We start from the raw sequence: 102990 nt of genomic DNA, 5'->3' as shown, positions 1-102990 counted from the left end.
CCTGCCCGGCTCGCCGATCCTCTACTACGGCGACGAGATCGGCATGGGCGACAACATCTGGCTCGGCGACCGCGACGCCGTCCGCACCCCCATGCAGTGGACACCGGACCGCAACGCCGGCTTCTCGACGTGTGATCCGGGACGGCTGTACCTGCCCACGATCATGGACCCGGTCTACGGCTACCAGGTCACCAACGTCGAGGCGTCGATGTCCTCGCCGTCGTCGCTGCTGCACTGGACCCGGCGCATGATCGAGATCCGCAAGCAGAACCCCGCCTTCGGTCTCGGCTCGTTCACCGAACTGACGTCCTCCAACCCGGCGGTGCTCGCCTTCCTGCGCGAGTACGAGGACGACCTCGTGCTGTGCGTCCACAACTTCTCCCGGTTCGCGCAGCCCACCGAGCTGGATCTGCGGGCCTACGACGGACGCCATCCGGTGGAGCTGATCGGCGGGGTGCGCTTCCCCGCCATCGGCGAACTGCCCTATCTCCTCACCTTGCAGGGCCACGGCTTCTACTGGTTCCGGCTCACCCGAGTCGCATCCCGCATCGGCCGCCGCCGCTGAGCGCACGGCGCCGAGGAAAGGACGCGTCACCATGCCGAAGACCATCACCCTCCGGCCGAGAACCGCGGCCGGCGTCGACGGCCCCCTCGCCTCGCTCGGCGGGCTGCTGCGGGAATGGCTCCCGCGGCAGCGCTGGTTCGCGGGCAAGGACCGGCCCGTGACCGATCTGTCGGTGCTGAGTGTGACCGAGCTGTTTCCCGGGTGTCTGCATCTGCTGGTGCACGCCTCGCACGCGCCCGTGCCCACCCCCGGCGGCACTCCCCCGCCGGGCGACTGCTACCAGCTGCTGCTCGGCGTGCGCGAGCAGCTCGCGCCGCGCCTGGACCGGGCGTTCGTCGGGCGGGCCACCGCGGGACCGCTGGCCGGGCTCGCGGTCTACGACGCGCTGCACGACCCGCGCTCGGCTCACCTGCTCCTGGAGCGGCTGCGCCGCCCCGGCAGCGCGGGCCCGCTGCGCTTCGAGGCGGACCCCGCCGCCCCGGTTCCCGGCGGTCTGCCGCCACGGCTGCTGGACGCCGAGCAGTCCAACACCTCGCTGGTCTACGGCGACGCGTACATCCTCAAGCTCTTCCGCCGCATCCAACCGGGCGTCAACCCGGACCTGGAGGTGTCGGCGGCCCTCGCCGCGCAGGGCTGCACCCGGGTGCCCGCGCCGGTGGCCTGGTTCACCACCAGCGCGCCGCGCCCGGCCACGCTGGGGGTGCTCCAGCCGTTCCTGCCGGACGCCACCGACGGCTGGACGCTGGCGCTCGGCGCGCTCGCGGCGGGCGACGACTTCACCGCCGAGGCCCGCGAGCTGGGCCGGGCCATGGCCGAGGTGCACATCGCGCTGGCCGGGGCGTTCCCGCCGGCCGGGCCCGGCGAGAACGGTCGCACCGCCGAGGCGATGTGCGCGCGCCTGGAGGCCGCCGCGCACGCCGTGCCGGGCCTGAAGCCCTTCGTGCCCGGCCTGCGGGCCGCGTTCGGGGCGCTCGCCACGTGCGACACCGGGCCGCCGGCCCAGCGCATCCACGGCGATCTGCACCTCGGGCAGGTGCTGCGGGCCGGCCGTGACTGGTTCGTCATCGACTTCGAGGGCGAGCCGTCGAGGCCGCTGACCGAGCGGCGCGCCCCGCAGTCCCCGGTGCGGGACGTGGCGGGAATGCTGCGCTCCTTCGACTACGCGGCCCGGCAGCGCCGCCCCTGGCGACCCGAGTGGGCGCGCCGCTGCCGGGAGGCGTTCTGCGCGGGCTACGCGGTCCGCGCGGGCTGGGACCCACGCAAGAAGCACGCGCTGCTGCGCGCGCACGAGACGGACAGGGCGGTGTACGAGGTGCTGTACGAGGCGAGACACCGGCCGGACTGGCTGCCGGTACCCATGGCCGCGATCAAGCGGCTCGCGGTGTGGGGAGGCTGACGGCATGGCACTGCGCGACACGTCGCCGCCCGAGGCCGCGGGCCCGGTGCCGGCCACGGCCACCGCACTGGACCCCGCCGACCGCGACCGGCTGCTCGGCGGGGCGCACCACGACCCGCACGCCCTGCTGGGCGCCCACCCGGTGCCGGGCGGCACCCTGTTCCGGGCGCTGCGCCCGAACGCGCGGGCGGTGAGCGTCCTGGTCGACGGGATGGCGAACCCGCTCGTCCCCGAGGGCGGCGGGCTGTTCGCGGCCGTGCTGCCCTACCCGCGGATCCCGTCGTACACGCTGCTGGTGACGTACGACACCCAGGAGCGGGAGGTGCACGACCCCTACCGTTTCCTGCCCGCGCTGGGCGAGCTGGACCTGCATCTGATCCGCGAGGGCCGGCACGAGCAGCTGTGGCGGGCGCTCGGCGCCGAGCCGATGGTCCACGAGGGCGTGGCCGGCACCCGGTTCACCGTGTGGGCACCCAACGCCCAGGGGGTGCGCGTCGCCGGGGACTTCACGTACTGGGACGGCACGCAGTACCCGATGCGCTCGCTCGGCGCGTCCGGGGTGTGGGAGCTGTTCCTGCCCGGGATCGGCGAGGGCGACCGCTACAAGTTCGAGATCACCTCCCGCTACGGCCACCGCTTCCTGAAGGCGGACCCGATGGCCAGGTGCACCGAGGTCCCGCCGGACACCGCGTCCGTGGTCACGGCCTCGCGCTACGCGTGGGGCGACGCGCGCTGGATGGCGCACCGCGGCGACACACCGGTGCACGAGGCGCCGTTCTCCGTGTACGAGGTGCACCTGCCGTCCTGGCGACCTGGCCTGACCTATCGTCAGCTGGCCGACGAACTGCCCGCGTATGTCAAGGAGATGGGCTTCACGCACGTGGAGCTGATGCCGGTGGCCGGGCATCCGTTCAGCGGCTCGTGGGGCTACCAGGTCACCTCGTACTACGCGCCCACGCCCCGGCTCGGTTCCCCGGACGACTTCCGGTACCTGGTGGACGCGCTGCACCGGGCGGGCATCGGCGTGATCATGGACTGGGTGCCGGCGCACTTCCCCAAGGACGACTGGGCGCTGGCCCGGTTCGACGGGGATCCGCTGTACGAGCCCGGGAACGCCGCGCGGGCCGAGCACCCGGACTGGGGGACGTACGAGTTCGACTACGGCCGCACCGAGGTGCGCAACTTCCTGGTGGCCAACGCCGTCTACTGGTGCGAGGAGTTCCACATCGACGGTCTGCGCGTGGACGCGGTCGCCTCCATGCTCTACCTCGACTACTCGCGGGACTCCGGGCAGTGGGAGCCGAATGTGTTCGGCGGACGCGAGGACCTGGACGCGGTGGCGTTCCTCCAGGAGATGAACGCCACCGTCTACCGGCGCTGCCCCGGCGTGGTGACCATCGCCGAGGAGTCCACCGCCTGGGACGGGGTGACCCGGCCGACCGACGCCGGGGGGCTGGGCTTCGGGCTGAAGTGGAACATGGGCTGGATGCACGACTCGCTCCAGTACGTCCAGAAGGAGCCCGTGCACCGCAAGTACCACCACAACGAGATGACCTTCTCGATGGTGTACGCCTACAGCGAGAACTACGTGCTGCCCATCTCGCACGACGAGGTGGTCCACGGCAAGCAGGCGCTGGTGTCGAAGATGCCGGGCGACTGGTGGCAGCGGCGCGCCAACCACCGCGCCTATCTGGGCTTCATGTGGGCCCATCCGGGCAAGCAACTGCTTTTCATGGGGCAGGAGTTCGCGCAGGGTGCCGAGTGGGCGGAGGCGCAGGGGCCCGAGTGGTGGCTGCTGGACGAGGACTACCACTCCGCCGGCGACCACCGGGGTGTACAGACGCTGGTGCGGGACCTGAACGCGCTGTACCGGGCGACTCCGGCGCTGTGGCAGCGGGACACCGACCCGGGCGGCTTCCGCTGGGTGCTGTGCGACGCGGCGGACGACAACGTCTTCGCGTTCCTGCGGTACGCGGCCGACGGCACCCCGCTGCTGGCGGTGTCGAACTTCTCCCCCGTGGTCCGGGAGGACTACCGGCTGTGGGTCCCGCAGGAGGTGCCGGCCTGGCGGGAGCTGCTGAACACCGACGACGTCGGCTACGGGGGCGGCGGGGTCCCGGTCGGCGCGCCGGGCGCCCTGAAGCCGGTCGACGGCAGTCTGCCGCTCACGCTGCCGCCGCTGGCCACGGTGTTCCTGGGTCCGGCGCGCTGATCCCGCAGGTGTCGGCGGCCGTCACGGGGGCAGTCGGGGTCGTGACAGATCGCTGGCTGCCCCTGGTCGCAGGGGGGAAGGGCGGCACCGAGTGCGCACGGTCGGGGTGGAGGAGGAACTCCTTCTGGTCGATCCGGACAGCGGCGACCCGAAGGCACTGGCGACGGCCGTGCTGGCACGGGCCGCGCGGGACGATCCCGGGCAGGACGTGTTCGAGAAGGAACTGTTCGGCCAGATGCTGGAGTTCGCCACCCATCCGCAGGCGGACATGGCGGACCTCGGTGACGAGCTCGTGCGCTGCCGCAAGGAGGCGGCCCGGCACGCCGGTCGGATCGGCTGCGCGGTCGCGGCGCTCGCCACGTCGCCGCTGCCGGTGAGCCCCTCCCTCACGGTGAACGAGCGCTATCAGTGGCTGGCCGAGCGGTACGGCGTCGGCACCCGGGACCAGCTCGTCTGCGGCTGCCACGTGCATGTGTCGGTGGACTCCGACGAGGAGGGCGTGGCCGTCCTCGACCGGATGCGGCCCTGGCTCCCGGTGCTCACCGCGGTCAGCGGCAACTCCCCTTTCTGGCAAGGCCATGACACCGGATACCACAGTTATCGCAGCCGGGTGTGGGGGCGCTGGCCGTCGGCCGGGCCGACCGAGCTGTTCGGGTCCCCGGAGCGCTACCACCGGCGGGTGGCGGACATGATGGCCACCGGGGTGATCCTGGACGAGGGGATGGCGTACTTCGACGCGCGGCTGTCGGCGCGCTACCCGACGGTCGAGGTCCGGGTCGCGGACGTGTGCCTGTGCGCGGACACCGCCCTGCTCGTGGCGACCCTCACCCGGGGCCTGGTGGAGACGGCCGCCCGGGACTGGCGGGCGGGACGGCCCGCGCCGGACCACAGCGTGAGCCTGCTGCGGCTCGCCTCCTGGCAGGCCGCGCGCTTCGGGATCGACGGGGACCTGCTCGACCCCGCGACCATGCGGCCCCGGCCCGCGGAGCGTGTGCTGCGCGCGCTGCTCGATCTCGTCGGGGACGCGCTCGACGACTCCGGGGACGCGGACCGCGCCGAGCGGGGCGTCGAGGAACTCCTGCGCCGCGGCAACGGCGCACGCGAGCAGCGCCGGCTGCTGGAGCGCACCGGCACGCTGCGGGACGTGGTCACCGCGTGCGTGCGACGCACGCAGGCGTGAGCGGCCCGGCCCACGGCCGCGCACGCGGGCGTGACGCGGCCCGGCCCCCGGCCCGGGTGGAGGCCGTACACGGACGCCCGGCGGACCGGACGAGGCGGCGCGCGGTGGCCCCGGCGGGCCGGGGCGCGTCGTACGCGGACGACCTGGTGGGGTCGCGGCGAGGCGTCGTACACGCCCGGTCAGCGGATCAGGACCAGGGCGTACACCAGGAAGAACGCGGCGAACAGCACCACGAGGGCCAGGATCAGCGCCAGGGGCGCCTTGGCCCAGCCGCGCTGCGTCGCGCCCGGCTCGCGGACGGCGGCCTGCGGCATGCTGCTCTCCGCGGGCGGGGTCTCGCCGGGCGGCACCGAGCCGCCGGGCTCCAGACCGGTGCTGCGCTCGGGGTCCGGATCGGGGTTCACATGACTCATGTCTGCACTCATGTCCCCCGAGTCCCCAGGAGTCGCCCACCTCATCAGCCGATCGCGGGGCCGTCGCGACGGCCGAGAGGGCGGTGTGCCGTACCGGGCGCCCCAGGGTCTACGGTGTCCTGCGGAGCCGTTCGCGGCGGGCAACGGGCTGCTCGCGCTCGGTGAGGATCGCCGTGCGGCGGTCGCGCGGACGGATATCCGGCCCGGCTGTGGGAACCCGCAGCGCAGCGAAAGATCAGCGACGACGACCGTCCTGGCCGCACGGGGCAGCACAGAGGCCCTTCCCCGGCCGGGACCGGGGAATGCGGAGATGGCGACGGAGCCGCGTGGGGACGAGACACCGCCCTCGGAGGAGACGTACGAGCGTGAGTTCTCCTTCGCGGGAGAGCTGCGCAATGTCACGGAGGCCAGGCTCGCGGCGGAGGACTTCCTGGGCGCGCTGGCCCGGGTGGCACCGCCCGGCGAGCACGAGTACTGGGACGACATCCTGCTCGTCGTGACCGAACTGGCGGCGAACGTCATCCAGTACGCGCCCGGTCCGTTCGACCTGCGGATGCGGCGCACCTTCGACGGCGTGCACGTGATGATGCGGGACACCAGCACCACCAGGCCGGAGCCGCGGCCCTTCCATCCGCGCACGGGCGGCGGCGGCATCGGCTGGCATCTGGTGCACACGCTGTGCACCCAGGTCAGCGTGGTGGTGCACGACGAGGGCAAGGACATCCATGTGTTCCTGCCGTGGTGAGGACGCCGAGGTGTAACCCTTCGTCGACCGGTTACTCCACCGCGTACGGGGCCCCGCCTCCGCAGCCACGAGGGACCTCGCGTTCGTCTGCCTGCCGCACCCGACTGGCGCAGCGGCCCGGGTCGCGGTGGGATCGGAGTCGGTGCGCGGCGGTCCAGGGCATGCGGACGGCGTCGAGTCGGACCCCCGCCTGGAGCCGCAGAAAGGGATGGACACCGTGACACGACCCAGGATCCTGGTGGTCGGCGCAGGCTTCGCCGGAGTCGAGTGCGTCCGCCGCCTGGAGCGGAAACTCGCCCCCGACGAGGCCGACGTCACCCTGGTGACGCCCGTCTCCTACCAGCTCTACCTGCCGCTGCTGCCCCAGGTCGCCTCCGGTGTGCTCACACCGCAGTCGATCGCGCTCTCCCTGCGCCGCAGCAGGCGGTACCGCACCCGCATCCTGCCCGGCGGCGCGATCGGCGTGGACCTGAAGGCCAAGGTCTGTGTCGTGCGCACCATCACCGACAAGATCGTCAACGAGCCGTACGACTACATCGTGCTGGCCCCGGGCAGCGTGACCCGAACCTTCGACATCCCGGGCCTGACCGAGCACGCCTTCGGTATGAAGACGCTCGCCGAGGCGGCCTACATCCGCGACCACGTCATCTCCCAGCTCGACCTCGCGGACGCCAGCGACGACCCGGCCGAACGGGCCGCGCGGCTCCAGTTCGTCGTGGTCGGCGGCGGCTACGCGGGCACCGAGACCGCCGCCTGCCTCCAGCGGCTCACGCACGCCGCCGTGGCGCGCTATCCGCGCCTGGACCCCGGACTGATCCGGTGGCACCTGATCGACATCGCGCCCAAGCTGATGCCGGAGCTGGGCGAGAAGCTCGGCCGCAGCGCGCAGGAGATCCTGCGGCGGCGCGGCATCGACGTGTCCCTCGGGGTGTCGATCGGCAAGGCCGGGCCGGAGGAGGTCACGTTCACCGACGGCCGGGTGGTGCCGACGCGCACGCTGATCTGGACCGCCGGTGTGGTGGCCAGCCCGCTGATCGCCACGCTGGGCGCGGAGACGGTCCGCGGCCGGCTCCTCGTCGATCCCGAGCTGACCGTACCCGGGCAGGACGGGGTGTTCGCGCTCGGCGACTCGGCCGCCGTGCCCGACCTCGCCAAGGAGCAGGAGGGCGCGATCTGCCCGCCGACCGCGCAGCACGCCTCGCGCCAGGGCAGGCGGGTCGCCGAGAACGTCATCGCGACGCTGCGCGGCGAGCCGCTGCGGCCGTACCACCACAAGGACCTGGGCCTCGTCGTCGACCTCGGCGGCAAGGACGCGGTGTCCAAGCCGCTCGGCGTCGAGCTGCGGGGGGTGCCCGCGCAGGCGGTGGCCCGCGGCTACCACTGGTCGGCGCTGCGCACGGGCGTCGCCAAGACCCGGGTGATGACCAACTGGATGCTGAACGCGGTGGCCGGGGACGACTTCGTGCGCACAGGCTTCCAGGCCCGCAAGCCCGCCCGGCTGAAGGACTTCGAGTTCACGGACGCGTATCTGACGCCGGAGCAGGTGCGGGCCCGGGTGGAGGGCGGGGTCGGCAGCCGCTGATGCGACACGGCGCACCGAGGACCGCCGATCGGTTCGCCCCGGTCGGCGGTCTTCCCCGGTGTGCCCGGTGTTCGGCGAGGAAGGGATCGGCTCCCGCCACGCGCCGATCGGGCGGCTGGTCGCCTGGCTCGGGTGCGGACACGGGGCCCGGTCACGGACACGCGAACGCGTAGCCGGCCGCGCCCCCGGCCGGAAGACGGTGGTCCGGGGCCGCGTGCGATGCTGGAGCAGAGATCGAATTCTGGCACGGGTTCACGGACACGGGAGAGCGCGGCGGCGTGAGGGCAGCGGGACGGTCGGGGCGGGTACGGATGTGGGACCGGCTCGCGGCATGGGATCCCGGGCTGCTCCGGCTCACCGCGGGGCTGCGCACGGTCGTGTCGATCGCCCTCACCCTCGCCGTGCTCGCCGCGCTGCGCGCCCCGGTTCCGCTGCTGGTGGCCGGTGCCATCGCGTCGATGGTCGCCACCTTCGCGATCCGCGAGAAGCAACGCCCCCGGCAGGCCCGCACCCTCGCGATCGGCCTGCCGGTGGCCCTCGTCTCGGTCACCCTGGGCACCCTGCTGAGCCAGTACGTGGTGGCGGGCGACCTGTTCTTCGTCGCGCTCATGTTCAGCGCCGTCTACAGCCGCCGCTTCGGCGACCGCGGCCACGCACTCGGACTGATCGGCTTCCAGACGTACTTCCTCTCCCTGTTCGTGCACGCGACCCCGGATCTGCTGCCGAAGCTGTACGGCGTCGTCGGGATCGCCTTCGGGTGCGCGGCCCTCGCCCGGTTCGCGTTGCTGCCGCAGACCCCGGCGGGCACGCTGGAGCGCCTGCGGCAGGCGTTCCGGGCCCGGCTCGCCCAGCTGATCGACACCCAGATCGAGTTGCTGGACGCCGGGCCCGAGGACGTGGAGAAGGTCCTGGAGGAGCTGCGCACCGGTACCGCGCGGCTGCACGAGACGGCGCTGCTGATCCAGGGCCGCCTGGAGGACGGCACCTCCGACGAGTCGGTGGCCCGGCTGCTGCAACGCCGCATCGCGGACGCGGAGATCGCCGCCGAGCGGCTCGGCCTGCTGCTGCTCACCGCGCGCAGCGCCGAGCGCACCGACACCCTCACCCTGCACCTGCCCGGCGCCCCGCTGCCCTCGGGCGGCGAGCTGCCGGTGCGGGACGAGGCGCGGGCCGAACTGCGCCGGGACCTCAGGGCGCTGCGGCTGCTGGCGCTGCGCCCGGCCGGCGAGGCCGCGGGCACGGCACTGGCCCAGGTGCGCAACCGGCTGCTCGGCTATCGCGAGGAGGAGAACCTGCCCGAGGCCACCCCGGCCGTGCAGGACGTCTTCCGTGGGCTCGGCGAGACGGCGCGGGCCGCGCTGGGCCTGCGGCTCGCCCTCGACGGACCGCAGGACGAGTCCGACGACTCCCCCGCCACCACCCGCTCGCGCGAGGAACTCGACGCCGAGGACGCCGCGATCGAGGTCAGCGAGGAGACCGAAGCCAAGGGCACCGAGCCGGGCGGGCTGCAACGGCCCACCACCCGGGCCGCCGTCCAGGTGGCCGTCGGTTCCTCGCTGGCCATCCTCGGCGGCGAGCTGCTGTCCAGCCAGCGCTGGTACTGGGCGGTGCTGACCTGCTGGATCGTGTTCATCAACACCGCGTCCACCGGGGAGATCCTGGTCAAGGGCTACCGGCGGCTGCTCGGCACGGTGCTCGGCGTGATCGCCGGTATCGGGCTCGCCGGGCTGGTCGGGCACCACACCTGGACGGCGTTCGCGCTGGTGCTGCTCCTCGTGTTCGCGATGTTCTACACCGCGCCGCTGTCGTACACGCTGATGTCGTTCTTCGTGACGGCCGCGCTGGGACTGCTGTACACGCTGCTCAACACGTACACCGCGGCCGTGCTGGTGCTGCGGATCGAGGAGACGGCGCTGGGCGCGGCGTGCGGGGTGATCGCGGCGGCGGTGGTGCTGCCGATCCACACGGACCGCCGTACCAACGAGCTCCTCGTCAAGGTCCTCGACCGGCTCGCGGAGGTCACCCGGGCCGCGGTCGACCAGCTCAGCGGCGGGGCGGGCGGCGATCTGGTGGAGCAGGCACGGGAGTTGGACCAGGCGCTGGCCGATCTGCGCTCCGCCACCCAGCCGCTGACGCATCCGATCACCCCGATGCGGACCCGCCGCAACACCGCCCGGTACGTGGTGGCGCTGCTGGAGACCTGTGCGTACCACGGGCGGTCCCTCGCGGCGACGGCGGAGCTGCTGCCCACGCATCCCTCGATCGCGGCGGACCCCCGGCTGAGGGGGGCGGGGGCGCGGATCGTGCAGAACATCGAGACGATCGCCGCGCACGTCGACGACCCGCGCTCGGCCGGGCGGATCGAGACCGGCCCCAGCATCGCGTCGATGCTGGAGCCGGGGACCCTGCGCACGCCCCGTTACGGCCGGGTCACCGACCGGGTGCTGCGGCATCTGCAGCGTCTTGACGAGGCGGTCTCGGGCCTCGCCCGCCCGCTGGGACTGCGGCCGGAGACCTCGGCGGCGAAGAAGCGGTGAGGTCTTCGGCGGGCGTCCGCCCGGCGCCCGTCCCGGCGGCGGGCCCTCACGCGGCCCCGCCGGAGTGGCGGCCCAGGACCTCCTCGCGGACGCGGGCGCAGCTGCGGCTGATCAGCCGGGAGACGTGCATCTGGGAGATGCCGAGCTGGTCGGCGATGCGGCTCTGTGTCATGTCCTCGAAGAAGCGCATGTACAGGATGGCCCGTTCGCGCTCGGGCAGCCGGCGCAGGCCCTCCTTGGCGGCCTCGCGGTCGACCACGACGTCGTAGGAGGTGTCGGTGGCGCCGAGGGTGTCGGCGAGGCTGTAGCCGTCGTCGCCGCCGGCCAGTTCGGCGTCGAGCGACAGCGTGCTGAAGCTCTCCAGCGCCTCCAGGCCGGCGGCGACCTCGTCCTCGCCGAGTCCGGTGTGCTCGGCGAGGGCGGCGACGGTGGGTTCGGGGCTGCCGGGGTTCTGGGTCAGTTCGCGGCGGGCCACGCGCACCCGGTTGCGCAGCTCCTGCACCCGGCGGGGGACCCTCAGCGCCCACATCCGGTCGCGGAAGTGACGCTTGACCTCGCCGGTGATGGTCGGCACGGCGTAGCTCTCGAACGCGCCGCGCGAGGGGTCGTACCGGTCGACGGCCTTCACCAGGCCCAGCGCGGCCACCTGGCGCAGGTCCTCCACGGACTCGCCGCGGTCGCGGAACCGGCCGGCGATGCGGTGCGCCATGGGGAGCCAGGCGGCGACCAGTTCATCGCGTACGGCGTCCCGCTCGGGACCCTCGTCCAGGGCCGCAAGCCGGGCGAACAGCTCCGCGGTCTCCGGGGCGTCGTCGTGGCTCCGGCGCCCGGTCCGGGTGGCGGTGTCGGGCGTGCCGGGACGGCTTGTCGACATGTCGGTCAGCATGCGGAATCGCTCCTGAACGTGGTGTCTGGGCCCTGCCGGAAGATTCCGGTTCGTGGCCCGAACGGTGCTTGTCAGGGTTGCCGCGGGAGCGCCGGGGCCCGCCGGAAGGGGGCCCAGTCATCCAACGTTCCCGCTGGGCGCGCGCCTCCGGTCCGAAGCACGAGATTCCGTCTGCCCCCCGGTCCGGTGGGCAAACACCCTTGGCGGAGGGAATCCTTCGGCGCGGGCGAGGAGGGGGAGCGGGGTACCGCGGCCCATGCCCGATCGCGGACGGGGCGGCCTGCGCAGACGAACCCGGGGCACCGGGAAACCGCGGGTCACGGTGCGCCGCGGGTGCGCCGCCTATGATCATCGGGCGGCCGCCTGCTCGCCGACCGGCGCGGACGGTCCCGCCTCACGGCCGGACGGCCCCTCACCCCAGCGGCACGACCGCCGTGATGCGTTTGCCGCCGCACGGCAGCTCGGAGACGTCCACGGAGCGGGAGAGGCGGCAGACGATCGGCCAGCCACGGCCGTGGCGTCCGGGACGGCCGGACGGGGGCGCCTGGGCGACCGGGAGATCGGTGCTGCGGTCGCTCACCGAGACGCGGACGCCGCCGGAGTCGACGTCGACGTCGAAGCCGGTGATCCCGCCGCCGTGCAGGATGGCGTTGGTGGTGAGTTCGGAGGTGACCAGCAGCGCGTCGTCCATGGCCTCGGCGTCGAGCGGCAGATGGCGGGCCCGGCAGCGTTCGGCGACGACACGTCGTACCGCGCTGCGGGCGTCGGCCGGGCGGCGCGGCGGTCGGTGCTGGGGTTCCCCGACGGGTGTGGAGTACGTGTCTGGCATCCCTTCCCTCCCTGGACGGTGCCGGGATCGCGCTCTCTCCCCCTCCGGCTGACCCCGAGCGGCGCCCCCAAACACGCGGAGTGCCGAAGTCATCACCGCGTCCCGACGGGGTACCCGAACCGCATGACCGATGTCGTGGACGCGGACGAACTGCTGCGCCGCCTCCAGCGGGGCAGGGACCGCGCGGCCGAGGAACAGCGGCGCTGGGCCGACCGCGCACGGAGTGTCACGGCCACCGACCCGGGCGGCGCACGGGAGGCCGAGGCGCGGGCACGGGCGTACGAGGCCGTGCTGCGGGTGCTGGACGAGATCGTCAGACCGGGCGCGCACCCGGCGGAGGAGGAGGGCGCGAGACGGGTCACGTAGGGCGGTGACGTGAGACGGCTCACCGAGCCGGCGCGCGATTTCCCGAACGCGCCTCGAATGGTTTATCGTTCATACATACCTGATGACGGCAGAGGCCAGGGAGCCCGCCGTCGTCCCCCTCAGCGGCCCTGGCTGGTTTCCCCCGTCCAGCCAGGGCTTTTTCCTGCCCGGACGGCGACCGCTCCGAAGAAATCCGCGTCCTTCGAGGTGCCCTGCCCGCCGCCAGCGGCTGAAATGGGTGTACGCACGACGGGGGCCCGGTCCCCGGAAGCAGCACCCGGCCCCCGGAAGAGGCACCGCAGCACCCGAACCGCCGCCGGCGAGGAGCCCGCGCCATGACCAAAGCGATAAAACTGCTGACCGCCCTGCCCCAGGCGCAGCGCGAACGCCTGATGGAGCTGGCCAAGGAGGTGTCCTTCCCGGAGGACACCCGCATCTTCGAGGCGGGCGGCACGGCCGACCGGTTCTGGGTGATCCGCTCGGGCGCGGTCCATCTCGACCAGCAGGTCACCTCGCGACAGCGGGTGACCGTGGCCACGCTCGGCGCGGGCGACCTGCTCGGCTGGTCCTGGCTCTTCCCGCCGTACCAGTGGGACTTCGGCTCGGTGGCCTTCAGCAACGTACGGGCCTACGAGTTCGACGGGCCCTCGGTGCTCGCGCTGTGCGTGGAGGACCCGCTGCTCGGGCTCTCGCTGGTGCGCTCGGTGGCCGAGATCCTCGCCCACCGTCTGGAGACCACCCGCGGCAAGCTGATGGACCAGTACACGGTGGGCCGCCGCAGCCCGTTGTAGACCGCGGCCCCGCTCCGGGCGCGACCCGCCGTGAGCCGCGCCCGGAGCGGTCCCTCAGATCCGGTACCGCCGCAGCGCCGGCACCGCCGCCGCCAAGGCCAGCATCAGCACGACGACCAGCACACCGCCGCCCGCCACGGCCGCGCGCGGGCCGAACAGCGAGCCGGCGGTGCCGTGCAGCACGTCCGCGAGGCGCGGGCCGCCCGCCACCACGACCGTGAAGACGCCCTGCATCCGGCCGCGCATCTCGTCGGTGGCGGCCGACAGCAGGATCGCGCCGCGGAACACCATCGAGACCATGTCGGCGATGCCGGCCGCGGCGAGGAAGGCCAGCGCGATCCAGAGGTTGCCGCTGAGCCCGAACCCGGCGATGGCCACGCCCCAGCCGACGACCGCCCCGATGACCATCCAGCCGTGCCGGCGGGCCCGGGAGAACACGCCCGAGAACAGCCCGCCGAGCACCGCGCCGACCGGGATGCCGGCGAACAGCACGCCGAGCGCGAGGCCCTCGCCCCAGGAGTCGTACGTCTGCGCGGCCAGCTGCGGGAACAGCGCGCGGGGCATGCCGAACACCATGGCGACGATGTCGGCGAGGAAGGACAGCAGCAGCACCTTGTGCCGGGAGATGTAGCGGAACCCCTCGGCTATCTCGCGCACCCCGGCGCGGCGCGCGGGGGCGTCGCCGAGCGGGGGCAGCGCGGGCAGCCGGAAGACGGCCCACACGGTGACGCAGAGCGCGAGGGCGTCGACGAGGTACAGCTCGGGCAGTCCGATCACCGGGATGAGCACCCCGGCGAGCAGCGGGCCCGCCACCAGCCCGGTCTGCATCACGGTGGAGTTCAGCGCGTTGGCCGCGGGCAGTTCCCTGGCCGGTACCAGCCGGGCGATGGAGGCGTTGCGCGCCGGGGAGTTGAGGCCGAAGAACGCCTGCTGGAGCGCGAGCAGCGCCATCAGGACGACGACGGAGTCCAGCCCGGTGGCCGCCTGCGCCCAGAACAGCAGCGAGGTCACCGCGATCCCGATGTTGGTCACCAGCAGCAGCTTGCGCCGGTCCACGGTGTCCGCGACCGCCCCGCCCCACAGCGCGAACACCACCATGGGCACGAGCCCGGCGAGGCTCGCGTAGCCGACCCAGGCGGAGGAGTGCGTGATGTCGTAGATCTGCTTGGGTACGGCGACGGCCGTGAGCTGGCTGCCGACGGAGGTCACGATGGTCGAGGACCACAGGCGCCGGTAGGCGGGGATGCGCAGCGGGCGGGTGTCCATCGCCCAGCGGCGCCAGCCGCGGTGGGGCGGAGTGTCGGCCGATGGCGCGTCGCTGCCGGTCTCGGTACTGCTCTCGCTGGTGTTCACGGATGTCCTGGTTGCTCGTTACATCTTTTCGATTCGAGAGCCTAACCATCTCATCGGACCGGCGGGAGAGATCCGTCTCAGCCTCCGGCGAGCAGCGAGACGCCGAGCACGAGCATGGTGAGGGCGACCAGACCGTCCAGCACCCGCCAGGCGCCGGGCCGCGCCAGGTGGCGGCCGAGTAGCCGGGCGCCGAAGCCGAGCGCGGTGAACCAGCAGAGGCTGGCGAGCGCGGCGCCGAGCCCGAACGTCCAGCGCAGCGGTCCCCGGTCGGCGGCGAGCGAGCCCAGCAGGAACACGGTGTCCAGGTAGACGTGCGGATTGAGCCAGGTCATCGCGAGACAGGTGAGTACCGCGCGGCGCCGGGACCCGGCCGCCTCGCCCTCCACGGTCAGTCCGGCCCCGCCGGGCCGTACGACCCGGCGGGCGGCGAGCACGCCGTAGCAGAGCAGGAAGACGCCGCCGACGATCCCTACCGCCCTGACCGCGCCCGGCCACGCCACCACGACCGCGCCGACGCCGCCGACGCCGAGCGCGATGAGCACGGCGTCGGACAGCGCGCAGATGCCGACCACGGCGAGCACGGCGTCCCGGCGCACTCCCTGGCGCAGGACGAAGGCGTTCTGGGCGCCGATGGCGACGATCAGGGACAGGCCGGTGCCGAAGCCGGCGGCCGCGGCGGTCAGGGCGGTGTGGTTCATGAACTCGAAGCTAGGGACACCGGCGTCCCAAGTACAGCTAAAGTTTCTTACGTATCCTTAGCTGTCGTGATGGACCTTCCCCTGGACCAGGTACGGACGCTGCTCGCGGTGGTCGACGAGGGCACCTTCGACGCGGCGGCCGCCGCGCTGCGGGTGACGCCGTCGGCGGTCAGCCAGCGGGTCAAGGCGCTCGAACAGCGCACCGGGCGGGTGCTGCTGCAACGGACCAAACCGGTACGGCCGACGGAGTCCGGCGCGGTACTGGTGCGCTACGCCCGCCAGCTCGCCCGGCTGGAGCGGGACGCGTGGGGCGAGCTGGGGCTCGACGGAACCGGGGAACCCACCCGCGTGTCGGTCGCGGTGAACGCGGACTCGCTGGCCACCTGGTTCCTGCCCGCGCTGAGCCGTGCGCCGGGGCTCTGCTTCGAGCTGCACCGCGAGGACGAGGGCCACACGGCGGTGCTGCTGCGCGAGGGTCTGGTGATGGCGGCGGTGACCTCGTCCCCCGACCCGGTGCCCGGCTGCACGGCGCGCCCGCTCGGCCGGATGCGCTACCTCCCGGTCGCGGAGCCGGAGTTCGCCCGCACCAGGGTCGCCGGGCGGCCCCTGGTGGAGGCCCTCGCCGCGGCGCCCGTCGTGGTCTTCGACCGCAAGGACGACTTCCAGGACGGCTACGTCCGCCGGCTGGGCGGTGTCTCGGCCGGGCCGCTGCGCCACCACGTGCCCACCTCGGAGGGCTTCCTGGACGCCGTCGCCGCGGGCCTCGGCTGGGGCATGGTCCCCGAGGTCCAGGCGCGTCCCCTGCTGGACGACTGCCTGCTGAGCCACCTCGCGCCCGGCTCGTGGATGGACGTCACCCTCTACTGGCAGCAGTGGAAGCTCCACTCCCCCGCGCTGGCGGCGCTGGCCGAGGCGGTGACGGCCACGGCGGCGGCGGCGCTGCGGGCCTGAGGCCGGGGATGGCCGAAGTCCGGTGCGCGTGGCCGGATTCCCGCCTCTTGCGCGCTCGCGCCGTTTCATGCCGCGCCGACCGGTCACCCGCTTTCGACATACGCGTTCGACAGGGCGCGGACCATTCCGATCCGACCGGGAGACTTCCATGGACAACTGGCGCGACCATGCCGCGTGCCGTCACGAGGACCCCGATCTCTTCTTCCCCATCGGCAGCAACGGGCCCGCGCAGGTGCAGGCCGAGCGGGCCAAGGCGGTGTGCCGGCACTGCCCCGTCCAACAGCGGTGCCTCGACTGGGCGTTGGACACCGGCCAGGGCATCGGCGTCTGGGGCGGCACCACCGAGCTGGAACGCCGGGCGCTGCGCCGCCGGGCCCGCTCCCGGCCGCGCTCGGGCTGACTCCCGCGGCGCCTCAGCGGCCGCCGCGGCGCAGGGTCCCCCACTCCCGCTCCTGGCGGGCCACCTCCGCCCGCGCCGCCTCGATCACCTCGTCGGCGATCCAGCACAGCGGCTCGGCATCGGCGACCAGCGGCTCGTTGTCGGGGCCCCGGCCGGTCTCGCGGCCCGTGAGGAGCCAGGGGCGTACGCCGGGGCCCTTGTCGTGCGGCAGGTGCGCGTAGTCGTACAGGCGGCGGGCCACCCACAGCTCCGGCGAGCGGTCGCCCCACCAGTCCTCGACGTCGAGGGGGTTGGCGGACAGTCCGGGCATGGGGACCCCGGTGAGCTCGTCGGTGCTGGAGACGGTGTCGAGGTCCACGCCGGGTCCCTTGGACCAGCGCACGTACAGGCCACGGTGCCGGGCGACCAGATCGGCGGCCTCGGCGAGCGTGGACACGGTCGGCAGGCAGTCCGGTGCGCTCATGGCCTTCGGAGTACCCACGGCGCACACCCGGAACCGGACGTCGGCCTTCCGGTACGACGTCCGCCCACGGTTCCCGCCGCCGTGCCTCCCCTCACGGCTCCTCGCCCGGCGCCTGGGTCGCCGGCAGGCGCAGCGTGAACACCGCGCCCGCGCCGGGCCCGCTCGCGGCCCGTGCCGTACCGCCGTGCGCGGCGACCAGATGGCGGACGATCGGCAGCCCGAGGCCGCTGCCCCCGGTGCGGCGGCTGCGGGACTTCTCGGCGCGCCAGAAGCGCTCGAAGACGTGCGGCAGATCCTTGGCGGCGATGCCGGACCCGGTGTCGGCGACGGTGAGCACCGCGTCGGCGTGGTCCCGGCGGGCCGTCAGGGTGACCGTGCCGTCGGCCGGGGTGTGCCGCAGCGCGTTGGAGACGAGATTGCCGAGCACCTGCCGCATCCGCACCGGGTCGGCGTCCAGCCAGACCGCGGGGTCGGCTTCGGTCACCAGCGTGACCCCGGCCCCGTCGGCGGCGACCCGGTGGGCGGCGGCGACCTGGTCGAGCAGTTCGGCGGCGGACAGCGGTTCCCGGTGCAGCCGCAGGGTGCCGGCGTCGGCGGCGGCGAGGTCCTGGAGGTCGTCGATGATCCGCTGGAGCACGAGCGCCTCCTCGTGCAGGGAGTCCAGCAGGCCCGGGTCCGGGTCGACGACGCCGTCGCGCATCACCTCCAGCCAGCCGCGGATGTTGGTGAGCGGGCTGCGCAGTTCGTGCGCGATGTCGCTGACCATGGCCTTGCGCTGGGCCTCCAGGCGTTCACGGCGCTCGGTGAGTTCGTTGAACGCCTGCGCGAGGATGCCGGTCTCGTCCCGGGTGGTCACCGGCACCCTGACGTGCCGCTCGGGCGGGGCCTGGGCGGCCTCGGTCAGCGCGCGCAGGGGCCGTACCAGCCGGACGGCGACGGCGGCGGTCACGGCGACGGTGACGGCGAGGACCAGCCCGGCCGCGGAGACCACCTTGGCCTTGTTGTCCGTGGACATGTCGAAGCGGGAGGGGTTCTGGTCGCCGATGCCGAGGAAGAGATCGGCGGCCGGGGCGACATAGGGCTCCAACTGGGCGCGCCGGGCGGTGAGCACGCAGCTCCGGGCCGCACGCACGGTGGCGTCCTCGGTCCGGGCCGCGAGCTTGGCGAGCAGGGGGCCGCCGCCGAAGTGGTCCTCCGCGTTCGGTTCGAAGGCGGGGAACAGCGGGCCGTCGCCGACCACCAGGCCCGCCTGCCTCAGACAGGGGCGGGCGAGGTCGGACAGAGCGTCCAGGGCCCTGCGCTCGGTGGGCGTGGGGGCGTCGAGCCGGTCGTCCTCGCACGCCGCCACGCCGTAGCGGGACGGGTCGGTGCCGTCGGTGCCCGTGAGCACGGGGCGTCCGCTCGGGGTGTCCCGCACATGGGTCCGGATGCCGTAGCGGTCGTAGCACCGCCTCCCCCGGGCGGCCAGCGACTGGAGTTCGGCGCGTTCCTCCGCGGGCAGCCGGTAGGGGCCGACGGCGCGCGGGTCGATGCCGCTGAGCTGGGCGCCGGTCTCGCTGTAGGTGTCGGTGCGCAGCGGGTCGACGCTCGCGGCGGGCCGGGGCGGCAGCGGGGTGCCGCGCGGCGCGGAGTCGGCGACGAGGGTGCGGTCGGGGGTGGTGACGGCGATCCGGCGCCCTGTCCGCGAGGCGAGTTCGCGCACGGAGCGCCGGACGCCGGACCAGTCGGAGTGGGTGGCCGCGTAGCCGCTGAGCCGGGCGAGGATGCTGTTGTCGGCGGCCAGGTCCTGGCCCTGCTCCTCCTTCAGGGCGCTCGTGGTGGTGGTCACCGCGAGCCAGGCGGTGGCCGCCACCGAGCAGACGGCGATCAGGGCGGAGACGGACAGCAGCCGGACCAGGAGCCGCTTGCGCAGCGGGATCCGCCGCCGGGCGTCCGGGCGCCGGCCGCCGGGCCGTGTCCGCGGCCTCACAGCCGGCCGCTGAGCTTGTAGCCGACGCCGAACACGGTGAGCAGTCGTACCGGACGCCGGGGGTCGGCCTCTATCTTGCGGCGCAGGTTCATGATGTGCACGTCGACGGCCCGTTCGGTGGAGGAGCGGTCGAACCCGCGGGTGCAGTGCAGGAGTTGGCGCCGGGTGAAGACCCGCTCCGGCTCGGCCGCCATGGCCAGCAGGATCTGGAACTCGGCCGGGGTGACGTCCACCGGGGCGCCGTCGCAGCGCACTTCGTGCCGTACGGGGTCCACGCCGATGCCCGCGGCCCGCACCACGGGATCGGCGCCGCGTGCCCCGCCGGTGCGCCGCAGCACCGTGCGGATGCGGGCCATCAGCTCGCGCGGACTGTAGGGCTTGGTGAGGTAGTCGTCGGCGCCGAGGTCGAGGCCGAGCAGCAGGTCGTCCTCGCCGGAACGGGCGGTGAGCATCACCACGGGGACCTCCAGCTCGCCGTCCTGCCCGCGCAGTTCGCGGCAGACGCCGAAGCCGTCCAGGACCGGGAGCATCAGGTCGAGGACGAGGAGGCCGGGCCGCAGCCGGCGGGCCGCGGCGAGCGCGGCCGCGCCGTCGTGCACCACCGTCGCGGTGTGTCCCTCGGCCAGCAGGGAGCGGCGGATCAGTTCGGCCTGCTTCTCGTCGTCCTCGGCGACCAGCACATGTGCGCACACAAGTGCGGATCCTAAGCGGCTCACCTCGCGAGCCAGTCGGCGTACCCCATCGCGACGACCGGATGCCGGGCCGGGTCGAGGGTGCGCAGCAGGTCCTTCATGTGCCCCTCGGAGACGCTGACGCAGCCATGGGTCGGGCCGCCGTGGTCGACGTGCAGCCACACTCCCCCGCCGCGCCGGAGGCCGAGCGGGCGGGTCCAGTCCAGCGGCGAGGTGCCGGGCTTGCGGTTGTAGTCGATGGCGATGACGTAGTCGAAGGAGCCGTCCAGGGGCTCGCCCTCGAAGCCCGTGCCGGGCGAGTGGAATCCGGCGGACCGGTGGTACGGCAGCCTGCTGCCGGGGTCGGGCAGCAGTCCTCCGGCGTCGGAGAGGGTGTAGACGCCGAGCGGGGAACGCAGGTCGCCCAGCATGTGGTGGGCGCTCCAGCCGTGCAGCGCGTTGTGCGCGGGCCAATCGGGGCCCGCCCGCCAGCCGTCGGCGGTGCGCTGGTGCAGGACGACGGTGCACCTCGGCGAGTCGGGCCCGTGCCCGGTGGCGACGACGACCTGGGTGCACTGCCGCGGTATCGCCGCCGACCGGTCGGGGCCGAGCCCGGGTATGCCCTGGCGGGACTGCTCGGCCTGGGAGGTGGTGCCGTTGGCGGGCGCCGGCCGGGTGGGCCGCGTCCGGCGCCCGCCCTCCGCGCCTCCACCGCCGCAGCCGGTGAGCAGCAGCGGGGAGGCGAGGAGCGCGACAGCGGTTCTGCGGTTGATCATGCTGTCGAGCTTGGCCGACAGTTATGTGGAATCGGTAAGAACTCAGGCCCTGTTCGGCTTGCCCTTGGTGAACAGCCAGGTGTGGAAGAGGGGATCCAGCCGCTTGCCCGACTCCTTCTCCGCGAGCCGCACGAACTGCGCGGTGGTGCCGTGTCCGTCGCGGTGCTCGGTGGCCCAGGCCCGCAGGATCGTGAAGAACGTCCGGTCGCCGACCGCCTTGCGCAGCTCGTGCAGGGCCATGGCGCCGCGGTCGTAGACGGGCGTGCCGAAGATGTTCTCGCCGCTGCCCGGGTCGCCGGGCGGGTAGGACCACAGCTCGTCGCCCGCCGGGCGGGCGTAGAGGTCGTCGAAGGTCTTCTGGGCGCTGTCGCCGTCGTGCTGTTCGGAGTAGAGCCACTCGGCGTAGGTCGCGAAGCCCTCGTTGAGCCAGATGTCCTTCCAGGAGGTCAGCGACACCGAGTCGCCGTACCACTGGTGGGCGCTCTCGTGCACGAGCGTGAAGATGTCGGGCGCGGAGTCGTAGAGCGGGCGGGTCTGGGTCTCCAGGGCGTAGCCGACGTCCGCGTGGTCCACGATGGATCCGGCCGACTTGAACGGGTAGGGCCCGAACAGCTTGCTCTCCCACTCAAGGACCGAGGGCAGTTGCTTGAGCACCGGCGCGGCGGCCTTGGCCTCGCGCGGGTCGACGGCGTCGAAGACCTGGATGCCGTCGTGGGTGGTGTACCGCTGGACACGGAAGGTGCCGATGGTGGCGGTGGCCAGGTAGGCGGCCATGGGCTGGGTCTCCCGCCAGCGGAAGGTGGTCTCGCCCTTGACGGTGCGCTGCCCGAGCAGGGCGCCGTTGGCGACGGCGGTGCGGCCCTCGGGCACGGTGATCGTGAAGTCGTACGACGACTTGTCCTTGGGGTGGGCGTTCGCCGGGAACCAGGTCATCGCGCCCTGGGGCTGGTTCGCGACGAAGGCGCCGTCGTCGGTCGGGATCCAGCCGTCCGGCGAGCCGTCGGGGTCGGTGACCGGCTTCGGGGTGCCGTGGTAGGTGACGGTGACCTTGAAGTCCTGTCCGGCGCGCAGGGCGTGGCGCGGGGTGACGACGAGTTCCTGGCCGGCGCGCTTGACGGCGGCGGCGGTGCGGTCCACGGTGACGCCGCCGACGGTCAGGCCCTTGAGGTCGAGGTCGAAGCGGGTGAGCGGCTGGGTGGCGCGGGCGGTGAGGACCGCGGTGCCGTCGATGCGGCCGCCGTTCTGGTAGCGCAGCGTCAGGTCGTAGTGGCGCACGTGGTAGCCGCCGTTGCCGCTGAGCGGGAAGTACGGGTCTCCGGCGCCGGCCGCGCCGGTGGTGCCCGCCCCGGCCGGTCCGGCGCCGACGAGCGCGGCCACCGCGACGGGGACGGTGGCGAGGACCGCCCTGCGGCCGAGAACCGTGGTCCGGCGGCGTGCGGGCTGTCTGCGGGGTGGCGTCACGTGCGCTCCTCGGGAGTGGCTGGTGCTCGGCTGGCCCACAGAGTAGAGGCGCCGGCGTCTCCGGGTCTCCCTCTCATTCTGGTCATGTCCCGGGCCGTCTCGCCGCCCGGGACATGCCAGATCCGCTCTGTCGCCGTCGCGCGCGTGCCACCCCCGCCCCGCCGCCCGGCGCGTCCCGGGCCGTCGCCGTACGCCCGCCGGAAGCGGCCGCCGCCGGGGAGGGCCCGACCGTGAGCGCGCGCGTACGCCGAAGCCGTGCACCGCCCGAGCCGACGACGGCCCGCGCGTGCTGGTCGACCGGCTGCGGCCGCGCGGCCCCGCCGAGGTGGCCGCGCACGTCGCCGAACGGCCCGAGCGGCTCCCTGCCCCGACCGGGCCGCGCGGCTGGTTCCACGGCGTCTCGTGGGCGGAGTTCCGCGGCCGGTACGAGGCGGAACCGGACGGCCCCGGGGCCGCCGCGCCGCCCGACGGCCCGCGGACGCCGCTCCGCAGGGGGCTGGTGTCCCCGCCGACGGCGACGAGGACGCCGGAGCACGGCCACGCCCGGGTGCTCCTTGAGCTGCTCGGCCGGGGTCAGCCGGTGTGCCGGGCCGCGTGCCGGCCGGCGGCGCGTCCCGAGAACAGGCAGCCGCCGAGGAAGGTGCCCTCCAGCGAGTTGTAGCCGTGCACCCCGCCGCCGCCGAAGCCGGCCACCTCGCCGGCCGCGTACAGGCCCTCGATCGGGGTGCCGTCGGCGCCGAGGGCGCGCGAGTCGAGGTCGGTCTGGATGCCGCCGAGGGTCTTGCGGGTCAGCACGTGCAGCCGTACGCCGATCAGGGGGCCCGCGGCCGGGTCCAGGATGCGGTGCGGCGCGGCCACCCGGCCGAGGCGGTCGCCGAGGTAGCGGCGGGCGTTGCGGATGCCCTGGACCTGGGAGTCCTTGCTGTAGGGGTTGGCCATCTGGAGATCGCGGGCCTCGATCTGGCGGCGCACCTCGGCCGCGTCCAGCAGCGGCTTGCCGGTGAGGCCGTTCATCTTCTCGACCAGCTGCTCCAGGGTGCCGGCGGTGACGAAGTCGGCGCCCTTGTCGAGGAACGCCTGCACCGGTCCCGGTGCGCCCTTGCCCACGAGCCGGTTGCGCACCACCGCCTTGCGGTCCCTGGCGGTGATGTCGGGGTTCTGCTCGGAGCCGGAGAGCGCGAACTCCTTCTCGATGATCTTCCGGGTGAGGATGAACCAGGAGTGGTCGTGCTCCGCGATGTCCTCGGTGGTGCGCAGGTACCTGAGGGTGCCGAGGGTGTCGTAGCCGGGCAGGCAGGGGTCGGGCAGCCGGCGGCCGAGGGCGTCGAGCCAGACGGAGGAGGGGCCGGGCAGGACGCGGATGCCGTGGCCGGACCAGACGGGGTCCCAGTTCCGCAGGCCCTCGGTGTAGTGCCACATCCGGTCCCGGTTGACCAGCCGGACGCCGGCCGCCGCGCTGATGTCGAGCATGCGGCCGTCCACGTGCGCGGGGACGCCGGTGACCATCTCGGCGGGGGGTGTGCCGAGCCGCGCGGGCCAGTGGCGGCGCACCATGTCGTGGTCGGCGCCGATGCCGCCGGTGGTCAGGACGACGGCCCCGGCGGTGAGTTCGAAGTCGCCGACGCGCTCGCGGCTGGAGGCGACGCCGCGCGGGGCGTCGTCGGCGGCGAGGAGGGTGCCGCGCACGCCGCGGGCGGTGCCGTCCTCGATGACGAGGTCGTCCACCTGGTGGCGGGGGTAGAAGGTCAGCAGTCCGTCGCGGGCGGCCTGCCGGGCGTGCCGCACGAAGGGCTCGACCACTCCGGTGCCGGTGCCCCAGGCGATGTGGAAGCGGGGCACGGAGTTGCCGTGGCCGTCGGCCCTGAGGTCGCCGCGCTCGGCCCAGCCGACGGTGGGCAGCAGTTCGATGCCGTGCCCCTGGAGCCAGGAGCGCTTCTCGCCGGCGGCGAACTCCACGTAGGCGCGGGCCCATCGGACCGCCCAGGAGTCCTCGTCCTCGATCCGGTCGAACTGCGCGCTGCCGCGCCAGTCGTTCCAGGCCAGTTCGAAGGAGTCCTTGATGCCGATGCGGCGCTGTTCGGGAGAGTCCACGAGGAAGAGGCCGCCGAAGGACCAGTACGCCTGGCCGCCGAGGTTGGCGGTGTTCTCCTGGTCGACCAGGGCGACCCGGCGCCCCCGGCTGGTGAGTTCGTGGGCCGCGACCAGACCGGCGAGGCCCGCTCCGACGACGATGACGTCCGCGTCCATGCGGGGAGGTCCTTCCTCAGTGGGTGGTGGTGCAGGGGGAGGTGCCGCCGCCGTCGGTGAGCAGGGCGGTGAGCAGCTGCTTGAGCCAGCTCCGCGCGTGCTCGACGTCCTTGTCCAGGAGCAGTTGGACGGTGACGCCGTCGTAGGCCGCGACCACGGCGTGCGCGGCGTCGGCCACGTCGCCGAGCACGGCGGGCAGTCCGACGTGCGCGCGGGCCCGGAAGAGGCGGTCGGCGACGGCCTCCCGGAGCCGGGCGCGGTGGTCGAGGAGGACGCGGGCCACCTCCGGGTCACGGGCGGCGTGCACCAGGAAGTCGGTCTTCACCAGCAGCCAGTCCACGTCGAGCAGCAGCACCTCGGTGACGCGGTCCACCGCGGCCGGTACGTCGAGGCCGGGGCCGCCCTCGGCGAGGGCGCCCGCGACCTGGGCGGCGATGAGGTCGGCACGCTCCTGGTAGAGGGCGAAGAACAGCTCGTCCAGGGTGGCGAAGTTCGAGTAGAAGGCGCCCCGGCTGTACCCGGCCGCCTCGCAGACCTCCTCGATGGAGACGTGCCCGAACCCCTTGGCCGCGAACACCCGGAACGCGGCGCCGAGCAGTCGGGCACGGGTGTTCGCCCGGCGCCGGGTGACGCGTCCGGCGGTCTCCTGCATGGCGCCACCTCTCGTTGGATACGCGAATGTATCCGATACATCGATGTATCGAAAGGGGGCCGCGAACCGATGATCGCAATGGAACGTATTTTCGAATAGCGATAGGCTTGCCCCATGGCCACGCACCTCCAGGGCTCCCTGTTCGACCAGACCGACGAACTGCGCCTGGGCCCCCTCGACGGGCTGCGCCGCACCGTGTTGGGCGCCGGCGCCTGGATCGACGTCCTGCCCGGCTGGCTGACCGGCGCCGACGCCCTGTTCGAACAGCTCGCGACGGAGGTCCCCTGGCGCGCGGAACGCCGGAAGATGTACGACAACGTCGTCGCCGTACCGCGCCTGCTGGCCTTCTACGGAGCCGCGGACCCGCTCCCCCACCCGGTGCTGGACGAGGCCCGCGCCGCCCTGTCCCGGCACTACGCCGGGGAGCTGGGCGAGCCCTTCACCACCGCCGGGCTGTGCTACTACCGCGACGGCCGGGACAGCGTCGCCTGGCACGGCGACCGGATCGGGAAGGGCGCCCGCGAGGACACCATGGTCGCGATCCTCTCCGTGGGCGAGCCCCGCGATCTGCTGCTGCGCCCGGCCGGAGGGGGCGGGGCGGCGGTGCGGCGACCGCTCGGGCACGGCGACCTGATCGTGATGGGCGGCTCCTGCCAGCGCACCTGGGAGCACTGCGTGCCCAAGACGGCGCGGGCGGCCGGACCGCGGATCAGTGTCCAGTTCCGGCCGCACGGAGTGCGCTGAGAAAGCGGCCGCCCCCTTGCGCCCCGCGGCGGCGGATCTGGTTGGCTGTGCCCCCGAAGATCACTCGCACTCGGGCGCGGAGGGACCATGCGGGCAGAGGTACATCAAGTCGCCGACGGCACTTATCTGGTGCACGGCAACAACGTCAACTGGGTGATCCTGAAGGACGCGGACGAGATCACCCTGATCGACACCGGCTACCCCGGGGACCGGCCGGGGGTCCTGGAGTCCCTCGCCGCGGTGGGCGGCTCACCGGAGGCGGTATCCGCCGTGCTGATCACCCACGCGCACAACGACCACCTGGGCTCGGCCGAGTACCTGCGCGCGACGCACGGCACGCCCGTCTACCTCCATCCGGCCGAGGTCCCGCACGCACGGCGGGAGTTCCTGCACCAGGCGACCATCGGCGACGTGGTCCGCAACGTCTGGCGGCCGGGCATGCTGCCCTGGGCGGCGCACGTCATCAAGGTGGGCGGCATGGAGCACAACCCGGTCACCGCACCCGAGCCGTTCCCCGGCGCGGGCGCGCTCGACCTGCCGGGCCGCCCGGTACCGGTGCACACACCCGGCCACACCGACGGGCACTGCGTCTACCACCTGCCCGAGGCCGGCATCGTGATCTCCGGCGACGCCCTGGTGAGCGGGCACGCCGTCTCGTGGGTCAAGGGGCCGCAGCTGCTGCCGGGCTTCTTCCACCACGAGCGCGCCGGGGTCCTCGCCTCCCTGGACGTGATCGCCGCGCTCGACGGCGACACCCTGCTGCCCGGCCACGGCCCGGTCCACCGGGGCGCGGTGCGCGCCGCCGCCGAACTGGCCCGCGACCGGGCCACCCGCACGTCCCGTCGCCGTGACGGGAGTTGACGCGGGGTCACTCGTGCGGGACCACCGCCACGGGGCAGTCGGCGTGATGCAGCACCCCGTGCGCGACGGAGCCGATGCGGGCCCCCACGGCGGTGCGGCGGGCGCGGCGGCCGACGACCATCAGCTGGGCGCGCCCGGCCAGCGACAGCAGCACCTGCCCGGCGCTGCCCATCTCCACCTGCTCGGCCACGGGCACCCCGGGGAACCGCTCCCGCCAGGGCCGCAGCGCGTCGGCCAGTGCCTGCTTCTCGTACGGTTCGAGACCGCCGGCCTCGTCCAGCAACCTCAGCGAGCCGGGGCTGTAGGCGAAGACCGGCGGCAGGGTCCACGCCCGTACGGCGCGCACGCTGGCGCCGCGGGCCGCCGCCGTCTCGAAGGCGAAGCGCAGCGCGGCCGCGCTGTCCTCGGGATCGCCGTGCTGGCCGACCACCACCTCGCGCCCGGCGGCCTCCAGGACGGGGCGGTCGCCGGCGCGCACCAGCACCACGGGCCGGGTGGCCTCGGCGATGACGTGCTGTCCGACCGAGCCCAGCAGGAAGCCGACGACCGGTCCGTGCCCGCGCGAGCCCAGCACCAGCATCTCCGCGTCCCGGGTGGCGCGGCCCAGCGCCTCTACGGCGTCCTCCTCGACCACCTCGACGCTCACGGTGAGCCGGGGGTGCCGTTCGGCGACCTGGCGCACCGCCTCCGCGACGCCCTGCTCGGCCCACCCCCGCTGGGTGTCCCGGTCGGCCTCGGCGAGCCTGTCGGCGTAGTGCCAGGCGTGCAGGACGCGCAGGGGCGACCCCCGGCGCACGGCCTCCCTGGCCGCCCAGTCCAGCGCGGCCAGGCTCTCCTCCGTGCCGTCCAGCCCTGCCGTGATCGCCCGTGTCATGCGTGGCCTCCTCGTCGTGCCGCCCGATCATGCTGCTGGTGCCACTATCGGACACGGCGTGCCACCGGCGGACCCCGGCCCTCCGTCTTCCGTGGCGGCCCCGGGCAACCGGGCGGAGCCGGACGGACACCAGGGCGAGGCCGGGCGATCGAACATACGATGGGCGCGTACCGGTGCGGTGGTTCCCAGCGCCACCGGGCCGCGGGATTCCGACGCTCGGGGTGGGAGACCCATGACAGAGGCCGCGCCCAGGACACAGGCCCCGATGACACCGGCCGCCGAGGCGACGCGGACCGTCATCCTGACCGTGGACGACGACCCGGGAGTCTCCCGCGCCGTCGCCCGCGATCTCAGACGCCGCTACGGGGCGGCGTACCGGATCGTGCGCGCGGAGTCCGGGCCGTCCGCGCTGGAGGCGCTGCGCGAACTGAAGCTGCGCGGCGATCCGGTGGCGGTGATCCTGGCCGACTACCGCATGCCGCGGATGAACGGCATCGAGTTCCTGGAGCAGGCGCTCGACGTGTACCCGGGGGCGCGGCGGGTGCTGCTGACCGCGTACGCGGACACCAACGCGGCGATCGACGCGATCAACGTGGTCGATCTCGACCACTACCTGCTCAAGCCGTGGGACCCGCCGGAGGAGAAGCTCTATCCGGTCCTGGACGACCTGCTCCAGGCGTGGTTGCGCAGCGACCACCGGCCGGTGCCCAGCACCAAGGTGGTCGGGCACCGCTGGTCGGCGCGGTCCTCGGACGTGCGCGAGTTCCTGGCCCGCAATCAGGTGCCGTACCGCTGGTACTCGGTGGACGAGCCGGAGGGGCAGCGGCTGCTGTCCGCCGCCGGGCAGGACGGGCAGCGGCTGCCGGTGGTGGTCACCCCGGACGGCGCGGCGCTGGTCGAGCCGGAGGCGCCCGAACTGGCCGCGCGGGTGGGCCTGGCGACGACGCCGACGGCCGACTTCTACGACCTCGTCGTGATCGGCGGCGGCCCGGCCGGGCTCGGCGCGGCGGTGTACGGGGCCTCGGAGGGGCTGCGCACGGTGCTCGTGGAGCGCTCGGCCACCGGTGGACAGGCCGGGCAGAGTTCCCGCATCGAGAACTACCTGGGCTTCCCCGACGGAGTCTCCGGCGCCCAGCTCACCGACCGGGCGCGGCGGCAGGCGTCCCGGTTCGGCGCCGAGCTCCTGACCACGCGCGAGGTGACGGGACTGGAGACGTGCGGCGCCGCCCGGGTCGTACGGTTCGCGGACGGCACGGCGATCGCCGCGCACAGCGTGATCCTGGCGACCGGCGTGCAGTACCGGCAACTGGAGGCCCGGGGCTGCACCGACCTGACCGGCTGCGGGGTGTACTACGGCTCGGCGCTCACCGAGGCGGCCGGCTGCCAGGGCCAGGACGTGTACATCGTCGGCGGCGCCAACTCGGCGGGCCAGGCGGCGATGTACCTCGCCCGGGGCGCCAAGTCGGTGACGCTCCTGGTGCGCGGGGCGGACCTGTCGGCGTCGATGTCGTACTACCTGATCCAGCAGATCGACGAGGCGCCGAACATTCGGGTGCGCTGCCGCACGGTGGTGGACGCGGCCCATGGCGCGGGGCATCTGGAGCAGCTGACGCTGCGCCACACGGAGACCGGGGAGACCGAACGGGTCGACGCGCAGTGGATGTTCGTGTTCATCGGCGCGGCCCCGCTCACCGACTGGCTCGGCGAGAGCGTGCTGCGCGACGAGCGCGGCTTCATCCTGGCCGGGCCCGATCTGACCGCCGACGGCCGGCCGCCGGCCGGCTGGGAGCTGGACCGTCCGCCGTACCACCTGGAGACCAGCGTGCCCGGGGTCTTCGTGGCGGGCGACGCGCGCGCCGAGTCCGCCAAGCGCGTCGCCTCCGCCGTCGGCGAGGGAGCGATGGCCGTCATGCTCGTCCACCGGTACCTGGAGCAGTCATGAGCGGGCGGATCATGCCGTGCGACCCCAAGGAGATCCGGTCCCTGTTCCTCTTCGAGAAGCTCGGTGCCGAGCAGTTGGGGCGGCTGTGCGCCGAGGGGCGGGTGGAGTTGTTCCAGCCGGGCCCGGTGTACACCGAGGGCGACCCGGCGACCTGCTTCTTCGTGATGATCGAGGGCACGGCGGTGATTTCGCGCCGGGTCGGCGGGGACGACGTGGAGGTCGCCCGGACCTCGCAGCGCGGGGTGTACGGCGGCGCGATGCAGGCGTACCTGGGCGACCGGGTGCGGCAGGTGTACACCAACTCGATGCGGGTCACGGAGCCGACGCGGTTCTTCGTGCTGCCGGCGGACATCTTCGCGGACGTCATGCGCGCCTGGTTCCCGATGGCCGTGCACCTGCTGGAGGGCCTGTTCTTCGGGTCGAAGAACACCCAGGCCGCGATCGGGCAGCGGGAGCGGCTGCTGGCGCTCGGCTCGTTGTCGGCGGGCCTGACGCACGAGCTGAACAACCCCGCGGCCGCGGCCGTGCGGGCCACCGCCACCCTGCGGGAGCGGGTGGCGAAGATGCGGCGCAAGCTGGCCGTGATCGCCGAAGGGCCGTTCTCGCGCGACGCGTTGGCGAGCCTGATCGAGATCCAGGAGCGCACCGCCGAGCGGGTGGCGAAGGCGCCGGCGCTGAGTCCGCTGGAAGCCGCCGACCGCGAGGACCTGCTCGGGGACTGGCTGGACGAGCACGGCATCGACAACGGCTGGCAGCTGGCACCGGCCTTCGTGCAGGCGGGACTCGACGTCGACTGGCTGGAGCAGGTCGCGGCGGCCGTGGACGAGGAGATCCTGCCGGGCGCGATGGGCTGGCTCGACTACACCGTCGAGACCGAGTTGTTGATGAACGAGATCGAGGACTCCACCACCCGCATCTCGCACCTCGTGGACGCGGCCAAGCAGTACTCGCAGCTGGACCGGGCGCCGTACCGGGCGGTGGACGTGCACGAACTCCTGGACAGCACGCTGCTGATGCTGTCGGGCAAGATCGGCTCCGGCATCCACGTGGTCAAGGAGTACGACCGGGCGCTCCCGCCGGTGCCCGCCTACCCCGCCGAGCTGAACCAGGTGTGGACCAACCTCATCGACAACGCGGTCTCCGCGATGCGGGCTTCGGGCGGCGAGGGCACGCTGACGGTGCGCACCGCGCGCGAGAACGAGCGGGTGCTGGTGGAGTTCCGGGACACCGGACCCGGAATCCCGCGGGAGATCAAGGGCCGGATCTTCGACCCGTTCTTCACCACCAAGCCGGTGGGCGAGGGCACCGGGCTCGGCCTGGACATCTCCTGGCGGATCGTCGTCGACAAACACCACGGCACGCTGCGGGTCGACTCGGAGCCCGGCGACACCCGCTTCCAGGTGCTGCTGCCGCTGGCCGCCGGACAGCCCGACGCGGGCGAGGAGCGAACGGAGGAGACCGTATGAGCGGCGTCGAGGGCACGGAAGCCGAGGGCATCGAACCGGACGTACCGCCGAGCGGCACCGGCTGTGTGGAGTGCGAGGCGGCGGGCGGCTGGTGGTTCCACCTGCGCCGCTGCGCCCGGTGCGGGCACATCGGCTGCTGCGACGACTCCCCCGCCAAGCACGCCACGGCGCACTACCGGGACACCGGGCATCCGGTGATCCGGAGCTTCGAACCGGACGAGGAGTGGTTCTGGAACTACGCCACCGAGGAGCTGTTCACAGGCCCCGAACTCGCCCCTCCGGCCCATCATCCCGCCGATCAGCCGGTGCCAGGTCCCGCGGGACGGGTGCCCGAGGACTGGGCGCGGACGCTGGGATGACGGCGGGGTGAGCGCTGGGGCGGACGCCGGGCCGAGCCTCGGCGCGCGCAGTCGAGCCGGTTCAGGTCGACGGTGTCGGCCAGGGCGCGCATGCCCCGGTCGTCGGGGTGCAGGTGGTCGCCGCCGTCGTAGTCGGGCCGCAGCCGCTCGGGGTCGTGGGGGTCGCGCAGCGTCCGGTCGAAGTCGGTGACGGCGTCGAACTCCCGGCTCCCGCGAAGGAATCGGTTGACCTCCCGGCGCACCGCCTCGGCCTTCCGGTCCCACTCCGGCCAGCCCTTGAAGGGGCTGAGGGTGGCGGCGACCACGCACAGGCGGGCGGCGTGGGCCCGGCGGACCAGCCGGCGGTACCCGGCGACCAGATCGGCCGCGGTGACGCCGGTGCCGGCCTTGAGGTCGTTGACGCCGGCGAAGAGGACCACGGTGCGCACCCCGGGCTGGGACAGCACGTCCCGGTCGAAGCGGTGCAGGACGCTCTGCCCGGCGCCGTCGCCCGCGCCGTCCGCGAGCATCTTGTCGCCGGAGATTCCCTCGTCGGCCACGCCCTGCACCGGGCCGCGAGCCGAGTGCAGGCGCCGGGCCAGGTGGTCGGGCCAGCGGCGGTTGCGGTCGGGGGTGGACTGCCGGCCGTCGGTGAGGGAGTCGCCGAGCGCGGCCACGGCACCGGTGGCCGGGCGGTCGGGGAGCACGGCGACGGCGTCGACGTACCACCAGGAGCCGGTGGTCAGCGTCCAGTGGCCGCCGCCCTCCTCGGCCGTGTGGCCCCCGCCCTGCCCGAGGTACGACGTCTGGAGCGCCAACTCGTGGCCGCTGGCCGGGCCGACGGCGTCCGGGGTGCGCAGGCTCACCGCGAGGTCGGTGCCGGCGGGCACCCGGCCGGGCAGCGGGTCGCTCCAGGCCACGGCGCCTGCGGGCAGGGTGATCCGGCGGACGCCGCCGAAGGTCAGGGCGTGGTTGGCGCCGGGACGCAGGGCGGCGCCCCGGGCGCGCGGGCCCGCGTAGACGTCGTCGAGGGTGAGCGGGCGGTCGCCGAAGGCGTTGGTGAAGCGGACCCGCAGGGCGCCGCCGCCGACGCTGGTGTGCACGATCATCCGGTACTCCGCGCCCGCGGTGCCCCTGCCCAGCCGCTCGGCGCTCGCCGCCCAGGTGAGCACGCCGGAGGACCGGCCGGGCGTGCCGGTCGGAGCGGCGGCCACGCGGGCGGGCCCGGACTGGCAGGCGGCGAGCGTCAGCAGGGCGGCGGCGACGCGGCAGCCGCGCCCGAACCGGCCGTTCACGAGGCGACCGGCCCGTCGGAACCCGGGCGGGGCCCCGCGGACGTACCCGCGTGTCCCACGCAGGCCATGGTCCCGCCGCGGGGACCGGACCGCACCTCGGTGGGTGGTCATCCGCTCGCCTCCTCGCCGGCTCGGCGTCGTGGAGTCCGCCGGTGGCTCCGGTCGGTCCCGGTGCCCCGCACGGGCCCGGACATGCGGATGCCCCGCGCGGGGCGGGGCATCCGGTCGTGCGCGCAGGCCGTCAGTGCTTGGCGGCCGGCGTGTTGGCGGCGGTCACGTCGACCGCGGCCCACGCCTTGTCCACCGTCTTGTACTCGGTGCTGCTCGCGCCGTACAGGTCCTTGGCCGCCTTCAGCGTCGCGACGCGCGCGTCGTGGAAGTCGGTCGTGGAGACCATGTAGCGGGTCAGCGCACGGTAGAAGATCGCGGTGGCCTTGGCGCGGCCGATGCCCGTGACCGTGGACTTGTCGTACGTCGGCGAGTTGTACGCGACGCCGTTGATCGTCTTCTTGCCGCTGCCCTCCGCGAGGAGGTAGTAGGCGTGCGACGAGACACCGGAACCGGCGTGCACCTCGGTGTAGTAGGTGTCCGGCGTCCAGTAGTCGATCGTGCCCTCGAGCTTGTCGAGCGAGGGGTGGTCCAGGCGGCGCAGGAACTTCTGCGAAAGGCCCAGCTTCTCGCCGATCAGGTAGTCGGGGGTGTCCTGCTTGTTGTTGGCGTAGAACTCGACGTTGGAGCCGAAGATGTCCGCCAGCGACTCGTTGAGCGCGCCCGGCTCGCCGTACTGGTTGCCGTTGGAGTCGACGAAGGTCGGCTCCAGCTTGGCGGTCGCGTCCACCACGCCGTGGGTCAGCTCGTGACCGGTGACGTCGAGGACGACCAGCGGCTTCTTGAACGTCTGCCCGTCACCGTCGCCGTACAGCATGCAGGTGCAGGTCGGGTCCCAGAAGGCGTTGGCGACCTTGTTGCCCCAGTGGACCATCCCGTGGGCGGCCTTGCTGTCGTTCGCGATGCCCTTGCGGCCGAAGGTCTTCTTGTAGAAGTCCAGCGTCTTGGTGATGCCGTACTGGGCATCCGCGGCGGCGCTGGCACGGTTGGCGGTCGTGCCGTTGCCCCACACGTTGGTGGTGCCGGTGAACTTCGTGCCGGCCCCGAAGCTCTCCGTGCTCTTGCCCTTGGCGTCGCGCACCTCGCTGCCGTACCGGCTCGGGTCGGCGAGCAGGTAGTGGCCGCGCGAGGTCTGCGTGGTGGTCAGGCCGACGCTGCCGACGTAGAGCGTCTTGCCGGTGCCGCTCGCGGCCGACGGGTACGCGGCCGTGGCGCCGGTGGGGGCACCCGCGCGGGCCAGGGCGGCGCTGCGGGCGGCACCGATGACCGGGTCCGCCGTCACGCCCTTCTCCTGAAGGCTCTTGACCAGCTTCGGCGACAGGAACTGGTCGCTGTCGGGGGTGTTGCTGCGCACCTTGCCGGTGACGGCGTCGACCACGACGGTGTTGGTGCCGTCCTGGTCGGTCACGGTCACCTGGTAGGCGAGCGCGGAGGCACCGTCGCGGGCGTCCACGACGAGCTGGGCGGTGCCCGCCTCGCCCTTGGCGGCCCGCGCGGCCGTGGCGGCGGCCTGATCCGCGGTCAGCTTGGCCTTGGTGGCGGCGGCCGGCTTGACGGTCTGGTCGGCGGCGCGGGTCACACCGGTGTAGGCGAGCTTGTGGTCGAGGTGGACCACCAGGTCACCGCCGAGCACCGGCAGGCCGTCGTGGGTGCGCTCGAAGCGGACGTGCCGGGCGCCCTCGGGGTCCAGCATGACGTCCTGGGCGTGCAGTTCGTCGCCCGTCGAGACGCCGGTCGCACCCGCGTGCGCGAAGGCCGCGGTGCGGGCCGCGGCCACCACGGCGTCGGCGTTCGTGGCGGACGCGACGGAGCGCGCCTCCCCCGTGGAGGGCCCCGCGAAGGCCGTACCGGCCAGGCCCGTGGCAGCGGTGACCACCGCGACGGCGACCGCCACCGAGCGTATGTGCGGTTTACGCAATCTGATCAGGATTCCTTCTGTGGAGGGCGGTGGTTCGTCAACCGCCCTGCGGCATGGCGCGCTTCGGCGCCAGGGGGCTGGTCGGGCCCCGAGGGTTCACCCTTGCCGATCAGTCATGTGCACGTAAAGCCGGAATGATCCATTTCGCGACCCTCTAGGGCAATCCTTTGCAAATGAGCGCCGCAGAGTGATCGAGATATGACCAACTGTGTGTCGGCTGTGGAGACGTGGCCTCGATCCCCTAGGTTCCCAGGCCGGAATGTGACCGATGTCGCATCGACGGACGGACGGATGGGAGTGGGTGCCCGATGGTGTCAGCCAGGGTGAGCAGGGGTGCGGTCCTCGGAGCGGTGGCGCTGTCGCTGCTCGCGGTCCCGGCGCGGGCCGCGACCGGGGAGCCGAGGCCGCCCGCGGCCGCAGGGGTGAAGTCCCCCGCGGCGGCGGGCCTTCCGGCACCGGACACGGCGGGCCTGGCCGCGGTGCTGCGGTCGGCGGTGGCCGCGGGGGCGCCGGGCGCGCTGGCCCGGATCGACGACCACGGCACGGTGTACCGGGCGACGCACGGGCTCGCCGACCGCGGCACCCGGCGCGCCATGGGCGCCGGCGACCGGTTCCGGGTCGGCAGCGTCACCAAGACGTTCTCGGCCGTCGTGCTGCTGCAACTCGTCGACGAGCACCGGCTGACCCTGGACGCGCCGGTCAACCGCTATCTGCCGGGGCTGCTGCCGGACGACCGGATCACGGTGCGTCAGGTGCTGAGCCACCGCAGCGGGCTGTACGACTTCACGAACGACATGTTCGCCGAGAGCGTCGCGGGGTTCGAGGCGGTCCGCGACCGGGTGTTCACTTACCGCGAGTTGGTGGCGCTGTCCCTGAGGCACCCGCGCACCAACGCGCCGGGCGCGGCGTACTCGTACTCCAACACCAACTTCGTCGTCGCGGGCATGCTCATCGAGAAGCTCACCGGGCACTCGGTGCGCACCGAGTACGAGAAGCGCGTCTTCGGGCCGCTGAAGCTGCGCGACACGTTCTACGTCCACCCCGGCACCACGATCCCGGGCACGCACGCCCATGGCTACCTCACCCCCGACCGGGCGGGCGATCCGCTGGTGGACTCGACCGACCAGACGGTGTCGTGGGCGCAGAGCGCGGGCGCGATCATCTCCAGCGCACGGGACCTCGACACGTTCTACCGCGCGCTGCTCGGCGGCAGGTTGATGTCCGCCGCGCGGCTCGCCGAGATGGAGAAGATGAACCGGGTCGACGCCACCACCGCGTACGGGCTCGGGCTGCGCCGTCGCGATCTGTCGTGCGGGATCTCGGTGTACGGGCACACGGGGACGGTGCAGGGCTACTACACGTACGCCTTCGCGACGAAGGACGGCGGCCGCAGCGTGGCGGCCGTCGCCACCACCTCGAACAACGGCAAGGTCCTCAAGGCGCTTGCGGGGGTGCTGGATTCGGCGTTCTGCGGGAAACAGGGCAAGCGGTGGCCGGAGGCTTCGGGCAAGGAGTAGGCCCGGCCGGTCCTGATCTTGGCAGAAGCCGTGCCCACGGGTCAGGATGCACCCATGAAGGGTGATCTTTTCTCCAGTCGGCACATGGTGCAGGCGGCCACCGAACCCGGGATGTCCGTCGAGAACGCCAAGTGCCTCAGGTACGCGGTGGACGGCGAGATGTACGCCCGGCAGGGCGCGATGGTCGCCCACCGCGGCGACCTGCGCTTCGAGCGCAAGGGCCAGGGCGTCGGAGGCATGCTCAAGCGCGCGGTCACCGGGGAGGGGCTGCCCTTGATGGCGGTCCGCGGGCAGGGCGAGGTCTGGCTCGCGCACGAGGCGCAGAACTGCTTCATCGTGGAGGTCGAGCCCGGCGACCGGTTCACCGTGGGCGGCCGTCACGTGCTGTGCTTCGACCCGTCGCTGTCGTACGAGATCAAGACGGTCAAGGGCTCGGGCATCACCGCGGGCGGCCTGTTCAACAGCGTGTTCAGCGGGCACGGCCGGCTCGGCCTGGTCTGCGAGGGCAATCCACTGGTCATCCCGGTCTCGCCGGAGCAGCCGGTGTACGTGGACACGGACGCGGTGGTCGGCTGGACCGCACGGCTGGAGACCTCGCTGCACCGCTCGCAGTCGATAGGCTCGATGCTGCGCGGCGGCTCCGGCGAGGCCGTGCAGCTGATGCTCCAGGGCGAGGGCGTCGTCGTCGTACGCCCGAGCGAGCTGCCCCAGCACAAGTCGCAGCAGCACTGAACGAGAAGGGCGGGACGCCGTGATCGGCATCTCCGAGATCGAAGCGGCGGCCCGGCTGATCGCCCCGCACGTGGTGCGGACGCCGACCGTGGCGAGCCCCGGCCTGGGCGCGCTCCTCGGCGTCCCGGTCACCGTCAAGCTCGAACTGCTCCAGCGCACCGGTTCGTTCAAGGCCCGCGGGGCCGTGGCGAAGCTGCTGTCGCTGGGCGAGGCCGAGCGGGCGGCGGGCGTGGTCGCGGTCAGCGGCGGCAACCACGGGATCGCGCTGGCGGTGATGGCGGCGGCCCTCGACGTGAAGGCCACCGTGGTGATGCCCCGCACCGCGCCCGCGCGGTCCCTCGCGCTCGCCGAGGAGGCCGGGGCGTCGCTGCGGCTGACCGACGGCATGGACAGCGCCTTCGAGTTGGGGGTGCGGCTCGCGGACGAGGGGTTGACCCTGGTCCACCCGTTCGACGACCCGGCGGTGATCGCCGGGCAGGGCACCGTCGGGCTCGAACTGGCCGAGGACGCCGGGGAGGAGCTGACGGACGTCGTCGTCAGCATCGGCGGGGGCGGGCTGATCTCGGGCATCGCGGCGGCGCTGCGGGCCCGGCGGCCCGAGGTACGGGTGTGGGGCGTGGAGACGGAGGGCGCCGAGTCGATGTCGGCCGCGCTGAAGGCGGACGGCCCGGTGCCCGTACCGCTGTCCTCGCTGGTCACCACGCTCAGCGCGCCCGCGGTGTCCCGGCTGACGTACGACCATGTCTCCGAGCTGGTCGAGGAGGTGCTGGTGGTGCCCGACCGGGAGGCCGTACGGGGCTGCCTGGAGCTGGCCGACCACGCCAAGGTGTGGGCCGAACCGGCCGCGGGGTGCCTGCTCCCGGCGGCCCGCGAGGTGGTGGCCCGGGTCGGCACCGGCGCCCGTCTCGGCCTCGTGGTGTGCGGCGGCAACACGACCCTGAGCGAGGTGACCGGCTGGGCGGACCGCTTCGGACTGCGGTAGCCCGAGCCGGGGCACGACGAGCGCCCTCCGGTCGCGGCGGCCCGAGCCGGGGCGCGACGAACCACTTCGGGCGGCCCTGGGCCCCGCCGGTCCCCGGTCGGCGTGGCCCCTGGGGCCCGGGGTGGACCCGTTGGCACGCTCCGGCCGGTCCGCGCCAGGCCGATGGGTACGCGGCAGCCCCGCCCGTCTGCCGTGGGCCCCTCTCGTTCCGCGACCGGCCGACGGCCCGCGCCGGACCTGCCGGTGTGCGGCGGGCCACAGGTCCCTGGCGGTCGCGGCGGCCCGCGGTGAGCCGAGCCGCAGCGGCGAGCCGGCAGCCCCTCGGCAGGCCCCCGACTACGGCAAGACCCTCGCAGGCATGGCCACTTCCACCACCCGCCTGCGAGGGGCCGGGCCAGCCCGCGGTGGGCCCGTCGGTGTGCGGCGGGCCGAGCCGCCCGCGGTGAGGGCCCGGCGGTCTCCGCGGTGCCGGTATGAACGGGTGCGGCAGAAAGCCGCCGCCGCCCCCTGTGCACCCCCGTCGCACGCGCTCCGCGCTCTGCCCGGCACCCTGGCCGCGAGCCGGCCGAGCCGGGCCGCGGTGGGTCTGCCGGGGTGCGGCGGGCCCACCCGTCGGTCCCCTCGGACGGCGGTCGGGACGGCCGTGTCCGGGCGGGAGCGGCCGGCCGGCGGGAGCCCGCCGTTTTCGTGGGGCCCGCACCGGGGACTCGGCGCGCATGGTGCGAATCGGATACACGATGATGACCGAGCAGGCCGGGCCCCGGGACCTGGTGGAGCATGTGGTACGTGCCGAGGAGGCCGGGTTCGACTTCTCGGTGACCTCGGACCACTACTTTCCGTGGCTGCGCGCACAGGGGCACTCCCCCTACGCGTGGAGCGTGCTGGGCGCCGCCGCGCAGGCCACCTCACGCATTCCGCTGATGACCTACGTGACCTGCCCCATCCGGCGCTACCATCCGGCCGTGGTGGCTCAGAAGGCGGCCACCGTGCAACTGCTGTCCGAGGGCAGGTTCCGGCTCGGACTCGGCGCGGGCGAGAACCTGAACGAGCATGTGGTGGGCGGCGGCTGGCCTCCGGTGGACGTGCGCCACGAGATGCTGGAAGAGGCCGTGCGGATCATCCGGGCGCTGTTCGGGGGCGATCACCTCACCCATCACGGGCGGCACTACCAGGTGGAGTCGGCCCGGCTGTGGGACGTGCCCGAGGAACCGCCGCCGATCGGCATCGCGGTCTCCGGCGAGCGGTCCTGCCGGATCGCCGGACAGCTCGGCGACCTGCTGATCGCGACCGAGCCGAAGCCCGGCCTGCTGGAGGCCTTCGACCGCAGCGGCGGCAGCGGCAAACCCCGTGTCGGACAGCTGCCGGTGAGCTACGACCCCGACCGGGACACGGCCGTCAAGCGGGCCCACGCCCAGTTCCGCTGGTTCGGGCTCGGCTGGAAGGTGAACGCGGAACTGCCGCATCCCGACTCCTTCGAGTCCGCGACCGGGTTCGTGACCCCCGACGACGTGGCTTCCTCCGTCCCGTGCGGCGACGACCCCGACGCCTTCGTCGAGGCCGTACGCCCGTACGCGGAGGCGGGGTTCGAGGAGGTCGCCCTGGTGCAGATCGGCGGCGACACCCAGCCGGAGTTCCTGGACTGGTCGGCGAAGACCCTGCTGCCCGCGCTGCGGGAGGCGCTCGGCTGACGGGTGCTCGACGGCGGCGGAACCGGGGTACCCGAGGGCTCTACGCCGATCGTCCCGGAGGCCCCCGCGTGAACACGTTCGTGCACAAGACCCTGGTGGTGCAGCTCCACACCCCCGGCACCGGCCGCTTCCCGGTCTTCGTCCACCTGGGCTACGACGCCGCCGACCCGTACGCCGTCACGGCCGTCTTCGCCCACGACGGCCATGTCCTCGCCCGATGGCGCCTCGACCGCGACATGCTCGCCGAGGGCCTCACCAGGCCGGTCGGTGTCGGTGACGTACGGCTGCGCCCGGCCCGCACCGGAATGTGGCACGAGCTGCGCCTGGAGTTCCTCGGGGACCGGCGCCCGGACGGCGGGCGGCAGCGCGCGGTGGTGTACGCCTGGGCGCCGGCGGTCGCCGCGTTCCTGCGCGAGACCGGGGAGATCGTGCCGCCGGGTCGTGAACGTGCCCCGGTGGACGAGCTGCTGGCGGACATCCTCGCTACGTGACCGACCCTGCTCGGGAGACGTCCCCGAGTGGGCGGCGGTAGGTGAGGCCGGGCCGGCCGGACAGCCGGGTCTCGCCGACGACGGTGAACCCCGTGCGGGACAGCACGGCCCGCGAGGCCAGGTTGTCCCGCCTGGCCGCGGCCTTCAGAAAGGTCAGGCCGTACGTGTCCGCGGCCCGGACGCACAGGTCCCGCACCGCCCGGGTGGCCAGGCCCCGGCCCGCGGCACGCTCGGCGATCCGGTAGCCGAGGTCGGCGCCGCCGTCTTCCACGTCCACGAGGTTGACCCGGCCGAGGATCTCCCCGGCCGGGCCGACGAGGACGTGGAAATAGCAGATGCCCGCCTCCTGCTCGGCGAGCAGGGCGCGGAGCCGCTCGGCGAACCGGGCGAAGTAGTCGTCGCCGCGGTCGGGGACCCAGGCGGCGAAGTACGCCCGGTTCTCCCGCTCGAAGGCGAGCAGCGCGGGGGCGTGGTCAGGGCGGAGCAACTGGAGTTCCGGCATGGCGGAACCCTACGGAGCCCGTGCGCCGGGCCGTCACCGGTTTTCCGTCCGGGTGGTGTGGCGGCGGCGGGCCCACAGCGGAATGCCGTACCAGCACAGGAGGTACCAGGCGACGACGGCCGCGACCAGCCACGGCACATAGCCGTCGTGGGTGGCCACCCGGAGGATGAGCAGCAGCGCGGAGGTCATGGTGGCCAGCAGCAGCACCAGGCCGACGAAGGTCAGCCGGGAGGCGATGCGCACCGCCCGGGGCTTGACCCGGCGGCCGGAGACCAGGCGGTGCAGCGAGACCGGTCCGATGAGGGCGCCGGTGGCGCAGGAGCCGAGGACCACGGTGACGATGTAGATCTGCTGGTCGACGTCGGGCAGCCGGGCGTACTTCGGCTGGAAGACGACGGTCAGCAGGAAGCCGAACAGGATCTGCACGCCCGTCTGGGCGACGCGGACCTCCTGGATGAGTTCACCCCACATCCGGTCGGCCCGCTCCTCCTCGGTCTCGTCCCGCCCTGTGCGGCGTCCCTCCGTGTGTCCTTCCCGGCGTCCTTCCTTGGTCATGCGATGCAAGTAACCGCCCGGCCGTTCCTTCAAACGGTGCGCGGCCGCGCCACTACCAGCGGTGCTCGACCTGTTCCTTGACGCGTCGCTCGTACAGGTCGCGGATCGCGGTGAACGTCTCCCGCGGCAGCGGCGGCATCTTGGCGGCGGTCGCGTTGGCACGGGCCTGCTCGGGGTTGCGGGCGCCGGGGATCACCGTGGTGACGCCCTCCTGCCCGATGATCCAGCGCAGCGCCAGCTGGGCCGGGGTGCAGCCCTCGGGAGCGAGCGCCGCGAACTCGGCCGCCGCCTCCACGCCCGTCTCGTAGTCGACGCCGGAGAAGGTCTCGCCCTGGTCGAACGCCTCGCCGTGCCGGTTGAAGGTGCGGTGGTCGTCGGCGGCGAAGACGGTGTCCTTCGTGTAATTGCCGGACAGCAGCCCGGAGGCGAGCGGTACCCGGGCGATGATGCCGACACCGGCCGCGCGGGCGGCGGGCAGGACCTCGCGCAGCGGCTTCATGCGGAACGGGTTGAGGATGATCTGCACGCTGGCCACGTTCGGCCGGGCGATCGCGGCCAGCGCCTCGGCGCAGGTCTCCACGCTCACGCCGTACGCGGCGACACGCTCCTCCTCGACCAGGGTGTCCAGCGCGTCGTACACGGCGTCGGTGGAGTAGACCGGGGTGGGCGGGCAGTGCAGCTGCACCAGGTCGATCCGGTCGACGCCGAGGTTGCGTCGCGAACGGTCGTTCCAGGCACGGAAGTTGTCGAGGACGTAGTTCTCGGGGATCTGGTCGACGCGGCGGCCCATCTTGGTGGCCACCAGCACATGCAGATCGGGGCGGCCGCCGAGGAAGGCGGCGATCGTCCGCTCGCTGCGTCCGTCGCCGTAGACGTCGGCGGTGTCGAAGAAGGTGACCCCGGCTTCGGCCGCGGCCTCCAGGACGGCCAGGGCGTCCTTCTCGGCCACGTCGCCCCAGTCCGCCCCCAGCTGCCAGGTGCCGAGACCCACCACCGACACCCGCTGACCCGACCTGTCGATTACACGTTCGTCCATGACCACAGTCTGTCATCCGGCACCCGGTCCCGCGGAACGGAGCGCTCCGGTCACCGGCCTGTGCCCGCGGCGCGCCCGCGCGGGAGGGGACGGCGGCGACGGCGAGTGGGGCCGCGTGATGTCGCCGTCGTGGTCGGGTTCCTCAGACCTGTGCCGTACGGCACTCCGGATGTCCCCACCCCTGCGCGTTCTTGGCGATGGACTCGCCCGCCGCGTAGGAGCGGCCGCAGACGCAGCGCCCGGGGAACTTCGCCTTGATGGTGCGGGACGACGAGGACGCGCCCCCGGAGCGGCGGACCGTCTTCTTGCGCGGGGCGGCCGACTTGGGCGTGTCGGGCGAGGGCGGGGGCACCGGCGAGCCCAGTTCGCTGCCCGCCGGCTCCTGCGCGGAGGCGGCCTGGCTGGCCGCGCGGTCGGCGAAGTCGTTGAGCGGGTCGCCGTCGACCTGATGGGCCGGGACGTAGCGGAACTCCACCGAGCGGCCGTCGAGGAGCGCGTCGATGCGGACCACCAGTTCCTGGTTGGCGACCGGCTTTCCGGCGGAGGTCTTCCAGCCGTTGCGCTTCCAGCCCGGCAGCCAGGTGGTGACGGCCTTCATCGCGTACTGGGAGTCCATCCGGACCTCCAGCTCCACGGTCGGGTCGACGGAACTCAACAGCCGCTCCAGGGCGGTGAGTTCGGCGACGTTGTTGGTGGCCCGGCCGAGCGGGCCCGCCTCCCAGCGAGCGGGCGTCCGCTCGTCGTCGTCCGAGACCACCCATGCCCATCCGGCCGGTCCGGGGTTCCCCTTCGAAGCCCCGTCGCACGCGGCCACCACTCGTTCACGCATGCGCACGATCATCCCACGACGGTGCGGGTGCCCGGTCCGGACGGCCGGGGCCCCGCTCAGGCCTCCCTGATCCGCGGCATCTCCCCCTCGGTGGTCGTGGTGTCGATCACCGAGAAGGTGGCGCCCTGCGGATCACCGAGCGCCGCGAAGCGGCCGAAGGGGCTGCTCATCGGCCCGAAACGGACGACGCCGCCGAGCCTGGTCGCCTTCGCGACGGCCTCGTCGCAGTCGGCGACGGTGAAGTAGACGTTGATGTACGAGGGCACCTCGGGCGGGAAGTCGTCGGTCATCCGCATCCGGCCGAGCACCGTCTCCTCGCCGACGGCGTACATCCGGAAGTCCACCGCGTCGTCCACGAGGTCCTTCGTCCGGTACGGGAAGACCGCGGCGAAGAACGCGTCCGCCTTCTCCGGTTCCCGGGTGAACACCTCGGCCCAGCAGTAGGCGCCCGGGGCCGCCGTCTCCTCGAAGCCCTCGTGGGTGCCCGCCTGCCAGATCCCGAACACGGCCCCGCTGGGCTCGCGGGCCAGGCACATGGTGCCGAGGTCGCCGATCCGCATCGGCTCCATCAGCACGTCACCGCCGCTGTGCCGCACCTTCTCGGCGGTGGCGGCGGCGTCCGGCGAGGCGAAGTACAGGCACCACTGCGACTGTCCCTCCTGGCCCGGCATGGGCGGGACGAGGGCGGCGACGGCCCTCCCGTCCACGCGCGCCTGGGTGTAGTGGCCGTACTCCGCCGAGGAGTCGCCGAAGGTCCAGCCGAGGACGTCACCGTAGAACCTCTCGGCGCCCTCCAGGTCGGTGAACATCGCGTCGGCCCAGCAGGGGGTTCCCTCGGGTTGTACGGCCATGCTCGCCGCCCTCCTGGTGTGGTCGCGGTCCCCGTCTCACGCTAGCCAGCCCGAGGTGGGGCCGCGCGCCGAGCGGGGAGCTGTCGGACACTGGGGACACCGGCGGTCTGCCGAAGGGACGGGCGATGACGATGCGGGCGTGGTCGGTGGTGGCGCGGGGACCGGTCGAGGGCGAGCCGCTGAAGCTGGTGGAGCGACCGGTGCCCACCCCGGGACCGGACGAGCTGCTGGTACGGGTGCGGGCGTGTGGGGTGTGCCGGACCGATCTGCATGTCACCGAGGGCGATCTGCCGGTGCGCCGGGCCGGGGTGACCCCCGGGCACGAGGTCGTCGGCGAGGTGGCCGGGCTCGGCTCGCAGGTCTTCGGCTTCGCGCCGGGCGACCGGGTGGGGGTGGCCTGGCTGCGCCGCACCGACGGGGTGTGCGCCTACTGCGCGCGGGGCGCCGAGAACCTGTGCCCGCGCTCGCAGTACACCGGGTGGGACGCGGACGGGGGCTACGCGGACTACACCACCGTGCCGGCCGCCTTCGCCTACCGGCTGCCCGAGGCGCTGGACGACGTGTCGGCGGCGCCGCTGCTGTGCGCCGGGATCATCGGATTCCGCGCGCTGCGCCGCACCGCGCTGCCGCGGGGCGGCCGCCTCGGCCTGTACGGCTTCGGGGGCAGCGCCCACCTGTGCGCGCAGGTCGCGCTCGCCGAGGGCGCCACCGTGCATGTGATCACCCGGGACGAGGTCTCGCGGGCGCTCGCCCTGGAGCTGGGCGCGGCCTCCGCGCGGGACCTGGACGAGCCGCCGCCTGAGCCGCTGGACGCGGCGATCCTCTTCGCCCCGGTCGGCGACCTGGTGCCGGTGGCGCTGCGCGCCCTGGACCGGGGCGGGGTGCTGGCGCTCGCGGGCATCCACCTCAGCGACGTACCGCCGTTGCACTACGAGACGGACCTGTTCTACGAGAAGGAGTTGCGCAGCGTCACCGCCAACACCCGCGCGGACGGGCGGGAGTTCCTCGCCCTGGCGGCCCGGTACGGTGTCCGCGCGACCACCCACCCCTATCCGCTCGACCGGGCCCCCGAGGCCCTGCGCGATCTGAAGGCGGGCCGTTTCGACGGCGCGGCGGTGCTGGTGACTTCCCCAGAGGGCTGAGATCCCCTCGACAGCGCGGGCGCGGAGGCGCTCGGACGGCCGCCGTGAACGCAGACGGATGCACGCGGAAGCTCGAAGAACGCCGTGTTCCGGCTGGGCACCGAACTGGTGGTCCGGCTGGGCACCGAACTGGTGGTCCGCGCCCCGGCACCCCGGCGCGGTCCCGGACCCGGCGCACGAGCGGCGCTGACCGCCCCGGCTCGGTGCGGCGTTCTTCCGGGGCCCGCGGGGGCGGTGAGCGGGCGGACGGTGGTTCTCCGGGCTCGGCGAGGTCGCGGGGGCGAGCGGCGGTTTCGCGCCAGTGCCGTACGCCGAACGCATGCGTCGTGTCACCGGGGGTACCCGCGCCGTAAGCGACCCCACCGGCGGGAATGAACTGCCGGATCCGGGGTACGCGCCGTGGACACAGCAGCGCAGGTACCGGACGCAGAGGCCGAAAAGGGCAGACGTCGAACCGTGACTTTCGTGGGAGAGGTAATGGAAACCGCCGGGATGCGGTCGCAGACAGCGGTCACCGAGAGGACCGGGCAGGAAGGGGCGGACGCGGGAACACTGCCCGGCATCGCAGACCCCGCCTCCGTGGCCCCGCGGGACGCGCGCGCGCTGTCCCGCCAGTTCTTCCGTCGGCTCGCCGAGCTGGAGGAGGGGACCCACGAGTACCAGTACGCGCGGAACACGCTCATCGAGATGAACATGTCGCTCGTGCGGTTCGCGGCCGGCCGGTTCCGGGGACGCGGCGACGACATGGAGGACATCGTCCAGACCGGCATGATCGGCCTGATCAAGGCCATCGACCGGTTCGAGCTGGCCCGGGAGGTGGAGTTCACCTCGTTCGCGCTGCCGTACATCGTCGGCGAGATCAAGCGGTTCTTCCGCGACACCACCTGGGCGGTGCACGTCCCGCGGCGGCTCCAGGAGCTGCGGGTGGAGCTGGCCAAGGCGCGCGAGGAGCTGTCCAGCCGGCTCGACCGCGACCCGACGGTCGCCGAGCTGGCCACGCTGATGAACATCTCCGAGGACGAGGTGGTCGAGGGGCAGCTCGCCGCCAACGGCTACAACTCCTCCTCCCTGGACGCCGCGCTCACCGGCGACGGCCCCGAGGACGGCGAGGCGGTGCTCGCGGACTTCATCGGCGTGGAGGAGGAGGGGCTGCGCCTGGTGGAGGACTTCCACGCGCTCGCGCCGTTGATGGCCGAGCTGAACGAGCGGGACCGGCGGATCATCCATCTGCGGTTCGTGGAGGAGGCCACGCAGGCGGAGATCGGGGAACAGCTCGGCTGCTCCCAGATGCACGTCTCGCGGCTGATCAAGCGGATCATCACCCGGCTGCGGCAGGGCATGCTGGGCGAGCTGGGCTGCGCCTAGCCAGGCGGCCGGGCGACCGGGGCTCCGCTCCGGCGCCCGGCACTTCGGAAGGCTGAGCGCCCGGGACGTGGGTCCGGGCGCTCAGCGCCTCAGCTCGAAGCGGGCGATCACGCGCTTGCCGACCGGGACCCGCTCCACGGCGACCTCGGCGGCGAGCGCGTGCACGATCTCCAGGCCGTGCCGGCCGACGCGCTGCGGGTTCTTCGGGAAGCGGTGGGGCAAGGCCGTACTGCTGTCGCAGACGGACACCCTGACGAACGTGTCCGTGCCCTCCAGCTCCAGGATGTAGGGACCGCTGCTGTGCCGGTCGGCGTTGGTGACCAGCTCGCTGACCAGCAGGAGCAGCTCGCCGTCCGCACCGCGGTCGATCGTCGCGCACCACTCGGTACGCAACTGCTCGAGGAAGCGGGCCGCGAAGGCCCGCGCCTCGGCGATGCAGCCGGGTTCGCCGGTGAAATGCGTCGCACGTCGCAGCGGCTCGACGGGTACGTCGAAACCGGTCGGTATCACTGCCCCGTCCAGATGCTCGGTCATGCTGTCTCTCTCACGGGCCGGCGGCCTCGTCCGTTCGGTCGTATTCGCACCAGTCCTCCTACCCCGAGTCGGGGCCCGCAGTCCAGGCGTTCGCCGTCCGCGCACAGTGGCGAGCGTCACGCCCCGCCCGGGGTGCCGACGCGGACGGACCACTCGGCGGGCGGGGTGCCCGGCCGATGCTTAGCGTGGCAGGCGTGAGCCCTGTGACCGTCTGCGCGCGGCCCGCCGCCCGGCACGGCTGGCCCGAGGCCCTGGCCGTGGTACTGACCGGGCTCGCGGTGATGGTGCTGGTGGCCGCGGCCGGGCTGTGGGCGGCGGGTGCGGCGGGCCTGCCGGACGGAGCGTTCCCCCGGGTGCTGGCCGCGACCGTGGTCACCGCGGTCGGCGGCAGCGTGCGGCTCGCCGGGGACGCGGGCGCCCTGGCCAGGACCGAAGCCGGGATCACGGTACTCCCCCTGTCCGTGGCGCTGGCCGGTGCCCTGGTGATCGGCTCGGGATTCCTGCGCCCGCTGCGGCACCGGACGGTGGCCTCGGCCGGGGAACTGGCCGGGTGGGGCGCCCGGATCGTCGTGCTGTGGCTGCTCGCGCTGACCGGGCTCGCCTTCGCCGCCCGGCAGACCTTCGCCGTCGACGTGGGCAGCGGCACCCTCAGCGATCTGACCGGTCTGTTCCAGGCGGAGCCGCGGATCGGCTTCTGGGCGGACGTGCCGCTCACCATGCTGTTCGCGCTGCTGTGGCTCGCCTGGGTGCTCCTGGTGGCGCTGCTGGTCGCGCGCCGTGTGCCGCCGGCCGGGCGATGGGCCCGGTGGCGGGAGCGGGCGCGACCCGCCGCCCGCGCGATGGTGGAGCTGCTGCTGGCCGCCGTCGTCGTCGGGCTCGTGGTCGCGCTCGTCACGGCGGCCACCCACGGGCACGCCCGGACGACCTTCGCGCTGATCCTGCTCGGCCTGCCCAACCTGGTCTGGCCCGCCCTGACCATCGGCCTCGGGGCGACCTGGAACGGCCGGGTGGACGGCCCGTTCGGGCTGCCGGTGCCGCACATCCTGGACGTGCTGCTGCGCACCCCGGACGTCTCCGAGGTGAACCTGCGCACCCTGACCGACTACGACGCCCGTACGGCCTGGCTGCCGGTGGCGGCCGGGGTGCTGCTGCTCGCGGTCGCCGTCCGGGCGGCCGTGCGCTCACCGGCCTCGACCCCGCTGTGGCTGCACGCCGTACGGCTCGCCGTCGCGGTCGCCCTCACCGTGCTGATGGTCTGCGTGCTGTGCCGGATCTCCGCCCACTACGGGCTGTCCCTGCTCGGCATCGGCGACCTGGGCGGCGGCCTGTCCGGGGAGCTGCTGCTGCGGCCGCGGACATGGCAGGCGGTGGGCCTGGGGGCGCTGTGGGGGCTGGTCGCCGGATTCCTGGGCGGCCTCACCGCCCCGCTGGTGCGGCGCGGGCGCCGGTCATCCGATCGGCACCACCAGCGCGGGGATGGTGCGCTGCATCCGTAGGGCGTCGACGGACTCGGCGAGCAGTTCGTACTCGGTGGTGTCGTCGCTGGCGGCGATCCGCACCAGCCGCCCCTGCGCCAACTCGTCCGCCACCCGCTCCTGTCGGGCGTCGTCGGCACACCACGCGCGCAGCAGCGCGGGCACGTCGGCCACCGTCTCGGCGACCGGCACCAGCGCCCCCGCCGGGAAGGGGGCCGCCTCCGGACTGGGGTCGAGCCGCTCGGCGATCCAGGACGCGCGGTCACGCAGCCACCACAGAGCCAGTGCCAGGGTGGGCGCACGGTAGGTGCCGAGGGGTACGCCGATGCGCCGGCCCTCGCACACCCCGTACGCCGTGACATGGCACAGGAATTCGTCGTGCACGTATCACTCCCCCGTCGCCCCGCCCGGGTGTACCGGGCGGACCTCGCTCTCCGTGCGGCTCTGTGCGGTGAAGTGCCCCTCGATGTTCGAGTATCGCCACTGCCGAAACACTGTCACCACGACTTTCCGGCCACTCTGTTGGCATATTCCCCACCCTTTTTGGTCGAGATGAGGGGGTTCCGCGAGGGGGTCCGGGCATGACCCCGGAGGTAATCGACGCACTGGGCGGGCCTCGGGCATGGTGATGCCACCGGGTCGGCGAGACCTCGACCCGGGTGCCGACCAGCACAGACGACCTCGATGGAGGCTGATTCACCATGTCCGTGAACACCGAACGCTACGAGACCGCCGCCGCCCGTTACCTCGAGGCCTGGAACGCCACCGAGCCCGAGGCGCTGCGCAAGGCGGTCGCCGCCGCCTGGGCCGCGGACGGCTCCTACACCGACCCGCTCGCCGACGTCCGCGGGCACGAGGGCGTGGCGGCCGTGATCGCCGCGGCCCACGAGCAGTTCCCCGGGTTCGTCTTCCGCCCGCTCGGCGCGGTGGACGGGCACCACGACACCGCGCGCTTCGGCTGGGAGCTGGTGAACGAGGCCGACGGCTCGGCGCCGGTCGCCGGGTTCGACGTGGTCACGCTGGACGGGGAGGGCCGCATCCGCCAGGTGCTGGGGTTCCTGGACCGGGTGCCGGCGGGGGCCTGAGCCCGGCGCCGCGAAGCAGCCCGGGTGGTGCCCCGCACTGGGCACCACCCGGGCGAGGCGGTCCTACGAGCGTACGATCGCGTCGATCCGCTTCAGTTCCTCCGCGTCGAAGTCCGGGCTGCGCAGGGCGCCGACGCTGTCCTCCAGCTGCCGGACGCTGCTCGCGCCGACCAGGGCGGAGGTGACCCTGCCCCCGCGCAGCACCCAGGCCAGGGCGAGCTGGGCGAGGCTCTGGCCGCGGGAGGCGGCGACGTCCCGCAGGGCGCGCAGCCGCCCGACGAGGTCCTCGGTGACGGCCTCGGGCTTCAGGAAGGGGCTGTCGCTCGCGGCGCGGGAGCCCTCCGGGACGCCCTCCAGATAGCGGCCGGTGAGCAGGCCCTGCTCCAGCGGGGAGTAGACGACGGAGCCCACCCGGAGTTCGTCCAGGGCGTCGAGCAGGCCCTCGTCCTCGGGGCGCCGGTCGAGCATCGAGTAGCGCGGCTGGTGGACGAGCAGCGGGGTGCCGAGTTCGCCGAGGACGCGGGCGGCCTCCCGGGTCTGCTCGGCGGAGTAGTTGGAGACGCCGACGTAGAGCGCCTTGCCCTGTCGGACCGCCGTGTGCAGGGCGCCCATCGTCTCCTCCAGCGGAGTGTCCGGGTCGGGGCGGTGCGAGTAGAAGATGTCGACGTACTCCAGGCCCATCCGCTTCAGGCTCTGGTCGAGCGAGGCGAGCAGGTACTTGCGCGAGCCCCATTCGCCGTACGGACCGGGCCACATGCGGTAGCCGGCCTTGGTCGAGACGACCAGCTCGTCGCGGTACGGCGCGAGGTCCGTGGCGAGGGCGGCGCCGAACGCGGACTCGGCGGCACCGGGCGGCGGGCCGTAGTTGTTGGCCAGGTCGAAGTGGGTGACGCCGAGGTCGAGGGCGCGGCGCAGGATGGCGCGCTGGGTCTCCGCGGGGCGGTCGGGACCGAAGTTGTGCCACAGTCCGAGCGACAGCGCGGGGAGTTCGAGGCCGCTGCGTCCGGTGCGCCGGTAGGACATCTCGGCGTAACGGTCGGGGGATGCGGTGTACAACACGGCTCCTGAGGGTCGGCACGGGATCTGACGGTCCAGGATTCCCCGGGCGGCGGCCGGCGGTCCAACGGGAGAATCGGATGGAATTGAGCGGTTAGGCTGCTCAATCATGGAACTGCGCCATCTCCGGCACTTCGTCGCGGTCGCCGAGGACCAGCACTTCACCCGGGCCGCGGAACGTCTGATGGTGTCCCAGTCGGGCCTGTCCGCCTCCATCCGGGCGCTGGAACGGGAACTGCGCGCGCCGTTGTTCGTGCGCACCACGCGACGGGTGACGCTGACCGAGGCGGGGCGGGCGCTGCTGGTGGAGGCCGAGCGGGTCCTCGCGCAGGTGCGCGCCGCGCACGAGGCGGTGGCGGCGGTGCAGGGCGTGCTGCGCGGCACGCTGGCGCTGGGCACCGAGCAGTGCATCGCCGGAGTGCACGTGGCCCGGCTGCTCGCGGCCTTCAGGGGCGCGCACCCCGACGTGGAGATCCGGCTGCGCCAGGCGGGCTCGGGCGCGCTGGCCGAGGAGGTCGCGGCGGGACGGCTCGACCTGGCCTTCGCGTACCGCACCAGGGCCGACGGCGACCAACTGCGCTCGGTGTCGCTGACCAGCGAGCCGATGACCGTGCTGTGCCACCCGCGCCACCGGCTCGCCTCGGCCGAGGCGCTGCTCCGCCCGGACGACCTCGCCGGTGAGGTCTTCGTGGACTTCCACCCGGACTGGGGCCCGCGCCGCGCCACCGACGCCGCCTTCGCCGCGGCGGACGTGCGGCGCACGGTCGCGCTGGAGGTCAACGACGTCCACACACTGCTGGACCTGGTGGACGAGAACCTGGGCGTCGCCGTCGTGCCGCGGCACTTCCGGCACAAGCGGCCCACGCTGACCGCGCTCCCCCTGAAGGGCACGCAGGAGGCCGCGTACGAGACGGTGGCGCTGCTGCCGCCCGAGCGGTCCACCAGCCCCGCGGCCCGCGCCCTCGTCACCCTTCTGGCATCGGAGGACCTGGCACCCCGGTTCTCGTGATTCCGGGCGCGTGCACGCCCTCGTTCTGTGATGGTGGACGGTATGCATGCGAAGGACATCCTCATCGACGGCTACGGCCGCATCCGGGAAGAAGTCCACGACACCCTCGACGGCCTCGGACCGGACGCGCTGCACCACCGCCCGGCCCCCGGCGCCAACACCATCGCCTGGCTGGTCTGGCACCTCGCACGGGTGCAGGACGACCACATCGCCGACGCCTTCGGCCTGGACCAGGTGTGGCTCTCCGACGGCTGGGAGAAGCGTTTCGGCCTCGACCTGCCCCGGCAGGACACCGGGTACGGGCACAGCCCGGCCAAGGTCGCGAAGGTCCGGGTCGAAAGCGCCGACCTGCTGGCCGGGTACTACGACGCCGTGCACGAGCAGACGCTCGGCGCGCTGCGCTCGCTGGCCGCCAAGGACCTCGAAACCGTCGTGGACGAGCGCTGGGACCCGCCGGTCACATTGGGCGTGCGCCTGGTGAGCGTCCTGTCCGACGATCTCCAGCACATCGGACAGGCCGCCTACCTCAAGGGGCTGGTTCAGAGCACGGCGGCGTAGCCGGGCAGGATCACGTCCTCGATGAGCGCCTTGCGCTCGTCGAACGGGATGAACGCGCTCTTGACCGCGTTCACCGTGACCGCCCGCAGGTCCTCCACGCCCCAGCCGGCCTCCTCGACCAGCAGCGCCATCTCCCGGGTCATCGTCGTCCCCGACACCAGGCGGTTGTCGGTGTTCAGGGTGACCCGGAAGCCGAGGTCCTTCAGCTCGGTGATCGGGTGCCCGGCGATCGAGGCGGCGCAGCCGGTCTGGAGGTTGGAGGTGGGGCACATCTCCAGGGCGATGCGACGGTCGCGCACCCAGGACGCGAGACGGCCGAGCTTGCCGTCCACGATGTCCTCGGTCAGGCGGACGCCGTGGCCGATGCGCTGGGCGCCGCACACCTGGACCGCCTGGTGGATGCTGGGCAGGCCGTACGCCTCGCCGGCGTGGATGGTGAAGGGCACGCTCTCGCGGCGCAGGTACTCGAAGGCGCCCAGGTGGTCGGCGGCCGGGAAGCCGTCCTCGGCGCCGGCGATGTCGAAGCCGACGACCCCGGCGTCCCGGTAGGCCACGGCGAGGTCGGCCGCCTCGGCGACGCGGTCGAACATCCGCATGCCGCACAGCAGGGTGCCGACACGCACCGGGGTGCCCGCGGCGGCCGCCTTCGCCATACCGGCGGCCAGGCCCTCCTGCACGCTCTCCACGACCTCGGGGAGGCTCAGCCCGCCCCGGGTGTTCAGCTCGGGGGCGTAGCGCACCTCGCCGTAGACGACACCGTCGGCGGCGAGGTCCAGCACGTACTCCTCGGCGGTGCGCAGCAGGCCCTCGCGGGTCTGCATCACGGCGAGGGTGTGCTCGAAGGTGGCGATGTAGCGCACCAGGTCACCGGAGTTGGCGGCCTCGACGTACCAGGCGGCCAGCTCGTCCGGGTCCGTGGTGGGCAGTTCGTGCCCGACCTCGGCGGCCAGCTCCACGAGGGTGGCGGGGCGCAGACCGCCGTCGAGGTGGTCGTGCAGCACGGCCTTGGGGAGGCGGCGCAGGGTGTCGGTGTCGATGCGGGGGGCGGTCATGGCAGGGCGTTCCTCAGCAGGTTGTACCGGGGTCGATCAGGCGGCCGACGGTGCCGACGGGATGGGTTAGCCGGTGAGGTTATACGTAAAACCGGATGCTTGTCTACGCGCGTTGCCGAGGGGGGTGAAGGGGTCTCGCGACGGGACGAGGGGCGCGTCGGTTCAGGGCGCTTCGTCGCCCTGGGCCACCTCCACCCGGTGGTGGAAGTCCACCAGTCCGGCGGCGGTCGTCGCCCCGGACAGAGCCGTGCAGGCGATGAGCAGCGCGGCGACGAGGCGGCCGGCGCGGGGCCCGCCGGGCGCCTCCAGCAGCGCCCGCACCCGCTGAGGGACCGGTCCGGTGGTCGCCGCGGCCGCGAAGTCGGGCCGCGGGGTGGCGGACGCGTGCCCGGCGAGGGCCGCCCGTGCGATGGCCCGCGCGGTCAGCCGACGGTCACCCACATGCGCGGCCGCGGCCTCGTCGGCGGCCCGCTCCGCCGCGAGCCGGATGGCCGCACGGACCGGCCGCAGCGCGGGATGGCAGTGCGCCGCGAGTTCCGCGGCGGCCAGGAAGTAGTGGTGCCCGCCCTCGTTGTGCGCCCGCTCGTGCGCGAACAGGACCTCCCGCTCGGGCCCGTCCAGGCTGCGCAGCATCGCGGTCGTGACGACGATGCGGTGCGGGCGGCCGGGCAGCGCGTAGGCGTCGGGGCGGGGCGAGTCCACCACGCACAGATCACCGGCGGCGGGGCCGCTCCCCGCCTCGGTGTGGGCCGCGCGGAAGGCCCGTCCCTGGCGCAGCACCGAACGGACGAGGGTCCAGCAGCAGACGGCGAGGACGCCGACGGAGGTGGCGGCGGCCGGCACCACGATCGCGGCGGAGGCGGTGTGCAGCGGGTGGATGAACTCGCCGAACGCGGCGAAGAGCGGCAGCTTCAGCAACCCGATCAGCACGAAGGCGCCGAGCGCGGCGAGCGAGCACCCGGCGAGGATCACCGCGCAGGCCGTGACGGCCCACAGCGCGGCGGCCGGGGCCAGCCTGGCGAGAGCCCGCCGGGCCAGCGCCGGCAGCGCGCACGGCAGCAGCAGGGGCAGCAGGAGCAGAGCGGTCATCAGCCGTCGGATTCCAGCAGATCCCGCAGGACGCGTTCGTCCTCCGGGTTGAGCTGGGCGACGAAGCGGGCGAGCACGGTCTCGCGGTCGCTGTCCCGGTCCAGCTCGCTGTGCATCCGGCGGGCGGTGAGGCCGTGGGCGTCCTGGACCTCCTGGACGGGGAAGTACACGAAGCCGCGGCCCCGGCGCTGCCGGTCGACGACGCCCTTGTCGTGCAGGCGGCTGAGGATCGTGGTCACCGTCGTGCGCGCCAGGTCCGCGCCCAGGCTCGCCTGGACCTGTCCGGGGGTCCGGGGCCCGTCGGCGGCCCAGAGCGCGGCCATGACGCTCGCCTCTAGTTCACCGGCCGGCCGGCGTTCGTCCTTGCCGTCGGTCATGGAAACGTCCTCACCCTCCTCGTCGTCCGCGTGCGGACCGTCTACACGATGGTAGTCATACGGCCGCGCGAGTCGTCCCTCCCCTCGGAGGCGGGGGCCGCGGTACGGCGTGTCACCCACCTGGCGGCACTCTTGCCGGGCGTGGGCCCGGCCGACGAGCGGGCGGACGCCTCGGGCGGCGCGGTGCGGCGTCGAGCGCCGGGAGACGCGGCACCGAGACCCACGGTGCCGCTCGGCGCCGCGTGTGCCCCGAGAGCGGCTCGGTGCCGTCGCGGAGCCTGGACGTGCCGGGCGAGGCGGCCACGTGGCGGTCTCCCGCGCGGTGCGCAGCGGCCCTGCGGGCCGGGACGGCGGTGCCCTCGCGCGGGCGATACCGTCCGGCCGTGCACGGCAGGCCGGCATGTCGCCGACGAGGACGTGGCGGCCCGCGTGGGCGGGGTCGGCCGGTTCCCCCACCGGATGCGCGGTCCCGGCCGACGTCTCCGACCGTGCGGGCGTCGCCCGGACCGCGCCGAGGTGCCCGCGCCGGCGTGCTCCGCCAGGGGGACGGCGCGGTTCCGCTCCCCGGGGTGCCCCGGTCGCGGATGTCCCGGGACCGCACGCCCGACCGACGCTCGGATCCCACGCCTCCCGGGTCCGGCCATGAGCGGTAGCCTCCCCGTGCCGCCTCCCCGGGGCAGCGGCAACGAGCCCGAGGAACGTACCCCGCGGGACCGGCGACGGGCCGAAGCAGGCGCGCGTTCTTCAGTCAGCGGCGCCGCGCCGCCGACCCGTGACCTGCCGGGCGGCATCGATCACGGTGGCGCAGACGGCTGCCCGTTCGGTTCCCGGACGGGCCCTGGCGGCCGCCCTGCCCCACCGAGTCCAGCGGACCTGCGGCCAGCGGGCGGCACGCCGCCGGTGCGGCGCGTGAGGGTCAGCTTCCCGCCCCGGCCCTGGTCGATGTCGCGCCACTCGCCGTCCGCCCAGTCCAGGCCCGCCGCCTCCCCCCGAACACCTCTTTCGACGGCACGTCGTCGCCATCCGAAGAGCGGTTCGACCGAGGGTCGTACCAGCCCTTGCGAGCCGTGGGCCGCGACTCCGTCGTGACGGATCGGATGTTCAGCGGCCGCGCCGCAGACCACGCGAGAGGGCATGCGCGCCGGCCGTGGCCACCGCGGCGAGGCCCAGGGCCCCGACCAGGTCCCGTGCCCGGACGGGACGCAGCACCCCGGCAGCCCGCAGCCGGGAACGCGCCCACACCGTGAACGGCAGCACCACCACCGGTGTCGTCACGGACCCCGGCGTGTACCCCCGCACGACCGCCGCCTGGGCCAGATGAACCAGGCCGTGCAGGCCGAAGGCGTCCAGTGCCGTCTGGTACACGGCGGAGCGCCCGCCCGTGCGCAGCCCCTCCCCCGCCGTCAGTCCCACGACGACGGCCATCGCCGCGACCGCGGTGGCGAACTCCTCTCGGTCCACGGACCCCAGCCCCCGCCACACCGCCTCGGGCACCTTGGGGAACCGGTCCCGCAGCGCGGGCACCCGGCTCCGCGTCCAGCGCGGCACCATGAGCATCTCCTCCGCGTCATGGACGGCCCACGCGGCCAGCAGCCCGAGCGTGACCGTCGCCTCCACCTTCCGCGATGCGTCTGTCATGAACAGACAGTCTGGCAGGCCCGATTGACCGCGCCACCGACCTCGATTCAGCGCCATGCATGACAAAGACTCCCACCGCTACACATAAACCTCGAACAAGCGCAAAATGGGAACTGCGGCGCTCGTTGAACACCGCATCCTGAAGCGGTCTGGCCTGCACATTCGAAGGAGACGAAAGTCATGGCCAACGTCTGGCACAGGGGTGATATGTCGACCCACCCCGATGTCCCCGAAATGCGGGAACGCTACGCCCGCATGCTCGGCGGTCGTGATGTGGCGCTCGTGGACGGGCCGGTGTTCCTGGTCGGCCTGTACTGCGCGGCATCGCCCTGGATCCTGCACTACACGACGAGCCAGCCGGCGCTCATGACGCACAACCTGATCATGGGCATCGCGATAGGCCTGCTGGCACTGGGATTCACCAGGGCCCCCGAGCGGATGTACGGCCTCAGCTGGGCGATGTGCGCGTTGGGCGTCTGGATGATCATCGCTCCGTGGATCGTGGGCAGCGCCCCGGACGCCGGAGTGATCGCCAACAACGTCGTCATCGGCGCGCTCGCCCTCTTCCTCGGACTCGTCTGTGCCGCGTCGGCCGCGTCGGCGGCGAAGAGCACTCCCAGGCCCTAGCGGGGAAGGAAGCACACCCGGACGACACGAGGAAGGAGCGGAACGTCGAGAAAGGGAAGACGAACACGGAAGGAAGAACGACGGAGGGCCGGTCCGCCGAGTGCGAACCGGCCCTCCCACCGTCTCAGCGGCGCACGGTGAAGCTCAGCCACAGGTCCGGAGGCAGCGAGGGCCGCCCCGGCACCGCCCGTTCCGCACAGCCCCAGTCACCCGGCGCGACCTCCTCCGCGACCCGGTGCCAGAACGCCTCCGCCCCCGCGTTGCCCCGCTGGTACGCGATCTCCCAGCGCCCGGGATGCCGCCGCAGCACCTCCACCGCGGCCCGCAGCCCGACTCCCGCGCGCCGCACCCCCCGCGCCACGAAGAAACTGTTGAGCACCCGCACGGACCCGTCGAGCCCCCGCACGAACGCGAGCCCGGCGAGGCCGGCTCCGCAGGTCAGCAGGTACGGCGCCCATCCGGGCGCGGTGAACGCGGACTCGACGCGCTCGCTGCGGAACGTGCCGTCGGCGGCGGGCAGCCCGCCCTGGTACTCGGACATGTCGTGGCGGAACATCAGCCACAGCCGCTCCACGGCGGGCCGGTCCTCGGGGGTCGCGGGGCGGACACGGACGTCCGCGGTCATGTTCTCGGTCATGACCGAAAGCCTCCCCGGCGGACTCGGGTCCGGGCCGGGGAGGCTCGTGCACGCTGCGTGGATCATAGCCCCCCGAGGGTCAGACCGTCTCGGGGTCCAGCCCGGCCGGCCGCTCCTCGCCCGTCTCCTTCTCCCCGAACGGCCACGCCCTCTCCAGCCGGGCCCAGACCAGGAACGCCGCGCAGCCGAGGGCCAGCCAGGCCAGGGACCATTCGATGGGGTGGCGGCCCGGTGAGCCGCGGTCGGCGTAGCCGTAGATCACGCACCAGCCGACGAAGGCCACCAGGGACGGCAGCGGGTAGAGCCACATGCGGTACGGGCGGCGCAGGGCGGGCTGCCGGGCGCGCAGCACCGTCAGGGCGACGATCTGGGCGAGCGCCTGCACGATCACCATCACCGTGGTGAGCAGCTGGATGAGGGTCGCGAGATCGGTGTGCCGGCCGACGAGGAAGCCGGCCGCGGTGATCACGCCCATGGTCGCCAGGCCCAGCGTCGGGAAGCGGTGCCGGGGGTGCAGCCTGGCGTACGGCCGGAAGAAGACCCGGTCGCGCGCGGCGTCGTACGGCACCCGGGAGCCGCCCAGCAGGCCCGTGAACACGGAGGCGAACGCGGTGATCAGGATGAGCACGGTGACGGTGTCGGCGGCGCCCCTGCCCCAGGTGCGCTCCAGGACCGCGGAGGCCACGGAGGTGGACGCGACGTCGCCGGGGTCGCTCATGCGGTGCCAGTCGACGACGCCGAGCGTGCCGATCTGGAGCAGCAGGTAGATCGCCATGATGCCGAGGATCGAGAAGAGGACGGAGCGCGGCAGGACGCGGCCCGGGTCCTTGATCTCGGCGCCCATGTAGGCGGTGGTGTTGTAGCCGAGGTAGTCGTAGATCCCGATGGTCAGGCCCGCGGCGAAGCCGGTCCAGAAGTGGCCGTCCGCCAGGTCGAACGCGCCCGCCGGGTAGGTGAAGGCCAGCCGCGGACTGAAGTCCGTGGCCGCCGCGGTGATCACCAGGACCACCGAGGCGATCATCACGGCCCACATCACGGCGGTGATCCGCGCGATGTGCTCGATGCCGCGCCACAGCAGGAACACGACCAGGGCGATGACGCCGAGGCCGGTCAGGTCGCCGGCCGTGCCGCCGAGGCCGGGGACGAGATAGCCGAGGTACTGGACGAAGCCGACCACGCCCGTGGACATGATCAGCGGCACGAAGAGCATCGCCGTCCACACGAACAGGAACGGCATCAGCCTGCCGGTGCGGTGCTGGAATGCCTGGCGCAGATAGACGTAGCTGCCGCCGGAGCCGGGCAGCGCGGCACCGAGTTCGGCCCAGACCAGCCCGTCGCACAGCGCCAGTACGGCACCCGCGACGAACCCGACGACCGCCTGCGGGCCGCCGAACGCGGTGACCATCAGCGGGATGGTGACGAACGGGCCGATGCCGCACATCTGGCTCATGTTGATGGCCGTGGCCTGGAACAGCCCGACCCGGCGGACGAAGCCGCCCGGAGGCGGCGGGCTACCGGACATGGGGACTCCTGGGGGCGTCGGGAGGGAACCCTACGAGAATCCGAGCGCCGGCAGAAAGCGGTTGACGGACATTCAGCGGACGCTGCGGCGAAGGTCGTTGACAGTCCTGGGACGGCGACCTAGCTTAAGCCCGGTTAGTAAAGTTTCCTAACTTTACGAGCCTGGAGACCGTCTGTGTTCCCTCGTCCCGCCCCCGGCCTGAGGCTCGCCACGGCCACCGGCCTCCTCGCCCTGGTGGGCTCCCTCACCACCGGAGCCTGGGCCGACCCCCACGCCCGCACTCCGCCGCTCAGCCCGGTCGCGGCGCTGAAGCCGGCCGCCGCCCGGATCACCCACGTGTCCTCGGCCGCCGGTGCCACCACCCCGCTCGCCGGATACGCCGTCCAGTCCACGGCCAAGGTGGGCGACTCCCCCGCCGCCGTGTCCTCGCCCGGTTACCCGGCGCGCGGCTGGTACCCGGCCGGCCCGCGCTCCACGGTCCTGGCCGCGCTGCTCGCCGCCGGGGTGTACGACGACCCCTTCCGCTCGACCAACCTGGCGAAGATCCCGAAGGCGGACTTCGAGGTGCCGTGGTGGTACCGCTCCGACTTCACCGTCGCCGACACCACGCGGCGCACCCTCCTCGACTTCAGCGGCGTCGTCTCGGCGGCCGACGTCTACGTCAACGGCCACCAGGTGGCCACCGCGCGGGACGTGACCGGCGCCTACACGCACCACGAACTGGACGTCACCGCCCTGGTCCGGCCCGGCGTCAACACGGTCGCCTTCCGCGTGCGGCCCAACGAGCCGAGCAAGGACCTGACCACCGGCTGGCTGGACTGGCTCCAGCCGCCGCCCGACCGGAACATGGGCATCGTCCGTGACGTCCTGGTGCGCCGGGGCGGCCCGGTGGCGCTGCGCGACGCACACGTGGTGACGAAACTGGCCGTGCCGTCCCTCTCGGCCGCCGACCTGACGGTGCGGGCCCGGGTCCGCAACGACTCGGGCACGGCGGTCACCGCGGAGATCACCGGTTCCGTCGGCGGCACGCGTCTGCGCAGGACGATCCGGCTCGCCGCGCACGAGACGAGGACCGTCGCCTTCTCCCCCGCCGACGCGCCGGGTCTGCACCTCACCGCGCCGAAGGTGTGGTGGCCCGCGGGGATGGGCGGACAGCCGCTGTACGCCCTCGACCTCACCGCGCGCGTGTCCGGTACCACCTCGGACACCGCGCACCAGGACTTCGGCATCCGTGACGTCCGGGCGCCGCTGAACTCCGCCGGGGCCCGCCAGTACGGGATCAACGGCCGCCCGCTGCTGATCAAGGGCGGCGGCTGGTCGCCGGACGAGTTCCTGCGCTGGGACCGCGTCTACGCGGAGGACCGGCTGCGGTACGCCGTCGACCTCGGCCTGAACACCCTGCGCCTGGAAGGCCACTTGGAGCCGGACGAGTTCTTCGGGCTGGCCGACCGGCTCGGTGTGCTCACGCTGCCGGGCTGGGAGTGCTGCGACAAGTGGGAGGGCCAGGTCAACGGCACGGAGAACGGGGAGAGGTGGGCCCCGGCCGACTATCCGGTGGCCAAGGCGTCCATGGCCGCCGAGGCCGCCCGGCTGCGGGACCACCCGAGCGTCATCTCCTTCCTGATCGGCAGCGACTTCGCGCCCGACGCGAGGATCGAGAAGAACTACCTGGACGCGCTGCGGGCCGCCGACTGGGACCTCCCGGTGGTCCCCGCCGCATCCGACAAATCATCGCCGCGGCTGGGCCGTTCGGGGATGAAGATGACGGGGCCCTACGACTGGGTGCCACCGAACTACTGGTACGCCAAGCGCGAGGGCGGCGCGACCGGCTTCAACTCCGAGACCAGCGCGGGCCCGAGCATCCCCACCCTGGACACCCTGCACCGGATGCTCACCCCGGCCGAACTCGACACCCTCTGGCAGGACCCGAAGGCCAGGCAGTACCACCGCTCCCCGTCCGACACCTTCGGCACGCTCTCGCTCTACGACGAGGCCCTCGCCGCCCGCTACGGCGCCCCCACCGGACTCACCGACTACGTGCGCAAGGCGCAGCTGGCCCAGTACGAGAACGTGCGGGCCCAGTTCGAGGCGTACGGTCGCAACGCGACCGACCGCACCGATCCCGCCACCGGGGTCGTCCACTGGATGTTCAACAGCGGCTGGACGTCACTGCACTGGCAGCTGACCGACCGTTACCTCGACCAGGGCGGCGCCTACTTCGGCGCGAAGAAGGCCAACGAGCCGCTGCACATCCAGTATTCGTACGACGACCGATCGGTCGCGGTGGTGAACAACCGGCACACGGCCGAGCAGGACCTCACCGCGCGGGCCACCCTCTACGACACCGACGGCTCGCCGCGCTACGACCGAACGGTCACCGGGGTGTCGGTCCCCGGGGACGGGGCGCACTCGACGCCGCTGATCCTGCCGTCGTCGGTGGCGGGCCTGTCGGGGACCCGTCTGCTGCGGCTGGTGCTCAGCGACGCGGCGGGCCGGGAGGTGAGCCGGAACGTGTACTGGCTGTCCGACGAACCCGACGTCCTCGACTGGCAGCGCACCACCTGGTGGTACACGCCGACGACCGGATACGCCGACCTCACCGGACTGGCCTCGATGGCGCGGGTCCCGGTGGCGGCGACGGCCACCACACGGTCGGTCGCCGGCACCTCGACCACGACCGTGACGCTGCGGAACACCACGGACGGGCTGACGCCCTCGCTGCTGACGGACGTGCACCTGGTGGACGGGCGCGGGGCGCCGGTCCTGCCGGTGCGCTGGTCGGACAACGAGGTGGGCCTGTGGCCGGGCGAGTCGGTGACGCTGACCGCCGTCTACCGGACGGCCGACCTGCACGGCGCGGCCCCGCGCGTGCGGGTCTCCGGGTGGAACACGCCGGAGCGGACCGTGCCCGCGACATGACGAGGGGGGTGGGCCCCGCCGGACCCACCCCCCTCGCGTTCGGTGGCTCAGCTGACGTTGAGCGCGGCGTCGTCGAGAACGAACGACGTCTGGTACTTGGAGCCCTCGGTGCCGGTGAACTTCAGGGTGATGGTCTGCCCCGCGTAGCTGCTGAGGTCGAAGCTGCGCTGGGTGTACCCGGAGGCGGCGTTGAGGTTCGAGTACGTCGCCAGGGTGCCGAGGACCGTGCCGGAGCTGTTCAGCACCTGCACCTTGAGGGTGTCGTAGGCGGTGCTGGTCGAGGTCTCGGCCGTGTCGACGTGCAGGTAGAAGCTGAGCTTGGCCGAGGTGCAGCCCGTCGGGACGGTCACCGACTGGGACAGCGTGTCGGTGGTGGCGGTGCCGTAGCCGTCGAGCCAGGCGTAGTAGGAGCCCGAATGGGCCGCCTCGCTGGTGGAGTTGGTGATGACGCCGCTGGTGCCGCCCCAGACGGTGCTGCCCGACTCGAAGCCGTTGTTGCCGAGGAGCTGGGCCGCCGTGCAGGTGCCGGTGCCGCCACCGCCGGTGCCGCCGCCCCCGCTGGTGGTGCCGTCACCGGCGAGCCACGCGGTGGCGTTCAGGGCGAGCGGCGCGTTGGTGGCGCCGGTGTCGTTCCAGCCGTCGTACAGGGTGTTGCCGGAGCTGCCGGTGCCGTCGTCGATCGGGGAGCTGTCACCCCAGAACGCGACGCGGCCGCTGCCGAAGGTGCTGGTCAGGAAGAAGGCACCGGTGTTCCCGGAGTAACCGGTGCGGTAGACCAGGCCCTTGACGGAGGAGTTGTCGGAGGGCTTGAGGGTGGCGGTCGTACCGTTGGCGATCAGGCTCTTGGTGACCTTGCCGAAGGACCCGTTCAGCACCGGGTCGGTGCTGTCGCTGATCGCCGCCGGGTAGTCGGAGGTGATGTTGAGCGAGTCGATCGAGAAGCCGAACGGGTCGGTGTTGTCGACACCGTTGTTCGTCATCAGGTCGTTCAGGATCTCGACCGCGTCGTAGCCGTCGTTGTTCCGGTCGGCACCGGTGTGGTCGGAGATCATGAACAGACCGCCGCCGTTCTTCACGAAGTTCATGATCGCCGTCTTCTCGGCGGTCGTGAACAGCGTGTTGGGCTCCGGCAGGACCAGCGTGTCGAAGTTCGACAGGTCCTGCGCGGACGAGCCGCCGTAGGTGAGGCTCTGGCCCGAGGGCAGCGTCTTCAGGCTGTAGCTGCCGGTCTTCTGCAGCGCCACACCCCAGGAGGACAGCGCGCCCGTCCAGTCCGTCTCGGCCGACGGGGAGGGGTTCTGGGCGAGCGGATCGGGCTGGCTGGTGGAGATGACCCAGTCGGCGTTGCCGGCCGTCTCGGCGTGTGCGTTGTCGAACAGGACGCGGTGAGTGGTCGCCGCCTGTGCGGGGGCGCTCGCACCGACCTGGACGGCGGCTCCCGTGAGGAGCATGCCGAAACCGGCGAGTGCGGTGGTGAGTCTGCGTCGGGATCTCATCGATCCGAGCATCCGACGAACCTCCGTTGTGGGGTGTGGGGAGAACAGTTACGGCGCCAAATCTGCGCGCGTAGAACGTGCTTGAGGGTTCTACACGCGTCGATGGCTTGAAAGGTACATGGCATGAAGGGCCGATGAACAGAAAGTCCCGGCAATAAACGGAGCGGAGTGACTCCGCTCACAGGGGGCAGACGCCAGGGACGGGACAGGTATGCGGAGGGGTGAAGATGGAGATCTCGGGCCTCGTCAGCGCCGTTGTCATCGGCCTCGTCATCGGTGTGCTGGGCCGACTGGTCGTGCCGGGGCGCCAGCACATCGGGATTCTATGGACCATCGTCGTCGGCATCGTGGCCGCGCTGATCGGCTCCGCGATCGCCGCGAGGCTCGGGGTCGCGGACACCAAGGGGCCCGACTGGATCGAGTGGCTCGTCCAGATCGCCCTGGCGGCGGTGGGGATCAGCGCACTCGACCGGGCCGTGTCGCGTCGTTGACGGTGCGTCAGTTCTCTTTGATCTCGTACAGGTACGGCGTCGTGACGGTCATCGGGAGGAAGCCCAGGCGTTCCAGGACGGGGCGGCTCGTGGGCAACGCGTCGACCTGGAGGTAGCGGAAGCCGCGGGCGGCGGCGACGCGGGCGCGATGGGCCACGAGGGCGCGGTACAGGCCCCGGCCCCGCCACCCCTCGACGGTGCCGCCGCCCCACAGACCGGCGAACGGGGTGCCGGACACGAGTTCCATCCGGGCCGCGCTGACGGGTTCGGACCCGGCCAGCGCGACGACGGCGACCACCGTGCCGGGATCGGCGGCAAGTCGGGCGCGCAGTCGGTGGCGCAGGTGGGAGCCGTCGGTGCCGAAGGCCCTCTCGTGCGTGTCGACGACGAGGTCGACCCCGGCCGCGTCGGTGGCCTCCATCAGCCGGACTCCTTCGGGGAGCCGGGCGTCCAGGTCGAGCCGGTCGATCTCGCCGATCATCAGTGTCTCGGCCGGCTCGGCCCGGAACCCGGCCGCGAGGAGCCGGGCGCCGAGGGCGGGGGGCCGGTCGTGGCTGTGGTGCTTCCACTCGAAGTCGGTGCCGAGGGCGGTGAAGTGGGCGATCTGCTCCTGGATCGCCGCGTCCGCGTCCGCGGCGTCCAGACCGGACCAGAGCACCCCGTTCCAGCCGTGCGGGGGCGCGGTCTGCCGTACCACCGCCCCGACGCGCTCGACACGGGCGCCGGGGCCGTCGGGTGCGGCGTGCTCGCGCAGGTCACGGTCGTACAGGGCGAGGATCTCGTTCTTCTCCATGGCGGCCCACCCGATCACGTGAGACCGGGGGCGGCAACGGAATTGCGCGGTCAGCCCAGTTCGAGGGTGGTGACGCCGAAGACGCGGTCCTGGGCGTACGCGCGGACCGGGCCGGTGTACATGCGGGCCGTCTCGAAGGAGGGGGCGAGACCGGCGGCCTCAACGAGGGCGGTGCCGGCGGCGTTGGGTTCGGGCACGTCGATGGCGAGTTCACGGCCGGCGGCCTGGCCGGCCAGCGCGGCGAACAGGGCGCGGGCGTCCTCCGCGGTGTCCGCGAAGAGCGGGCCGATCCGCAGGCTGTCGCGGCCGGGGCGGATGACACCGTACCCGGTGAGGCGGCCGTCCTCGTGGCGTACGACGGTGCGGTGGCCCGGGGCGGTGAGCCACTCGGCGAGGAAGCGGGGGCGGTCGGCGGGGTGGCAGGCGCTGTCGTAGGCGGTGATCGCGGCGAGGTCGGCGGGGCCGGCCGGGCGGGTCCCCCCGGGGGTCTCCGCCTCGGGGGCGGTGCCGGTGAACCGGATGGTGCGGTAGGCCGAACGGAAGCCGGACTGGCGGTAGTTGTCCTGCTGGGCGACGACTCCGTCGAGGCCGACGGTGCGGGTTCCGGCGTGGGCCAGGGCGGTCTTCCAGGTGGTGAGGCCGTGGCCGTGGCCGCGCAGGTCGGGGCGGACGAGGTAACAGCCGAGGAAGGCGTAGTCCGCGCCGTGGTTGACGACGGAGATGGCCGAGACCGGTTCCCCGTCGATCCGGCCGAGGAAGAAGCCCTCGGGGTCCTGGGCGAAGAACGCGGGCCCGTCGGACAGCCCGGGGTTCCAGCCCTCCGCCGCCGCCCACCCGCTGATCACCGGCCAGTCGGCGAGACCGGCCCGGGTGACGACGAGGTCGTGGGGGGCGGGAGAAGTCATCGGTGCGCTCCGTTGCGTCGGGGGCCGGCCGCCGTGCGCACGGCCCGTGTCGGCAGCATCCTCGCGGATCAACGGCCTTTGTGCCACGGGAGGATCAGCCGACCGGCACCGGCCGCGGGTGTGCAGCGCACGGGCGAGCGGGACGGCCGAGGCGACGACGAAGAGGACGAAGAGGGCGAAGAGGGTGATGGGGAGCATCCCCACCGGGCGCAGCAGGCGGGACCGGTCGGCCTGCAGCCAGGCCCAGTTCGCGCACCAGTTGCCGAGCGCGTCCGCCGTCATCACGAGCGCCGCGAGCGGGACGCCCGCCGGGCGTACGTACAGCGGCAGGATCGCGACCAGGGGATCGAGGACGGTCAGCGCGCTGACGAACACCTGGAGCGGGGGTGCGAAGGCGGAGTAGGCGTGCCGTCCGTGCCGCGCGAGGTCGCCGGCGTGCGAGGCGGTGCCCTCGACGAAGCCTCCGATGGAGACGGCGAGGAGTCCCTGGTCCCAGGGGGGCAGTGCGCGCCACCGCCGCCGGATGCGGTCCGTCACCGGGCCACTGTGCTTCCCGCTCCCGCGAGGGTGTTGGGGCGCCGCCGTGCGGTGCGGATCGCCCCCGTCGGCCGGGCGTTCGGATCCGCTGGGCGGGGCGGTGGGGGCGCTGGGCGGGGCGGTCGGGCCGCCGCTGGGTGACTGCCGGACCGCAGCCGGACAGGCGCTCGGGCGACGGCCGCGCAGCCCCGAGTCCACAGCACCGAAGAGAGCCACCGCCAGCCGTACTCCCGATCCACCCAGCAGGGCAATCCGGCCACCCCTGGGTAACCGCCGAACCGCAGCCGGACAGGCGCTCGGGCAACGGCCGCGCAGCCCCGAGTCCACAGCACCGAAGAGAGCCACCGCCAGCCGTACTCCCGATCCACCCAGCAGGGCAATCCGGCCACCGCTAGGTAACTGCCGGACCACGGCCGGACAGGCGCTCGGGCGACGGCCGCGTGGCGCCGAGCCCGCAGGGCGGGCCGCCGCCAGCCGGATTCCGGTCCGCTGGGCGGGGCGGTCGAGCCGCCGCTGGGCAGGGTTCGGAGCCGCCCCCGGGCGGGCGTTCGGGGGGCACTGCGCGGGTGCTCGGGCCGCTGCCGGGCGGGCGTTCGGGCGTCGCCACGCCCTGGTCCCCGCTGTCGCGTCCGCAGTCCAGAGCGGCCAGGGCACGCTCGGGCCACGGCTGGGTGGGGCTCGGCCCGCGGAGCCGGGCGGTCGAGCCGCCGCTGGGCAGGGTTCGGAGCCGCAAAGCCGGACGGTCAAGCCACCACGAGAGCGTTTTCGAGTCCGCAGAGCCGGCAGCCGAGAGGCCACTGGGGCGTTCAGGGCAGCGCCGATGGGCACAGAGGGCCGCGGCCGGACGGACGCTCGGCCGCCGTCGCGCGCTGCGCGGGGGGGGGCGGGTACGCGGAGCCGGGGAGGGCGGGCCGCCGCTGGGCGGGGGGCGTCGCGAGGCTCCACCGGGCCGGCGTCCGTCGACAGCTGGACGGTGGGGGCCCGGTGGCCGGTGGAGGCCTGGACACGGTTGGGGGGTCAGTACGTGCGGGTCGGGCGGAAGCGGCGGTAGAGGATGCTGCCCGTGAGCAGCAGCGCCGCGCTGCCGACCGCCGCGGGGGCGGTCAGGTCGGTGCCGGTGTGGGCCAGGGAGGCACCGACCGGCTCGGGGGCGGGGCGCGGGGTGTGCGGCGCGGCCGGGTGGGCCTTGACCGGCGTCGGCGGCTGCGGGGCGGGCGCGACGGGGTGGCTCGGGATCCCGCCTCCGTTGACGGAGGTGTTGCCCGTGACCGGGTTGCCCACGCCCACCACGTCGACGCTGTTGCCGCTGATGTTCACCGGCAGGTCGACGGGGAGCTGGACGGCGTTGCCCGAGATCACCCCCGGGGAGTGCTGGGCGCCGCCGTGGGCCGTGGCCCCGCCGGAGGAGGCCGCTCCGCCTCCTCCGGCGCCCGCCCCGTTCCCGCAGGCGTTGCCCGCGGCCGGGTTGAGCAGGCCGACCACGTCGACCGTGTTGCCGCACACGTTCACCGGGACGTCCACCGGCAGTTGGATGCCGTTGCCGGAGATCAGTCCGGGCGAGCCGGCCGCGACGCCGTCGGCACTCGCGCCGTCGGCCGCGAACGCGGCGGACACCGGCCACGCCAGGGCCATCGCGCCGGAGGCGGCGACGGCCGCGATCACACCGTTTCGGGTAGCCCGTCTCATTGGTTCCCTGCCTTCCAGACAAGTTCGCGGGCACTCACCCGCATCCCGTAAAACGCGGGCGAACCATCAGAGTTATGGCCTATCCGGCTTTCACCCCATCGAGTGGCAGGGGCGATGAACAGCTTGTAAGGATGACGAATGATCGCCAAGCGGGCGCGGAATATACGGCACCTCAGGGGGTTCCGCTCGCCCGGAGGCGGGCCGCACGGGGCCCACTTATGGTGAGCGGAAGGGCGCCGTCCCGGTCCGCTGCGGGCGCCCCGGGAGGCGATCGATGCTGGCCAAGCTGTGCACGCGGTCCGCGGTGCGGCGCTGTGCGGGTACCGGAGTCCTCGCCCTGGCGCTGCTCGGCTCCGCGCTGCCGGTGCGCGGGGCCGCGGCGGCCTCCTCCGCACCGGCCGGCCCCGACCTGTCCCGGTTCTACCGGCAGGAGGTGGCCTGGGGCGCCTGCGCGGGACCGGGCACGCCGAAGGGACTCCAGTGCGGCAAGGTGACGGTCCCGCTCGACTACGCCCGCCCCGCCACCGGCACCCTCGACCTCGCGCTGGCCCGCATCCGCGGCACCGGCGGGTCCCATCAGTCGGTGCTGCTGAACTTCGGCGGCCCCGGCGGCGCGGGCGTCAGCGAACTGACGTACGACGCGGCGCAGTTCGTCGGGCTGGCCAACGGCTACGACGTGGTCACCTTCGACCCGCGCGGCGTCGGCCGCTCCTCCCCCGTCAGCTGCGGCGGCGGTGGCGACCAGGCCGCGGCCGTCACCGGCGCGGACGCCGACCTCGGCCATCCCCAGGCCCTGCTGCGGCAGTTGAAGCGGAGCGCCGACGCGTGCGCGCGCAGCTCCGGTGACGTGCTGCCGTACGTGGGGACCGTGAACGCGGCCCGGGACCTGGACGTGATCCGCCAGGCCCTCGGCGACGAGAAGCTCAACTACCTCGGTTTCTCCTACGGGACGCGGCTCGGGGCGGTGTACGCGGCGCAGTTCCCGCACCGCGTCGGCCGGATGGCGCTGGACGGCGTGGACACCCTGACCGAGTCGCTCGCCGAGCAGGGGATCGCGGGCGCGCGGGGTCAGCAGACCGCGCTGGACGACTTCCTGGACTGGTGTGTGACGGGGGCCGGCTGCCCGTTCGGGCAGGACCGGAGCACGGCCGGCGAGGCGGTGGTCGGCCTGGTGCGCGCGCTGGATCGGCGGCCGGTCACGACGGAGGGCGGGGATCCCTTCTCCGGGCAGGACCTGGTGGCCGCCATCGTGCAGGCCCTCTACAGCAGGGACTTGTGGCCGTCGCTGGAACGGGCGCTGGGCCGGCTGGCGCAGGACGGCGATCCGCGGGGCGTCATGGGCTTCGCCGCCGGGGGTGCCGGGCCGACCCGCGTCCGGCGCGCCGCCGGGCACAGCGGCCTGGTGGACCCCCAGGACATCCCGGCCGACAACCTCCAGGCCGCCCTGCTGGCCATCAACTGCGCGGACGACCCCGACCGGCCCTCCGCCGCCCGGATCACCGAGGACCTGGGGCGGCTGCGAGCCGCGTACGACCAGGCGTCCCCGGTCTTCGGCCGCTACCGGCTCACCCAGGTGCTGATGTGCTACGGCCGCCCCAGGGGCACCGATTTCATCCGCACCCGGGTGAAGGACGTCGACACCGCCCGGATGCTGCTCGTGGGCACCCGCGGCGACCCCGCGACGCCGTACCCGTGGGCGGTGCAGACCGCGGAGCGGCTCGGCCCGTCGGCGGTCGTGCTCGACAACAAGGGCGACGGGCACACCGGGTACGGCTCCTCCGTGTGTGTGCACCGCCTGGTGGACGAGTTCCTGCTCAACGGCTCCCTGCCCGCGAACGGCAGCTCCTGCCCGGCGGACGGGAAGGAGTGGAGCGCCATCCCGAACCGCATCGACTGAGACCCCGGACCACATCGACCGACGTAGGGACCGGCCGCCGGCAGGCGTCCGTGACCGTGACGGAGGGACACCATCATGCGCATCCGCGCCGCCATCGCCGTACCCGCCGCCTCGGCCGCCGTAGCGGCCCTCCTGCTGTCCGCGCCGCCCGGACAGGCGGTTCCCGAGGCCCCACCGGCGGCCCCCTGTGTCCAGGGTGAGCTGAGGCTCCACGCGGCCACCGTGCCGAACCGGCCCACGGTGGTGCGGGTCAGCGTCACCAACGTCAGCGGGCGGCCCTGTGCCATCGCCCGGGTGCCGTTGGTGACCTTCGGCGGCCTGGACGGGGCGGCCCTGCCGGTACCGGAGAACGGCACGGGCCGGCTGCGGCTCGCGGCGGGTGCGACCGCGCATGCCGATGTGCGCACCATCGTCCGCCCGTCGGACCCGCAGGCCCGCCGGGCGGTCTCGGTCACCGTCGGCGACTGGGCGGGCCGCTGGGGCCGGGTCTTCTCCCCCGCGCGGCTCGGCACCGGTGCCCGGGTGTCGGTGTGGGAGCCGGTGACGACGTGGTGGCAGCCCTCGGCGGCGGCCGCGGACCGGGCGCTGGGACTGCGCGCGGGAGCCCGGCCGACGCCGACCCCGACGCCGACCCCGACCCCGACCCCGACCCCGAAGCCGACGCCGACGCCGACGCCGACGCCGACCAGGCAGAGTCCGAGCCCGGCCACACCGACCCCGGCCGCCCCGACGAGCCCGACCCCGGCCACGCCGTCCGCCCCGAGCCCGACCGGTCCGGCCCCGACGGCCCCGAGCCCGGCCGGAGGGACCCGGTCGCCGGGCTGAGCGCTCAGCCGAGGACGAGTTCGGGCGAGTACAGGTCCAGCCACTGCGCGAGGTCCAGGGTGCGTTCCAGGCCGCGCCGTGCCGCCTGGCCGCTGATCGGCGCCTCGCGTTCGGCGGCCCGCCGCACGCGGTCCCGGTCCACCAGGTCGAAGACGCGGTGCGAGGGCCGGGCGAGCAGGTCCTTGGCCTGTTCCTGGAGGGCGGTGGCGTACCGCGGGTCCTGCGTGGACGGATAGGGGCTCTTGACCCTGTCGTACACGGACCGCGGCAGGACGTCCCTGGCGGCCTCGCGCAGCAGGCTCTTCTCCCGGCCGTCGAAGGACTTCAGGGACCAGGGGGTGTTGTACACGTACTCGACCAGGCGGTGGTCGCAGAACGGCACCCGCACCTCCAGGCCGGTGGCCATGCTCATCCGGTCCTTGCGGTCGAGCAGGATGCGCACGAACCGGGTCAGGTGCAGATGGCAGATCTGCCGCATCCGGTACTCGAAGTCGCTTTCGCCCGCGAGGCGTTCGATGCCCGCGACGGCCGTGCGGTAGCTGTCGGCGATGTACCCGTCCAGATCGAGGTTCTTCACCAGGTCGGGGCGCAGGACGTCGCTGTCGTCGCCGAAGTGGCGGCCGAAGCTCACCAGCCAGGGGAAGGTGTCCGCGCCGCGTGCCTCCTCGTCGAAGAACTGGCGGTAGCCGCCGAAGACCTCGTCCGCGGACTCGCCGGACAGGGCCACCGTCGACTTCTGCCGGATGGCGCGGAAGAGCAGCAGCAGCGACGCGTCCATGTCGCCGAAGCCGGTCGGCAGGTCGCGGGCCCGGATGACGTGCTCGCGCACGGCGGGGTCCGCGAGGGACCGGGCGTCGAGCACGATGTCCTGGTGGTCGGTGCCGGCGAGCCGGGCGACGTCGTGCACGAAGGGGGTGTCGGGGGTGCCGCGCAGCTCGTCGGCGACGAAGTTCTCGGTCTGGCCGGCGAAGTCGACGGCGAAGGAGCGCACCGTCTCGTCCTGTTCGGCGAGTTGGCGGGCGGCGATCGCGGTCATGGCGGAGGAGTCGAGGCCGCCGGAGAGCAGGGTGCAGCGGGGCACGTCCGCGACGAGCTGGCGGCGCACGATGTCGTCGAGGAGGGTGCGCACGGTGGCGATGGTGGTGTCGCGGTCGTCCTCGTGCGGGCGGGTCCGAAGGCGCCAGTAGGCGCGGGTGGACAGGCCGGTGCGCTCGACGGTGACGACGGTGCCGGGCTCGACCTCGCGCATGCCGTCCCAGACGGCGTGTCCGGGGGTCTTGATCATCACGAGCAGTTCGCGCAGGCCGTCGAGGGTCACGCGGGAGCGGGCCAGCGGGTTGGCGAGGATCGCCTTGGGCTCGGAGCCGAACAGGACGCCGTCGGGCGTGCGGTGGTAGTAGAACGGCTTGATCCCCATGCGGTCGCGGATCATCACGAGCTTGTCGTGGCGGCCGTCCCAGACGGCGAACGCGTACATGCCGTTGAGGCGTTCGGCGACCGTGTCGCCCCACTCGACGTAGGCGTGCAGGACCACCTCGGTGTCGGAGTCGGTGGTGAACCGGTGGCCGCGGCCGGTCAGTTCGCGGCGCAGCTCGGTGAAGTTGTACGTCTCCCCGGAGTAGACCAGCGCGACGGTGCCCTCGGGGGTGTCGAGGGACATCGGCTGGCGGCCGCCGGGCAGGTCGATGATGGCCAGCCGGCGGTGTCCCAGGGCGGCCGGGCCCTCCGCCCAGGTGCCGCAGTCGTCCGGGCCGCGGCAGGCCATCGTCTCGGTCATCGCATGCAATGTGGTGGCCTCGGCGGTCAGGTCACGGTCGTAGGAGACCCATCCGGTGATGCCGCACATGCGCTGCCTCCTGCCTTCGGCCGGCTGCCGCTTCCCGCTCCCACCTTGGCTTTCGCGAGGAGCGCGGACCGGCCGACGAATCAGTTGTATCGAGCACCTATATGACGAGCGTCCGTCAGGACCCGGCGCCGGTCAACGCGGCCGTAACACACCCGCAACCGGCCGCCCGATGCTTTCGGCCGCGTTTTGCCTCCGCGAAATGCAGGAACCACGACGCCGGCACGCCTGAGGCGTCAGGAACAGGCCACGGGCAAAAACCTCCCCAAGCGGTGTTCGCCGTGCGGCTTCGCGGTCAGGAACCGCCCCGGCGGCCCGGCGGCCCGGCCACCGGGGCGGCGCGGGCGGGTGCCGTCGGGCGAGCGCACGTCCCGGATACCCCGAATGCCGTACTTGTGAATCAGCCCTATGGTGCTGTCATGGAGCACGCACTGAGTCCCGCAACCCTTGCCGAACTGCGGCGTCCGCGGCCCTATCCGGCGGTGTCCGTGCTGACCCCGACGCACCGCCGCGGATCGGGCAACGAGCAGGATCCCGTCCGGCTGCGCAATGTGCTGGCCGAGGCCAGGAAGCGTCTGGAGGCCGACCCGGCCGTGACCCGTGAGCGGCGCGCGGACGTCGACGCCCAGCTCGACCGGGCGCTCGCCGAGGTGGATCTCGCCCATGCCGAGGACGGCCTGGTGATCTTCGCGGCGCCCGGCGAGCACCAGGTCTGGTCGCTGGCCCGCAGCGTCCCCGAGCGCGTGGTGCTCGCGGACACCTTCCTCACCCGCAACCTGGTCGCCGCGCAGGCCGCCGAGCGGCCCTTCTGGGTGCTGTCGGTCTCGGCCGAGAGGGTCACCCTGTGGAGCGGCGGCGTCGACCGGGTGGTGGAGGACCACGCCGGGGGCTTCCCGCTGATCCGCAACCGGCCGAACTTCGACGCCGAGCGGCAGATGCGCGTCGGTGACTCCCCGAGCACCTTCCGCGACGAGGGCACCCGCCGGTTCCTGCGCGAGGCGGACACCGCGATGGCCGCGGTCCTGCGCGACCAGCCCCGCCCGCTGTACGTCACCGGCGAACAGGCCGCGCTCTCCCTCATGGACGAGGCCGGCGGTGTGACCAGGGGCGCGGTGCACGTGGGGCACGGCGGGCTCGCGAACTCCGGTCCCGAGGCGGTGTGGCAGGCGATCAAGCCGGTGCTGGAGGCGGAGGCGTCGAAGGACACCGGCTCCGTGGTCGAGGAGCTGACCTCGGCGCGCGGCCGCAAGACCTTCGCGGCGGGCCTGGACGAGCTGTGGCAGAGCGCCCGCGATGGCCGGGTTCGGCTGCTCGCCGTGGAGGAGGGATTCCAGGCGGTCGTCCGCGACGACGGCGACCACCTGGTACCGGCCGAGCCCGGCGATCTGGACGCCCGCAACGACATCGTGGACGAGATCGTGGAGCAGTGCCTGGAGACCGGCGCCGACGTCCGCTTCGTGCCCGACGGCACGCTGGGCGAGGAGGACGGGATCGCGGGGGTGCTGCGGTTCTGACCCGCCGCCCCCGAGGCCCGAGTGCGCGCTCCCCCGCCGACGTACGCTACGCGTGATCGTCCGACGTGAGGGAGCGCGCGCATGGGTGAGCTGCTGGGTGTGGCGGTGCTGGGGGCCGGGAGCATGGGGGCGGACCACATTCGGCGCCTGGACCGGGTGGTCGCCGGCGCCCGGGTCGCGGCCGTCGCCGACCCCGACGTCGAACGGGCGAAGGCCGCCGCCGCGGGCCTGCGCGGGGTCACCGTGCACACCGACCCCGAGGCCGCCCTCGACGCGCCCGGCGTGGACGCCGTACTGATCGCCTCCCCCGGGCCCGCGCACGAGGCCGCGCTGCTCGCCGCGTTCGCGCGCGGCCTCCCGGTGCTGTGCGAGAAGCCGATGGTGCCGGACTCCGCCGGGGCACTGCGCGTCATGGAGGCCGAGGCGCGGCTCGGCCGGCGGCTCGCGCAGATCGGGTTCATGCGCCGGTACGACGCCGAGTACCTGCGTCTGAAGGCCCTGCTGGACGGGGGCGGCCTGGGCAGGCCGCTGATGCTGCACTGCGTCCACCGCAACGTCTCCTCGCCGCCCGGCTTCTCCAGCGCCCAGCTGATCGACAGTTCGGTCTCGCACGAGATCGACGCGGCCCGCTGGCTGCTGGGCCAGGAGCTGACGGCGGTGACCGTGCGGTGCCCGGTGTCCTCCGCGGGTGCGCCCGAGGGGCTGGTCGATCCGCAGTTCGTGCTGTTCGAGACCGAGCGGGGCGCGCTGGTGGACGTCGAGGTGTTCGTCAACTGCGGCTTCGGCTACCAGGTCCGCTGCGAGGCGGTGTGCGAGGCGGGCAGCGCACGGATCGGCGAGGAGCACGCCATGGTGGTCACCCGCGCCGGCGGCGCCGGCCGGGAGGTGCCGCCGGACTACCTCGTCCGCTTCGCCGACGCCTACGACCGCGAGGTACGGGACTGGGTGGACGCCACCCGGGCGGGCCGGGTGACCGGGCCCGGTGCCTGGGACGGCTACGCCGCCTCGGCCGTCGCCGAGGCGGGGGTCCGGGCGCTGGAGAGCGGCGGCCGGGTGGCCGTCGAACTCGCCCCGCGCCCGGACCTCTACGCGGGGGTCAGCCGCTGACGCTGGCGGCGCCCGTCTCCAGGTGCCCGGTGAACCGGCGCGACCAGGTCGCGTCGGAGTCCACGGTCACCGTGAAGTCGTACCAGCCGTTCTGGTAGGCGACGGCGTTGAAGAAGTCCTCCGTGGCGGCGCCGGCGGCGACGCTGTAGGTCCAGGGGCCGTCGCCGCGGTAGTGGTTGGAGGTGATGGTGAACCTCACGGCGGAGGAACCGGAGTTGGTCATCCTGAAGTAGATGGCGAGCTTGCCGGTGCCCGGCTCGACCGCGTAACGGGTGCTGACCTCGGCCGACTTGCCCGCCTTGGTGGCGTCGCCCTGGAAGCGGCGCAGGAAGCGGTTGGGGCCGACCATCGTCAGGTCGTACTTGCCGTCGCCGTAACCGGAGCCGATGTTGAAGTAGTCGGAGGCGGTGCCGCCCGCGTCCACCGTGTACTGCCAGGGCGTGGTGTCCCGGTAGGCGTTGGGGTGGATGGAGAAATGGGCCGCGCGGGAGGCGGGGGCGCCCTGGTTGGTCATGACGAACCAGGCGAGGATCTTGCCGCCCGAGCCGAACTCCAGGTGGTCCAGGTAGCCGCCGGGCTGGTACGGCAGCGCGCGGGCCGGGCGGGTGCCGGGCTCCTGGGCGGGCAACGCGTTGTCGGTCGGCACCGGGTTGGGCAGCGGGCCGCAGGTGTTGATGCCTATCACGGTGGTCGCGGGCAGGGAGACCGGGCCGTTGACCGGGTTGGCGAAGTCGAACACGCCGGTGAGGTCGCCGCTCACCTTGCGCCGCCAGTCGCTGATGTTGGGGCACTTCGCGGGCGTGCCGAGGGCGGCCGTCCAGGTTTCCAGGAAGCGCAGCACCGAGGTGTGCTCGAAGACCTCCGAGGAGACCCAGCCACCGCGGGTCCAGGGCGAGATGACGATCATCGGAACGCGGAAGCCGAAGCCGTAGGGCACTCCGTTGAGGAACTCGCCGGCCGTGCCGGAGGGCGGGCTCGGCGGGGGCACGTGGTCGAAGTAGCCGTCGTTCTCGTCGTAGTTGAGGAACATGACGGTGGAGTCGAAGACGTCCTCGTCGGCGGCGAGGGCCTGGTAGACCAGGTTGACGAAGTGGGCGCCGTCCCCGGGCGGGGCGTAGGGGTGCTCCGAGAAGGCCTGGTTGGCCACGACCCAGGAGACCTGCGGGAGGGTGCCCGCCTGCACGTCGGCCCTGATGGCGGCGGCGATGTCGTCCGGGGTGGAGCCGGTCACCCTCGGCACGGAGGACATGCCCCGGTCGTACAGCGGGTCGCCCGCCTTGGCGTTGGTGAAGTTGGTGAAGTAGGCGCAGGCGTTGTCACCGTAGTTGTCGGAGGCGTTCTGGTAGACCTTCCAGCTCACGCCGGCGGCCTGGAGCGCCTCGGCGTAGGTCTGCCAGGTGAGGCCGGACTCGTCGCCGCCGTCGTTGCTGGAGGAGTCGACCTTGCCGCTCCACAGGTAGGTGCGGTTGGGGCCGGTGGCGCTGAGCGTGGAGCAGAAGTAGGCGTCGCAGATGGTGTAGTTGTCGGCGAGCGCGTAGTGGAAGGGGATGTCGGAACGGTCCAGGTAGCCGAGGGAGCGGACGTTGCCGACGCCCAGGACCCAGTTGTCCATGCGGCCCTTGTTCCAGGCGGAGTGCTGCGAGGACCAGGAGTGCGGCAGGTCGCCGTTGCACTGTGCGAGGGTCTCGCCGTCCTTGCCCGACGCCGGCGGGGTGGCGCTGAGCTTCCAGGGGTACTGGCGGCTCAGCAGGTTCGGCTGGTTGAAGACGGAGTAGTTGCCGCTGAGGGTGATGCCGCTGCGGTCGTCGAAGCCGCGCACGCCCTTCAGGCGGCCGAAGTAGTGGTCGAAGCTGCGGTTCTCCTGCATCAGGATCACCACGTGCTTGACGTCCTTGATCGTGCCGGTCGCCGTGGTGGCGGCCTGCGCGGCGGTGCGGGTGCCGGCGCCAAGGGCCACTCCCGCCGCCACGGAAGCGCCCAGCCCCACGAATCCCCTTCGGCTGATCGGTGTCATTCGTCCGTCCTCGGTCACGGGAGTGCCCCTGCGGCACACCGCGGGCCAGGGTGCCCGCACCGATCGTCAGGGTCCATACCCGTGCGGTGAGGCGAAGATGAACAATATTCAAAAATGGCCAAGGCGTCCCCGGACAACTCGGGCGCACGCCTCACACCCCTCCGAACAGCGCGTTCAGCCCGCGCTCCACCGCCGTCCCCATGTCCTCCCGGCCGGCCGCCACCACCTCGTAGCTGCGCACCAGGAAGCGGCGCAGGGTCGCGGTGGGGAACTGGAGCAGGGCGAGGCCGAAGGGCGAATGGAACTCCACCACGGTCCGGGTGCGGCCGTACGGCCAGATCTGGACGTCGCCGTGTCCGGCCGGGGTGCGCAGGCCCTGGTCCAGCAGGGACCGCGCGAAGGTCCAGCTGACGTCCTCGCCCTCCAGCGCCGCCTCGGCCGGGAAGTCCACGAAGACGGCGAGCGGGTCGCCCGTCGTGTAGCGCAGGGTGGCCGTAAGCGGGATCTCCCGGTCCTCGGCGGTCACGAGCCGGGCGAGGGCGGGCAGTTCGATGGTGGTCTCCATGCCTTTATGGAGTCCGCAGAGGCCCTTCGCATGCCGCCAAATCCGGTCAGAGTTCGATGGGTACAGGCCGGTCCCGAACAGCGGGGAACACCAGAGCGACGAACAGACGCTTGACCGCCTCGGCCGGGGGTCTCGGCGCAGGACCGTCGAGTCCGTCAACTCCCGTAGATTGTCTACGACTTGATCGTCCGACCGGGCATGTCGTGGACGCCCGAGGATCACCCCGGGGAGACTCTGGCATATGCCAGAAGCACCACCGTATCGTGTGTTGCCAAATCCCTTACGGGGCCTCCCGTGCTGTGCGACAGTCGTTACGGTCCCCGTCCCGCCTGGCCCTGCCGTCCCTCTCGTTCGGAGTGCGAAATGCCGTCCCCAGTCTCCGCGGACCGCTCGGCCGCCCAGCCCCCCGGCCGTGACCCGGTCGAGGCGTTGATCACGCAGGCGCGGCGGCTCAAGGGCGACGTGGACGCGGTACGACGGGACGTCCGCCATGACGACACGGACCCCGAGGAACGCTGGCAGCGCGCTCTGTACGATCTGGCGCTGCATCAACTGGACGATCTCGACGCCCACTTGGCCCAGTTGCGGGACGGACCGGAGCCCCCGCCCACCGCTCCCGCCGAACCGGCGGAGCCCGCGGCAGCGCTCACCGTGCGGCCGGCACCGGCCGGCACCCCGCGCGGCTCGCTGCTCAGCCGGGTGGGCACCGCGGAGTGGGATCTGCTGACGGACGGGGCGACCTGGTCCGAGGAGCTGTACCGGATCCTCGGCCGCGACCCGGCCCTGCCCGCCCTCACCCTGGACGAACTGCCGTCCCTGGTCGTGGAGGAGGACCGCCCGAAGCTGACCGCGATGGTCACCGACTGCCTCATCGACGGCAGGCCGATCGACGGCGAGTTCCGGGTGCGCCGCCCCGACGGCGCCGTGCGGACCGTGCACATGATGGGCGAGCCGGTGCTCGGCCCCGATGGCGGCACCGTCTCGATGTGGGCCGTGCTGCGGGACGTCAGCGCGCTGCGCCACAGCCAGCGGACGGTGCACGAGACCCGCGACTCGCTCCAGCGGCACCAGCAGCGGGAGCAGACCGAGCACCGGGTCGCCACCGAGCTCCAGGAGGCCGTGCTGCCGCCCTGGCGCGGCTCCCTGCGCCCCCCGCACCGGGGCCCGCGGACCCTGGACCTCGCCGCGCACCGGCTGCCCGCGGACGGCGGGGCACCGATCGGCGGGGACTGGTACGACGCCCTGGAACTGGCCGACGGCGAGACGCTGCTCAGCGTCGGCGACCTCACCGGGCACGGGGTGGCCGTCGCCTCGGGCATGGCGACCCTGCTCGGCGCCGTGCGCGGCATGGCGATGGCCGGCACCCAGCCCGGCCGGCTCCTGGCCCTGCTCAACCAGTTGCTCGACGCCACCGTGCACCCGGCCCTCGGCAGCGCCGTCTGCTGCCGCTACCGGGCCGCCACCCGGACGCTGGTGTGGGGGCAGGCGGGACACCCCGCCCCGCTGCTCTACCGCGACGGGACGGGGTGCGCGCTCGACGCCCCCGAGGGTGTGCTGCTCGGCGCCACCCCGGGCGCCGTCTACGGACAGGCCGAGGTGAGCCTCGTACCCGGCGACCTGCTCCTGCTGCACACCGAGGGCCTGGTGCCCGAGGACGGCGGACCGGCGGCCGTGGACCGGCTGCTCGGCCTCGCCCCGCGGTTCGGCGAGGCCCGGGACGCACGGGACTGCGTGCGGGCGCTCGTCGAGGAGTTCGGCGGGGCCGGACGGGTGGACGACGCGTGCGTGCTCGTCGCCAGGGTCACGGCGTGAGCCGACGCCACCGTGCGGACGTGGGCACCCTGTGAGTCGGCCCGGACGAGCCGATGCCTACGAGCCGGCTCCATGAGTCGGCCTGGATGAGGGAACGCGGCGTGCGGCCCCCTACACCTGCGCGCTGTTCGCGCCCTTGCTCCTCGGCTTGGGCAGGGCGAGCCTGATCTCCTCCCGCAGTTCATGGATCTTCGGATAGCCGGCGTACTCCGCGGTGAGCCGGTACATCTCGCGCAGCCGGTCCCAGGTGCGCCGGGAGGAGTTCGCGCCCATCGACATCAGCGCGAGCCGCGCGTAGCGGTCGGCTTGTTCGGGATCGTCGGCGATGAAGCAGGCCGACGCCATGGAGAGATGGTCGAAGATCTTCGAGCGCTCCCGGCCGTCGACACGCAGGGCCAGGGCCTTCTGCGCGAAGTGCTGGGCGTGCACGGCCGCGTCCGGGTCGAACTCCGCCAGCGTGCGGTAGGCCAGGGCCTGCATGCCGTACAGGTCCTCGGCCTTGAAGGTCTGCATCCAGTCCAGGGGCTCGCCGTCGTCCCGGTCGGCGACGAACAGGTCCTCCGCCCGACCCAGCGTGCGGCGCATCGCCTGACCCTTGCCCATCGACGCCTGCGCCCACGCCTCGATGGTGTGGAACATGGCCTTCGTGCGCGGCTGGAGGCGGTCGCCACCGCCGGACTGGGCGAGCTTCATCAGGTCCAGCGCGTCGTCGGGCCGGCCCAGGTGGACCATCTGGCGGGCCGCCCGGGACAGCGCCTCGCCGGCGCGCGGCCGGTCACCGCCCTCCCGGGCGGCGTGCGCCGCGATGACGAAGTACTTCTGCGCCGTGGGCTCCAGGCCGACGTCGTGCGACATCCAGCCCGCGAGGACGGCCAGGTTGGCGGCGACGCCCCACAGGCGCCGCTGGAGGTGGGGGGGATGGTGGTAGGCGAGCATGCCGCCCACCTCGTTGAGCTGTCCCACCACCGCCTTGCGCTGGAGTCCGCCGCCACGCGCCGCGTCCCAGGCGCGGAACACCTCGACGGAGCGCTCCAGCTCCGCGACCTCCTCCGAGCCGATGGGGGCGGCCTCGTAGCGGTCGAGACCAGCGGGGTCGGGGTGCAGGGGGTCGGCGAGGTCGGGGCCGTCGGCCCTGAGGACCGGGTCGGTCTGCAGCCAGTCGTGCATGGCGCTGCTGAGTGTGGATCCCGCGGCGAGCGCGGCACCCGCGCCCACCAAGCCGCGTCGGTTGAGCATGAGGTCCATTCCCGTGAATTCGGTGAGGACCGCGGCGGTCCGCTCGGGCGCCCACGGCACTCCGTCGGGATGTTCCTCGATCCCGTCGCCCTGCCGTTTCCCTGCCCGCCCGTGGCGCACCAGACCGAGGTCCTCGATGGTCACGACACGGCCGAGACGCTCGGTGAACAGTGCCGCCAGCACCCGTGGCACGGGATCGCGCGGGATCTCTCCCATGTCGATCCACCGCCGGACCCGGGAGGTGTCGGTCGCCAGCTGGGGATGGCCCATGGCCGCCGCCTGCCTGTTGACCAGTCTCGCGAGTTCACCCTTCGACCAGCCGGCCAGGCCGAACAGGTCGCAAAGGCGGGTGTTGGGTTGTCCGCTCACGTCAAGCCCCCAGGTTCTCGGCTGAGTTGACAGTAGCCGGGTGCGGGTTGCCGGGCGACTATTCGCCAGGGTTCGCCAGGGTGCGCCAGATGGTGTGCCACGGGGCATCGGGTGTCAGGTAGGAATGCGCCACCCCGACCCGGTCCCCCCGGGGGCATTCCCCAGGGTGCGACCGGGGGCCGGGCCGGGTTGACGCGAGGACTTCACAGGCAGGCACCGCAGGCAACGAAGGGATCTGTATCTCCCATGTACGCGGCATCGTCCTCCGTGTCCGCCCCGCTTCGGCCGTTGCGCCCCCGCCCGGCGGGCGGCGGACCGTATCTCGACCCGGCGGTGCGTCCGGGCGGCCCCGTGCTGGGCGCCCCCCGGCCCCGGCGGATCCCGGGGCAGGCCGGCGTCCCACCGCTCAGCGGGAGACTCGACCTGTCCGGCCCCCAGGGCGCCCCGCTGCGTACCGCGATCGCCGCGGTGCAGCGGATCTGCCCGGAGTTCGCGCCGGTCCAGGTGCTGCGGCGCAGCGCGCGGTCCGTGCTCTTCGTGGGCACCACCGGGCGCAGCACGGCCGTCGCCAAGTGCCTGCTGGACCACACGCCGTCGGGGGCCGAGCGGAGCCGCCACGAAATAGCCGTATACCGCTCGTTCGTCCGGCACCGGCCCCCGGTCCGTGTGCCCCGGCTGATCGCGGCGGATCCGGACAACTGCACCCTGGTGATCGAGCGGATGCCCGGCCGGGTGGCGGCACTTCAGCGGCATCCGATGGAGGCACCGGCGCGCGCGGACATCCGCGCGGCGCTCGGCGCGGTCTGCCGGGTGAACGCCTGGCGGCCCCCCGCCGGTCTGTTCGACATGCCGCTGGACTATGTCGGACAACTGTCCCGCTACCACGAGTTGGGGCTGCTCACCGACCGGGACCTCGGGGACCTCCAGAAGCTGCTGCACGGCATCGCGCAGGAGGTGGGCCGGGGCGCCATGCTCCAGTTCTGCCACGGCGACGCCCTGCTGTCGAACATCCTGCTGTCCCCGGCGGGTCCGGTGCTGGTGGACTGGGAGCACGCGGGCTGGTACCTGCCGGGCCATGACCTGGCCACGCTGTGGCTGGTGCTCGGCCAGGCCCCGGCGGCCCGGCGGCAGATCAGCCAGATCGCCCAGTCGGCGGGGCCGGCCTCCCGGGACGCCTTCCTGGTGAACCTGATGCTGCTGCTGACGCGCGAGATCCGCCGGTACGAGACGGCCGTGCAGCGTTCGATGCAGGACCCGGCTCCGGCGGTACCCGGCCCGGCCCACCCGGGCGCCGTGCCGTCCGGCGAGGAGCAGCGGCTGCTGCTGCGGCGGCTGCACGACGACTGCCAGATGGCCCGCAAGGCGGTGCGTGCGGCGGTCGGCACGCGCTGACGAACGACTGCCCGCGGTGCGCCGGAGTGGGGCGCGCCGCGGGCTCTCGCGCGTGCGGGGGCGGCCGCCCGGCGGAACCGTTTCGGCGGTACGACCGCGGCCGGGTGCCGCCGCCAGGTCCGTGACCACGCACCGGAACCCATTGGTCTACTCCACTGACGCCCCGCAGGCCCGGCCACCGCCGTCGCGAAACTCGCCGAAACCCGTCGTGACGTGGGAAATCTCGCTGGCGGCTGCATCATTGACGGATCGTCGGCCAGCCGATACCACTGACCCAGCTCGGCCCCGCACGCCCCGCCACGCCCGCCCGTCACAGGAGGCCGCATTGCGAGGTTCCGCCCCCGATTCCCCGTCCACCCCCGGCCACAGACATCTGAAGCGGGCCGCCGTGCCGCTCGCCGCGGCGGCCCTGCTGCTGCCGCTGTTCGGCGCCGCGCCCGCCCGGAGCGCCCCGGACTCCTCCCCGGACCGGTTGCAGTCGGCGTTCGCCTCCGCGTCCGCCGAGTACCACGTGCCGCAGAGCGTGCTGCTGGCCGTCTCCTACCTCCAGTCCCGCTGGGACTACCACGGCGGCGCGCCCAGCGTCTCCGGGGGCTACGGCCCGATGCACCTCACGGACGCCCGGACCGCGCTCGCCACCACGGAGCACTTCGCCGGCGGCGCCGAGGACGCCCGCGGCGACAGCTCCCGCCCCGCCCCGCGCCCCGAGGTCCGGGTGCCGGCCGACTCGGCGGTCCCGGCCCGGCTGGAGACCCTCACCCGGGCCGCGGAGCTGACCGGCATCCCGCCGGCGAGGCTGCGCACCGACCCGGCGGCGAACATCTCCGGCGGCGCCGCCCTGCTGGCCGCCGCGCAGAAGCAGCTGGGCGAGCCGTTCGGCGCCGACCCGGCCGACTGGTACGGCGCGGTGGCCCGCTTCTCCGGCGCCGACGACACGGCGACCGCGGCGGCGTACGCGAACGACGTGTACGACGTGCTGCGTACGGGTGAGCGGCGTACCACGGACGCCGGGCAGCGGGTCGTCCTCGCCGCGGAGCCCGGACTCGCGCCGGACACCGCGCAGCTGGCGGACACCGGTCTGCGCACCGTCACGGACGAGGGCGCGGAGTGTCCGAAGTCGGTGTCCTGCGAGTGGCTGCCGGCCGCGTACGCGGAGTTCGGCGACGGCGACTACGGCAACCACGACCTCGGCGACCGGCCGGCGTCGGGGCAGATCAAGTACATCGTCATCCATGACACCGAGGGCGCCTGGGACGGGGTGCTGAACCTGATCCAGGACCCGACCTACGTGTCCTGGAACTACACCATCCGCTCCACCGACGGCCTGATCGCCCAGCACGTCAAGGCGAAGGACGTGGCCTGGCACGCGGGCAACTGGGACGTCAACGCCCGCTCGATCGGCATCGAGCACGAGGGCTTCCTCGCCGACCCGGACGCCTGGTTCACGGAGGCGATGTACCGGTCCTCGGCGCGGCTGGTGAAGTACCTGTCCACGAAGTACGGAATCCCGCTGGACCGGCAGCACATCCTGGGCCACGACAACGTGCCGGGTCCGACCCCGTCCACCGTCCCGGGCATGCACACCGACCCGGGCCCCTACTGGGACTGGGCGCACTACTTCCAGCTGCTCGGCCACCCGTTCAGGACGACCGCGGGGAAACAGGGCGGCCTGGTGACGATCCGGCCGCAGTACGACGCCAACCAGCCGGCCTACACGGGCTGCGCCACGGCGGGCGAGCCCTGCGCGGCGCACGCCTCCAGCGAGGTGCGGTTGTACGCGGACCACGATGCCGCCGCGCCGCTGATCAAGGACGTCGGGCTGGGCAAGGCGCCGACCATCGACGTCAACGACGTGTCCTCGCGGGTCTCCACCGGCCAGCAGTACGCGGTCGCCGATCACTGGGGCGACTGGACGGCCATCTGGTACCTGGGGCAGAAGGCCTGGTTCCGGAACCCGCCCGAGCAGCCGACGGCGGTCTCCGCCAAGGGGCTGGTGATCACCCCGAGGGAGGGTCTGGCCGGCATCCCGGTGTACGGCCGTGCCTACCCGGAGAAGTCGGCCTACCCGGCGGGGGTGCCCGCGCAGTCCGTGGTGCCGCTGCCGTACACCATCCCGGCTGGGCAGAAGTACGTGGTCGGTGACGAGATGCCGGGCCAGTACTACTACTCGGTGACCTTCACGCCCGACTCGCACCAGGTCGTGCAGGGCGACGACCTGTACTACGAGATCCAGTACGGCCACCGGGTCGAGTTCGTCCGTGCGGCGGACGTGACCGTGGAGAACTCGGCCGGCTAGACGCGGCCGAAGGCCTCAGCCCTGCTGGAAAAGCTCCGCCGGGAGCGGCTTCAGCAGGGCGTACAGGTCGTCGGTGATGGGCCGGTCCCAGGCGGCGATGGTCACGAGGACGCCGTCGCTGCGGTCGAACTGCACGCAGGAGATCCGGCTCTCGGAGAGCTTCAGACGGCGCACGATCAGGAGGTTGTCGCCCTGGAGGACGGGGGTGTCCTCGGTGCCGACGACGGTGACCTCCTCGTCGTTCTCCAGCGCCAGCAGCAGCTGGCCCACCTCGAAGGGGATCTCCTCCTCGGCCACCTCGCGGGCCGGGGAGCCCTGCGGCAGATTGCCGATGATCATCGCGGGGCCGCGGCCGCCGAAGAGGTCGTAGCGCAGGAAGACACCCTGGCAGGTGCCGTCGGGCGCGGGCAGCAGACCCGCGCCGAGATTGCCCGGCCAGTCGCCCGGGTCCATGGCCAGCACGTCGAAGTCGGGCCCGGCGGGAGTGGCACTGCGGCGGCGGAGGAACGACATGCCGCCATGGTACGTGCCCGGCCAGGGCTGGGTGACCTGCGGGCACCCGGTGGGGGAACGGCGCAGGAGCCTGGCGGACGCCCGGCGCGCGGGACCTGGAGTTGCCCCGCTCCCCCGACGGCCGCCCGGTGATCGGATGGCGGGAGAAACCCCGGGGCGCCCGGCGCGAAGCGGCCGGAGTGGTCCGCGGTGGCACGCCCGGCCGGTCCGTGAGGCCGGACAGGGCGTGCGGGGCCGGCTCCGACGGGACGGGGCGCGAGGTGGGCCGCATCTGTCCGACCGGGCGCGTGGCCGGGTGCCTGCCACGGCGCCCGCTGTGCGGGCCGCCGGCGCCGCGCCCGCACGGCGTACGGGCGAACGCCCGCACCGGGACACCGGCGCGGTCCCGGACGGCGAACCGCCCAGCCCGCTCGCACGGCGGGTACGGGGGCCGCTCACCCCTCCGCGGGGCTCGGCGGCAGCACCGCGACCGGGCTCGCGGCGTGCAGCAGGACGGCCTGGGTCACCGAGCCCATCATGCGGGCCGGGGCCATGAGACGGCGGCGGTGGCGCCCCACGACGACCAGTTCGGCGTCGCGGGAGGCGGCCACGAGGTTGCCGGCCGCGTCGCCCGGCAGGGCCTCGGCGGCGGCGCGGACGCTCGGGTGGCGCTCGCGGTGCGGGGCGAGGAAACCCTCGGCGAGGGTGCGCGTCTCGTTCGCGATGGCCTCCTCGTCGGGCATGGGCGGCACCAGCTGCCCCGGCGCCGACCAGGTCTGCAGGGGCCACGGGTAGGCGGCGACCGCCTGGACGCGGGCACCGCGCAGGGCCGCCTCGGTGAAGGCGAAGGAGAGGGTGGCCTCGTCGGGGCTGTCGACGTTCAGACCGACGACCACCCGGGGCCCGGCCTCGGCCGGTCCGTTCCCGTGCACCTCGCGACCGGGCGGGGGTACGACGACCACCGGGCACTGGGCGTCCCGGGCGGCGGCGAGGCTGTTGGAGCCGAGCAGCAGGCTGGCGAAGCCACCGCGGCCCCGGGAGCCGAGCACCATCAGCTGGGCGTCGACGCCGAGTTCGGGCAGCACCGCGCCGGGCGCGCCCTCCAGCGCCACGTACTCCACGGTCTCGGGCGCGCGGTCCGCGAGCCGGGTGCGCACCTCGTCGAGGACCGGGTCGCCCTCGGCCTCGGGCGGCCCGGCCACCAGTACGTCGGCCTGCCCCCAGGCGGCGTACTGGCGCACATGGACCACCCGCAGCGGTGCCGCGCGGCGGCGGGCGGCGTCCGCGGCCCACTCCATCGCGCGCAGACTGTCCTCGGAACCGTCCACCGCGGCGATGACCGGCGCAGCGTTCATGCTTCCTCACCTCCGGAACACGACCTTCTCCCTTGCTGGGGCCAGCCTCGCCCAGGCGACGGCCCCCGCGGGGCGCTGTGGGTCGCGTGTCCGGAAATCGGCGCGCAACACCCCCGGTTCAGGTCAGGCGGGCCGTGCGCTCGCGGGCGGACCCGGTTCCGGTCCGCCGCCCCGGTGGGAGACGGCTCGCCCGTCAGGTGAGGTCGAACTCCCCTTCCCGCGCGCCGGAGACGAAGGCGCCCCACTCCGCGGGGGTGAAGATCAGGGAGGGGCTCTCCGGGCGGTCGCTGTTGCGCATCGCGATGAAGCCTTCGACGAAGGCGATCTGGACATCGCCCATGCCTCGACTGCTGGACCGCCACTCGGCACTGCTGAGGTCCAGGTCCGGCTTGTCCCAGCCCACGAGCGGCTTCTGCTGGGTGGTGCTCTCGGCCACGTCCGTGCTCCTCCCGGTGTCGTCGTCCGCGGGTCAGCCTAGCGACCGCTCCCGGTGCCCAACAGCCCACGTGGAAAGGACGTTGGGCGCTCCGGCGGTTCGGCGCCGACCGGCCGCCCGGCGAAGAACCGCGACCCGCGGGTTCCCCGTCGAGCGCGGTGACGCCGGACTCGGCGAGCTTCCAGCCTCGCCCTCCTCCGCGAAGCCGAGGTCCTCCAGCCGCTTGGTCTCGTACCGGGAGAACGGCACGCACCTCCCGACGGCGTCGACGTCCCGGCGCGGGTCGGTGATCCCCGCCTGCCGGTAGACGTCGGCCTGCGCGCTCCCGTCCGGCCCGCGGGGAGACGAGGTGCGGTCGAGCCGGGCGGGGGCGACGGTCCCGGTGACGGGTTCTCGAACTCCCCGGAGAACGTGGCGGGTTGCGCCGGGGGCCGTGGTACGGCTCGAAGCAGGCGACGTCGGTGACGGCGCCGGTGCGCTCGGCGGCCCAGCGGACGCGTACCCGCATGCCGGTGGCGGACGGTGCCGGGGCCGGGGGCGTCGGGGGCGTGGAGCAGGGCGGTGTCGGCGCGTCGAGGCGGACCGGGGCCCAGGCGGACGGCCGGCGAGGGGGGCTGCCCTGGGCGGGGGCGTGGTTCCGGGACCGGTGGTGACCGTGCCGGTGGGGGCTGGGGCACCGTGTCGTGGAGTTCCTCGGCGATGTCGCGATCGTACTCCGCGGGCGGACGAGGACGCGCCCCCCGGTGGTGCGCACCTCGAGGAGGACCCGTTCGCGCGGGCCGGCGAGGAAGGCGCGCTGGACGGGGCCGAGGGAGCGAGGGCGGAGGGGTTCGGGGTGATCAGCGGCAGGCGCCGTATCCGGTGCGGGTGGCGGGCCGCGCGGAGCACGGCCAGGACGGCGCCGGCGGCGTGGGCGAGCGGGTCCACGCGGTCGAGGCCGAGGTGCGCGCGCCACGCCTCCACGTCCTCGACCCTCCGATCGCGTACGTCGCCGGGTCGGCGGCGACCGCCGACCGCCGAGGCCCCGAAGGTCCGGCAGGGCGAGGCTGCGGTGCGGGGTGAGGCCGCCGAGGTCGGCCGGGCAGGCGGAGGCCCGCTTCGGCAAGCCGGGCGGGACCGCGAGGGGTTCGCCCCCAGCCCCCCGGGGAGGCGGGCCGGGTGCCGTCGGCCACACTGAAGGTCCGCATGCTCCCGGTCCTCCGGCCCCGGCCCGGCCGCCCGCAACGCGGTTCCGGCCACCGCCTCCCCTCAGGCACCCCTCCGGACGCGCCTCTCCGGCCCCTCCCTCGGAAAATCGCCGCAACCCTCTTGTCGGAAAGCCCCCTGGCCTGAATTACTGGCCCCGAACAGTTCGACCGAATGATCGGTCGTCCGGAATGTACGGTAAGGAGACGTGTCGATGGCGGATGCGCGGGAGCTGCTGGACGCGGGGGAGCGGCTCGGGGCCGAGGAGCTGCGGGTGCTTCAGCTGGAGCGGCTGCGTGCCTCGCTGCGGCATGCCTACGAGCACGTGCCGTTCTACCGGGAGTCATTCGACAAGGCGGGGGTGCGCCCGGAGGACTGCCGTTCGCTCGAGGATCTCGCCCGCTTCCCGTTCACCACCAAGGCGGACCTTCGGGAGAACTACCCGTTCGGGATGTTCGCCGTGCCGAGGGAGCGGATCCGCCGGCTGCACGCCTCCAGCGGCACCACCGGCCGCCCGACGGTGGTCGGCTACACGGAGAACGATCTCTCCATGTGGGCCGACATGGTCGCGCGGTCCATCCGGGCCGCGGGCGGGCGCCCCGGTGACGTGGTACACGTGGCGTACGGGTACGGCCTGTTCACCGGCGGCCTCGGCGCGCACTACGGCGCCGAGCGCCTCGGCTGCACGGTCGTGCCGGCGTCCGGCGGCATGACCGCGCGTCAGGTGCAGCTGATCCAGGACCTGGAACCGGCCGTGATCATGGTGACGCCCTCCTACATGCTGACGCTGCTGGACGAGTTCGAGCGGCAGGGCGTGGACCCGCGTGGGACCTCGTTGCGGGTGGGGATCTTCGGGGCCGAGCCGTGGACGGAGCAGATGCGGCGGGAGATCGAGGAGCGTTTCGCGATCGACGCCGTCGACATCTACGGCCTGTCCGAGGTGGTCGGCCCCGGTGTGGCGCAGGAGTGCGTGGAGACCAAGGACGGGCTGACCGTGTGGGAGGACCACTTCTACCCGGAGGTGATCGACCCCATCACCGGTGAGGTGCTGCCGGAGGGCGAGCGGGGCGAGCTGGTGTTCACCTCGCTGACCAAGGAGGCCATGCCGGTCGTGCGGTACCGGACCCGGGACCTGACACGGCTGCTGCCCGGCACGGCCCGGGTGTTCCGGCGGATGGAGAAGATCTCCGGGCGCAGCGACGACCTGGTGATCCTGCGCGGGGTGAACCTGTTCCCGACGCAGATCGAGGAGATCGTGCTGCGCACGCCGGGCGTGGCCCCGCACTTCCAGCTGCGGCTGACCCGTGAGGGCCGCATGGACTCGCTGACGGTCCGCGCCGAGGCCCGCCCGGACGCCACACCGGAGGCGCGGGACGCGGCGGCCCGTTCCATCGTCGCGGCGGTGAAGAACGGCATCGGGGTGTCGGTGGACGTGGAGATCGTGGAGCCGGAGTCGCTGGAGCGCTCGGTCGGCAAGATCCGGCGGATCGTGGACCTGCGGCCGCGCGACCCCGCGCAGGGGTGAGACGCGGGTCACAGGCGTGACCGTGTCACAGGGGAGCGGGCTGTCTCGTCTCGGGGACGCAGAGCACGAACGATCCCCTGGAGGACACGATGGACGCACGCCTCGACTACGCCACCAGCCCGGTCGCCGGCAAGGCCCTGAAGTACGTCGCCTCGGCGGGCAGGGAGATCAAGGGCTCCACCCTGCCCGCCGCCACCCAGGAGCTGGTGGCGCTGCGCATCAGCCAGATCAACGGTTGCGCCCCCTGCATCGACATGCACACCAAGGACGCCGCCCTGGCCGGCGAGTCGGCGGTGCGGCTGAACCTGGTCGCGGCCTGGCGGGAGGCGACGGTCTTCACCGAGGCCGAGCGGGCCGCGCTGGCGCTGGCCGAGGAGGGCACCCGGATCGCGGACGCGGCGGCGGGCGTCGGCGACGAGACGTGGGCGAACGCCGCCGAGCACTACGACGAGGAGCAGCTCGCCGCCCTGCTGCTCCTCATCTCCTTCATGAACATGGCGAACCGGCTGAACGTCATCGCCCGGCGACCGGCGGGCGACTACGTCCCCGGGTCGTTCCACTAGAGTCCGGGACCGGAGGAACGTGGGGGGTCGGCGTGGACGAGATCGAGGAGTTCGAGGACCTGCGGCCGCTGCTGTTCTCGATCGCCTACCGGCTCCTGGGCAGCGTGGGCGAGGCCGAGGACGCGGTGCAGGAGACCTGGCTGCGCTTCGCCGCCTCGGCCACCCGGCCCACGTCCACCAAGGCGTTCCTGGCGGCCGCGGTGACCCGGGTCTCGATCGACGTGCTGCGCTCGGCGCGGGTACGGCGCGAGGAGTACACCGGCCCGTGGTTCCCCGAGCCGCTGCTCGGCGATCCGTACCAGGACCCGGCGCGGTCGGCGGAGCTGGCCGACTCGGTGTCGACGGCGGCACTCCTGCTGCTGGAACGGCTCAGCCCGCTGGAGCGGGCCGTGTTCGTGCTGCGCGACGTGTTCGCCTTCGGCTTCGACGACATCGCCTCGGCCGTGGAGCGCTCGGAGCCGGCCTGCCGGCAGCTGCTGGTGCGGGCGCGGCGGCACATGGCGGCGGGGCGGCCCCGGTTCACGGCGGACCGGCGCGAGCGGCAGGAGCTGGCGTCGCGCTTCTTCGGCGCGATGCGGGACGGTGATGTCGGCGGGCTGCGCCGACTCCTCGCCGCCGACGTCCGGTTGACCGGGGACGGGGGCGGCAAGGCCCCGCAGCTCTCCCGGCCCGTGGTGGGCGCGGACAACGTGGCGCGGCTGCTGGGCTCGGTCGTCCCATGGCTGCTGACGGCCGAGGTGTCGTTCGAGCCCCGCGAGATCAACGGCCAGCCCGGCGCGGTCTTCCGCGACCGGGCGGGCAGGGTGCTCCAGACCCTGGGCGTCGACATCCTGGACGGGCGGGTCCGGGCCGTACGCGCGGTGACCAACCCCGACAAGCTCCGTCACCTCGGGCCGGTCGCGGACGCCTGGGCGGTCAACGAGGAGGTCAAGCGGGCCCGTCGGCGGACCGCTTGACTCAGCTGTCCCGCAACCCGTCCCGCAGTTCGCGCTTGAGGATCTTCCCGCTGGCGTTGCGCGGCAGCGCGTCCACGAACAGCACGCGCTTGGGTGCCTTGAAGGAGGGCAGCTTCTCGCGCACGTGCGCGACGAGTTGCTCCTCCGTGACCTCGCCGCGCGGCACGACGACCGCCGTGACGGCCTCGATCCAGCGCTCGTCGGGCAGCCCGATCACGGCGGCCTCGGCCACCGCCTCATGGGTGTAGAGGGCGTCCTCGACCTGGCGTGAAGCGACCAGCACGCCACCGGAGTTGATGACGTCCTTCACCCGGTCCACGATGGTGAAGCAGCCGTCCGCGTCCCGCACCGCGAGGTCCCCGGAGTGGAACCAGCCGTCGCGGAACGCCTCCGCGGTCTCCTCGGGCTTGTCCCAGTAGCCCTCGCACAGCTGCGGTGAGCGGTAGACGACCTCGCCGGTCGTGCCGTCGGGCACCTCCCGGCCCTCCGTGTCCACGACCCGGGCCTCGACGAACAGCACGGGCCGGCCACAGGAGTCGAGGCGGCCCTCGTGCTCGGCCGGGCCGAGGACCGTGGCGAGGGGGCCGATCTCGCTCTGCCCGAAGCAGTTGTAGAGGGCGAGGTCCGGCAGGCGCTCGCGCAGCCGCTCCAGGACGGGCACCGGCATGATGGAGGCGCCGTAATACGCCTTGCGGAGCCCGCCGAGGTCCCGGGTGGCGAAGTCGGGCCGGTTGGCCAGGGCGATCCACACGGTGGGCGGCGCGAACACGCTGTCCACGCGGCCCGCCTCGATCAGGTCGAACAGGAGGTCCCCGTCCGGCGCGTCCAGGATGACGCTGCTCGCGCCGACCGCGAGATAGGGCAGCAGGAAGACGTGCATCTGCGCCGAGTGGTAGAGCGGCAGCGCGTGTGCGGGGCGGTCGCCGGGGCGCAGGTCCAGGGCCGTGATCGCGCTCAAGTACTCGTGCACCAGGGCCCGGTGGGTCATCATCGCGCCCTTGGGCAGGGCGGTCGTACCGGAGGTGTAGAGCAGCTGCGCCAGGTCCTCGCAGTGCGGTCCGGGGCCGTCGTGGGGCGGGGTGTCCGCGAGCCGCGCGAGGAAGGAGTCCTCGGCGTCCCGCAGCGGCAGCGACCGTACGCCGTCCGGCAGCCGGCCCACGAGGTCCGGGTCGGCGAGCACCAGGGCGCTGCCGGACTGCCCGACGATGTAGGCCAGGTCGTCGCCGGTGAGGTGGTTGTTGACCGGGACGTGGACCAGTCCGGCGCGGGCGCAGCCGAGGAAGGCGATCAGGTAGGCGTCCGAGTTGTGGCCGTAGACGCCGACCCGGTCGCCGGGGCTGAGGCCCTCGGCGAGCAGCAGCGCGGCCGCGCGGGAGACCGCGTCGTCCAGTTCCTCGTACGTCCAGCCGCGCTCGCCGTACTCCACCGCGACCCGCGCGGGGGTGCGGCGGGCGCTGCGCCGCAGCATCGCGTCGACCGTGCTGCCCTGTCCCTTGCTCATGACCGCAGATCCTGAGGCCCCCGCAGGCGCAGGTCAAGGGCCGGGCGGGACCGGATCGGACCGGTCGGGCGCGGCCCTGCCGACGAAGGCCGCCCAGCCTGCGTTCGTGGAGCGTGGGGTCGCGGACGACTCGGCGACGGAGCCGACACCGCGGGGCCGCTTGTACCCGGCGAGCCGCCGGGCGCGGTGATCGAGCTTGGACGGCACCGGCTCGGGACCCGGGCCGGTGCCGGACCGGGCCGCGCGACTGCCCCGGCCTCCTCGGTGCGGGGCGCGTCCGCGGGGCCGGCGTGGGTGCCGGTCCCGGTGGCCGTCGCTGCCGCCGCTCCGGTGGCCGCCCCGGCGGCCGTACCCGCGGCGACCAGCGGGAGGGGCGAGGCCCGCGCCGCCCGCCGTGACCGTGAGCGAGGCGCGCCGCGTAGGGCCATGTCGATGTCCCCTCGTGCGTCAGGAGGGACGCCTCGCCCCGGTCGTCGTGCGGGACGCCGAAGGCGGCGACCCGGTGCTCGCGCGCCTTGTCCCCGTCCCCGTGGCGGGAAGCCGCCGGTGCTCGTCCGCGTGCAGACGGTGCCCAGCCGGCCGGGCCGGAGCCGGTGGCCGTCGTCGTCCAGGACGGCGAGTTCGCTGACGGGCCGGGCCCCGCCGGCCGAGCCGGGTTTCTTCGGCCGGTCCCCCGCGGCGACGAAGGCGCCGCCGCCCTCCGCACCCGCCCGTACGGCGGAAGGGTCGTTCCTGACGTCGCGTCAGTCCTGGTGGTTCCGGTCGTGCTCCAGCACGGCCATCGCCGCGTTGTGCCCGGGTACGCCGCTCACTCCTCCCCCGCGCACCGCTCCCGCGCCGCACAGCAGGACGCGGGGGTGCGCGGTCTCCACGCCCCAACGGCCCGTGCCCGGCTGGGAGTAGGGCCAGGACAGGGCGCGGTGGAAGATGTTGCCGCCGGGCAGTCGCAGGTCCCGTTCGAGGTCGAGCGGGGTCTTCGCCTCGATGCAGGGTCGGCCGTCGGCGTCGGTGGCCAGGCAGTCGGCGAGGGGTTCGGCGAGGTGGGCGTCGAGCTGGGCGAGGGTGGACTCCAGCAGTTCCTCGCGGACGGCGTCGTTGTCGTGGTCGAAGAGCCGGGCCGGGGTGTGCAGGCCGAAGAGGGTGAGGGTCTGGTAGCCGCGCCCGGCGAGTTCGGGGCCGAGGATGGTGGGGTCGGTCAGGGAGTGGCAGTAGATCTCGGAGGGCGGCGCGGCGGGGAGTCGCCCGGCGGCGGCCTGGGCGTGGGCGGTGGCCAACTGGCCGTAGCCCTCGGCGATGTGGAAGGTGCCGGCGAAGGCCTCGCGGGGGTCGACGTCGGGGTCGCGGAGCCTGGGCAGCCGGGTCAGCAGCATGTTGACCTTGAGCTGGGCCCCCTCGGCGGGTTCCGGGGCCGCGGCTCCGGTGAGCACGGCCAGCTCGTGCGGAGAGGCGTTGACCAGGACGTGCCGGGCGGCGACGACGCCCTCGCCGTCGGCGGTGCGGTAGGTGACCTCGGCGCCGTCGGCGTCGCCGTCGATCCGGACCGCCTCGTGTCCGGTGACGATCTCCGCGCCCGCCGTGCGGGCCGCCGCCGCGAGGGCGTCGGTGAGGGCGCCCATGCCGCCCACGGGCACGTCCCAGGCGCCGGTGCCACCGCCGATGACGTGGTACAGGAAGCAGCGGTTCTGGGCGAGTGAGGGGTCGTGGGCGTCGGCGAAGGTGCCGATGAGGGCGTCGGTGAGGACGACACCCCGGACCAGGTCGTCCTCGAAGTGCTCCTCGACGGCGGCCCCGACCGGCTCTTCGAACAGGGTCCGCCAGGCGGTCTCGTCGTCGACGCGGCGACGCAGTTCGTCCCGGCTGGGCAGGGGCTCGGTGAGGGTCGGGAAGACCCGCTCGGCGACGCGGCCGGTCATGCCGTAGAAGCGCTGCCAGGCGGCGTATTCGCGCTCACCGCCGGTCAGCCGGGCGAAGGCCGCCCGGGTGCGCTCCTCTCCGCCGCCGACCAGGAGCCCGGTGGGGCGGCCCGCGCGTTCCACGGGGGTGTACGAGGAGATGGTGCGCGAGCGCAGCCGGAAGTCCAAACCGAGGTCGGCCACGATCTTCGGCGGCAACAGGCTGACCAGGTAGGAGTACCGCGACAGGCGGGCCTCCACCCCGGCGAACGGACGGCTGGACACGGCGGCCCCACCGGTGTGGCCGAGCCGCTCCAGCACCAGCACGGAGCGCCCGGCCCGTGCCAGATAGGCGGCGGCGACCAGGCCGTTGTGGCCTGCGCCGACGATCACGGCGTCGTACGCGCGGGTTCCCTGGTTCGCGGACATGGTCCTTCGTAACACGGGGTGATCCGGCGGGGCCAGGGGCAGCCGCTTCCCGGCTGCCCGTCCCGTCCGTTCCGCTAGGGAACCTTGTGCGGGGCCGGGCGGGCCGCCGGGCCGAGGCGGGCCGTCGCGCGCAGGATGTGCTTCGGCGGCAGCTGCCAGCGGACATGGGCCGGGATGCGGCGCAGCAGGGTGCCGGTCGTGCGCAGGCGGCGGGTGACGACGTCGGGGGCGGGGGCCGGCCGGCCGTACAGCTCGTGGGCGTACGGCGGGAGCGCGGCGTAGGCGAGGCCCGCCACGCGCCGCCACAGCAGCTCGCGTGCGGGGAGCAGCAGGGGGTGCACCGGAGGGTGCCGGAGGAAGTCGTCCACCACGCGGGCCTCGGGGCCGGCCGCGAGGTGGGGGCGCGCCTCCTCGAAGTACGCGGCGAGTTGCGACCGGCTCGCCGGGACGTCGGCCGGGTCGAGTCCCACCAGCCGGGCACTGACCCGCTGTTCGGCGATGTAGCGGTCGGCCTGGGCGTCGGTGAGCGGGTAGCCGGAGCGGCGCAGCACGTGCAGGTAGGAGTCGATCTCGGCGCAGTGCACCCAGAGCAGCAGGCCGGGTTCGTCGACGCGGTAGCGCTCGCCGCTGCCGGGGTCGGTCGCGCCGAGCACGCGGTGGATGCCGCGGACCCGGGCGCCGGCACGCTCGGCGGCCTCCGCCGTGCCGTAGGTCGTCGTGCCCACGAAGTCCGCGGTGCGCCGCAGACGGCCCCACGCGTCCCGCCGGAAGTCGGAGTTCTGGAGCACGCCGCGCACCGCGCGCGGATGCAGGGCCTGGAGGTAGAGCGCGCGGATGCCGGCGACCCACATCATGGGGTCGCCGTGCAGCTGCCAGGTCACGGAACGCGGGGTGAAGAGACCGGGGTCGCCCATGCCGCCAGTATGACCGCCCCCGCTTGCAAGAATTAGCAGCAAGTTTCATCAACTTCTTGCAGACGCACTCGATCACCTGTTTAACTCAGGCCCTGTTGATCGCAGTTGACGGCCAGCCGGTGGTGCTACCGGCCGATTCGAGGAGTGTCGTGACGGCGCAGACATCCGCCGCCGAATCCGGGGTCCGAGGCGATGACAGCGGGTTCACCCTCCGCGCCCCGGACGGAACCTCGTACCGCGTCGATCTCACCCGTGAGGTGTTCTCACCCGCCAACCCACTGCTGGCCGAGTGCTGCGAGGGGCGCCGTGTGGTGGCCTTCACCGGACCGACCGTCGACCGGCTGTACGGGCGGCAGCTGCGCGCCCACCTGGACGCGCGGCTCGCGCCCGGCACCTGGAGCGTGCACGTGCTGGGCGGCGGCGAGGACCGCAAGCGCATGGAGACGGTCGAGGAGATCTGCGCGCTGGCCAAGGCGGCCGGCCTGGACCGGGGTGGTGTGATGCTCGCCGTCGGCGGCGGCGTCACCTGCGACCTGGTCGGCTTCGCGGCGGCGATCTACTGCCGGGGCGTGCGCTACATCAAGGTCAACACCACCCTGGTCGGCCAGGTCGACGTGGGCGTGGGCGTCAAGACCGGCATCAACGCCCTGGGCACCAAGAACATGCTCGGCGCCTACCACCCGCCGCACGCCTCCCTCAACGACCCCGTGTTCCTCCGGTCGTTGGCCCCCCGGGACATCCGCTGCGGGCTGGGCGAGATAGCCAAGATGGCGATCATCAAGGACGCCCGGCTGTTCCGGACCCTGGAGGAGTGCCCCCAGGTCTTCCAGCGCCCCTGCGCCACCCCGGCGGCGCTCGCGGAGGACGGCCTCGGGCGGCGCGGCGTCGAGGACTACGTGCTGCGCACCTCGATGCGGCTGATGATGGAGGAGCTGTGCCCCAACCTCCGTGAGCACGACCTGGCCCGGCTGGTCGACTTCGGGCACACCTTCGGGCCCGTGATGGAGACGGCCAGCGAGTACCGGATCGCGCACGGCGAGTCGGTCGCCGTCGACATGGCCCTCTCCAGTGAACTCGCCCGCGTGCTGGGGCTGCTGGACGCGCGGGACTGCGCGCGCATCACCGGCCTGATCGACGCTCTCGGGCTGCCCGTCTTCGATCCGGGGACCTGTACGCCCGAGCTGATGGAGCGGGCGCTGAAGGCGTCCTGGGAGCGCCGGGGCCGCCGGCTGCATCTCGTGGTACCCGACGGGATCGGGTCGGCCGTCTTCGTGGACGACCTGGACGACATCCCCGCCGGCGCCCTCCAGGAGGCGCTGGACGCCCTGGCCGCCCGAGCCGGGGGCACCGCCCCCGCCGCGCCGCTGACGGCCGCGTACTGACGCCCCCGACCGGAACTCCCCTTCCCCGCAAGCGCCTTGGAGCCGTACCGCGATGAGTCCTGCCCTGCCGGAGCCGGGTGCCCCGGCGCCCGAGCCCGTCCGTACCCGCGTCACCAACCTGTACGAGGGCCTGCTGCGTGACGTGACCGGCGACCACGGAGGCACCGGCACGATCCGCGCCCACCGCGCCTACCTCGCCGCCGGGGCCAGGGCGCCGATCGCCTTCATCGACCTGGTGGTGCTGCCCCCGGGCACCTCCATCGGGACGCACCGGCACGCCGACGACGAGGAGACGTACGTCATCCTGTCGGGGCGGGGCCGCATGACACTGGACGGCGAGGAGTTCACGGTGCGCGCCGGGGACGTGGTCCCCAACCGCCCCCACGGGGAGCACGGTCTGGCCAACGACGCCGACGACGACCTCCACCTGCTGGTGTTCGAGGCCGGCCCGCTGGGCGGTGCCGGATGACCGGCCCGCGCCAGCGGGAGCTGCTGGAGCGGGAGTCGGCGCACCTCGCGCCCGGCGCCTCCGAGGAGTCCGCGCTGGGCCGCCGCGTGTTCGTGGAGGGCCGCGGCGCCGTCCTCACCGACCTCGACGGCAACCAGTACATCGACCTCGCGGCGGGCACCCTCACCCAGTCGCTGGGCCACTGCCACCCCGAGGTCGTCGCCGCGCTCACCGAGCAGGCCGGGCGGCTGTGGAACGTGCACGACTTCGCCACCGCCGACCGCGCCGCCCTGTGCGACCTGCTCGCCGAGCTGCTGCCGGAGGAGCTGGACACCTACGCCTTCTTCTCCACCGGCGCCGAGGTCGTGGAGGCCGCCCTGCGTGCCGTCGCGGCCGTCGCCGAGCCGGGCCGCAACCGGATCGGGGCGCTGCGCCACGGCTTCCACGGCAAGACGCAGGGGGCCAGGATGCTGGTCCACTGGGACATCGGCCACCAGGCGTTCGCGGGCAACAGCGTGCTGGGCTACTCCCCTTACTGCTACCGCTGCCCCCTGGAGCTGGAGTACCCCTCGTGCGGGGTGCGCTGCGCCTCGCTGGTGCGCCGGCACATCGCGGAGAAGCCGAACGTCTCGGCGCTGGTCTTCGAGCCGGTGCTCGGCGCGGCCGGGGTGATCGTGCCGCCGCCCGGCTACTGGGACCAGATCGCCGACAGCTGCCGGGAGAACGGCGTGCTGCTCGTCGCCGACGAGGTACTCACCGGCGGCGGCCGCACCGGCACCTTCCTGGCGAGCGAGCGGTTCGGCGTCGAGCCGGATCTCGTGACCCTCGCCAAGGGCCTGGCCTCGGGCTTCCCGTTCGCCGCGCTGGCCGGGCGGTCCTCGGTGCTGCGGCACCCCGAGGCCGGGCGCGCCGGGTCCACCGCGTCGACGTACGCGAACAACCCGCTGGGCATCGCCGCCGCGAAGGCCACCCTGGAGGTCGTGCGGCGGGACGCGCTGCTCGCCCGGGTGGCCGAGCTGGGCGCCGTACTGGACGAGCGACTGGCCGAACTGCACGCGAAGTACGAGGTGTTGGGCGACGTACGCGGGCTCGGGCTGCTGCACGGACTGGAGTTCGTGCGCGACCGGACGAGCCGGACGCCCGCGCCGGAGATCGCGCAGGCGGTGTTCCGGCACGCGCTGGACCTCGGGCTGCGCACCGCGGTGGGCGGTCATGTGCTGCGCCTCGCGCCGCCGTTCACCATCGATCGCGCGCTCCTCGAAGAGGGCGTGACGCTGCTCGACCGCGCCCTGGCGCGGGCCACGGGGGACGCGCGGTGATCGTCGCGGAGAACCTGGTCAAGGAGTTCAGGGTGGCCGAGCGGGGGCCCGGCCTGATCGGCAGCCTGAGCACCCTGTTCAGCCGCGAGCACCGGCTGGTCCGGGCCGTGTCCGGGGTGTCCTTCGAGATCCCGGCCGGCACGAAGGCGGCGTACATCGGGGCGAACGGGGCGGGCAAGTCGACCACCGTCAAGATGCTCACCGGCATCATGACCCCCACCTCGGGCCGGGCACTGGTCGCGGGCCTGGAGCCGTACAGGGAGCGGCGGCGCAACGCCGCCAACATCGGGGTGGTGTTCGGGCAGCGCAGCCAGCTGTGGTGGGACCTGCCGGTACCGGACTCCTTCCGCATCCTGCGCCGCGTGCACGAGATACCGGACGCCGTCTACCGGCGCAACATGGCCCTGTTCCAGGAGCTGCTGGACCTCGACGCGCTGGGCAACACACCGGTGCGGCAGCTCAGCCTGGGCCAGCGCATGCGCGCCGAGGTCGCGGCGAGCCTGGTGCACGACCCCAAGGTGGTCTTCCTGGACGAGCCGACGGTCGGCCTCGACCTGGTGCTCAAGGAGGCCGTGCGCAGGCTGGTCAACCACGTCAACGCCGAACTCGGCACCACCGTGCTGCTCACCAGCCACGACATGGGCGACATCACCGCCATCTGCGACCGGGTCCTGGTCGTCAACCACGGCGAGGTCGTGCACCGCGGGACGATGCACGAACTCCTGCGCACCGCCGACACCCGGGCGGTGGTCTTCGAGCACCACGGCGGGCCCGACGAGGCGATCAGCCTGATCGGGAAGGGACTCGAAGGGGCGTCGGCGCGGCTGGTCGACGGCGGACGGATCAGGGTCGAGTACCCGGTGGCCCGTTGGACCTCCCGCCAGGTGATGGGCTTCCTCCTCGACCACTTCGACGTCACCGACTGCGTCGCTCCCGAACCCGACCTGGAGATGGTGCTGCGGCGCATCTACGCGGGGCGGGTGGCCGCGTGAACGCCTCCGCGCTGCGCCGCTACACCCCGTTCGCGGCCTCCAGCCTCCAGTCGCTGCTCCAGTACCGCTCCACCTTCCTGATCAACGCCCTGACCGCCACCACGGCCGTCGGCGTCCAGGTCTTCCTGTGGCGCGCGGTGTACGGGGGCCGGCCGGGCGGGCTGCCCGGCGGCTACGACCTGCCGCGCCTGACGACGTACGTCCTGCTCGCCCAGGTGCTCGGCCTGATGCAGGCCAGCCGGGTGGACGAGGAGGTGTCCGGCGAGGTGCAGCGCGGGGACATCGCCGTGTCCCTGCTGCGCCCGGTCAGCTATCCGCTGGCCCGGTTCGCCGCCGGGCTGCCGGTGTCGCTCACCAACGCCACTCTGGTCGCCGTACCCGTCGTCGCGCTCTACGCGCTGCTGCTGCCGCTGACCGCGCCGACGTGGGGCGGCATGCTGCTCTTCGCGGTCTCCGCCGCCCTGTCCCTGGTGATCGGCTTCGGGGTGAACCTGCTGGTCGGGCTCGCCGGGTTCGTCACCACCAACATCTGGGGCGTGCGCGTCGTCAAGGACAGCGTGGTCGCGTTCTTCGCCGGGCAGGTGGTACCGCTCGCGCTGATGCCGGGACCGCTCGCGGCCGTCGCCCGCGTGCTGCCGTTCCAGGGCATGGTCGACGGCCCGCTGCGGCTGCTGCTCGGGCGCTACGACGGCGCCGCGGGCGCGGCCGTCATCCTCACCGCGCAGCTCGGCTGGGCGGCGGCGCTGTGCGCGCTGGCCGCGCTGGCCTGGCGCGGCGCCGTACGCCGGGTGGAGGTGCTGGGCGGATGACCGCACCGGGGCCGCTCGCGACGGCCGCCCGCTACGCCCGCCTGACCTGGCATCTCAGCGCCGTCAGCGTGCACCGGCTGACCGAGTACCGCATGGACTTCCTGCTCGGCGCGGGCGGCCTGGTGCTGCGGGTGGTGTGCCAGGTGGCGGTGGTCGGCATGGTGTTCCGGCAGACCCCGCGGATCGCCGGCTGGGACTACCACGAGGTGCTGTTCCTGCTCGGCTTCTCGCTGCTGCCGCGCGGCCTCGACCGGATGTTCACCGACCAGCTCTGGATCATGGCACGCAAGTTGGTGCAGAACGGCGAGTTCTTCCGCTATCTGATCCGGCCGGTGCACCCGCTGTTCTCGCTGCTTTCCGAGCGTTTCCTGTACCCGGACGGCTTCGGGGAACTGGTCACCGGAGCCGCCCTGACCTGGTACGCGGCCGACGAACTCGACCTGCGCCTCGGCACCGTGCAATGGCTGCTGCTGCCGCTGCTCGTGGTGTGCGGCACGCTGATCCTCGCCTCGGTCAAGACGCTGTTCGCGTCGCTGGCCTTCTGGACGACGAACAGCTTCCCGGCCCTGTACGCGGCCAACCAGCTGGGGGACTTCTCCGGTTACCCGCTCGACCTGTACCACCCCTCCCTGCGGTGGCTGCTGACCTGGCTGCTGCCCTACGCCTTCACCGCCTACGTCCCCGCCGGCTACCTGCTCTTCGGGCGCACCGGCATGCTGCCCTGGCTGTTCGTGGTGACCGCGGGTGTGGTGACGCTCGCCCTGGTCGTCTGGCACCGGGGCGTCGACCGTTACGAGATGACCGGGAGCTGACCCATGGACACCCTGTTGCCCGGCGCCCCCGCGCCCGCGACCGTCGGACTGCTGCGCGCCGCCCCCTGGATGGACGAGGCCGGGCGCCGGGGCCCCTTCGAGCTGTACGACCAGGCGGTGCTCGGCGAGGTCCGGTTGCTGCTGGTCGCGGCGGGCGAGGGCCGCTGGTTCGTGCCGGTGCTCGACGCCGACCCGGGGCGGTCCGCCGCCGGTACGCAGGCGTTCGACCGGGCGGTGGTCGGCGCGCTGCGCGACGGGCTGCGGCTGCCCACCGGGCGCGGCAACACGATCGAGTTCCGGGGGGCGCCCGCCGCCTACCGGGGCCCCCTGCCCTTCGACCCCGGCTGGTGCTCCAACGCGCTGTCCCTGATCGACCTGGGCGGCACCGCGCACACCCACAAGAGCTACCGGCGGATCGGCACCGGCAACCGGGAGGCCGAGCTGCTGCGCCTGATGGCGGACGGCGGGCGCACCCAGCAGCCGGTGGGCGACTACACGTACGTGGACACGGCGACGGGGGCGCGCGAGCCCCTCGGGGTGCTGTACCGGTTCGCGCGGGGCGAGGGCCTCAACGTGCCGCTGCGGGCGGGGATCAGGGCGCTGTGGCCGCTGCTGGCCGACGGTGTCGAGCCGGCCACGGCGGTGGACGCCTCCCAGCGGGACCTGATCGCGCCGCTGCGGGCGACCGGACTGTTCCTGCGCGACTTCCACCAGGAGCTGGCCGAACGCCTCGGCCCGCACCCGGAGTTCCCCGCCGGGGCGGTCCTCGCGGAGGCCGCCGAACGGCTCTCCCGGCTCACCCCGCTGATCCTCGCCGACACCCGCTACCCGGTACCCGTGCGCGAGGCGGCCGCGACCGGTCTGTCCCGGGAGCTGACCCGCATCGCCGGGCTGCCGGCACGGCCCTGGCCCGCCGGACCCTGCCACGGCGATCTCCACCTGTCCCACGTCCTGCGCGGCGAACGCGCCGACGGCAGCTGGGAGTTGTGCGTCATCGACCTGTCCACTCCGCTCGCCGACCCGGCCGACCCGGCCACCGCGCAGTCGCCGTGGCAGGACCTGGCCGCCCTGACCCGGGGCCTGGAGATCTTCACGGCGGACGAGTTCTCCGACCACGCGGCCGACGTCCTCGGCATGGACCCGGAGGACACCTGCCGCACCGCGCTGCTCCAGGCGGCGGGCGCGCGCCCCGACACGCCCGGCTGGACCGAGGAGAGGCTGGCGGGTCTCGCCCGGCTCCGGCGG

At 73.4% G+C, this 102990-nt stretch carries 91 protein-coding genes and 1 pseudogene (1 of these 92 only partly in view); 48 read left to right on the top strand and 44 right to left on the bottom strand.

All coding sequences use genetic code 11. The annotated features are described in order from the left end of the window. From QSK45_RS18785 to QSK45_RS18770, 4 genes are all read left to right on the top strand, one after another. A partial coding sequence (locus QSK45_RS18785; protein WP_285558269.1) for an alpha-glucosidase C-terminal domain-containing protein occupies positions 1 to 565 on the top strand: 565 nt, incomplete at its 5' end. Between the two features lie 31 nt (positions 566 to 596). Next, a complete protein-coding gene (locus QSK45_RS18780) occupies positions 597 to 1961 on the top strand; it encodes a maltokinase N-terminal cap-like domain-containing protein (RefSeq protein WP_285558268.1) in 1365 nt (454 codons plus the stop codon). Between the two features lie 4 nt (positions 1962 to 1965). Next, positions 1966 to 4173, top strand: coding sequence for a 1,4-alpha-glucan branching enzyme (gene glgB, locus QSK45_RS18775; RefSeq protein WP_285558266.1), 2208 nt, complete (start codon positions 1966 to 1968; stop codon positions 4171 to 4173). A gap of 91 nt (positions 4174 to 4264) precedes the next feature. After that, entirely contained in the window at positions 4265 to 5353 is a 1089-nt protein-coding gene (locus QSK45_RS18770) for a glutamate--cysteine ligase 2 (RefSeq protein ID WP_285558265.1), read from the top strand. A gap of 179 nt (positions 5354 to 5532) precedes the next feature. Here the strand turns inward: QSK45_RS18770 and QSK45_RS18765 are convergent, their stop codons facing one another. Further along, the gene (locus QSK45_RS18765) at positions 5533 to 5766 is read right to left on the bottom strand and encodes a DUF6480 family protein (RefSeq protein ID WP_285558263.1); all 234 of its coding nucleotides are present in this window, start codon (positions 5764 to 5766) and stop codon (positions 5533 to 5535) included. Between the two features lie 310 nt (positions 5767 to 6076). On the opposite strand from QSK45_RS18765, the gene QSK45_RS18760 reads away from it, so the two are divergent. The 3 genes from QSK45_RS18760 to QSK45_RS18750 all read left to right on the top strand — a co-directional run bounded on the left by QSK45_RS18760 (position 6077) and on the right by QSK45_RS18750 (position 10630). Next, positions 6077 to 6511 carry an ATP-binding protein gene (locus tag QSK45_RS18760; protein ID WP_285558260.1) on the top strand — a complete coding sequence of 145 codons (435 nt, stop codon included), beginning with the start codon at positions 6077 to 6079 and terminating at the stop codon, positions 6509 to 6511. 208 nt (positions 6512 to 6719) lie between these two features. Then, the gene (locus QSK45_RS18755) at positions 6720 to 8093 is read left to right on the top strand and encodes an NAD(P)/FAD-dependent oxidoreductase (protein WP_285558258.1); all 1374 of its coding nucleotides are present in this window, start codon (positions 6720 to 6722) and stop codon (positions 8091 to 8093) included. 311 nt (positions 8094 to 8404) lie between these two features. Beyond that, positions 8405 to 10630, top strand: coding sequence for an FUSC family protein (locus tag QSK45_RS18750; RefSeq protein WP_285558308.1), 2226 nt, complete (start codon positions 8405 to 8407; stop codon positions 10628 to 10630). Between the two features lie 46 nt (positions 10631 to 10676). Here QSK45_RS18750 and QSK45_RS18745 read toward each other — a convergent pair whose 3' ends face one another. After that, on the bottom strand, positions 10677 to 11516 hold the full coding sequence (locus tag QSK45_RS18745) for a SigB/SigF/SigG family RNA polymerase sigma factor (protein WP_285558256.1): 840 nt from the start codon (positions 11514 to 11516) through the stop codon (positions 10677 to 10679). Positions 11517 to 11928: 412 nt separating this feature from the next. Beyond that, positions 11929 to 12345: an ATP-binding protein gene (locus QSK45_RS18740; RefSeq protein ID WP_285558253.1), complete on the bottom strand. Its 417-nt coding sequence runs from the start codon at positions 12343 to 12345 to the stop codon at positions 11929 to 11931. 123 nt (positions 12346 to 12468) lie between these two features. Between QSK45_RS18740 and QSK45_RS18735 the strand changes: the two genes are divergently transcribed. Together QSK45_RS18735 and QSK45_RS18730 are read left to right on the top strand one after the other, a co-directional pair. Next, complete coding sequence (locus tag QSK45_RS18735) at positions 12469 to 12711, top strand: hypothetical protein (RefSeq protein WP_285558250.1); 243 nt, start codon at positions 12469 to 12471, stop codon at positions 12709 to 12711. A gap of 335 nt (positions 12712 to 13046) precedes the next feature. Further along, on the top strand, positions 13047 to 13502 hold the full coding sequence (locus tag QSK45_RS18730) for a cyclic nucleotide-binding domain-containing protein (protein WP_285558247.1): 456 nt from the start codon (positions 13047 to 13049) through the stop codon (positions 13500 to 13502). A gap of 54 nt (positions 13503 to 13556) precedes the next feature. On the opposite strand, the gene QSK45_RS18725 is transcribed toward QSK45_RS18730, so the two are convergent. Together QSK45_RS18725 and QSK45_RS18720 are read right to left on the bottom strand one after the other, a co-directional pair. Beyond that, positions 13557 to 14855, bottom strand: a complete 1299-nt coding sequence (locus QSK45_RS18725; protein ID WP_285558245.1) for an MFS transporter — start codon at positions 14853 to 14855, stop codon at positions 13557 to 13559. Between the two features lie 77 nt (positions 14856 to 14932). Further along, positions 14933 to 15553, bottom strand: a complete 621-nt coding sequence (locus QSK45_RS18720) for a LysE/ArgO family amino acid transporter (protein WP_285558243.1) — start codon at positions 15551 to 15553, stop codon at positions 14933 to 14935. A gap of 69 nt (positions 15554 to 15622) precedes the next feature. Between QSK45_RS18720 and QSK45_RS18715 the strand changes: the two genes are divergently transcribed. Beyond that, positions 15623 to 16504 (top strand): LysR family transcriptional regulator ArgP, encoded by an 882-nt coding sequence (locus QSK45_RS18715; protein WP_285558305.1) that lies wholly within the window; start codon positions 15623 to 15625, stop codon positions 16502 to 16504. Positions 16505 to 16652: 148 nt separating this feature from the next. Next, on the top strand, positions 16653 to 16904 hold the full coding sequence (locus tag QSK45_RS18710) for a WhiB family transcriptional regulator (RefSeq protein ID WP_285558241.1): 252 nt from the start codon (positions 16653 to 16655) through the stop codon (positions 16902 to 16904). Between the two features lie 13 nt (positions 16905 to 16917). On the opposite strand, the gene QSK45_RS18705 is transcribed toward QSK45_RS18710, so the two are convergent. From QSK45_RS18705 to QSK45_RS18685, 5 genes are all read right to left on the bottom strand, one after another. Then, complete coding sequence (locus QSK45_RS18705) at positions 16918 to 17367, bottom strand: DUF6098 family protein (protein WP_285558239.1); 450 nt, start codon at positions 17365 to 17367, stop codon at positions 16918 to 16920. Positions 17368 to 17458: 91 nt separating this feature from the next. Next, the gene (locus QSK45_RS18700) at positions 17459 to 19336 is read right to left on the bottom strand and encodes a sensor histidine kinase (protein WP_285558238.1); all 1878 of its coding nucleotides are present in this window, start codon (positions 19334 to 19336) and stop codon (positions 17459 to 17461) included. Next, a complete protein-coding gene (locus tag QSK45_RS18695) occupies positions 19333 to 20028 on the bottom strand; it encodes a response regulator transcription factor (RefSeq protein WP_285558236.1) in 696 nt (231 codons plus the stop codon). Before QSK45_RS18695 ends, QSK45_RS18700 begins: the two co-directional genes overlap by 4 nt. Before the next feature lie 20 nt (positions 20029 to 20048). After that, on the bottom strand, positions 20049 to 20783 hold the full coding sequence (locus tag QSK45_RS18690; protein ID WP_285558234.1) for a L,D-transpeptidase family protein: 735 nt from the start codon (positions 20781 to 20783) through the stop codon (positions 20049 to 20051). 42 nt (positions 20784 to 20825) lie between these two features. After that, positions 20826 to 22244 (bottom strand): M1 family metallopeptidase, encoded by a 1419-nt coding sequence (locus QSK45_RS18685; RefSeq protein ID WP_285558231.1) that lies wholly within the window; start codon positions 22242 to 22244, stop codon positions 20826 to 20828. A 127-nt stretch (positions 22245 to 22371) separates the two neighbouring features. Between QSK45_RS18685 and QSK45_RS38550 the strand changes: the two genes are divergently transcribed. Further along, positions 22372 to 22905 carry a DUF488 family protein gene (locus QSK45_RS38550; RefSeq protein ID WP_490993584.1) on the top strand — a complete coding sequence of 178 codons (534 nt, stop codon included), beginning with the start codon at positions 22372 to 22374 and terminating at the stop codon, positions 22903 to 22905. On the opposite strand, the gene QSK45_RS18675 is transcribed toward QSK45_RS38550, so the two are convergent. Together QSK45_RS18675 and QSK45_RS18670 are read right to left on the bottom strand one after the other, a co-directional pair. Beyond that, positions 22818 to 24491, bottom strand: coding sequence for an FAD-binding dehydrogenase (locus QSK45_RS18675; RefSeq protein WP_285558230.1), 1674 nt, complete (start codon positions 24489 to 24491; stop codon positions 22818 to 22820). The genes QSK45_RS38550 and QSK45_RS18675 overlap by 88 nt on opposite strands. Before the next feature lie 16 nt (positions 24492 to 24507). Then, positions 24508 to 25143, bottom strand: a complete 636-nt coding sequence (locus QSK45_RS18670) for a TetR/AcrR family transcriptional regulator (protein ID WP_285558228.1) — start codon at positions 25141 to 25143, stop codon at positions 24508 to 24510. Positions 25144 to 25257: 114 nt separating this feature from the next. Here QSK45_RS18670 and QSK45_RS18665 point away from each other — a divergent pair, with 114 nt between their 5' ends. Together QSK45_RS18665 and QSK45_RS18660 are read left to right on the top strand one after the other, a co-directional pair. Next, positions 25258 to 25887 carry an alpha-ketoglutarate-dependent dioxygenase AlkB gene (locus QSK45_RS18665; RefSeq protein WP_285558226.1) on the top strand — a complete coding sequence of 210 codons (630 nt, stop codon included), beginning with the start codon at positions 25258 to 25260 and terminating at the stop codon, positions 25885 to 25887. An 87-nt stretch (positions 25888 to 25974) separates the two neighbouring features. After that, entirely contained in the window at positions 25975 to 26748 is a 774-nt protein-coding gene (locus tag QSK45_RS18660) for an MBL fold metallo-hydrolase (RefSeq protein ID WP_285558224.1), read from the top strand. Positions 26749 to 26755: 7 nt separating this feature from the next. On the opposite strand, the gene QSK45_RS18655 is transcribed toward QSK45_RS18660, so the two are convergent. Then, positions 26756 to 27622 carry a universal stress protein gene (locus QSK45_RS18655; RefSeq protein WP_285558223.1) on the bottom strand — a complete coding sequence of 289 codons (867 nt, stop codon included), beginning with the start codon at positions 27620 to 27622 and terminating at the stop codon, positions 26756 to 26758. A gap of 265 nt (positions 27623 to 27887) precedes the next feature. Here QSK45_RS18655 and QSK45_RS18650 point away from each other — a divergent pair, with 265 nt between their 5' ends. Genes QSK45_RS18650 through QSK45_RS18640 form a run of 3 tightly spaced genes read left to right on the top strand, consistent with a single transcriptional unit; the run spans position 27888 to position 31389 of the window. Then, positions 27888 to 29564 carry an FAD-dependent oxidoreductase gene (locus QSK45_RS18650; RefSeq protein ID WP_285558300.1) on the top strand — a complete coding sequence of 559 codons (1677 nt, stop codon included), beginning with the start codon at positions 27888 to 27890 and terminating at the stop codon, positions 29562 to 29564. Beyond that, the gene (locus QSK45_RS18645; protein WP_285558222.1) at positions 29561 to 31030 is read left to right on the top strand and encodes an ATP-binding protein; all 1470 of its coding nucleotides are present in this window, start codon (positions 29561 to 29563) and stop codon (positions 31028 to 31030) included. Before QSK45_RS18650 ends, QSK45_RS18645 begins: the two co-directional genes overlap by 4 nt. After that, a complete protein-coding gene (locus QSK45_RS18640) occupies positions 31027 to 31389 on the top strand; it encodes a UBP-type zinc finger domain-containing protein (protein ID WP_285558220.1) in 363 nt (120 codons plus the stop codon). The genes QSK45_RS18645 and QSK45_RS18640 overlap by 4 nt, the downstream gene beginning before the upstream one ends. On the opposite strand, the gene QSK45_RS18635 is transcribed toward QSK45_RS18640, so the two are convergent. Next, complete coding sequence (locus QSK45_RS18635; protein WP_285558219.1) at positions 31329 to 32663, bottom strand: SGNH/GDSL hydrolase family protein; 1335 nt, start codon at positions 32661 to 32663, stop codon at positions 31329 to 31331. The two genes, QSK45_RS18640 and QSK45_RS18635, sit on opposite strands and share 61 nt — an antisense overlap. 241 nt (positions 32664 to 32904) lie before the next feature. Continuing rightward, positions 32905 to 34689 (bottom strand): M4 family metallopeptidase, encoded by a 1785-nt coding sequence (locus QSK45_RS18630; RefSeq protein ID WP_285558218.1) that lies wholly within the window; start codon positions 34687 to 34689, stop codon positions 32905 to 32907. Between the two features lie 308 nt (positions 34690 to 34997). Here QSK45_RS18630 and QSK45_RS18625 point away from each other — a divergent pair, with 308 nt between their 5' ends. The 5 genes from QSK45_RS18625 (at position 34998) to QSK45_RS18605 (ending at position 40099) form a co-directional block, all read left to right on the top strand. Continuing rightward, positions 34998 to 36206: a serine hydrolase domain-containing protein gene (locus QSK45_RS18625; RefSeq protein WP_285558216.1), complete on the top strand. Its 1209-nt coding sequence runs from the start codon at positions 34998 to 35000 to the stop codon at positions 36204 to 36206. Between the two features lie 54 nt (positions 36207 to 36260). Continuing rightward, entirely contained in the window at positions 36261 to 36938 is a 678-nt protein-coding gene (locus QSK45_RS18620) for an AIM24 family protein (protein ID WP_285558215.1), read from the top strand. A 19-nt stretch (positions 36939 to 36957) separates the two neighbouring features. After that, entirely contained in the window at positions 36958 to 37920 is a 963-nt protein-coding gene (locus QSK45_RS18615; protein WP_285558214.1) for a threonine/serine dehydratase family protein, read from the top strand. A 716-nt stretch (positions 37921 to 38636) separates the two neighbouring features. Next, positions 38637 to 39608, top strand: coding sequence for an LLM class F420-dependent oxidoreductase (locus QSK45_RS18610; RefSeq protein ID WP_285558213.1), 972 nt, complete (start codon positions 38637 to 38639; stop codon positions 39606 to 39608). Between the two features lie 68 nt (positions 39609 to 39676). Next, positions 39677 to 40099, top strand: coding sequence for an SsgA family sporulation/cell division regulator (locus tag QSK45_RS18605; protein ID WP_285558212.1), 423 nt, complete (start codon positions 39677 to 39679; stop codon positions 40097 to 40099). On the opposite strand, the gene QSK45_RS18600 is transcribed toward QSK45_RS18605, so the two are convergent. From QSK45_RS18600 to QSK45_RS18580, 5 genes are all read right to left on the bottom strand, one after another. Then, a complete protein-coding gene (locus QSK45_RS18600; RefSeq protein ID WP_285558211.1) occupies positions 40092 to 40601 on the bottom strand; it encodes a GNAT family N-acetyltransferase in 510 nt (169 codons plus the stop codon). The genes QSK45_RS18605 and QSK45_RS18600 overlap by 8 nt on opposite strands. Before the next feature lie 33 nt (positions 40602 to 40634). After that, positions 40635 to 41156, bottom strand: a complete 522-nt coding sequence (locus QSK45_RS18595) for a DUF6328 family protein (protein ID WP_285558210.1) — start codon at positions 41154 to 41156, stop codon at positions 40635 to 40637. A gap of 52 nt (positions 41157 to 41208) precedes the next feature. Further along, positions 41209 to 42192, bottom strand: coding sequence for an aldo/keto reductase (locus tag QSK45_RS18590; RefSeq protein WP_285558209.1), 984 nt, complete (start codon positions 42190 to 42192; stop codon positions 41209 to 41211). Positions 42193 to 42334: 142 nt separating this feature from the next. Further along, positions 42335 to 43033, bottom strand: a complete 699-nt coding sequence (locus QSK45_RS18585; RefSeq protein WP_285558208.1) for a ribonuclease H family protein — start codon at positions 43031 to 43033, stop codon at positions 42335 to 42337. 44 nt (positions 43034 to 43077) lie between these two features. After that, positions 43078 to 43872 carry a VOC family protein gene (locus tag QSK45_RS18580; RefSeq protein WP_285558207.1) on the bottom strand — a complete coding sequence of 265 codons (795 nt, stop codon included), beginning with the start codon at positions 43870 to 43872 and terminating at the stop codon, positions 43078 to 43080. Between the two features lie 131 nt (positions 43873 to 44003). Between QSK45_RS18580 and QSK45_RS18575 the strand changes: the two genes are divergently transcribed. Then, a complete protein-coding gene (locus tag QSK45_RS18575; RefSeq protein ID WP_285558298.1) occupies positions 44004 to 45014 on the top strand; it encodes a zinc-binding alcohol dehydrogenase family protein in 1011 nt (336 codons plus the stop codon). 477 nt (positions 45015 to 45491) lie between these two features. Beyond that, the gene (locus QSK45_RS18570; RefSeq protein WP_285558206.1) at positions 45492 to 46379 is read left to right on the top strand and encodes an RNA polymerase sigma factor SigF; all 888 of its coding nucleotides are present in this window, start codon (positions 45492 to 45494) and stop codon (positions 46377 to 46379) included. Between the two features lie 81 nt (positions 46380 to 46460). Here QSK45_RS18570 and QSK45_RS18565 read toward each other — a convergent pair whose 3' ends face one another. Beyond that, entirely contained in the window at positions 46461 to 46913 is a 453-nt protein-coding gene (locus QSK45_RS18565; RefSeq protein ID WP_285558205.1) for an ATP-binding protein, read from the bottom strand. 176 nt (positions 46914 to 47089) lie between these two features. On the opposite strand from QSK45_RS18565, the gene QSK45_RS18560 reads away from it, so the two are divergent. Continuing rightward, positions 47090 to 48409 carry a streptophobe family protein gene (locus QSK45_RS18560; RefSeq protein ID WP_285558204.1) on the top strand — a complete coding sequence of 440 codons (1320 nt, stop codon included), beginning with the start codon at positions 47090 to 47092 and terminating at the stop codon, positions 48407 to 48409. Here QSK45_RS18560 and QSK45_RS18555 read toward each other — a convergent pair. Next, positions 48362 to 48772 (bottom strand): hypothetical protein, encoded by a 411-nt coding sequence (locus QSK45_RS18555; protein WP_285558203.1) that lies wholly within the window; start codon positions 48770 to 48772, stop codon positions 48362 to 48364. The two genes, QSK45_RS18560 and QSK45_RS18555, sit on opposite strands and share 48 nt — an antisense overlap. 317 nt (positions 48773 to 49089) lie before the next feature. On the opposite strand from QSK45_RS18555, the gene QSK45_RS18550 reads away from it, so the two are divergent. Further along, entirely contained in the window at positions 49090 to 49473 is a 384-nt protein-coding gene (locus tag QSK45_RS18550) for a nuclear transport factor 2 family protein (RefSeq protein ID WP_285558202.1), read from the top strand. A gap of 63 nt (positions 49474 to 49536) precedes the next feature. Here QSK45_RS18550 and QSK45_RS18545 read toward each other — a convergent pair whose 3' ends face one another. After that, the gene (locus QSK45_RS18545) at positions 49537 to 50529 is read right to left on the bottom strand and encodes an aldo/keto reductase (protein WP_285558201.1); all 993 of its coding nucleotides are present in this window, start codon (positions 50527 to 50529) and stop codon (positions 49537 to 49539) included. Between the two features lie 109 nt (positions 50530 to 50638). Between QSK45_RS18545 and QSK45_RS18540 the strand changes: the two genes are divergently transcribed. Together QSK45_RS18540 and QSK45_RS18535 are read left to right on the top strand one after the other, a co-directional pair. Next, on the top strand, positions 50639 to 51538 hold the full coding sequence (locus QSK45_RS18540; RefSeq protein ID WP_285558200.1) for a LysR family transcriptional regulator: 900 nt from the start codon (positions 50639 to 50641) through the stop codon (positions 51536 to 51538). Between the two features lie 42 nt (positions 51539 to 51580). Further along, positions 51581 to 52096, top strand: a complete 516-nt coding sequence (locus QSK45_RS18535) for a mycothiol transferase (RefSeq protein ID WP_285558198.1) — start codon at positions 51581 to 51583, stop codon at positions 52094 to 52096. On the opposite strand, the gene QSK45_RS18530 is transcribed toward QSK45_RS18535, so the two are convergent. From QSK45_RS18530 to QSK45_RS18515, 4 genes are all read right to left on the bottom strand, one after another. Beyond that, positions 52078 to 53148, bottom strand: coding sequence for an adenosine deaminase (locus tag QSK45_RS18530; RefSeq protein WP_285558197.1), 1071 nt, complete (start codon positions 53146 to 53148; stop codon positions 52078 to 52080). The two genes, QSK45_RS18535 and QSK45_RS18530, sit on opposite strands and share 19 nt — an antisense overlap. Positions 53149 to 53310: 162 nt before the next feature. After that, a complete protein-coding gene (locus QSK45_RS18525; protein WP_285558196.1) occupies positions 53311 to 54237 on the bottom strand; it encodes a M48 family metalloprotease in 927 nt (308 codons plus the stop codon). Further along, positions 54237 to 54614 (bottom strand): BlaI/MecI/CopY family transcriptional regulator, encoded by a 378-nt coding sequence (locus QSK45_RS18520; RefSeq protein ID WP_285558195.1) that lies wholly within the window; start codon positions 54612 to 54614, stop codon positions 54237 to 54239. The genes QSK45_RS18525 and QSK45_RS18520 overlap by 1 nt, the downstream gene beginning before the upstream one ends. 1101 nt (positions 54615 to 55715) lie before the next feature. Continuing rightward, complete coding sequence (locus QSK45_RS18515) at positions 55716 to 56252, bottom strand: HXXEE domain-containing protein (RefSeq protein ID WP_285558194.1); 537 nt, start codon at positions 56250 to 56252, stop codon at positions 55716 to 55718. Between the two features lie 180 nt (positions 56253 to 56432). Between QSK45_RS18515 and QSK45_RS18510 the strand changes: the two genes are divergently transcribed. Continuing rightward, positions 56433 to 56879 (top strand): SPW repeat protein, encoded by a 447-nt coding sequence (locus QSK45_RS18510; RefSeq protein ID WP_285558193.1) that lies wholly within the window; start codon positions 56433 to 56435, stop codon positions 56877 to 56879. Between the two features lie 124 nt (positions 56880 to 57003). On the opposite strand, the gene QSK45_RS18505 is transcribed toward QSK45_RS18510, so the two are convergent. After that, a complete protein-coding gene (locus tag QSK45_RS18505) occupies positions 57004 to 57516 on the bottom strand; it encodes a GNAT family N-acetyltransferase (protein WP_285558192.1) in 513 nt (170 codons plus the stop codon). A gap of 79 nt (positions 57517 to 57595) precedes the next feature. Further along, complete coding sequence (locus tag QSK45_RS18500; RefSeq protein WP_285558191.1) at positions 57596 to 59038, bottom strand: APC family permease; 1443 nt, start codon at positions 59036 to 59038, stop codon at positions 57596 to 57598. 174 nt (positions 59039 to 59212) lie between these two features. Between QSK45_RS18500 and QSK45_RS18495 the strand changes: the two genes are divergently transcribed. Further along, positions 59213 to 61957: a glycoside hydrolase family 2 protein gene (locus QSK45_RS18495; RefSeq protein WP_285558190.1), complete on the top strand. Its 2745-nt coding sequence runs from the start codon at positions 59213 to 59215 to the stop codon at positions 61955 to 61957. Between the two features lie 47 nt (positions 61958 to 62004). On the opposite strand, the gene QSK45_RS18490 is transcribed toward QSK45_RS18495, so the two are convergent. Then, a complete protein-coding gene (locus tag QSK45_RS18490; RefSeq protein WP_285558189.1) occupies positions 62005 to 63465 on the bottom strand; it encodes a M6 family metallopeptidase in 1461 nt (486 codons plus the stop codon). A 215-nt stretch (positions 63466 to 63680) separates the two neighbouring features. Here QSK45_RS18490 and QSK45_RS18485 point away from each other — a divergent pair, with 215 nt between their 5' ends. Then, positions 63681 to 63944 carry a GlsB/YeaQ/YmgE family stress response membrane protein gene (locus QSK45_RS18485; RefSeq protein WP_285558188.1) on the top strand — a complete coding sequence of 88 codons (264 nt, stop codon included), beginning with the start codon at positions 63681 to 63683 and terminating at the stop codon, positions 63942 to 63944. Positions 63945 to 63951: 7 nt separating this feature from the next. Here the strand turns inward: QSK45_RS18485 and QSK45_RS18480 are convergent, their stop codons facing one another. The 3 genes from QSK45_RS18480 to QSK45_RS18470 form a co-directional block, all read right to left on the bottom strand. Continuing rightward, entirely contained in the window at positions 63952 to 64737 is a 786-nt protein-coding gene (locus QSK45_RS18480; protein ID WP_285558187.1) for a GNAT family N-acetyltransferase, read from the bottom strand. Positions 64738 to 64787: 50 nt separating this feature from the next. Then, a complete protein-coding gene (locus QSK45_RS18475; RefSeq protein WP_285558296.1) occupies positions 64788 to 65642 on the bottom strand; it encodes a GNAT family N-acetyltransferase in 855 nt (284 codons plus the stop codon). Between the two features lie 1554 nt (positions 65643 to 67196). After that, entirely contained in the window at positions 67197 to 67841 is a 645-nt protein-coding gene (locus tag QSK45_RS18470) for a chaplin (RefSeq protein ID WP_285558186.1), read from the bottom strand. Positions 67842 to 68139: 298 nt separating this feature from the next. Between QSK45_RS18470 and QSK45_RS18465 the strand changes: the two genes are divergently transcribed. Together QSK45_RS18465 and QSK45_RS18460 are read left to right on the top strand one after the other, a co-directional pair. Then, on the top strand, positions 68140 to 69762 hold the full coding sequence (locus QSK45_RS18465; protein ID WP_285558184.1) for an alpha/beta hydrolase: 1623 nt from the start codon (positions 68140 to 68142) through the stop codon (positions 69760 to 69762). 75 nt (positions 69763 to 69837) lie between these two features. Next, positions 69838 to 70587: a DUF4232 domain-containing protein gene (locus QSK45_RS18460; RefSeq protein WP_285558182.1), complete on the top strand. Its 750-nt coding sequence runs from the start codon at positions 69838 to 69840 to the stop codon at positions 70585 to 70587. Between the two features lie 4 nt (positions 70588 to 70591). Here the strand turns inward: QSK45_RS18460 and asnB are convergent, their stop codons facing one another. Then, positions 70592 to 72433 (bottom strand): asparagine synthase (glutamine-hydrolyzing), encoded by a 1842-nt coding sequence (gene asnB, locus QSK45_RS18455; protein WP_285558180.1) that lies wholly within the window; start codon positions 72431 to 72433, stop codon positions 70592 to 70594. Between the two features lie 416 nt (positions 72434 to 72849). On the opposite strand from asnB, the gene QSK45_RS18450 reads away from it, so the two are divergent. Both QSK45_RS18450 and QSK45_RS18445 read left to right on the top strand, forming a co-directional pair. Continuing rightward, positions 72850 to 73944, top strand: a complete 1095-nt coding sequence (locus QSK45_RS18450) for a baeRF3 domain-containing protein (RefSeq protein ID WP_285558178.1) — start codon at positions 72850 to 72852, stop codon at positions 73942 to 73944. Positions 73945 to 74025: 81 nt separating this feature from the next. Next, positions 74026 to 75051, top strand: coding sequence for a Gfo/Idh/MocA family protein (locus QSK45_RS18445; protein WP_285558176.1), 1026 nt, complete (start codon positions 74026 to 74028; stop codon positions 75049 to 75051). Here the strand turns inward: QSK45_RS18445 and QSK45_RS18440 are convergent. Then, the gene (locus QSK45_RS18440) at positions 75041 to 77065 is read right to left on the bottom strand and encodes a phosphocholine-specific phospholipase C (RefSeq protein WP_285558175.1); all 2025 of its coding nucleotides are present in this window, start codon (positions 77063 to 77065) and stop codon (positions 75041 to 75043) included. The two genes, QSK45_RS18445 and QSK45_RS18440, sit on opposite strands and share 11 nt — an antisense overlap. A 151-nt stretch (positions 77066 to 77216) precedes the next feature. Continuing rightward, positions 77217 to 77630: an SsgA family sporulation/cell division regulator gene (locus tag QSK45_RS18435; protein WP_285558173.1), complete on the bottom strand. Its 414-nt coding sequence runs from the start codon at positions 77628 to 77630 to the stop codon at positions 77217 to 77219. A gap of 363 nt (positions 77631 to 77993) precedes the next feature. Between QSK45_RS18435 and QSK45_RS18430 the strand changes: the two genes are divergently transcribed. Further along, entirely contained in the window at positions 77994 to 79442 is a 1449-nt protein-coding gene (locus QSK45_RS18430) for a PP2C family protein-serine/threonine phosphatase (protein WP_285558172.1), read from the top strand. A gap of 111 nt (positions 79443 to 79553) precedes the next feature. On the opposite strand, the gene QSK45_RS18425 is transcribed toward QSK45_RS18430, so the two are convergent. Next, positions 79554 to 81047: a DNA-binding protein NsdB gene (locus QSK45_RS18425; RefSeq protein ID WP_285558171.1), complete on the bottom strand. Its 1494-nt coding sequence runs from the start codon at positions 81045 to 81047 to the stop codon at positions 79554 to 79556. Positions 81048 to 81293: 246 nt separating this feature from the next. On the opposite strand from QSK45_RS18425, the gene QSK45_RS18420 reads away from it, so the two are divergent. Continuing rightward, on the top strand, positions 81294 to 82439 hold the full coding sequence (locus QSK45_RS18420; RefSeq protein ID WP_285558169.1) for an aminoglycoside phosphotransferase family protein: 1146 nt from the start codon (positions 81294 to 81296) through the stop codon (positions 82437 to 82439). Positions 82440 to 82764: 325 nt separating this feature from the next. Further along, positions 82765 to 84735, top strand: coding sequence for an N-acetylmuramoyl-L-alanine amidase (locus tag QSK45_RS18415; RefSeq protein WP_285558167.1), 1971 nt, complete (start codon positions 82765 to 82767; stop codon positions 84733 to 84735). Positions 84736 to 84750: 15 nt separating this feature from the next. Here the strand turns inward: QSK45_RS18415 and QSK45_RS18410 are convergent, their stop codons facing one another. The 4 genes and pseudogenes from QSK45_RS18410 to QSK45_RS18390 form a co-directional block, all read right to left on the bottom strand. Next, on the bottom strand, positions 84751 to 85248 hold the full coding sequence (locus QSK45_RS18410) for a glycosyltransferase family protein (RefSeq protein ID WP_111583711.1): 498 nt from the start codon (positions 85246 to 85248) through the stop codon (positions 84751 to 84753). Positions 85249 to 85682: 434 nt separating this feature from the next. Further along, positions 85683 to 86582 carry a universal stress protein gene (locus QSK45_RS18405; protein ID WP_285558162.1) on the bottom strand — a complete coding sequence of 300 codons (900 nt, stop codon included), beginning with the start codon at positions 86580 to 86582 and terminating at the stop codon, positions 85683 to 85685. Positions 86583 to 86775: 193 nt separating this feature from the next. Beyond that, positions 86776 to 87018, bottom strand: a complete 243-nt coding sequence (locus tag QSK45_RS18400; RefSeq protein WP_285558160.1) for a DUF397 domain-containing protein — start codon at positions 87016 to 87018, stop codon at positions 86776 to 86778. Positions 87019 to 87357: 339 nt separating this feature from the next. Further along, positions 87358 to 87835: pseudogene (locus QSK45_RS18390) on the bottom strand (OB-fold domain-containing protein); the annotation flags it as partial. A gap of 582 nt (positions 87836 to 88417) precedes the next feature. Between QSK45_RS18390 and paaK the strand changes: the two are divergent. From paaK to QSK45_RS18375, 3 genes are all read left to right on the top strand, one after another. Next, positions 88418 to 89728, top strand: a complete 1311-nt coding sequence (gene paaK / locus QSK45_RS18385; protein ID WP_285558158.1) for a phenylacetate--CoA ligase PaaK — start codon at positions 88418 to 88420, stop codon at positions 89726 to 89728. Between the two features lie 89 nt (positions 89729 to 89817). Beyond that, positions 89818 to 90291 (top strand): carboxymuconolactone decarboxylase family protein, encoded by a 474-nt coding sequence (locus QSK45_RS18380; RefSeq protein ID WP_285558156.1) that lies wholly within the window; start codon positions 89818 to 89820, stop codon positions 90289 to 90291. Positions 90292 to 90323: 32 nt separating this feature from the next. Beyond that, complete coding sequence (locus QSK45_RS18375; protein WP_285558155.1) at positions 90324 to 91247, top strand: RNA polymerase sigma-70 factor; 924 nt, start codon at positions 90324 to 90326, stop codon at positions 91245 to 91247. Between the two features lies 1 nt (position 91248). Here QSK45_RS18375 and QSK45_RS18370 read toward each other — a convergent pair whose 3' ends face one another. The 3 genes from QSK45_RS18370 to QSK45_RS18360 form a co-directional block, all read right to left on the bottom strand. Beyond that, positions 91249 to 92748, bottom strand: coding sequence for an acyl-CoA synthetase (locus QSK45_RS18370; protein WP_285558154.1), 1500 nt, complete (start codon positions 92746 to 92748; stop codon positions 91249 to 91251). A 743-nt stretch (positions 92749 to 93491) separates the two neighbouring features. Beyond that, positions 93492 to 95069, bottom strand: coding sequence for a phytoene desaturase family protein (locus QSK45_RS18365; protein ID WP_285558152.1), 1578 nt, complete (start codon positions 95067 to 95069; stop codon positions 93492 to 93494). Positions 95070 to 95143: 74 nt separating this feature from the next. Continuing rightward, positions 95144 to 95983, bottom strand: a complete 840-nt coding sequence (locus QSK45_RS18360; RefSeq protein ID WP_285558150.1) for an oxygenase MpaB family protein — start codon at positions 95981 to 95983, stop codon at positions 95144 to 95146. Between the two features lie 149 nt (positions 95984 to 96132). Here QSK45_RS18360 and QSK45_RS18355 point away from each other — a divergent pair, with 149 nt between their 5' ends. The 7 genes in view from QSK45_RS18355 to QSK45_RS18325 are tightly spaced (at most 52 nt apart) and all read left to right on the top strand, a layout consistent with a single transcriptional unit that may run on beyond the window. Beyond that, a complete protein-coding gene (locus tag QSK45_RS18355; RefSeq protein WP_285558148.1) occupies positions 96133 to 97365 on the top strand; it encodes a sedoheptulose 7-phosphate cyclase in 1233 nt (410 codons plus the stop codon). A gap of 52 nt (positions 97366 to 97417) precedes the next feature. Beyond that, complete coding sequence (locus tag QSK45_RS18350) at positions 97418 to 97834, top strand: cupin domain-containing protein (protein WP_285558147.1); 417 nt, start codon at positions 97418 to 97420, stop codon at positions 97832 to 97834. Next, a complete protein-coding gene (locus QSK45_RS18345; RefSeq protein WP_285558146.1) occupies positions 97831 to 99132 on the top strand; it encodes an aspartate aminotransferase family protein in 1302 nt (433 codons plus the stop codon). Before QSK45_RS18350 ends, QSK45_RS18345 begins: the two co-directional genes overlap by 4 nt. Continuing rightward, positions 99129 to 100124, top strand: coding sequence for an ABC transporter ATP-binding protein (locus tag QSK45_RS18340; RefSeq protein ID WP_285558144.1), 996 nt, complete (start codon positions 99129 to 99131; stop codon positions 100122 to 100124). The genes QSK45_RS18345 and QSK45_RS18340 overlap by 4 nt, the downstream gene beginning before the upstream one ends. Then, the gene (locus QSK45_RS18335) at positions 100121 to 100933 is read left to right on the top strand and encodes an ABC transporter permease (RefSeq protein WP_285558143.1); all 813 of its coding nucleotides are present in this window, start codon (positions 100121 to 100123) and stop codon (positions 100931 to 100933) included. Before QSK45_RS18340 ends, QSK45_RS18335 begins: the two co-directional genes overlap by 4 nt. Continuing rightward, positions 100930 to 101745 (top strand): ABC transporter permease, encoded by an 816-nt coding sequence (locus QSK45_RS18330; RefSeq protein ID WP_285558141.1) that lies wholly within the window; start codon positions 100930 to 100932, stop codon positions 101743 to 101745. The genes QSK45_RS18335 and QSK45_RS18330 overlap by 4 nt, the downstream gene beginning before the upstream one ends. A gap of 3 nt (positions 101746 to 101748) precedes the next feature. Then, positions 101749 to 102990: the 5' portion of a hypothetical protein gene (locus QSK45_RS18325; RefSeq protein WP_285558139.1), read on the top strand. The gene runs 204 nt beyond the window's last position; the window shows 1242 of its 1446 coding nt (coding positions 1–1242); it begins with the start codon at positions 101749 to 101751; its stop codon lies off the right edge, out of view.

Source organism: Streptomyces hygroscopicus subsp. hygroscopicus (assembly GCF_030269125.1).
Classification (GTDB): Bacteria; Actinomycetota; Actinomycetes; order Streptomycetales; family Streptomycetaceae; genus Streptomyces; species Streptomyces hygroscopicus_C.
This window is presented reverse-complemented; position numbering and strand designations above follow the sequence as displayed.

Excerpts from the sequence above, each read along its gene's own strand:
- QSK45_RS18510 (WP_285558193.1), top strand. The coding sequence starts at position 56,433 with ATGGCCAACGTCTGGCACAGGGGTGATATGTCGACCCACCCCGATGTC.
- QSK45_RS18370 (WP_285558154.1), bottom strand. The coding sequence starts at position 92,748 with ATGAGCAAGGGACAGGGCAGCACGGTCGACGCGATGCTGCGGCGCAGC.
- QSK45_RS18705 (WP_285558239.1), bottom strand. The coding sequence starts at position 17,367 with ATGAGCGCACCGGACTGCCTGCCGACCGTGTCCACGCTCGCCGAGGCC.
- QSK45_RS18480 (WP_285558187.1), bottom strand. The coding sequence starts at position 64,737 with ATGGAGAAGAACGAGATCCTCGCCCTGTACGACCGTGACCTGCGCGAG.
- QSK45_RS18530 (WP_285558197.1), bottom strand. The coding sequence starts at position 53,148 with ATGACCGCCCCCCGCATCGACACCGACACCCTGCGCCGCCTCCCCAAG.
- QSK45_RS18535 (WP_285558198.1), top strand. The coding sequence starts at position 51,581 with ATGCATGCGAAGGACATCCTCATCGACGGCTACGGCCGCATCCGGGAA.
- QSK45_RS18450 (WP_285558178.1), top strand. The coding sequence starts at position 72,850 with ATGGAGCACGCACTGAGTCCCGCAACCCTTGCCGAACTGCGGCGTCCG.
- QSK45_RS18580 (WP_285558207.1), bottom strand. The coding sequence starts at position 43,872 with ATGGCCGTACAACCCGAGGGAACCCCCTGCTGGGCCGACGCGATGTTC.
- QSK45_RS18650 (WP_285558300.1), top strand. The coding sequence starts at position 27,888 with ATGACACCGGCCGCCGAGGCGACGCGGACCGTCATCCTGACCGTGGAC.
- QSK45_RS18740 (WP_285558253.1), bottom strand. The coding sequence starts at position 12,345 with ATGCCAGACACGTACTCCACACCCGTCGGGGAACCCCAGCACCGACCG.
- QSK45_RS18515 (WP_285558194.1), bottom strand. The coding sequence starts at position 56,252 with ATGACAGACGCATCGCGGAAGGTGGAGGCGACGGTCACGCTCGGGCTG.
- QSK45_RS18750 (WP_285558308.1), top strand. The coding sequence starts at position 8,405 with ATGTGGGACCGGCTCGCGGCATGGGATCCCGGGCTGCTCCGGCTCACC.
- QSK45_RS18460 (WP_285558182.1), top strand. The coding sequence starts at position 69,838 with ATGCGCATCCGCGCCGCCATCGCCGTACCCGCCGCCTCGGCCGCCGTA.
- QSK45_RS18490 (WP_285558189.1), bottom strand. The coding sequence starts at position 63,465 with ATGCTCGGATCGATGAGATCCCGACGCAGACTCACCACCGCACTCGCC.
- QSK45_RS18715 (WP_285558305.1), top strand. The coding sequence starts at position 15,623 with ATGGACCTTCCCCTGGACCAGGTACGGACGCTGCTCGCGGTGGTCGAC.
- QSK45_RS18645 (WP_285558222.1), top strand. The coding sequence starts at position 29,561 with ATGAGCGGGCGGATCATGCCGTGCGACCCCAAGGAGATCCGGTCCCTG.
- QSK45_RS18525 (WP_285558196.1), bottom strand. The coding sequence starts at position 54,237 with ATGACCGCTCTGCTCCTGCTGCCCCTGCTGCTGCCGTGCGCGCTGCCG.
- QSK45_RS18520 (WP_285558195.1), bottom strand. The coding sequence starts at position 54,614 with ATGACCGACGGCAAGGACGAACGCCGGCCGGCCGGTGAACTAGAGGCG.
- QSK45_RS18610 (WP_285558213.1), top strand. The coding sequence starts at position 38,637 with ATGGTGCGAATCGGATACACGATGATGACCGAGCAGGCCGGGCCCCGG.
- QSK45_RS18675 (WP_285558230.1), bottom strand. The coding sequence starts at position 24,491 with ATGGACGCGGACGTCATCGTCGTCGGAGCGGGCCTCGCCGGTCTGGTC.
- QSK45_RS18575 (WP_285558298.1), top strand. The coding sequence starts at position 44,004 with ATGCGGGCGTGGTCGGTGGTGGCGCGGGGACCGGTCGAGGGCGAGCCG.
- QSK45_RS18640 (WP_285558220.1), top strand. The coding sequence starts at position 31,027 with ATGAGCGGCGTCGAGGGCACGGAAGCCGAGGGCATCGAACCGGACGTA.
- QSK45_RS18765 (WP_285558263.1), bottom strand. The coding sequence starts at position 5,766 with ATGAGTCATGTGAACCCCGATCCGGACCCCGAGCGCAGCACCGGTCTG.
- QSK45_RS18670 (WP_285558228.1), bottom strand. The coding sequence starts at position 25,143 with ATGCAGGAGACCGCCGGACGCGTCACCCGGCGCCGGGCGAACACCCGT.
- QSK45_RS18690 (WP_285558234.1), bottom strand. The coding sequence starts at position 20,783 with ATGATCAACCGCAGAACCGCTGTCGCGCTCCTCGCCTCCCCGCTGCTG.
- QSK45_RS18505 (WP_285558192.1), bottom strand. The coding sequence starts at position 57,516 with ATGACCGAGAACATGACCGCGGACGTCCGTGTCCGCCCCGCGACCCCC.
- glgB (WP_285558266.1), top strand. The coding sequence starts at position 1,966 with ATGGCACTGCGCGACACGTCGCCGCCCGAGGCCGCGGGCCCGGTGCCG.
- QSK45_RS18430 (WP_285558172.1), top strand. The coding sequence starts at position 77,994 with ATGCCGTCCCCAGTCTCCGCGGACCGCTCGGCCGCCCAGCCCCCCGGC.
- QSK45_RS18730 (WP_285558247.1), top strand. The coding sequence starts at position 13,047 with ATGACCAAAGCGATAAAACTGCTGACCGCCCTGCCCCAGGCGCAGCGC.
- QSK45_RS18550 (WP_285558202.1), top strand. The coding sequence starts at position 49,090 with ATGTCCGTGAACACCGAACGCTACGAGACCGCCGCCGCCCGTTACCTC.
- QSK45_RS18475 (WP_285558296.1), bottom strand. The coding sequence starts at position 65,642 with ATGACTTCTCCCGCCCCCCACGACCTCGTCGTCACCCGGGCCGGTCTC.
- QSK45_RS18600 (WP_285558211.1), bottom strand. The coding sequence starts at position 40,601 with ATGCCGGAACTCCAGTTGCTCCGCCCTGACCACGCCCCCGCGCTGCTC.
- QSK45_RS18735 (WP_285558250.1), top strand. The coding sequence starts at position 12,469 with ATGACCGATGTCGTGGACGCGGACGAACTGCTGCGCCGCCTCCAGCGG.
- QSK45_RS18655 (WP_285558223.1), bottom strand. The coding sequence starts at position 27,622 with ATGACACGGGCGATCACGGCAGGGCTGGACGGCACGGAGGAGAGCCTG.
- QSK45_RS18595 (WP_285558210.1), bottom strand. The coding sequence starts at position 41,156 with ATGACCAAGGAAGGACGCCGGGAAGGACACACGGAGGGACGCCGCACA.
- asnB (WP_285558180.1), bottom strand. The coding sequence starts at position 72,433 with ATGTGCGGCATCACCGGATGGGTCTCCTACGACCGTGACCTGACCGCC.
- QSK45_RS18745 (WP_285558256.1), bottom strand. The coding sequence starts at position 11,516 with ATGCTGACCGACATGTCGACAAGCCGTCCCGGCACGCCCGACACCGCC.
- QSK45_RS18500 (WP_285558191.1), bottom strand. The coding sequence starts at position 59,038 with ATGTCCGGTAGCCCGCCGCCTCCGGGCGGCTTCGTCCGCCGGGTCGGG.
- QSK45_RS18560 (WP_285558204.1), top strand. The coding sequence starts at position 47,090 with ATGCTTAGCGTGGCAGGCGTGAGCCCTGTGACCGTCTGCGCGCGGCCC.
- QSK45_RS18485 (WP_285558188.1), top strand. The coding sequence starts at position 63,681 with ATGGAGATCTCGGGCCTCGTCAGCGCCGTTGTCATCGGCCTCGTCATC.
- QSK45_RS18445 (WP_285558176.1), top strand. The coding sequence starts at position 74,026 with ATGGGTGAGCTGCTGGGTGTGGCGGTGCTGGGGGCCGGGAGCATGGGG.
- QSK45_RS18565 (WP_285558205.1), bottom strand. The coding sequence starts at position 46,913 with ATGACCGAGCATCTGGACGGGGCAGTGATACCGACCGGTTTCGACGTA.
- QSK45_RS18440 (WP_285558175.1), bottom strand. The coding sequence starts at position 77,065 with ATGACACCGATCAGCCGAAGGGGATTCGTGGGGCTGGGCGCTTCCGTG.
- QSK45_RS18625 (WP_285558216.1), top strand. The coding sequence starts at position 34,998 with ATGGTGTCAGCCAGGGTGAGCAGGGGTGCGGTCCTCGGAGCGGTGGCG.
- QSK45_RS18405 (WP_285558162.1), bottom strand. The coding sequence starts at position 86,582 with ATGAACGCTGCGCCGGTCATCGCCGCGGTGGACGGTTCCGAGGACAGT.
- QSK45_RS18435 (WP_285558173.1), bottom strand. The coding sequence starts at position 77,630 with ATGGAGACCACCATCGAACTGCCCGCCCTCGCCCGGCTCGTGACCGCC.
- QSK45_RS18590 (WP_285558209.1), bottom strand. The coding sequence starts at position 42,192 with ATGGACGAACGTGTAATCGACAGGTCGGGTCAGCGGGTGTCGGTGGTG.
- QSK45_RS18465 (WP_285558184.1), top strand. The coding sequence starts at position 68,140 with ATGCTGGCCAAGCTGTGCACGCGGTCCGCGGTGCGGCGCTGTGCGGGT.
- QSK45_RS18665 (WP_285558226.1), top strand. The coding sequence starts at position 25,258 with ATGGCCACGCACCTCCAGGGCTCCCTGTTCGACCAGACCGACGAACTG.
- QSK45_RS18755 (WP_285558258.1), top strand. The coding sequence starts at position 6,720 with ATGGACACCGTGACACGACCCAGGATCCTGGTGGTCGGCGCAGGCTTC.
- QSK45_RS18720 (WP_285558243.1), bottom strand. The coding sequence starts at position 15,553 with ATGAACCACACCGCCCTGACCGCCGCGGCCGCCGGCTTCGGCACCGGC.
- QSK45_RS18570 (WP_285558206.1), top strand. The coding sequence starts at position 45,492 with ATGGAAACCGCCGGGATGCGGTCGCAGACAGCGGTCACCGAGAGGACC.
- QSK45_RS18380 (WP_285558156.1), top strand. The coding sequence starts at position 89,818 with ATGGACGCACGCCTCGACTACGCCACCAGCCCGGTCGCCGGCAAGGCC.
- QSK45_RS18780 (WP_285558268.1), top strand. The coding sequence starts at position 597 with ATGCCGAAGACCATCACCCTCCGGCCGAGAACCGCGGCCGGCGTCGAC.
- QSK45_RS18360 (WP_285558150.1), bottom strand. The coding sequence starts at position 95,983 with ATGGGCGACCCCGGTCTCTTCACCCCGCGTTCCGTGACCTGGCAGCTG.
- QSK45_RS18540 (WP_285558200.1), top strand. The coding sequence starts at position 50,639 with ATGGAACTGCGCCATCTCCGGCACTTCGTCGCGGTCGCCGAGGACCAG.
- QSK45_RS18710 (WP_285558241.1), top strand. The coding sequence starts at position 16,653 with ATGGACAACTGGCGCGACCATGCCGCGTGCCGTCACGAGGACCCCGAT.
- QSK45_RS18330 (WP_285558141.1), top strand. The coding sequence starts at position 100,930 with ATGACCGCACCGGGGCCGCTCGCGACGGCCGCCCGCTACGCCCGCCTG.
- QSK45_RS18365 (WP_285558152.1), bottom strand. The coding sequence starts at position 95,069 with ATGTCCGCGAACCAGGGAACCCGCGCGTACGACGCCGTGATCGTCGGC.
- QSK45_RS18660 (WP_285558224.1), top strand. The coding sequence starts at position 25,975 with ATGCGGGCAGAGGTACATCAAGTCGCCGACGGCACTTATCTGGTGCAC.
- paaK (WP_285558158.1), top strand. The coding sequence starts at position 88,418 with ATGGCGGATGCGCGGGAGCTGCTGGACGCGGGGGAGCGGCTCGGGGCC.
- QSK45_RS18620 (WP_285558215.1), top strand. The coding sequence starts at position 36,261 with ATGAAGGGTGATCTTTTCTCCAGTCGGCACATGGTGCAGGCGGCCACC.
- QSK45_RS18585 (WP_285558208.1), bottom strand. The coding sequence starts at position 43,033 with ATGATCGTGCGCATGCGTGAACGAGTGGTGGCCGCGTGCGACGGGGCT.
- QSK45_RS18420 (WP_285558169.1), top strand. The coding sequence starts at position 81,294 with ATGTACGCGGCATCGTCCTCCGTGTCCGCCCCGCTTCGGCCGTTGCGC.
- QSK45_RS18350 (WP_285558147.1), top strand. The coding sequence starts at position 97,418 with ATGAGTCCTGCCCTGCCGGAGCCGGGTGCCCCGGCGCCCGAGCCCGTC.
- QSK45_RS18345 (WP_285558146.1), top strand. The coding sequence starts at position 97,831 with ATGACCGGCCCGCGCCAGCGGGAGCTGCTGGAGCGGGAGTCGGCGCAC.
- QSK45_RS18760 (WP_285558260.1), top strand. The coding sequence starts at position 6,077 with ATGGCGACGGAGCCGCGTGGGGACGAGACACCGCCCTCGGAGGAGACG.
- QSK45_RS18410 (WP_111583711.1), bottom strand. The coding sequence starts at position 85,248 with ATGTCGTTCCTCCGCCGCCGCAGTGCCACTCCCGCCGGGCCCGACTTC.